Raw genomic sequence first — 115,343 nt, 5'->3', positions numbered from 1 at the left:
CCTGGCGCAGTGAGGTATTCATGATGCAGTCGCGCGCTGTTTCGCGCAACGCCGCATGGGAAATGGTGCCGAGGAACTGCTGTTGCTCCGGCGTCAGGTAAAGCTCGGGGAAGTTCTGGGTCATCAGGGCGGAAGCTGCGTAATCGAGCTTCGCTGCCGCCATATCGTGCGCCACGTCGGCATGGTACAGCGCGCTCCATCCGTCATGCAGGTATTCATGCGCCAGGTAGTCATTGCCGCTGTCCTTGAGCGACTCCATGTAAGGCGACAGGCTTGCGTTCCTGGACAGGAAGCGCGGGCCGGCATGCTGCAGGCGCCCGATGAAATCGCGCGCCTGATCGATCTGTGCGGCGCTGTCATTGGGATGCAAGTCCGCATGCAGCCGGATCAGGCGCTGGAGCACCGTCGCCGCGCACCAGCCCGGCATGGCGTTATAGCTGAGGAAAACAATGCCGCCCGGTTTCAGGTAGCGCTTGAGGAAATCGACGATCTGCCGGCGGTTCCCGGCGTGGACCCAGGAGTAGACGCCATAGAGGCTGACGAAGTCGAACCGGGGCAGATCCTCCACCTTGCCTGCCGCCAGTTCTTCGAAACTGTTTTCCAGGAAGGTCATGTTTTTCAACTCCGCGGCCTCGGCCAGTTCGCGGGCGCCGAGGATATGCGCGGGATTGAAGTCGCTCGCAAAAAACCGGGCATGCGGGTTGGCCGCCGCCAGCACATTGGAAGTCAGGCCGCGCCCGCAGCCCAGCTCCATGTAGGTAAAGGGCCTGTCCAGCGCCACCGGCTCGTAGCCGTTGAGAATGCAGGCAAAGCTCAGATGCGCCGGGCTTTGTTCCTTGAAAAACGAGACCGGATAAGTAATGTCCGATACATAGCCGTCGTTCCGCGTCATGCTGGATTGCTCCCTTATTGGATTTCGTACCGGGCATCCATCGCGTGCCCTGTTGACTATGGGTAACGCCAGCGAGGAAAGCGGTTCCATGCATGAACAGCGGCCGACCCGGGCGGGCGCTTGCCCGGACGGCGGAAATCAGGCGGGAAGGCGATTCAGATGGCAGGCGGAATGATGCCCCGGCGCGATTTCGGCGAGCGCCGGCGCCTGTTCCCGGCAGACCGGCATCGCATGCGGGCAGCGCGGATGGAAGTGGCAGCCCGAGGGCGGCGCCAGCGGCGACGGCAGCTCGCCCTGGATGGCGATGAAGCGCTTCTTCCTGACTTCGAGGGTCGGCACTTCGGCGAGCAGGGCGCGGGTGTAAGGATGATTGGCGTCGGTGAACAGGCGCTCCGAGGCAATCGATTCGACCACGCGCCCGAGATACATCACCACGATGCGCCGGCTGACATGATGCACCACGTTCAGGTCATGGCTGATGAACAGATAGGTCAGGTTGAGCTCGTCGCGCAGGCGCATGAACAGGTTGAGTATCTGCGCCTGGATCGAGACATCGAGTGCGGCCACCGCTTCGTCGCAGACCAGGAATTCCGGCCTGACCGCCAGCGCGCGGGCAATGCCCACGCGCGCGCGCTGGCCGCCGGAGAACTGGTAGGGAAAATGCCGGATCACCGCCGGGTCCAGCCCGACCCGCTCCAGCAGCGATGCCACATACTCGGCTTGCTGCGCGCGCGGCACGATGCCGTGCGCCACCGGCGCCTCGCCGACGATGTCCTGCACGCGCATGCGCGGGTTGAGCGAGGCCTGCGGATCCTGGAAGATCATTTGCATGCCGAGGCCATGCCGCGCCTTGGCCAGCAATGCCGCGGGCGCCGGCGCTGCCGCGCTGCCGATCAGCTCGCCTTTCCAGTGCCGTTCGCCGGCCGACAGGCTGTGCAGGCCGACGGCCATTCTGCCCAGCGTGGATTTGCCGCAGCCGGATTCGCCGACCAGGCCGACCACCTCGCCCGGCTGGATCGACAGACTCACATTGTCGACCGCGAAGACGGTCGATTGCGGAAGAGGCATGCCGGCGGCCCTGCGCAGGCGGGAAAGAAGCCCGGGCGATTTCCGGAAGTGCTTGGAAACCTGGCGCAATTCCAGCAGAGGGGTGGTGGTCATGGGGTCGTCGTCCGAAGGGGGAGCGGTTTCATTGCATTTTTTCGCCGCGCATCAGGCCGGCGCTGTTGCGGCGGCGATGATCGGGTGGAAGCAGCGCAGTTCGCGCCCGTCCTGCTCCACGGTTACCGGCGGCTCCTGCAGGCAGGCTTGCGTGGCACGCGGACAGCGATCGCGGAAAGCGCAGCCGGACGGCCGGTTGAACGGCGATTGCGGACTGCCCGGAATCTGCCGCAGCGGCTGTCCGCGCACGCCGCGCGAGGGAATCGAATCCATCAGCGCACGGGTGTATGGATGCCTGGCCGATTCGATGATCTGGGCCGTGCTGCCCTGTTCCACGATACGCCCCGCATACATGACCGCAACCCGGTCCGCGAGGCCGGCGACGACGGCAAGGTCATGCGTGATCCAGATCAGGCTGGTCCCGGATTCGCGGCACAACGCCTGCATTTCATGCAGGATCTGCGCCTGTATCGTCACATCGAGCGCCGTCGTCGGTTCGTCCGCGATGATGAGGTCGGGCCGGTTGAGCAGCGCAATGGCAATCGCCACGCGCTGGCGCATGCCGCCGGAAAACTGGTGAGGATAGGCATGCAGCCGCTCCTCGGGCGAAGCAATGCCGACGCGTGAAAGCGCATCGCGCGCCCGGACGCGGCCGGCCGGCTTGCCGATGCGTTCATGGGCGAGGATCGCTTCGATCATCTGCGTGTCGATGCGCAGCACCGGATTGAGGGTCATCATCGGGTCCTGGAAGATCATGGCGATGCGGTTGCCGCGCAGCTGCCGCAGCCGTTCCCTGTCGTATTCCCGCAGGTTGTCGCCCTTGAACAGGATGCGGCCACCGACCACTTCTCCGGGCTTGTCGACCAGGCCCATGATGGAGGCGCCGGTGACCGACTTGCCGGAGCCGGATTCGCCGACCAGGCCCAGGATTTCACCTTGTTCGACCCGGAAGCTCACGCCGTCGACCGCTCTGGCCGGTCCGGACCGGCCGAGGAAATGCGTGCGCAGATCCTCGACGGCGAGGGTAGGGCGGCGCAGGTTCGCGGGCAGCGCGTCCTGATCGACTGGAATGGCGGGCATCATTGCACCTGCAGGCGGGGATTGATCACGTCGCGCAAGCGGTCGGCGACCAGGTTGATGGCGACCAGGGTCAGCAGCAGGGCCGCACCGGGAAAGAAGCTGATCCAGTACTTGCCGGTCAGCAGATACTGGAAGCCGTTGGCGATCAGCAGGCCCAGCGACGGCTCCGTGACCGGAAGGCCGACGCCGAGAAAGGACAGCGTGGCTTCCAGCGCGATCGCCGCCGCGATCTGCAGCGTCGCCACCACGATCAGCGGCGGCAGGCAGTTCGGCAGCAGGTGCCCGAACAGGATGCGCGTCGTCGACAGGCCGAGCAGGATGGCGGCATCGATGTATTCCTTCTGCCGCTCGACGATGGCCACGCCCCGGGTGGTGCGGGCGTAATACGCCCACTGCACCGCGATCAGCGCGGTAATGATCTTGCCGGTGCCCTTGCCGAGAATGGCAAGCAGCACCAGCGCGATCAGGATGGCCGGAAAGGACAGCTGCAGGTCGGCGACGCGCATGATCACCGCATCGGCCTTGCCGCCGAAATAGCCGGCGATCAGGCCGAGGGTCATGCCGATGGCCAGCGCGATGAGGGTGGCGCTCACGCCGACGAAGAGGCTGACGCGCAAGCCGTAAAGAATGGCCGACAGCATGTCGCGCCCCTGTTCATCGGTGCCGAGCGGGTAATGGCGCAGGCCGTCGACGCTCGGAGAACCGGGCGCGCGGCGCGCATCCGAGATGTCGAGCTGCGCCAGATCGTAAGGGTCCTGCATCGCGATCCAGGGCGCCAGCGCGGCGGCGCACAGCACGACGAGCAGCAGGATGAGTCCGGACATCGCGAGCCGGCTTTCGAAATAGGCCGACAGGAATCGGCGCAGCGGCGTCCCGGCTTTCGGGATGGGTGTCATTGTCCTGCTCCGGCAAGGCGCACGCGCGGATCGAGCAGGGCATACACGATATCCACGGTCAGGTTGATCAAGGCATACAGCAGCACCGTCATCAGCAGATAGGCGACGATGACCGGGCGGTCGAGCTGATTGATGGAGTCGAGCAGCAGCTTGCCCATGCCAGGCCAGGAAAAGATGGATTCGGTCACCACCGCGAAGGCGATCAGCGAGCCGAACTCCAGGCCGATGACGGTCACGATGGGAATCAGGATGTTTTTCAGGACATGCAAGCCGATCACCCGGCTTTCCCGCAAACCCTTGGCGCGGGCGAAGCGAACGTAGTCCTGCAGCAGCGCCTCCCGCGTCCCCGCGCGGGTCAACCGGATGATGAGCGACAGCTTGAACAGCGCAAGATTGATCGCCGGCATCAGGATGTGCCGCCAGCCTTCCGCGCTGAAAAGGGAAACGGGAAAGCCCATGATGTCCGTCGTCGGTCCGCGTCCGCTCGACGGCAGCCAGCCCAGTTGCACCGAGAACAGCATGATCATCATCAGCCCGACCCAGAACGTGGGCAGGGAAAAGCCGAGGATGGAGCCGGCCATGATGGCCTTGCCGGACAGGGCGTCGGGTCGCAGCCCGGCCCACAGCCCGAGCGGCACGCCCAGCAAGACGGCAATGCCCATGGCGACGAAGGACAGTTCCAGCGTCGCGGGCATGCGTTCCAGGATCAGCGTGATGGCGGAAATGTCGTGGATGAACGACTTGCCCAGGTCGCCGGAAAGCGCGCCCTGGAGAAAGCGCGCATACTGCCTCCACAGCGGCTGGTCGAGGCCGAGCGCGGCGGTGGCGCGCGCAATGTCGGCCTGGTCGGCCTGGGGATTGATCAGGATGTCGACCGGATTGCCGATCGCATACACCCCCAGGAACACCAGGGCCGACATGACCAGCAGGACGCCGGCGGTCTGCGCGATGCGGCGCGAGATGAACAGGAACATGCCTTGCAGTCCTAGTATGCCGCGCCGCGCTTATTCCGGAGCGAACTGATGCGCGAAGGTGAATTCATCCGTGCGGGCTATGTACTTGACACCCTTGCGCACGGCCCAGGTCGCATACTGGTGATGCAAGGGGATTACCGCATAGTCCTTCAACGCGGTGACGGCACCCTCCCTGGCGGCGGCTTCGCGCTTCTGCGCATCGACCGAGGACAGCGCGGCACGCACCGACTGATCCACCTTGGGATTGCTGTACTTGCCCCAGTTCCAGGTGCCCCAGCCGGAATCCGGATCGGCTGTGCCCAGCAGCGAGCGCAGCGTGAAGTCGCCGGCCAGCGAGCCCCAGCCGAGCAGGGCCATGCTGAATTCGCCGGCGCGCGCCTTGCCGAAGTACGAGGACAGCGGCATGGTTTCCACCTTGGCCTGGATGCCGATGCGGCTGAGGAACTGGGCCGTCGTCTGCACGATCTGGTCGTCATTCACATAGCGGTTGTTCGGACCGTGCAGCGTGACGGCGAAACCGTCGGGATAGCCGGCCTCGGCCAGCAGCTTCCTGGCGCCGGCGACATCGTAGGTCTCCACCTTGAGGGCCTCGGCATGGCCGAAGATGCCGGGCGATACCACGTTCGATGCGGGAACGGCCAGGCCTTCCATGGTTTGCTCCACGAGCACCTGGCGGTTGATCGCCTTGGAGATGGCCTGGCGCACGCGCACGTCCTTGAACGGATTCTTGTCCAGCGGCTTGCCGGACTTGTCGAACACGAAGGGCGACTTGTCGCGCGACTGGTCGAGATGCCAGAAGATGGTGCGCCACGACACCTTCTGCTCGATGCGGAATTTCGGATTGGCGCGCACCTTGCCGATGTCCACGGTCGGCACCGATTCGATCGCATCGACTTCGCCGGCCAGCAGGGCGGTCAGTCGCGGCGTGTCGGAAGCGATGATGCGGAAGGTCACCTTGTCCCATGCCGGCTTGCTTCCCCAGTAGGCATCGTTGCGTACCAGTTCGATGCGGTCGCCGCGCTTGTAGCTGCCGAACTTGAAGGGGCCGCTGCCGACGGCGGCCTTGCCGTTGTTGAAGTCTTCGGTGCTCGCCTGCTGGGCAGCCTTTTTCGAGACGATGAAAATGGAACTGACATCCAGGGGCAGGGGGCCGTAGGGCGTCGCGGTTTTCAGGCGGATGGTCTGCGCATCGACGATTTCCTTGCCGACGATCTGCTTGGTGTAGCTGGTGAACGGGCCGGGGCTGTTGGTGAGCGACGCCGGGCGGTCGAGCGAGTAGGCGACGTCTTCCGCCGTCAGGTCCGAGCCGTCATGAAACTTGACGTTGGGACGCAGCTTGAATTCCCAGGTGGTCGGGTTGACCGCCTTCCACGACACCGCCAGGCCGGGAATCAGCTGGCCGTTGGGATCGACATGCACCAGGGCGTCGAACATGTGCTGGGAAAGGGCGATATTGGGCGCGATGTTGACGAAGTGCGGATCGAGCGAAGAGACATCCGCAGCCAGGGCGATCTTCAGGTCGGCGGCCTGCGCCGGGGCGGCGGCGATGAGCATGGCCGAGGCGCTTGCCGCCAGCAGTGCGCCGATCAGTTTTTTGCGATAGGGAGACATGGATGTTTCCTGGTGGGGTTGGATGGTGGAAAACGGTGCCGTTGCGCGGCGCCCCGTGGGCGGCTGCACTCGCTAGGATGCCAGGGGTTCCCTGAACGTCATGCCGGCTCCTCCTTACAAGGTTTGGATGCTGGCAATTCTAACAATAAGGAGAAAAGGAGGAGAAAGAATATGTCCGGCGACGCTCATGCGGAATTCGCATGAGCGTCTGAAGCGGTCTGAAGCGCCAAGGAGGTGCGCCTGCGGACCTGGCAGCCGCTTGCAAGCTGCTCGCAAGGTAAGGAAAGCCCCTCCCCTTTCAAGGGGGAGCGCAGGAGGGGGATCGGTCCTGACGGCATGCGCTGAAGCCGCCCCGGCTTCGAGGCGCAACTCGTGCGTTGCGAACCCGGAGCCCCATGCGGGCGGCGAGACAGGGAGAGCAGGGCACGACACCTGCCGGCGCGGACCAGCCTCTATCGCCCGGCAAGCCGGGAATCGCACCATCACACCATCGGCGGCTGTCCGTTCGATGCGGTCAGCCCGCCGTCGATCGGCAGGTTGACCCCGTTGACGAAGCGCGCATCGTCGCTGGCAAGAAAGGCGATCACGCCCGCGACTTCCTCCGGCTCGGCACCGCGTGCCATCGGAATTCTTTCCTTGAACTTGGCCATGATCTCCGGGTCGGCGTACATGTCTTCCGTCAGGTTGCTGCGCGTGAGGCTGGGGCAGACCGCGTTGATGCGGATGCCGTCCGGACCATGGTCCATCGCCAGCGCGCGGGTGAAATTGGTGACCGCGCCCTTGGCCGCGTTGTAGAAGCTCAGGCCCCAGTCGCCGCCCAGCCCCGATACCGAGGACACGTTGATGATCGAGCCGCGGGTCTTGATCAGTTCCGGAATGGCGACGCGGCAGCCGTAGAACACGCCGTCCAGATCGATGGACATCACTTGCCGCCAATCCTCGACACTGGCCTCGGTGACTTTTCCCTCGGGAGCGACGCCGGCATTGTTGACCAGAACGTCGAGGCGCCCGAAGCGCTGCAGGGTATCCTTCACCAGGCCTTCCACATCATCGAGACGCGACACGTCGGTGACGCGCACCAGATTTTTCCCTGGCGGCAATTGCGCGGCTATCCCGTCGAGCTTTTCCCTCGTCCGTCCCGCGAGCACCACCAGCGCGCCCTCCGCGGCAAAGCGTTTCGCGGTGGCCGCGCCAATGCCCGATCCCGCCCCGGTAACGATCACCACCTTTTCGGTAAATCTGTTCATCTTGTTCTCCGTGTTGTGCTTGTGCGGTTGTTGCCCCTGCGTCGCAAGGCATCCGCCAGATGGATGCAGGCGCGCCTTCCAAGTTCCGCGCACCGATGCCGGCAAGGCAAGCATGTACGCCCATGTATCGAAGGATGCGTCATTGAAAGAAGAGGTAAAGATGAACCTTGGACCGTGCAAAGCTTTCTATACTGCTGAGCAGGAACCTCTTATTTTCAAGAAGGAAAGGTACTCCATGAACAAGTCGCTATTCGTTGCAAGTCTGTTTGCCGTTACCCTCGCCGCCCATGCGCAAAGCCCCGCCAGCGGGTCTGCGGGTGGCTCGCCAAGTGCCTCCGGCACATCCGCGGCCACACCGCCGTCATCAGGTTCGGCGCAGCCTGGCGGTCCGCGCGGCTCCGCCGACAAGCCGCACCATGGTCGTCAGCATGGCCAGATGGATGCGCAGAAAATGATCGAGCATCACATCACCAGCCTCGATACCGACAAGGACGGCAAGGTATCGCGCCAGGAATTCCTGGCGCGCCAGTCGGAAGCCTTTTCAAAGGCCGATGGCAATGCGGACGGGTACGTAACGAAGGAGGAGCTTGCGGCTCAGCATCAGAAAAATCATGCCGAGATGGCTGCCTCGCGCGAAGCAAGGCGTGCTGCACGCGGCGGCCCATCGGCCGAAGGAGCAGGGTCCGGTGCCGGAGGCTCTGCGGCGCCTGGCGCATCGGGCGGGACCAGGTAATACCGATCCCGAATCATGACGCACCATGAGATCGATGAATCTTTCCGGCTGGCGAAGCCGATGCGCGCTGTCGGTAATCCATGGCCGGCTCGGCGCCCCGGCTATGGATGACGAGCGCAGCGCGGGCAGGCGGAAAAAGACGCGATCTATGGGATGGCTTGGATTGATACGAGGCCGAAGTAAGCCGAAACCCCGGTGAAGCCGGGCAGCTTCACTGCTGCAGCAGACGGGTTTTCACCAACTGTTCGAGCGCAGGCGACGTTGCTGTCGCGGTACATCCGACAGCCCCGGCGCCGCCTTGCGCTCCCAGCACGGTGGCCGGTATCGCGCAGGCATTGGCCGCCACCTCGAGCGGCGCCTGCACGGTCAGCGGAATGCGGGTCGCTTCCACATTGAGATTCTTCGCCACCTGTGCTGCCACCGGCTTGATATCCACGATCAGCAGAACATCATTCTGTGCCATGCCGGCATTCGCCGCCGGCTGGGCATGCGCTGCCGCGCCGATACCGCCCAACAGGACGGACAGCGCTAGGAGCAACTTCTTCATGGCATTCTCCATAGGGGGAGTGGTTATCCATTCAATATCGTTGCTTCCCCGCGCCGGCACAGCAGCTTTTACCTCGAGTTACAAGCTTGCGGCATCGCAAGCAGGCGGGCCGCAGGCAGGCGAAGTCGGTCATCGCCGATGTATTTGTGCGCATAGGTCAGGCAATTTTTGCGCATTGCCCTCCGCACCTGCAGATGACAGGCCAACGCTTACCGCGCCCTCTTGCCCGACATCGTGTCGTAGACGGTATCGAAGTCGCGCTGCATTTCGATCAGCTGTTCTTGCTGGGCAGTCCTCACGAGGCGCTTCAGCGCATCCCTGAACAGGTAGGCATCATGTTCGGAGGTGCTTGACGCCAGCGAAGACACCAGCAATTCGATCATTTCATCGGATTGGTTCATGCTCTGGTACCTGTAAATTGTCCTGCGATCCGGAAAGCAATGCGCATGCCAACGGATTATCTGTGCTTGCAAGACTGCAAGCCGCATCGGCGAGCGTCCATACGCTTTCCTTGTTCCGTAATGAGTGGCGGACTTCCGGAAAGCGGTTCCCGACTGAAACCGAATGATCGTTCTGAAAAGAAAGACAAAGCAAGACTAAATTTGGTAAAGTGTCCAGGCCTTTTGCGCATCTGTCATGATCATGGCAAGTGCCGGACTGGCCAGGGTGCTTCGTCACCCCGTACCGATTTCAATAACAGGCGGCACACCAGATGCCGCCCGCTCGCTTACCAAAGGAGACATCTTGCGCAAGCCCATCTTCGCATTGACCGCACTGGCCATCGGTGCCGCCATCGCTATCGCCGGCCCCGTCCATGCACAGCAGAAATACCAGCCTGAATACCGCCTTTCCACCGTGCTCGGCACCGCCTTCCCCTGGGGCAAGGGCGGCGAGCGCTGGGCCGAACTGGTCAAGGAAAAAACGCAGGGCCGCATCAACATCAAGATGTATCCCGGCACTTCGCTGGTGGCAGGCGACCAGACCCGTGAATTCACCGCGATTCGCCAGGGCGTGATCGATCTCGCGGTCGGCTCGTCGATCAACTGGTCGCCGCAGGTCAAGGAACTCAACCTGTTCTCGCTGCCTTTCCTGCAGCCAGACTACCGCTCGGCCGATGCGCTGATGGCTGGCGAAACCGGCAAGATGATTTTCAAGGCCATCGAGAAGAACGGCGTGGTGCCGCTGGCCTGGGGCGAGAACGGTTTTCGCGAGATCAGCAATTCCAAGCGCGAAATCAAGACGCCGGCCGACATGAAGGGCATGAAGTTCCGCGTGGTCGGCTCGCCGCTGTTCAATGACACCTTTACCGCGCTGGGCGCGAATCCGACGCAGATGAGCTGGGCCGACGCCCAGCCGGCGCTGGCCTCGGGCGCGGTCGACGGCCAGGAAAATCCGATCTCGGTCTTCCTCGGCGCCAAGATCAGCTCGGTCGGCCAGAAATACCTGACCCAGTGGGGATACATGAACGACCCGCTGATCTTCGTCGTCAACCGCAAGGTCTGGGAAAGCTGGAGCAAGGAAGACCAGGAAGCGGTGCGCGCCGCCGCCATTCAGGCCGGCAAGGAAGAGATCGCGCTGGCGCGCAAGGGACTGAGCGGCACCGACAATGCGCTGTGGAAGGAAGTCGAAGCCCAGGGCGTGAAGGTGACCCGCCCGAGCGCGGCAGAGCTGGAAGAGTTCAGGAAGCTGACGCGCCCGGTCTACGACAAGTGGTCCAAGACCATCGGCGTCGACCTGGTCAAGAAGGCGGAAGCGGAGATCGCAGCCCGCAAGTAAGCCTCCCTGCACGCAGTGGTGTTTCGCCCTTGCTCCCTCCGGGAGCCGGGCGTTCACTGCATCAAGCCGCTCAATGGAGCGGCTTTTTGTTACAGCCCATCACGACGCAACGACAAGACAACAAGAGCCTTTCATGAGTGACCTGCCAGACAGCGCGCAAACGCGCGGAGAAGCGCCGCCGCGCGTACCGGTAAAAATCGAGGAAGCCTGCGCCGCCCTGGCCATGGCATTGATCTGCTGCATTACCTTCGCCAACGTGCTGGTGCGCTATTTCACCGATGCTTCGTTCGCCTTTACCGAAGAATTTTCCATTTTCCTGATGGTGGTGCTGACCTTGTTCGGCGCCTCGGCCGCCTTCGTGCGCGACCAGCATATCCGCATGACCTTCATCACCGAACGCCTCTCGCCCGGCGTGGCGCGCAAGGTGGAATATTTCGTCATGCTGCTCAGCGCGGTAATGTTCGCCGTCATCGCCTGGTATGGCAGCTTCCTGTTCTGGGACGACTGGCAGTACGACACCACTTCACCCGGCATCGGGATTCCGCAGTGGATCTATACCATCTGGCTGCCGCTGCTGTCGGCGCTGATCTGCCTGCGCGTCATCGGCCGCCTGATCCGCCTGGTCCGCCAGCCGGTCCAATCCGGCAACTCCGTCGACGGAGGCGCAGCATGATCGCCGAAGGCAGCCTCATTCTGTTCCTCGGCTTCGCCCTGCTGCTGGCCATCGGCGCGCCGCTCGCGGTGGCGCTCGGCGTAGCCGGCACCGCCGTCATCCTTATCGAAGGCCTGGGCATCATGTCGGTGCCCACCAATGCTTACAACGGCATTGCCAAGTACCCCCTGCTGGCGCTGCCGGTGTTTGTGCTCGCCGGCATGATGTTCGAGCGCGCCGGCGTTGCGGTGCGCATCGTGCGCTTCGCATCGGCGGTGGTCGGCAAGCGGCGCGGCGCACAAGGCATTGTCGCCATCCTGGTCTGCATGTTCCTCGGCGGCATTTCCGGTTCCGGCCCGGCCGATGCGGCGGCGGTCGCCATGGTGATGATCCCCAGCATGCTCAAGCAAGGCTATCCCAAGGAATTCTCGGCCACGCTGATTGCCGCAGCCGGTTCCACCGCCATCCTGATTCCGCCGTCGGTGGCGCTGATCGTCTACAGCGTGCTGGTGCCGTCGGCCTCGGTGCCGGCACTGTTTGCCGGCGGCGTCATTCCCGGCATCATGGCCGGGCTGGCGCTGATTCTGCCGACGCTGTATTTCTCCTGGAAGAACGGCTGGGGCATGGATGACGGCGAGGAAACACCGAGTTTCTGGGAAAGCTTCAAGGAGGCGATCTGGGGCTTGCTGGCGCCGGTCATCATTCTCGGCGGCCTGCGCACCGGCATCTTCACGCCGACCGAGGCGGCGGTGGTCGCGGCGTTCTATGGTTTCTTCGTCGGCGTCTTCGTCTATCGTACGCTCAGCCTGCGCAAGGTCTATGAGGTGCTGGTGGAATCCGCGGAGATTTCCGCGATCGTGATGCTCATCATTTCACTGGCAGGCGTGTTCGCCCACGCCGGCTCGACGCTCGGCGCCTTCGATGCCTTCGCCAGTCTGCTGCTCGGCTTCACCAGCAATGAAGCGCTGATGCTGACCATGATCACCATCATGCTGCTGGTCGCGGGCATGCTGCTCGATGCGGTCTCGGTCTACCTGGTGTTCCTGCCCATTCTGCTGCCCATCATGGCCATCTACAAATGGGATCCGGTCTGGTTCGGCATCATCATGACGATGAACATGGCGATCGGCCAATTCACGCCGCCGATGGCGGTCAACTTGATGGTGACCACGCGCATCGCCGGCATCACGATGGAATCGACAGTGCGCTGGGCGCTGTGGATGATGGCATCGATGCTGCTGGCGCTGATCCTGGTCACCGCCTTCCCGCAACTGGCACTGTGGCTGCCGCAAAGTCTGGGATACTGAACATGACGCAAGACATTTTTTACATGAGCGCGACCGCGATGGCTTACGCCATTCGAGAAGGGCAACTTTCGGCGCGCGACGTCATGCAGGCCCATCTCGGGCGCATCGAACAGGTCAACCCGAAAGTCAATGCGATCGTCACGCTGCATGCGGAGCAGGCCCTTGCCGCCGCAGCCGCAGCCGACGAAGCGCAGGCGCAGGGCAAGCCGCTCGGTCCGCTGCACGGCTTGCCGGTCGCGCACAAGGATCTGCTGCCCACGCGCGGCATGCGCACCACCTACGGCTCGAAGGTGCATGAGCACAACGTGCCGAAATACAGCGCACTGATCGTCGAACGCCAGCAGCAGGCCGGCGCCATCAGCATCGGCAAGACCAACACGCCGGAGTTCGGCGCCGGCTCGCAAACCTTCAACGCCGTCTTCGGCGCCACCCGCAACCCCTACGACCTGAGCAAGACCTGCGGCGGCTCCAGCGGCGGTTCGGCGGTCGCCCTGGCCACCGGCATGGTGGCGCTGGCCGACGGCACCGACATGGGCGGCTCGCTGCGCTGCCCGGCCAACTTCTGCAACATCGTCGGCCTGCGCCCCTCGGTCGGCCGCGTGCCGCAGGTGCCGGCGCTCGACGGCTGGGACACGCTCTCGGTCAGCGGCCCGATGGCGCGTTCGGTCGAGGATCTCGCGCTGTACCTGTCGGTGATCGCGGGACCGGATGCGCGCGATCCGCTGGCCATTGCCGAAGACGGCGCACGCTTTCGGGCTTCATTGAAGCAAGACATGAAAGGAGCGCGCATTGCCTTCGCGCCGACCATGGGCGGCCTGCCGGTGGACAAGCGCGTGGTGGCGGCGATCGAAGTGCAGAGGAGGGTATTTGAAGACCTGGGCTGCGTGGTCGAAGACGCCTGGCCCGACATGCGCGACGCGCACGACATCTTCATGACCCTGCGCGCCTACGCCTTCGAATCCGGCCTCGGTGCAGTGATGGACCAGCATCCCGGCGTGCTCAAGGACACGGTGGTCTGGAATATCGAAGAAGGCCGCAAGCTCTCCGCCTCGAAACTCGCGCGCGCAAGCAAGCTGCGCACCGCGCTGTTCAAGCGCATGCATGAATTCATGCAGCGTTTCGATTTCCTGGTATTGCCTGTAAACCAGGTGCCGCCGTTTCCCATCGACCAGCCGTACGTGACCGAGATCGACGGCGTGACGATGGAAAGCTATATCGACTGGATGCGCTCCTGCTATCTGATCACCGCGACCGGGCACCCGGCGCTGTCGGTGCCTTGCGCGTTTACCGAGGATGGACTGCCGGTGGGGTTGCAGATCGTTGGACGGCATCAGGGGGAGATGGCGTTGCTGCGGATGGGGTATGCGTTTGAGCAGGCGACGGGGGTGGGGTTGAGAAGGCCGGCAGACATATGAACTCTTGCCTGGGAAAAGACTTGTTGCAGAATCAGGAATTTATTCCCGTTTCCTCATTGATGTCCATTTCCCGGCACCTTCAGCTCTCGCAACGAATGTACATTGGTCCGCTTAGGGTTCGAAAAAGTATCCTCTGTTTCTACGGACAGGTGGTAGATTGCCTCGATCAGTTCTTCTGGATCTACACAATCCCAGTCTTCCGCCTTCACTCCAAGCGCTTCCTCAACCTGGCAGATAGTAGGCTTCATGGTTGTAATCATTCAAGAATCTGTTGATTTTTCCGGAAGGTGTCAAAGGTCACTATGAGTGTCTAACAAAATTTGTTGGTCCAATGATGGATGAGATCACGCCGATGCTATATTAATGCACGCAAGCCCTCGGGCTTGCAGTATTTTATACTTTCCTCTCCATGATTTCGCCGTCTTCGCCTTTAACAAAGTTTCAACTCGCTTCGCTAGAGCGGTTTCGCCTTGACTTGCCAGCGGCAATCCGCTTCGACGTCGACTTGGCCAGTCCGGGCGATCTCGCTATAGAAGACGGCCAACCGCAAACTTCAGTTCGTTTGATGTGAGATTCGCTAAGCCGCATCAAGGGTCGAGCGGCGCGAAGAAATAATGCAGGTAAGGCGTGATATCCATCTAAGCGTAACTATCACGTGCCGCTTGCTACATTGCATCTCTTTCGTACGTTTGTATCATTTTCTTCAGTGCGCCTTGCCATCGCCATCTGATAGACGACGCTAAAGTCAGCAACTTTTATTGGATGGTTAATTGCAAGACAATTGCCGTCGATGATGGGAATTCATCCATGCCAATCCTACGTCATGACATGGGAGTGCATCCTTTTCCGCCCCGCCTATTGGTAAGCCTTTGACGATACGTTTATCGGTTATGAATACGGGCAATACAAATTCAGTAAATATTCTAATTTTCAAGATAGTCCTGTCTGCTTCAGTCCAAAATTTCCTAAATATACGAAAATTCGGTAAAGCGTTTTTAATCAATATCGAACTTCGGAATTTGTAACGTTCTATTTTAATGGCGGGCACAATATGAAACCGACGAGCTTACACGACAGGGTAAATGTAGAAGTAAGGAAAACCATCTGTGCATAAGCTTACACAACTCCTTTTCAAAAGATAAGAGAAATCTATTTATCTTTTTAATTAGATTTTTTGAGGATCGAGCAGGCCATTTATCTGCAAGGCAGACCCAATGTTGCGTCGGCAAAAGATCTTTCATATTTTTCAATGAAATACTTTCACCTTAACAATAAAATTGCACCATGGAGTGGCGGAAATAGAGGCGCTGCCGCCATTAAGATGAACTTTAATGCTGCATTGCGCCATTCTTTACATATAGCAATCGTCGCTTTGGATCATTCCTGTACGAGGATTTGCGAATAAATCTGCCCTAGAGCCTGTTATGCACCCCATAAAGGTTCTGGTTGCTGACGTGACCGGCTAATTCCAGTCCAGGTTGAGAGAGAATTCAACCTAGGAAAGGAACAAAAAGATGCCCCGCAAGAGTTTTACCCCCGACCAAATTATCGCCAAACTGCGTCTTATTGAAGTTGCCATGAGCAGCGGTAAGAGCACCGCCTTGGCTTGCAAGGAAGCTGGCATTGCCGAACAGACCTATTACCGCTGGCGTAAGCAATATGGTGGCTTACAACATGACCAGGCCAAGCGATTCAAGGAGCTCGAGCGCGAGAACGCTCGCTTGAAGAAACTGGTGGCGGAGTTGTCATTGGAGAAGGCCATGCTTAAGGAAGTCGCGTCGGGAAACTGGTAAGCCCCGAGCGACGCCGTCGTGCCGTGTGCATGCTGCAGGAGCAGCTTTGCTGTCTCAGAGCGACGTGCTTGTCATGTAGTGGGACAGCCACGGGCCGTGCAGCGCTATGTGCCAACGGTGCGTGCTGATGAGGATGCGCTCACGCAGGCCATCGTGGCCCTGGCGTCGGAATACGGCCGTTACGGCTACCGGCGCATTACTGCCTTGCTGCAATCGGGCGGCTGGCAGGTCGGACGTGACCGGGTACAGCGCATCTGGCGTCGCGAGGGGCTTAAAGTACCGAAGAAGCAACGACCCAGAGGGCGGTTGTGGTTCAACGATGGTTCTTGCGTACGCTTGCGCCCGCAACACCGCCATCATGTCTGGAGCTATGACTTTGTGCATCACACCACTGAAGACGGCCGTAGCCTGCGGCTGATGACACTCGTCGACGAGTTCTCGCGCCAATGTCTGGCCATTCAGGTCGGACGCCGGCTCAACGGCATGGACGTCATCGAAACGCTGGCTGACGCAATGCTCGAACATGGCATTCCGATGCATATACGGTCGGATAATGGACCAGAAATGACATCGAAAATGGTACGCGACTGGCTCGAAAAAGTAGGGGCAAAGACGCTGTTCATTGAGCCGGGTAGTCCTTGGGAGAATGGCTATTGTGAGTCGTTCAACGGCAAGCTGCGCGATGAGCTGCTCAATGGCGAGCTGTTTTACAGCCTCAAGGAAGCCCAGGTCGTAATTGAACAATGGCGTTGCCACTACAACACGCAGCGCCCGCATTCGTCACTGGGATATCGACCGCCCGCACCCGCTGCTTACCCATCGGAGCCCGTTAGATCTGCTCGACCTGAAAACATGCAGTAGACTTTAACTCTCTCACAAAAACTGGACTGGAATATCGGTCACGTCAAGAGGTTCCTATTCCTAACGCAAAACCGTATAACCCCTATTGCAGATCGTGCCATTAGTACACTGGCATCTCAGTCGTGGAAACGATGAAAACGACCATAACAAGGGATTATATAAAAGTGATTTGACGTAAAGCCTTTGTTCCCTCTTCCCTTGAAGGGCGAGGGAACACTCTTCACCAAGGCAAAACTGTTTCGCCCATCTGCTTAGATTATCAAATAGTCAGCCCCTTTTACGATCTGGATGCGGCCTTTAGCATGATCTACTACAAACCTATCTAAATCTTCTTCCGGCGACTTTACGTGCCGCATTCATGGGATAAGCGGGATACCACGAACGCACATTGATTTGTGGTGCGGAGGTATTCCTTTGGATAAACGATGTTCTTCCCAATGCGGGATTGCGTGCAGTTCTTGCCGTCAGATCATCCTCCTCCGAGATGCATAGAGCGAACGCACCGCTGCTGGCTGCATTATCTTTTCTGGTGCCATTCAGAATGTCGAACCGATGAATCTGCTGGGACTTTACGTCCCAGGCGCATTAAGTGTTTCAATTAGTTGCAACCTTGTCTCGGTTGCAACCGAGGATGTCGCCGCCCCATTTGTAATGATTTCTTGATGTTGCTCGCTGAGCCGCCAGTCCCCATTGATTTCAAGACCGATGAGCAAAATACTGATGCAAGTGTGCACCAGCCCAAACGGCAAGTAGTGTTCGTTGAGCACATGAAGAAGGGCGGTTATCGCGTCCAAAACTATTGGTGTGTGATTCTTTCTATAAAATGTTGAATCACTGTTTTTCAGCTATACATCATGCTCATCGCCACCCACTCCGGAAAGTTTCACGCCGACGACGTCTGGGCCGTCACCGTCCTCGATTTCGTTTTCCCCGGCTGCAACCTGGTCCGCACCCGCAACATGGACATCATTGCCGATGCCGACTTCGCCGTCGATGTCGGCGGCGTATGGGACCCGAAGGCCGGCCGCTTCGACCATCATCAGAAGGGATTTTCCGGCGCGCGCGAATCCGGGGTGGTGTATGCCAGCGCCGGGCTGGTCTGGAAGGAGCATGGGCCTCGCTGCGTGGCGCTGATAGCCCGGACACATGTTGCGCATGCATTGTCGGAGGAGAGTGCGCGCCAGATCGCTTATGCGATCGACGGCGATCTGGTCCAGTACCTCGACATGGCCGATACCGGCGCGGCGAAGAACGCGCCTGGAAGCTATGGCCTGTCGGCGGTGGTATCGGGCTTCAATCTCAACTGGCTGGATGAACAGTCGGCTGCCAGTCCTGCGGCGGCCGAAGAATTGCGGCTGGCACAATTCCGCCGCGCCATGGAGTTCATCAGGGATATCCTGATCAATGCCGTGAAATACCGCGTGAGCGGCTTGCTTGCGCTGGAGCAGGTACGCGGCGCCGAGCAGCTGGAACAGGGACGGCTGCTGTTCATCAGCAACAGCGCGCTGCCCTGGACGACGGTGGTGCGCAATGAGATGCCGAAGGTACTCTTCGTGATCAGCCACAACCTCGCCGAGCAGCGCTATATGCTGCACACCGTGCCGGCGGCGGTCGATACCTTCGAGGCACGCAAGGATCTTCCGGCTTCCTGGGCCGGTCTGCAGGGCGCCGAGCTCGCGGCGGTGACCGGGGTCGCGGATGCCGGCTTTTGCCACAACAATCTTTTCATTGCCGCCGCCCGCAGTTATGAAGGCATCCTGCGCATGGCGCGACTGGCGCTGGACGAGCCAGGCTGACATGGGCCTGCCGCATTGCGTCGGTAATCAAATTCCCCGCCGCGGCATGTCTTGTTAAAGATGCATGGCAATCCTGGCCAAATGCCTTCAGCAGCATGCCTCTTCGCTAAAGGACATGAGAAGCCGGCGACCTCTCGCTCAGCCAGCTTCGACATTTCTCAATATCACTTTCCGACCGAATATTGAATTCGGTTCAAGCTGATAGAATAGCCGGTCGCTCGGGCTTACCCACCCGGACAATTTTTCATGTGATGCATACGGGAAATGCATGCATCCTCATGCTTCCCCGCATCCTATTCCAACGATAACAACTGCCATCATTCAGCCGAACATTCTGGAGAATCAATGAGTTCAATAACGACAGGACACCTGGCCAAGGTACTGACTTCCAATAGCGAACAACTTCTGAGCGGCTGGCTTAACGGCATGCTGTCACGCATGGTGAGGCGCGACAAGGCATCCGAGGGGGAAACGGCGCAACAGGCATCGCGTTTCATTGCCTTGCTGGCCGCGGCGGTTGCCGAAGGCAAGAGCTATGACATCAACGCCCCTGTCTGGGGCGATGTCAAGGCGCTGCTGTCCGACATTTCCCTGGCCCGCGTCCGCCAGGGGTTCTCGCCCATCGAAACCGCGACCTTCGTGTTTTCGCTCAAGGAACCTTTGTTCGCGCTGCTGCGCACCGAACTCGCTGGCCAGCCAGAAGTCCTGGTTGAAGAAACGTCGCAGACCGGAGCGCTGTTCGACCAGCTCGGCCTGTACACCATCGCCGAATACCAGAAAGGCCGCGAGCAGGTCATCATGCGCCAGCAGCAGGAACTGCTGGAACTGTCGACCCCGGTAGTGCAGTTGTGGAAGAACGTGCTGGCGCTGCCCCTGATCGGCACGCTCGACAGCGCGCGTACCCAGGTGGTCATGGAAAGCCTGCTGCAAAAGATCGTGGAAACCGGCGCTTCGATCGCCATCATCGACATCACCGGCGTGCCCACCGTCGATACGCTGGTCGCCCAGCATCTGCTCAAGACAGTGGCGGCGGCCCGCCTGATGGGCGCGGACTGCATCATCAGCGGCATCCGCCCGCAGATCGCGCAGACCATCGTGCACCTCGGCGTCAACCTGGAAGACGTGCTGACCAAGGCAACGCTGGCGGATGCATTCGTCGTGGCGCTCAAGCGCACCGGCGCCATCATCACGCATACCGACAACAAGCAGTGAGGCCCTGATGGATCGAATTCCGATTTTAAGGATGGGCCGGCTGCTGCTGGTGACCATCCAGGTCGACATGCACGACCGCCTGGCGATGACGCTCCAGGACGACCTGACATCCAGGATCGTCAAGGATCGCGCCAACGGCGTGCTGATCGACATTTCCGCGCTCGATATCGTCGACTCCTTCATCGGCAGGATGATCAGCAACACGGCGGCGATGGCGAAGATTCTCGATGCCCGCACGGTTGTGGTCGGCATGCAGCCGGCCGTGGCCATCACCCTGGTCGAACTTGGCCTGACGCTCGATGGCGTGCGGACGGCACTCAATGTCGAACAGGGAATCCAATTGCTTCAGCATTCCGAGGATTGAAGCGCGATCGCTTCCCGGAATCTGGACATGCTCGGAAAGGCAGATGTGTTGAGTACAAATGATGCTGAGGCACTCATCGTTCCGCTGCGTACGGACGAAGATGTGGTGCGCTTGCGCCAGGCGGTGCGCGAGGCGCTGATCGCGGTCGGCTTCAGCCTGGTCGACCAGACCAAGATGGTGACGGCCGCCAGCGAACTGGCGCGCAATACGCTGCGCTACGGCGGCGGCGGCGAATCGCATATTACCAAGGTGACCAACGGCACGCGGCGCGGCCTGTCGCTGACCTTCGTCGACTCCGGCCCCGGAATTGTGGATGTGGAACTGGCGCTGAAGGATGGCTATACCACCGGCGGCGGACTGGGCCTGGGCCTGAGCGGCGCAAAGCGGCTCTCCGACGAATTCGACCTGCAAACTGCCCCTGGTCAGGGAACGACCGTGAAGATCACCAAATGGAAACCCTTCTGAGCACCGGTGGAAGGCAGCAGTCCTTCGCCATCGACGAGGCCAGCCAGATCGCGTCGGTACGCCGCAGCGGATCGGAAATTGCGCGCAAGCAGGGGCTCGACGAAACCCTGACCGGAAAGGTGGCCATCGCCATTACCGAAGCCGCGACCAATATTCTCAAGCATGCCGGCCATGGCGAGATGCTGCTGCGTCCGCTGGCTTGCGGCGATGCCGGCGGTATCGAGATCATTGCCATGGACAAGGGGGCTGGCATCGTCAATCTCGGTCTCAACATGCAGGATGGCGTATCGAGTTCCGGCACCTATGGCGTCGGCCTCGGCGCGATGCGCAGGATGGCCGACGAATTCGATATCTTTACCGCGCCCGGCCTCGGCACGGTGGTCTACATGGCCTTGTGGAACAGGGCGCAGGATGCGCTGGCGAGCACCTGGCAGGCGGGCTCGGTCTGTCTGCCGATCGAAGGCGAAGATGTGTGCGGCGATGCCTGGGCCGTCGCGTCGGACGCGACCACGGCAACAGTCATGGTCGCCGACGGCCTGGGCCATGGCTTTCTGGCGGCGCAGGCGTCGGAAGCGGCGACCGTTTATCTCTCGTCCTATCCCGACGCCATGCCCGAGACCGCGCTCTGGGAAAGCCACGCCGCCTTGCGCTCGACACGCGGCGCGGCGATCGCCGTGGCGAGGATCGATACCCTGGCCGAAGAAATGCGCTTTTGCGGCATCGGCAATATTGCCGCTTCGACTCACCACTACAGCGGCCGCCGCCAGCTCGTGTCGCACAACGGCATTGTCGGCAGCAACATGCGCAAGGTGCAGGAATTCGCTTTCGAGTGGCTGCCGGGCACCAGCCTGATCATGCACTCCGACGGCCTCGGCACCCGCTGGCAGCTTGACCAGTATCCCGGCCTCGCGCTTGCCCATCCCGGACTGGTTGCCGCCGTGCTGTACCGCGACTTTGCACGCGGGCGCGATGATGTTACGGTACTGGTATTGCGCGAACGAACCCTGCATTGATCCTGCCATGCGAATACTGACCACAGCCATTCAAACCGAACTCGATGTCGTGATGTGCCGCCAGCGGGCGCGCCAGGTGGCGGCGCTGTGCGGTTTCGCGGTTCAGGACCAGGTGCGCATCGCCACCGCGGTATCCGAGCTGGCCCGCAACGTGTACAACTATGCGCGGCGCGGACGCGTCGAATTCTCCATCGAGGGCAAGACCTCGCCCCAGGTGCTGGTGGTGCAGATCGAAGACCAGGGGCCGGGCATCCCCAACCTGGATCTGATCCTGTCCGGCCGCTATCAGTCCGACACCGGCATGGGCGTCGGACTGATCGGCGCGCGCCGCCTGATGGACCAGTTCAACATCGTCAGCAAGAAGGGCGAGGGCACCTCGATCACGCTCAAGAAGCTGCTGCCGGCATCCGTGCCTGTCCTCACTCCCGTCTCCGTCGGCGCGATCGGCTCGCAGCTGGCGGCGGCAACGCCCGATATCACGCTCGACGAGGTCCAGCAGCAGAACCGGGAACTGCTGGCCACGCTGGCCGAGCTGCGTGCCCGCCAGGAGGAACTGGTGCGCCTGACGCGCGAGCTGGAAGACACCAACCGCGGCGTCGTGGCGCTGTATGCGGAGCTCGATGAAAAGGCGGACCATCTGCGCCGCGCGGATGAAATGAAATCGCGTTTCCTGTCCAACATGAGCCATGAGTTCCGCACGCCGCTGAGTTCCATCCGCGGACTCTCCAAGCTGCTCCTGGACCGGATCGACGGCGAGCTCACGGAAGAGCAGGAAAAGCAGGTCAACTTCATTCTCAAGGGCGCCGAATCCCTGACCGAGCTGGTCAATGACCTGCTCGACCTGGCGAAGATCGAAGCCGGCAAGGTCGATGTGCGCCCGAAGAAGTTCGACGTGTCGGAACTGTTCAGCGCCCTGCGCGGCATGTTGCGGCCTCTGCTCGTCACCGACACCGTCAAGCTGATATTCGAAGAACCTGCCGACGGCATGATGATGTACACCGACGAAGCGAAGGTGTCGCAGATCTTGCGCAACTTCATCTCCAATGCCATCAAGTTCACCGAAGCCGGCGAGGTCAGGGTGAGCGCGGTGCGCATGGCGGACACGGATGCGATCCGGTTTTCGGTGGCCGATACCGGCCTCGGCATCGCGCCCGAACACCAGCAGATCATCTTCGAGGAATTCGGCCAGATTGAAAACCGGCTGCAGCACCGGGTGAAGGGAACCGGTCTGGGTCTTCCCCTGTGCCGCAAGCTGGCCAGCCTGCTCGGCGGACGGGTCGAACTGGAAAGCGAGCCGGGCAAGGGGTCGGTATTCTCGGCGATCCTCCCGGCTACCTGCCAGCAGGACGAGGCAGCGCCTGCCGTTGCCGCCGAACTGACGGGCGCCCCGGCCGACGAGCGCCTGCCGGTCATCGTGATCGAAGATCATCAGCAGACCAGGATGCTGTACGACAAATACCTGCAAGGCACCGATTTCCGCCCGATCCCGGTGCGCAGCCTGTGGGAGGCGGAAGAGGTGTGGACGGGGCTTTCCCCGGCCGCCATCCTGCTGGACATCAATCTCAACGGTGAGGATACCTGGCGCTGGCTGATGGAAACCAAGAGCAACGACATGCGAAAGAAAATCCCGGTTATCGTGGCGACCGAAATCGACGACCGGTCCAAGGGATTGGCACTCGGCGCCGACGCCTATTTCGTCAAGCCGGTCCTGCGCGAAGAGTTGATCGCCGAACTCATGCGCCTTACCATGCATGCCGCGAAGCCATCCACTGGCAGGATCAGCAGCGGCACGCATTCCTATGAAACCTGATATGACGTCCATGGATCACGACCCGCTCATCCTCAATGTCGACGACACCGACGCGTCCCGCTATGCGAAGACACGCATCCTGTCGCGCGCCGGCTTCAAGGTCATTGAAGCGGCCACCGGCGCCGAGGCGCTGAGCAAGGCCACGAGCGAAAAACCGGCACTGATGCTGCTCGATGTCAAGCTTCCCGATATCAATGGTTTCGAGGTATGCCGGCAGCTCAAGGACCAGACCGATACCAAGACCATTCTCGTGTTGCAGACGTCGGCGTCCTACATCGGCACGTCCGACAAGATCCGCGCGCTGGAAGGCGGCGCCGACAATTACCTGTTCGAACCGATCGAGCCGGAAGAGCTGGTGGCCAACGTGCGCGCGCTGCTGCGCCTGGGGCATGTCGAACGCGAACTGCGCGAAGTCGACCGCCGCAAGGACGAATTCCTCGCCGTGCTGGCGCATGAGCTGCGCAATCCGCTCGGACCGATCCGCAACGCGGTGGAACTGATGCGCGGCCTTGATCCCAACGACCGCGAGGCGCATGAACTGGCGCACCAGACCATCCTGCGCCAGACCGAGCACATGGTGCGCCTGGTGGACGACCTGCTTGATGTGGCGCGCATTTCCCAGGGCAAACTGTCGCTGCAGAAAAGGCCTGTCGAACTGCGCGGCGTCATTGACGCGGCCATCGAGACCGCGCGCCCCATGATCGAAGGCCGCCAGCACACGCTGGCAGCCCAGATGCCGGACGAGGAAATCTGGATCGACGGCGATGGCGTGCGGTTGTCCCAGACCATCTGCAACGTGCTCAACAATGCGGCGAAATTCACCGGTCAGGGCGGCGAGATCGTGCTCCGTGCCGAGAAGAGGGCCGATTCGGTATGCATCCAGGTGCATGACAACGGCATCGGCATTTCGCCCGAGCATCTGGATTCGATCTTCTCCATGTTTGCGCAGGCCGGCCATTCTTCGGACCGCGTCAAGGACGGCCTCGGTATCGGGCTGTCGCTCTCCAAGACCCTGGTGGAGCTCCATCACGGCACCATCGCTGCCTACAGCGAAGGCGTAGGCCAGGGCAGCCGTTTCGAGATCTGCCTGCCGCTGCTGGCGGCGGCGCCGACCGCGCAGACCGCCGTGCCTTCCGAGGCAGCGCGCCAGCAGCAGACCTACCGCATCCTCGTCGTTGACGACAACTACGATGCGGCGGAAATCATTTCCGAGCTGCTCAGGCTCAGCGGCCATGAAGTCATGACCGTGCATACCGGCAAGGATGCGCTGGAGCAGGCCGCCAGCCTCCGCCCGGACATCGCCATCCTCGATCTCGGCCTGCCCGACATGGACGGCACCATGATTGCCGCAAGACTCCGGCAGATGCCGGAGGTGGCGAATGCATCGCTGATCGCGCTGACCGGCTACGGCAAGCCGGCGGATATCGAGCGCACGCGGGCGGCGGGCTTTGACGATCACCTGGTCAAGCCGGTCAAGTTCGACCGCCTGACGGAGACGATAGCGCGGCTGAAGAGCGCCGGCGCCCAGGCGGCGTCCAAATAGCGGTCTGAATCGTGGCCTGAATAGCGGCCCGGCATGCCGGTGGCATGGCAAGGGCAATCCGCGCCGCGGGATTGCCCGAAGTCTTCCGCGTTTCATCCTCACACGGAGATGCCGTGCCTGTTTACTCCCTGTCCGCAGCTGTCCATGCCGAACTGGACATCAAGAAAAGCCGCTTCATCGCCATCGTCGCGCCGGTGCCGGACCGCGATGCGGCAATGCGCCTCGTCTCCGGGCTGCGTGAACAGCACCGCGCCGCCTCCCACGTCTGCTGGGCACTGATGGCCGGCGGGCAGTCCGGCATGTCGGACGACGGCGAGCCGTCGGGAACGGCCGGCAGACCGATGCTGGAAGTCTTGCGCCACCATGAGCTCGATGGCGTGCTGGCCGCCGTCGTGCGCTACTACGGCGGCATCAAGCTGGGCGCCGGCGGACTGGTGCGCGCCTATACCGATGCGGTGACGGCGGCGCTCAAGCAGGCGCAGCGGATCGAGCATGTCGCGATGTCGCTGCTCGCGACGCGGCTGCCTTATGCCGACGAGGCCCGCGTAAGGCGCTGGATCGAGCAGCAGGGATATGCGCTGGTGGATGCGAAGCACGAGGACAATGTCAGCATGACGGTGCAACTGCCCGCGGCCGATGCCGAACGGGCAAGCGGCATGCTGCGCGATCTCACGCAGGGACGGGCATGGGTCGGGAGCGACGTGTGAACGCGTGGCTGAACTCGTCTCTTCGATGGCGGGACGGGCAGTCCGAAAATATCGGCCCCATCCGCCATCTCCATGTTGCGACACCGGCATGGGTGCCCGCATCTTTCACGCCGGCATGTGGTTGCACGGGCAATTGCGGACAGCCGGGTCCCGGTGTACGCAGGGTTTACCCGGCTTGAGAAGATAGCTCTGCAGGAGCTTGCGCTTGCGTCCCGACGCCGGGAATTCAGTGTTGCATGCGAGGCAAAGCTGCATATACTGGAATAAGAGCGAATCGCAGATCGGTGCAGGGATTGCCAGAAGAGTTCGGACCAGAGGGGCCCGGCGACCCGGCCCATTGCTTCGCTTGAATCGGAGCCGCCCCGTGCGGCGTACCGCGCTCCGCACCATGTCCCTTCCGGTTGGAATGCGACACCGCACCGGCCTGCAATCCGCTCCAGGGTTTCATCCTTTGCAAGGAGAAGACCATGCGCCACCGTCTCTACTACCTGCATCCCGATGTCGACAGCGCACGCCGCGCGCTGGACGATATGCTGCTCAGCCGTATTGAAATCCGGCATATCCACTTTCTCGGGACTCACACCCAACTGCCGAGTGACTTGCCCGAAGCCACCGTACTGCACAAGACCGACATCGTCCACGGCGCCGAGTCCGGCATGCTTGCCGGCGCACTGCTCGGCATGGTCGTCGCGGGCATTGTCGTGACCTATTTCGATCCGGCAGCCAAGGCGACGCTGGCGGTGGCAATCACGCTCTGCGGGATACTGTTCGGCGGCTGGGCCGCCAGCATGGTGGCGGCGGCCCTGCCGAACAGCCGGCTCAAGGCCTTCTATCCGGAACTGGCCAAGGGAAAGCTGCTGATGATCGTCGATGTCCCGGCACGCCGCGTCACCGAGATAGAAAAAATGATGGCGGAACGTCATCCCGAAATGCGCTTCGCCGGCGAGGCACCCGGGATACCGGTATTTCCGTGAACAGGCTCTAGCCGGTCGCTGCATCGGGTTGGATGGCTGCCGGCCATCTTGCACCCGGCTGGCGTTTCCACACATGTCACCGAAGTAACCGAAGGAGGGCATCATGAATCTGCATTTGAACATGCATCGCATGCACATGCGCACGCCGCACTGGCCTGCAGCCATCGTATCCGGCATCGTCGCCGGTGCGGTGCTGATGGTGCTGGAATTGCTGTGGTCGACGACAACGATCGGCAATTCGGTATGGCAGATATCGCACAAGATCGCCGCGATCACGATGGGAAGCGGCGTGGCTGACGGCACCGCTTTCAGCGTGCCGGTGATCGGCGTCGCCCTGATGACGCATTATGTGCTGGGCGCCTTGTTCGCCGCAGTGCTCGCCCTGATCATCGAAACAATGCACATCGCGGACAGCCCCGGCGCGGCACTGTTCGCCGGTGCCTTATTCGGCCTGCTGCTCTACGTGTTCAACTTCTACGTAATGTCCGCCATGTTTCCATGGTTCGCGGAATTGCGCAGCTGGGCGGCGGTGATGGGACATCTCCTGTTCGGCATGATTGCCGCGGGAATCTACCTGCGCCTTGAATCGAAACTGCCGCTGGACTGAAGCGTTCCGGTAACACGGTGCATCGACGGCAGCCTGGCGAGAGTTTGGCGGCACTTCAGGCGGATCAGGGCAACGGTGAAAAAACCGGTCGCCATCACGCTTGCGCAAATGACGAAGCTGATGGCGAGCTGCACTTCGGCGATGTCATCCGGGTCGGCCGGGCTGAACATCGTTTCAGCCCAGCTCCAGGAATGCAGCGGCACGCGCGACCACAGCTCCGGATATGTCATCCACAGCAACGCACAGGACATCGAAAGAACGATCCAGAGAGTCGATAGGTAAAGTGCCTTGGTAAATCTCAGCATTGGACAATGACCTTATCAGGAACGGGATGGACTCGGCTGGCCGGCCGCTGCGATGGCATTGCTATTGGCATTGCGGCATGTCGGCGTGGCAGTTTCAAAACAGATTCGCAACGGGCCCAGGCGAGCGCCCGGCCGCAGCTCGATGAATGTCTGCTGGACTCCCGTCGCGAGTGGAGGCGCAATCGCATTGCTCATGCGCCGATTGTAGGCGAGGAACGGACAGGTTTTCTCCGGGAAAGCGGACCAAATTGTTAACGATTGTTACCGCCGGGACGCGGTCTTGGATGCGGTATGTCTCCTGCGTCCGGGATCACACCGTTTCAGCCGGCACATGGCCGCCGTCGGCGAGATAGGGCGCGGAAGACGGCACGGGAGCGGCGTTTCCGTGCTGAGGCCTGATGAATAGCGCCTCAAAATTCGTGTCGGAGGAGATTCCCAGCAGGCTGGCTCCTCCGCCAGCGATGTCGCCCGATTTCCATTGGCGAGCGACTTCCTTCCCGAGTCCCTCCAGATGTTCCAGGAATTCCTTCGCCGTGTTGTTCTTGCTGGCGACACCAAGTTGCGCCATCGATTCGTGAGGCGGAATGTAGTGGATCAGGATGTCCTTCTTGCCATGAAGTCTTCCGTTTTTCTGCCTGGCGGGCGCGCTTGGCGGCACCTGCTGAAGAAGCTCGTTGATCGTATGGATTTGCCTGAGCTCCGAAATGAGGGAGGCGTTGAAGGTCACTTCGTTCATCCGGTCGACAATGCCCCAGGCGGTATTCGGCGGCATTTCCGCATGCTTCATCACAATCGGATTGACCCCGACGACGATCAGGTCACCCGTCACCGAACAATGATTTCTAATCAGCGCCGCCAGTGACGGATCTGAAACATACCCGCCATCCCAGTAATATTCGCCGCCGATCTGTATCGCGCGGTCGACCGTGGGCAGGCATGCGGAGGCGAGCAGGTGTTCGGTGCGAATCTCGTTCCGGGTGAAGATGGCCGGCTGACCGGTCCGCACATTCGTTGCGCAGACATAGAGCGCCGGACCGATCGTGCTTTTGTTGAGCACATCCAGATTGATCGATTCCAATATCGCTTCGACGACAGGATTTTCCTTTATGCCGGTAAATGACTGGTACGGCGAGGTGAGAAGCGACATCGCGCTAAGGATCACCGGCACCGGCAGGCCGTCGATATTCCATGATGGATGAAACGGGTTGGCCACGAAGCGGTAGGGGTTCTGGTAACGCTCGCCGAGCTGCGCCACGATCGACCAGAAGCGTCGCAGCATATCCCTTGCAAGCTGTCGCCGCCCGCGGTCATCGAGCGGCTGCCCGACAGGACTGCGTTCCATGCTTAATGCGCCGGCGACAACCGCAGCAACCATCGCGCCGCCGCTGGTGCCGCCAAGCGCGACAATGTCAATGTCATCGCTGGCGAGCAATTCATCCATCACGCCCCAGACATAGGCGGTATGCGCGCCCCCGCCCTGCAGGGCCACCATGACTTTCTTCCTGCTGCGAGATCCAGTGCCTGGGCTCATCATTCCTCTCCTTCCAACGCAATGCGGGGATGGCCAATTGCCATATTCAAAGCGGCATTCGCGGGCGCAATAAAGCTGCGATGGCCGTCACGCCGCGGACGGCGAATGAAAATTCATCACGCGACGCCATCCCCATGCACTCCAATGAAGAACAGTGTGGCTGAGCTTGGAGGGCCGCATTTGCGCGAGCTCAATTGCAGCCATGTCCAAAAGTGGCTCGCAGGTTTACGCTTGGCGTTGGAGTCCGCATGTGACTGCCTCGGGCGGGGCCGCTGTCCCCAATACCCGGATGGAGATCAATTTCCCGGGTTGACCAGCCCGATTGCCGGGCTGGTTGATGCCGATACTATTCACCGAAATAAATATCGTCGGCGCCGCGCGGCTGTGGGGTCCGCTGATACTGGTGCAACTCCTCAATCACTTCTTCGCGTGTGCGTGCCTGATAACGCGAACCGGCCGGGCCGCGGGCACCGATGTCCATGCCTGATGTCTGCGGAGTCGAGAACTCCGCGTTGCCACTGCGCGGCAGCAAGCCCTGTGCTTTCGCATCCAGGTACTCCTGTTGCACTGCTGCCCGGGATTTGGTGGATTGGAAGTTTGCAAATGCGTCGCCCCCATCCAGCAGTCCTACGTCTGCAAAACATGCTCCACTCGCTGCGAATGCGACGGCAGCGGCAAGTCCGACCGTTCCATATGAGGCTTTCATGCTTGCCTCCTGCAAGATTGATGGCCGCAATCCGGATGGCAGGCAACATGCATGCGCTGTCAAGTTGTCCGGAAGGCGGCCGCGTTGATCAGCGTGAAGCGCTGACCGCAAGATCGCCCGTTGCTGGCGAATCAACGTCGCGTGTTACGTCAAGCAGGGAAACCATCCTTGTCTGCCAAGGCACAGACCAGGACTCGGGACTTGGCCTGCCATTGTTGTCGCAGCCCTATTCTGCGCGGATACAGCATGGTCAGGTCCGATTTCGAAAGCTGAGGAAACCGTGGGCGCAATTACCCTGAGAAGCAACGGGTAGATCATACCGATCCCAAGTCGGACCCCACCAAATGAGATCGATGGCTTTTTTCGACTGGCGAGGCCGAGATTGCAGATCAGGAATCCATAGCGGAGCTATGGATGACAAACGCAACACGGCAAGGCGAAAAAAGACACGATCTCATGGCATGGTTCGGCCTGGGATTGGTATCAATATAAGCAGGGTGCTCTGGCAATTCAACATGAGATTGGACGGATCGTTGATCGGCGCTGAAAGCGCGAACGAGCCGGTCCCGTTGCACGCCGGGTCAGCATCCCATCAAGGTCATCGTCCCGGTCTGCCCGCCGCACCTCTGTCGTTCACCGTGGGCTCGGGCAGGCCTGCCGCCGCCGCGTTGCCTGAACCGAGTCCAGCATTCTCCTGGGGCGGATCGAAACGAAACAGGTTGAACGTGCTTTGCACCAGGCCTCGCTGTGACAATGGCGTTTTCCGATGCCACCGCGCCAGATAGTCATAGAAGCTGGCGTCAGCCTCGCGGTTGCCCTGATTGAGATATTCAATCGCGCGCCAGTCCGGCATTTGTTCGAGCAGCGGCAAGAAAAACATGGCGACCAGTTCATTCTTCTCACGCTGATAAGGCTTGGTGGCCAAACCCGGGCCATTTTTCTCGAACCAGTCTTCGAACGTGACATTGACCGGCAGCTTGCGGTGCTTCTCGGACAAGGCGCGATGCATGAACCGCTGCAACTCCGGCGTGTACTGATGCCATTCGGGGCGGGGCGCCAGCACATTCCATGCCGACGCATAGCGCTTGAGCATGTACAAGGATGCCGTCTCGCAGAGCATTTCTTCAAACCATTGATTCCTTGCCGTGCGGGTTGGCGCGCGCAAATCGTAACCGGCCAGGATATGAAGAAGCTCGTGGCTGAATTCGTACACATACTCCGCCCAGTGATCATCCTTCGCCGCCAGCAATACCTGGTACTCGTTGCTTGGTCCCTTCTGGTACATGACGAGAGGACCGTCGCGCGACGGAGAGACGACGACGGGAAAAGGGCGCCTTCCGGGAAAGTGCTTCAGCATTTCATTGCCGACGGAATTCAGCAGCGCCTCGATCTCGGCCGGATTGGCATTGCCCCAATCCCCTGGCGCCACCCGGATCAGCAGGCGCTCCTTGTCTTCCCGCGCCAGCTCCTTTTGCTGCTGACCGCCGCGTTTCAGCTCCGCTGCCCCGGCACCCTGGAGGCTGGCAAAGGTCAGGAGAATGGAAGTCAATAGGGTCGCTCTTCTCATGGCGGATCTCGCACAGTCATATTGTCCTTATCCCTGCAGTTGAGAGGTTTCCGCGGGTTGAAGGTTCCAAGTGCCAAGAGGGCGGGCGGGGCGGCTTGAAGGTTCATGCGGGGGCCATGTAAGGACCATGAAGTGGCAAGACTTTCGGTTTAACGTCCAATGAAAGTGTCGATCAATACCATTATTCATTCAGGGCTGCTGTTTCCTTCCGACGATTCAAGGCTGCAAGTGAACCGGCATGACAAGCGTCACGTTCGCCGGGCGGCCGTCAACCATGCAGGGATGGTATCTCGTCTCCCAGGCGGCATTAATGGCGGCTTCGTCGAGGTTGGGATGGCCGCTGCTTTCAAGAACCCCGACGTTTTGCGTATGGCCTTTTTCATTCACATGAATACGCAGCACCGTCGTGCCGACCGGGAGGCCCTTCATGATCTTGTAGTTCACCAAAAGCCGCATCGGCTTGACGGGCCTGGCCTGTTCCACGGTGACGACGGTAGCGGGCCAGTCGTATCCTTTGGACGAGGAGGCACACGATGCCAGCGTTAATGCGGAGACGCAGATCAGGGTCTTAAGCGAAGCAGTCTTTAACATGTTTAACAATGTGAAAGGTACTTAATGTTTATTTAAAAAAGGGCGCGCATGATGTTCAGGGATACTGCGATTCCCCGCAGCGCGTTCTGGTTTGGATCGCCTGGCAAAATGCCGCTTGCCGCATTGCGCCTCACTGCCGAGCGCTGTACTGTCTTCATCGGTGCGCCTTGCCATCGGCAGTGTAACCGGCGCTCTTGGTTCTTTCCTTACTTTCAGAGGCTCATGACTGCAGGTGCATTCAAGCCAGGAAGGAAGTCAGAAAGGTCAGGGTTCATCCCACTTGCAGCGTATGTCCCGTGTCGGCAGCGGAACGATGCGCTCCTGCCTGATATCGAAGGTCCATGCCTGCTTGACCCCGGTTTGCCAGTCGATACGATCACGCTTGCCCCATTGAAGAAGCGCGATGAAGTCCATGCCGTAACGGCCTTGGACGCTGCACAATCCTTCGAATGAAGAATAAAGAACAAGCTTGTTTGGCTGGCGGCGGTTTCTTTGAAGATCAAGTTTCGGCAGAGGGAGAACATCGACAGTACGCCATAGGTCATATCCCCGGGATTCGCCTACTTTCTTCGACAGCAGTATCACTACATGATTATTGCAGTGAACGTAGTCCTTTGCCCAATCACTGCGATCAACGCCGTCAAGCTGCAGTGTCCCTCCGCCCTGATAAGTGCACTGGCTGATACCCGGTGCAATGAGCTCGCCCATGAGCTGGGGCGTATATTCAATTCCGTAGAGTTTTTGTGCTTCTGCCTTAACCGGATCGGGCAGGGCGGACGCATACGCCGGTACAACAGGCATCAACAACATCGCCATAATGCGGCTGCCCAATCTCATTGCACAACTTCCCGGACGTTGATTCCCTTTACCTTGAGACCCAATCCGACAAGCACCTGCTTTTTCTGCTGATGGCTTTCATAATATGTCCAGCCGATCGGCGCAATGCCATATAGCTTTGCAGGATTCATTCTGCCGTCAAGTCCGGTGCCAGAATGCCTTGTCGTTCGTATCTCGAAATGCAGATGCTGGTCTTCCCCGCGCATGCTTGCTGCATTTCCCGTATTGCCAGTCAGTCCAAGCAAATCTCCGCGTTTAACCAGACCTTGTCGAACAGCCATGACGCTGAGGTGGCAATACATGGCATAGAGGACTTGACCGCCATGCGCAAATCGAAGCACGACATTATTGCCATATGCGCCGTTGTAGTAGGCATCTACTACTTCTCCCTCCGCAATCGCATAACAAGGCGTACCCGGTGGCGCATAAAGATCCCATCCCTGATGAGCTTTGCTGCCGCCGTTTCGGACCATGCCGAATGCATTGTTGGTGATGTTTCGACGAATGTGATTGCGTTCAAGCGGCCATGCGAGAAATGCCATCAATGTCCTTTTTCATTAAATGCAAAAGTGGCAACAATGATGGTTTTTTAACAATGCGTCAATATTAAATTTTAGATGGTTGGGTAGTTGTGGCGGTTTGCACCCGTCCACTCAGGTCGCGGCACAATATGAATGAGGTACTCTTCAGTTATGCCTGTTGGTTTCCGTTCTGGTTTTTGCTGCCTCTGCGGCAGCGCAGACAACGGTATGTGAAGTATCCCAAGCCAATGACAACTGCAACAATGATGAAGCTGACGAAAAATTCCAGGTCTGCCAGTTCTTCTCCATTTTTTGATCGATAGAGTTTATCAATCTGCATCCAGACAGAAAGGGGCAGATGTGGCGTTGGTTCGGGACTGCTGATCCACCAATGTGTTAGAAGGGTGGACAACATGAGCCAGCAGACCAGTAGCAAGAAGGCCCTGATGACTTTCATTAACGGACTACCACTTTGCCATGGGCTTTTAATTTAGAGCCTGCGATAGGAACCGGCTTTGCGCAAATGGCCCGTTATGGCCGTTTCCAGGCCTTTTGAGGGAGCATGGCGGGCACCTGGCAACGCAGCGCCTTTTGGCTCAAGGCTGCAACCCGATCGTCCTTCGCTTACCCATGCCCCCGCCCGCGCCGCGGCTTGGGCTGGTAATGCGCCTGCAGATAGGCGGTCAGCCAGGCATGAATGTCCGGCGGCATGGCGACGCCGTCGGCGCAGTCGCCGGAATCGAGCATGCGGGTGCCTTCGCCGTAGCTGACCGAGACGCTGACCGGCACCGCGCGTTCTTCCTTCATCTGCCACATGACGAAGATGCGCGGCTGCGGCGCGGCCCAGTTTTCGAAGTAGCCGTCGTCTTCATCGCGGTGCAGCTCCAGCTGCAGGCCGGGATGGAGGAAGGATTCCTGATCATCGGACCATTGCAGCGCCTGTACGCCGTTCAGGTCGGGAGGGCAGGACACCACGCCCGCAACCGACCAGCTGATTGAGGAAGCCCATCGGTGTTCCACGATGCGCCGCTGCATGATGACCGCGACCGGCATGCTCGCCATCAGCATGATGGCCTTCCCTGCTTGTCAATGCAGCGGGTCGCGGCAGTGTGGCCGCCGGGCAGGAACATCGTCATTTCCCTTTCTTCTCCGGATCCTTGACGTCGGCACTCGGCGGCGCGGTGCCGGCCTTCTCGCTGCGTATCGCCGGCGTGGCCGCGGTATTGCCGCCGGCGCCGCCCGGCGCCTGACCGGTGGTCGATACCTGCGGATGCGTTTCCCAGCCATTGGCATTGGCGCGTTCGCGCCAGCGGGAAGCGACGTTCTCCATCGATGCCGCCAGTTCCTTTTTCTCCTTTTCCGCCTGCGCTGCCGCCTGTTCCTTTTTCGCGGCGGCAGCCTGCTGCTGCTCGGGCGTGAGCGCGGGCAGCTTGGCGAAAGCCGGTGCCGCAAGCAGAAGCGACAGGACGGCGGCAGAGAGATGGTTATTTACCAATGGCATGACGATGCTCCTTGCTGATCATTTGGCGCTTCCCTGGCCCGATACGGACGGCGGCGCGCCGCCGAGAGCGGGCGCATTCTGGGTGGCGGCCGAGCCGCTGGTGGTGCCGCCCATTTCAGCGCCGCTCGTCGTGCCGCCGGAGCCTTCCGGTATGCCCGGCGTCCCGGCGACGCCGGTGCCCCCCGGCGCCTGGCCGCGCACGCCTTCCTGGCCGGCATTGGAATCGGCCTTGGCCGCGCCCACGTTGCCCATGGCCGCGCCGCCGGTGTTGCCGCCCGCGCCCTGCGGTATGCCGGGCGTGCCGCTGGGCGTCTTTGCCGTGGTGCCGCCGGCAGCCTGCGCCATGATTTCGCCGCTGGTGCCGCCGCCGGCCGACAGCTGGCCGGGAAACTTGGTCTGCGTTATGCCGTTGTCGGCCGTGGCCGGACCGTCCCTGCCGCAGCCGGCGAGCGCGGCGGCCATGGCCAGCAGAGCGATTGCGGAGGTGCGTGTTCTCATATCGTGTCCGCCCGGATCTCAGATGCGTGGATGGGTGGGAGCGCCCGGCGGCAGCGGATCGTGCGATGGCGCGCCGGCGTGGCGGTCCCGCAGCTCGTTGTACCAGAGCTCGTGATGCGAATGCGCCCATTCCTCGTCCACCGTGCCGTAGCGCATCGCGTGATAGGCGCCCGGCGTGCCCCAGGTGCCGATGTAGATATGGCCCATCGCGGCGGCGATGTAGAGCGTCGCGCCGATGATGTGCAGGTAGTCGGCCATCTGCAGCAGATAGCGGGTCAGGCCGATGTTGGCGCCGATGTTCTTGAAGTAGGGGAAGTTCAGCATCAGGCCGGTGATCGACATCAGCAGGCCGAGCAGGGTCACGCCGCCCCAGAACCACACCTTCTCGCCGGCATTGAAGAAACCGGCGGGAATGTGTTCATGCTTGATGAGGCCGCCGCCCCGCTTGATCCATTGCCAGTCCCAGCGGCGGAAGACATTGCGGCTCAGGAAGGTGAAGAACATCAGTACCGAGCAGACGATGAACAGCGGCCCGACGAAGTTGTGCAGGTACTTGGAAAGCAGCGCGATCCAGTAGAACACGCTGTGGCCCATCCAGGGCAGCAGGATCTTCTTGCCGAACATGACGATCAGGCCCGAGACGGCGAGGATGATGAAGGTGATCGCGGTGGCCCAGTGCACGATGCGGTCCCAGCTGGTGAAGCGCTGGATCTGTCCGCCGCCGCCCCCGTCCCCGCGGGATTGCGACGCCGGTCCGACGGCGCGATAGAAGCCGAAGATCAGCAGCGGCACGACCAGCAGGATGGTGCCCGCGATGGAGGCGATCGGGCCGTTGCGCAGGTTGCGCCAGGTATTGCCGCCGCGCTGGAGGATCACGTCCTGCTCGGGCATGAAGCCCGGCGGGACGATGAAGTGGCGGTCGAAATGGTTGCGGCCCGACTTGGCGGAACCGAAGCCGGGTTCCGGCACATCCTTTTCCGATTGCAGGATGGTCTGTTCTTCGGCGTAGGCGGGCGTGGCGCTTTCATGCGGCACGGCGGCTTGGGCAAACGAGCTGAAGACCAGCGCCAGCAGGATCAGCAGCGTCGAGAGCATCGGCATGGGCTGCAGTGCGTGCAGCAGGTGCAGCAGAGGAAGCGGGTAAGACCTGTGCAGCCGCAGGCGCTGCCGGGAATGGAGGGAAGGCATCATCGGGCTCCGTCGGGCTGAATGTCAGGGCTGGGTCCGCTCATATTCGTTCTGCAGATGGTTGCGGTTGGTGATCGCCGCATTCCATGACAGCCGGTCGTTGTGGTAGTAGACGCGCTGGGGCGGATCGTCGGGCTTGCCGTTGTACTGGCCGTCGCGCCACGGCGGATGCTGTTCCACTTCAAGACAGCCGGCGAGCAGCAGCGGCAGGACGGCGCCCAGCCACCTCGCATGGCGCCGCAGTCGGGTCGATGAATTCTTCATGTCGGCAGCCTCCTCGGGTTGTTCTGGAAGTTATCCGGCACCTGGTTGGTGCGCGGGCCTTCGGGACCGCCGGTGTCATGATCGCGGTTGACGCCATTGACGCCATTGCTGCCATTCCCGTTGCCGTTGCCGTTCACGGCGGCGCCGGTATCGCGCCGCTTTTCATAAGCGATGTCCCAACCCCAGAGTTCCGGGCCGTAGCCGCGCGTATCGACGCGCTGCTTGTAGATGCTGGCGATGATGTTGGCGTCGCCGCCGAGCAGCGCCTTGGTGCCGCACTGTTCCGCGCATTGCGGCAGCTTGCCTTCGCTGATGCGGTTGCGGCCGTATTTCTTGAACTCCGCTTCCGAATTGTCGGGCTCGGGACCGCCGGCGCAGAAGGTGCACTTGTCCATCTTGCCGCGGTGGTTGAAGGCGCCGGTGTCGGGAAACTGCGGCGCGCCGAACGGACAGGCAAGGTAGCAGTAGCCGCAGCCGATGCACTTGTCCTTGTCATGCAGCACGATGCCGTCGACGGTGTGATAGAAGCAGTCGGTCGGGCACACCGCCATGCAGGGCGCGTCGGTGCAGTGCATGCACGCCACCGACATGTACTGTTCGCCCGGCTGGCCGTCGTTGATGGTGACCACGCGCCGCCGGTTCACGCCCCACGGCGTTTCATGCTCGTTCTTGCAGGCCGTGACGCAGCCGTTGCAGTCGATGCAACGTTCGGTGTCACAGATGAATTTCATTCTCGCTGCCATTGCCGCTCCTTGTCCGCCTTGCCCCGGCCCGCTATACCCGCACGACCCTGCACAGCGATACCTTGGTTTCCTGCATCATCGTCACCGCGTCATAGCCGTAGGTCCAGCCGGTATTGGCCGCTTCGCCCAGCACGATGGGCGCGGCGCCATCCGGATAGTTCTTGCGCAAGTCCTCGCCCATCCACCAGCCGCCGAAGTGATACGGCATCCAGACCGTGCCCTGCGGCACGCGCGGCGTGACCATCGCATGCACCTTCAGCCGCGCGCCGCTCGGCGTTTCGACCCAGACGAATTCCTTGGTCTGCACGCCGATCTGCATCGCATCCTGCGGGCTGATCTCGACGAACATGGCCTGCTGCAGTTCGGCCAGCCAGGGGTTCGAGCGCGTCTCGTCGCCGCCGCCCTCGTATTCGACCAGGCGGCCGGACGTCATGATGAGCGGATAGTCCTGCGAAAAATCCTTGGCCTGCACCGACTTGTAGAGCGTCGGCAGGCGCCAGAACGCGGCCTTGTCGTCGTAGGTCGGATACTGCTTGACCAGGTCGCGGCGCGGGCTCATCAGCGGCTCGCGGTGCACCGGCACCGGGTCGGGGAAATTCCAGACATGGCAGCGGGCGCGCGCATTGCCGTAGGGCGCGCAGCCATGCTTGATGGCCACGCGGATGATGCCGCCGGAGAGGTCGGTCTTCCAGTTCTTGCCTTCCGCCGCGGCCTGTTCCTCCGGCGTAAGCTCCGCCCACCAGCCGAGGCGCTTGAGGAAGATATGGTCGAACTCCGGATAGCCGGTATCGATCTCGCTGTCCATGTTGGTGGAGCCGTCGGCCGCCAGCAGGCTCTCGCCCTTGTATTCCACGCCCCAGTTGGCGCGGAAGGGCAGGCCGCCTTCGGAGATCGGCTTGGACAGGTCGTACAGGATGGGCGTGCCCGGATGCTTCATTTCCGGCGTGCCCCAGCACGGCCACGGCAGGCCGTAGTAATCGCCCTTGCAGGGGCCGTGCTCGGCGCGCAGCGTGGTCGGGTTGAAGGTGTGCTTGTTGTGCATGTGCAGCTTGAGCCGCTCCGGCGAGCAGCCGGTGTAGCCGATGGTCCAGCAGGAGCGGTTGATCTCGCGCAGGATGTCCTCGATCACCGGCTCGTTGTTGACCACCTTGATGTTCCTGCACAGTTCGTCGGCGAAGCCGAATTTCTTCGCGAACAGGTACATGATTTCATGGTCGGTCTTGCATTCGAACAGCGGCTGGATCACCCGCTCGCGCCACTGGATGCTGCGGTTGGACGCGGTGCAGGAACCCTGGGTCTCGAACTGGGTGGTCGCCGGCAACAGGTAGACGCCATCCTTGCGGCCGTGCATCGCGGCGGTCATGGTGGGATAGGGATCGATCACCACCAGCATGTCGAGCTTCTGCATCGCCGCCTTCATGTCGGGCAGGCGGGTCTGGCTGTTGGGCGCATGGCCCCAGTAGACCACCGCGCGGAAATTGCTTGGCTGGTCGACGTAATCATTCTTTTCCAGCACGCCGTCGAACCAGCGGCTGACCGTGGTGCCGGGCTTTTCCATCAGCTCCTTGGAGCCGTAGCGCGACAGCAGCCATTCGTAATCCACGCCCCATACCTTGGCGAAATGCTTCCATGCGCCCTCTGCCAGGCCATAGTAGCCCGGCAGGGAATCGGGATTGGGGCCGACGTCGGTCGCGCCCTGCACGTTGTCATGGCCGCGGTAGATGTTGGCGCCGCCGCCGGCGGTGCCGATATTGCCCAGCGCCAGCTGCAGGATGGAAAGCGAGCGCACGTTCGCCGTGCCGACATGGTGCTGGGTGATGCCCATGCACCAGACCACCGAGGACGGCCTGTTCTTGGCCAGCATTTCCGCCGCCTGTCGCACCGCCGCTTCCGGCACGCCGGTGACGTCGGACACCTTCTGCGGCGTCCACTTCGCCACTTCGCGCCGCACCTCTTCCATGCCGTAGGTGCGGGCCGCGATGAATTCCTTGTCTTCCCAGCCGTTTTCGAAGATGTGCCACAGCAGGCCCCAGACGAAGGCGATGTCGGTGCCGGGGCGGATGCGCACATAGTGGTGCGCGAAGCGGGCGGTGCGGGTGAAGCGCGGATCGACCACGATCATCTTCGCGCCCAGCTCCTTCGCATGCAGGAAGTGCAGCATCGAGATCGGATGCGCTTCCGACGGATTGGAGCCGATGAACAGCACCGCCTTGCTATTGTGCAGGTCGTTGAAGGAATTGGTCATCGCGCCGTAGCCGTAGGTCTGGGCGACGCCGGCAACGGTGGTGGAATGGCAGATGCGGGCCTGGTGGTCGGTATTGTTGCTGCCCCACATCGAAACGAACTTGCGCATCAGATAGGCTTGCTCGTTGTTGTGCTTGGACGAGCCGATCCAGAAGATGGAATCGGGCCCGGCCTGCTGGCGCAGCTGCAGCAACTTGTCGCCGACCTCGTTGAGCGCCTGGTCCCAGCTGATGCGCTGGTACTTGCCGTTGACCAGCTTCATCGGATAGCGCAGCCGGTGCTCGCCGTGGCCGTGCTCGCGCACCGAGGCGCCCTTGGCGCAATGCGCGCCCATGTTCAGCGGCGAATCGAAGGCGGTTTCCTGGCGCACCCAGACGCCGTTGTGCACGATGGCATCCACCGAGCAGCCGACCGAACAGTGGCTGCACACGGTGTGCTTGAGCTCGGTGTTGGCCGGCCCTACCGTATTGACCGGTTCGGCGGCGGCCGCCGGCTCGATCACGTTGAAGGGCAGGTGGCGCGCCATCAGCCCGGCGCCGGCGGTGACGCCGGCGCGGATCAGGAAGCCGCGGCGATTGATGGTGGCGGTCGCGATGCGGTTCAGGCCCTTGCGCAGCGAGCCGCCTTGCGCATGGTTCGCATTGTTGGTACTGCTTGACTTCTTTACCAGCGTCATGGAACGCTCCGTGGGGTGCTAGGCGAATAGATAAAGGTCTTCACCGACTGTGCCGCTGCGCGTCGGGGACGAGGGCAACCGCAAAACCTCAAGTGGTCTTGACGAGCCCCCTCACCCCCGGCCCGCTCCTGCTTGCGGGAGCGGGGAGATATGTTTTCCGCTGCTGAAGACATTAAGTTCGCACATCAAAAGTACGCCGCCGACCGGTAATATTTCCGGATATGCTCGGTCTCGTGATAGCCGACGCTGCCCGCCGTCTTGTCCGGCGACACCGCCGGCACCAGGACTTCCGGCGCGCTCTGCGCCCGCGCGATCACTGCGGCGACCGCAACCACCGGCGCGCACGCCGCGGCGGTGAGAAAGATGCGACGCTTCGCGTCATGGCTGGCCGTCTTCATGTTGTCTTTCCTTGTTGACTGCATTACTGCAACTCGATCGGTGCATCGGCAACGCTGCCGACAGCTTCATGGGATTCATCGTCTTCCATCTCGAACGCCTGGAATTCCAGCTCGAAGAACGCCGAGGCGAATGCGGCGACATGCCGGTAGAAATTCGCGCATGCCGGCCTGGCGATGTCGTCCAGGCAGCGCGCCTGCCAGGGCGCGATATGCCGGATAAAAAAATTCTTCTGCGTTTCCATCGGACGGCGCAGCGTCTGCGGCGAACCGGGCGCGCCGGCGATCAGGATGCGCATGACTTCGCACAGCGCGCCGAGGTGGTCTTCCGGCTCGCCGACGCCGCGTACCCGCGCCAGGCCGAGCGCGCGCAGTTCGTCGCGCAGCGCGGCCAGCGGCTTCTCGTGCATGAAGCCGGCCAGGTAGTGCGAGGCATAGGGATTGACCAGCGGCGTGCCGACGCTGATGAACAGCGCATCGAATTCTTCCCTCACCGCATCGGCATCGACAAGCCCGGCGGCAAGCACCAGCTTTTCCCATGCCCGGTCAAGCGGCTGCTCTTCCTGCTGCGTGTGCAGGGAGTCGGCGCCGGCCAGGGCATTGAGCAGTGTGGCGTCGGGCGAGCGCAGCAGCAGGCTGGCGCACAAGGCGTAAAGATCCGCCCGGGCCTGGTCTTCTTGCGTCAGGGGAAGGAGCATGCTTGCCGCGCCGGCGGCCGTTTCCGAAAGGGGCATTCTGGGTATGCAAATGTATTGACGGTATAGTCATTGAAACGGCGCATGCCCAGACGTTCCATATTCCGCACGGTTTTCGGCAAGACGGCGACGCAGGTTTTGTTCTACATCAAAGCGGCCGTGCCGGCTGCCTTGTCCTCTGCGCCCTCTTCTCCCGCTGCGCCCTCCTATCTCGGACGCACCAGGTCGACGATGGTGTCCGGCTTCTTCGCCGTCATCATGTCCGCCACGCGGCAGTCGCCGCACATCTTGATGCGGTCCATGTTGCCCTCGAAGGCGGCATGGCCGGCGAGGCGGCCGAGCAGGTTCTCGATCGCCTTGAGCGTGCCGATCGGCTTGCTGCAGCGTATGCAATGGAAGGGTTCGGCCTCGTTGAGCACCACCGTTGCCTTCGCCGTTTCCGGCGGCACCAGCCGGGGGACGAGTTCGATCGCCTGCTCCGGGCAGCTCTTCGCGCACACGCCGCATTGCACGCAATTCTTTTCGATGAAACGCAATTGCGGGCGATCCGCCGTGGTCAGCAGCGCCGAGGAAGGACAGCTTCCGGTGCAGGCCATGCACAGCGTGCAGGCTTGCTTGTTGATGGACAGGGTGCCGAAAGGCGCGCCGGCCGGCAGCGCGATGTTGCCCGTGCCTGATGGCGCATGCGCGTACAGGTGGTCGAAAATGAAATCCAGGGAATTGCGCTTTTCCGCGAAGAGATGGAAGCCGGCGGCCTGCGCCGGCACTTCCCCGGCGCCCAGGCCTTGCAGCGCCGCATCGAGTGCCTGCGGGGTTTCCGCCTCGATCAGCGTGACATGTGGGCCGCGGTAGCCCAGCCCCGACAGGATGGCCTCGGCGATCCCGACCTGCCGGCGCAGCGCCGCAACATAGTCCGGCGCTTCCCGTCCCGTCACGAGCACCGCGATCTGGCTGGCGCCGTAACAGATGGCGGCCAGCCACAGATCGATGCCGGCCGATGCCACGTGATGCAGTTCGAAGGGCATTACCCGGGCCGGCAGTCCCCTGGCCGACTTGCCTGCCTTCGCGAGCCGGCCGAGCTGCGTGATCAGCGCGCCGCCGTGTTCCTGCCCGTAGAACAGCAGGCAGGCCTCTTCGCCGCCGGCCCTGGCATAGGTGTCGAGCAGGGTCTTGATGCGCTTGCCGTTATACGGCACGTCGGCGTTCGCATAGGCCAGCGCGCCGGAAGGGCAGACCGTGGCACAGGCGCCGCAGCCGGCGCACAGATGCGGCTCGACGCGGACGCGGTCGCCGTCGGCGCGGATGGCCTGCGCCGAGCAGATGTCGATGCAGGCATTGCAGCCGGTGATCTTGTTGCGGCCGTGCGCGCAGAGGCGTTCGCGGTACTGGAAGTACTTCGGTTTTTCATATTCGCCCGTCATCTGCGCAAGGCGGCCGGCCGCGCTCGTCTGGGCCCTGAGGTCGCTTCCCGGCGCGAAATAGCCTTGCGGCGGCTGGTGCATCGCCAGCAGCGGGGCGTCGGACAGGTCGAAGATGAGGTCATAGTCATCGTTCCTCACATCCGCATTGCGGGTGAAGCTGATCGCCTCGACGGCGCCGCATGCCTGCACGCAATCGCCGTGGCGCCGGCACTTGTCTTCATCGATCTGGTAGAGAAGGTCGATCGCCCCCTCCGGGCAGGCCGCCACGCATTCATTGCAGCGCACGCACAGGTCCAGGTCGATCGGATTGCTCTGCCGCCATTTGACCTGGAAGGCGCCGAGCCATCCCTCCACCCGGACATCGCTGCCGCTGAACACCGGATAGGTGCGCTCGGCCGGCAATGCGGGCCGCGGGCCGGATTCTCCGATGGCGCCGGAACCGGTGATCAGCACCGCCACGCCGAGCGCTTCCTGCAGCTGCTCGGCCCAGTAGAGCGCGTCGTCGGCGCTGCCGATGATCAGTACCCGGCCCTGCGATGCATAGCTGACGGTCGGCAAGGCCTGCTGCATGGGCCGCGCCGCGTCGGCCAGCAGCGCCGCCATTTTCGGCAGGGCCGCATACGATTGCGCGCTCCAGCCGCCGGTCTCGCGGATATTCACGAAGCGCAATGGCGCCACCGACCGGCCTTCCTCGGCGAGTTCGCGGAACAGCGCGCTCTCCTGGGTGCAGGCGACAACGACATCGTCGACGCCCTTGACGGATTCGAGATAGGCGCCGGCATCGCGGCCGCACAGCTGGCTGGCGATCGGCAGCGGCGCGCCGCCGAGCGCTTCGCCGATGCGCTGGCCGGACACGGCATTGAGCGGCATCGTGCGGTTGCAGTTGCAGACATGGAACTTGGTGGTCATGAGAGAGGAAATTCTTTGGAAGGGGTGGGTGTGTCCTGCCGAGCCGGCTGTGTCGATTGCGATGATTGCGTTGATTGCACCGAAGGCGTCGAAGGCTGCGCGGCGTCTTCAGAAGTCGGAAGCTGCCGCACTTGCGCCTCGGCTACGGCTTCGGCATCGGAAGTACCGTTCTCTGCCCCCGCCTCCGCGCGCTCCTGCTCTTCGTCCGCTGCCTCGTCATCAGCGCCGCCTTCTTCGGCGTTGCCGGATGCGTTGTCATCCGCCTGCTCGTCCAGGCCCGGTGCATCATCGTCGTCTTCGTCCGTCTTGTAGAGCGGCTTCGGCTCAAGCGTGCTCTTGGCATGCTGCAATGCTTCAAGCATGCCGGGGGGCAAGGGCGAAGGCTTGGTGTAATCGTCGATATAGATGTCCAGTCCATCCATCACATTGAAGTGGGGATCGGAAAACAGCTTCTTCATCGCGGCCCGGCGCACGGTCTTGTCGACGCCGCTGGCGAGGAACAGCGAATAGTCGGAATCCGGCGCAAGCGAGGCGACATCCTTCATTGAAGGAAGGCGAGTGCGGCCGTTCGCCGAGCCATTACCATTACCATTACCGATGGCTGCGTGCGCGCCTGCCGATTCCGCAGAGTCCGGCGCGCGCGCATCAGGCACTGCCGCCCGGCCCGCGCTTTCCAGGCTATCCGGGGCAGCCGAGCCTTGCGGGCCTTGCCCGGTTTCCGCCTTGCGGCGCGACCAGCGCCGGAAAAAACTTTCAGACATGAATGGTTGTCGGTTGCATGGGCTTGTCTTGAGCGTAACCAATCAGGCATCGAATCGTTTGAGGGATGACAAGCCTATGCCCATGATCAGTGATATCCCTCTCCAGGCTTGATCTTTCCGCGGAACAGCCAGAACACCAGCACCGTATAGACCAGGATCATCGGCAGCAGGATCGATGCGCCGATCAGGTAGAACAGCTGCGACGCCGGATGCGATGCGCCTTCCCAGATGGTCATGGAAGGCGGCACCAGGTAAGGCGCATTGGAAATCACCAGCCCGAGATAGGCGAGCAGGAACAGGCCGACCGCCGAAGCGAACGGCATGATCGGCCGGTTTTTGCGTATGCCGTACCAGCACAGCCAGGCGGTGAGCGCGGTGGCCAGCGGAATCTGGCTGAGGAAGAAAATGTTCGGCGTGCTGAACCAGCGTTCGGCGATGCGCCCGATCTGCAGCGGCGTCCAGATGCTGACCACGCCGATGAAGGCCAGCAGGCCCAGCAGCAGCGGCGCGCCGAGACGGCGGGCGCGCGCTTCCACGTCGCCGACCGCCTTCATCATCAGCCAGGCGGCGCCGAGCAGCGCATAGCCGACCACGACCGCGAAACCGCACATCAGGCTGAACGGCGTCAGCCAGTCGAGCGAACCGCCGGCGAACTGCTGGTCCTTCACCGTGATTTCCTGCAGCAGGCCGCCGAGGATGACGCCCTGCGCGAACGAGGCGACAATGGAACCGCCGGCAAAGGAAATGTCCCAGATGCGATGATGCGGCTTGGCCACCCAGCGGAATTCGAAGGCGACGCCGCGGAAGATCAGCGCCAGCAGCAGGACGATGACCGGCATGTACAGCGCCGGCAGGATGACCGCGAAGGCTTTCGGAAAACCGGCCCACAAGCTCACGCCGCCAAGCACCAGCCAGGTTTCGTTGCCGTCCCAGAAAGGCGCGACGGAATTCATGATCTGGTCGCGCTCCTCTTCCTTCTTGTAGAGCGGAAAGAGAATGCCGATGCCGAGGTCGAAGCCATCCAGCACAACATACATGGCCACGGCAAAACCGGTCAGCAGGGCCAGGATGATCGGCAGGGTATCCGACACTTCGCTCATGTCGCGGCCTCCTTGGTGGTTTCCTGGGCGGCCGACAGCGGGCGGTTGGGCAGGGCCTCGGGATCGGCCGGCACATGCTGCGGCCCCTTGCCTATCATCTTGCTGATGTACCAGATGCCGATGGAAAACACCACGCAGTACACCAGCACGAACAAGGCGAGGGAGATCGCCACCGAAGCGGCGGTCACCGGCGACACCGCGTCGGCGGTACGCAGCACGCCATAGGCGATCCACGGCTGGCGCCCGATCTCGGTCACCATCCATCCGGCCAGCAGCGCGACGAAACCGAGCGGCCAGGCATGGCTGAGCGGACGCAGGAACCATCGTGCTCCGTACAGCCGCTTGCGCCACCACAGGAATACGCCGATGAAGCCGATTGCGATGAACAGGAAGCCCAGCCCCACCATCACGCGGAACATGAAAAATACCGGCTTCACCGGCGGCCGGTCCTCCGGCTTGAACTGCAGCAAGCCGGGAAACAGGCCGTTCCATTCATGGGTGATGATCAGGCTGCCCAGCTTGGGAATGCCGATCTCGTAGAGGTTGCGTTCATTCTTTTCATCCGGCCAGGCGAACAGGATCAGGTCGGCCGGCTTGGAGCCGTCCCAGTGCGCCTCGATGGCGGCGATTTTCGCCGGCTGGTGCTTCTGCGTGTTCAGGCCGTGCAGGTCGCCCACCAGCGCCTGCAGCGGCGCGAGAATGGCCAGCATGCCCAGGCCCATGTGCACCATGGTCTTCGCCTCCTCGGTGAAGCGGCCGCGAAGCAGATAGCGCGCGCCGGTCGCCAGCACCACCAGCGAGGTGGTGATGTAGGTGGCGATCATCATGTGCGTGAAGCGGTAGGGGAAGCTGGGATTGAAGATGATCTCCGACCAGTCGACCGGATAGGTGATGCCGTCCTGCATCGCGAAGCCGGCGGGCGTATGCATCCAGCTGTTGGCCGACAGAATCCAGAAGCCCGAGAGCGCGGTGCCGAAGGCGACGATGATGGAGGCCAGCGTATGCAGCCACGGCGGAAAGCGGTTCCAGCCGAACAGCATGATGCCGAGAAAGCTGGCTTCGAGGAAGAAGGCGGTCAGCACTTCATAGCTGAACAGCGGGCCCAGCGTGTTGCCGATGATCTGCGCGAACTTGCTCCAGTTGGTGCCGATCTGGTATTCCATCACGATGCCCGACACCACGCCCATCGCGAACGATACCGCGAAGATCTTGGTCCAGAAGCGCGCCAGGGTATGCAGGTGCTGCTTGCCGCTCATCAGCCAGCGCACTTCGAGCGTGGCGATGAAGGCCGACAGGCCGATGGTGAAGGCGGGAAAGATGATGTGAAAGGAAACCGTGAAGGCGAACTGAATGCGCGCAAGCAGTGTGGCGTCGATTCCGGCAATGGTTTCCATCCAGCGCTCCGTAGAGAATAGGCGTGCGGCCTGGGTGCGTCTTTGTGTGCGTCCGTATGTACGATGCAAGACATAGGCATCGACGCAGAGCATGGCTGGCCGATCCGCCTGCGCCGGATTCAGGTAACGCTATCGGGCGGAGCAATCCATTCATGTGTTTCATATGGCTGGATTGGCAACTGAAAGTTCCGGCGCGGGTCAATGCATCACAGGGCCATCGAACAGGAGAACCGGCATGACACGTCCCGAACCACATCAACCGCCATGCAAGCCATTGTGCTGGCCGCTGCGCGCATGCGCATGTGCCGCACTCGCGCTTTCATGCGTCGCACCGGCAACTGCGCAGACGCCGCAGGACAAGGGCACCGCGAGCGCCGAGACCGCGCCTTCCATCGGCGGTACGCTGTCGAGCGGCGGGCGCAACAATGCCCTCGGCGATCCGAAAGCCAACCGGGCGGGTGTCCCGGGCAATGCACAGGCCGGGCAAAAGATCGAGGTCGGCAACGCCGATCGCAAGCTGATGCGGCAGCTGGCGCAGGCCCATCTGGCGGAGATCAAGACGGCCGCGCTGGCCACCGCGATATCCGACGACAAGGCCTTGCGCGGCTATGCGGAAAAGATGCTGGAGGAACACGGCAAGGCGCTGGATGAACTGCGCCTGCTGGCGCGCCGCGCCGATGTCATCCTGCCGGGCGGCGTCGAAACCGAGCAGGCGACCTTGCTGCGCAAGCTGGCGCTGAGCACTGGCAAGGAATTCAACCAGATGTACCATGCCGAAGCCGGCCTTGCCCTGCATCAGCAATCGCAGACCCTGTTCAAGGAAGCCGCGTCGCGCGCGCAGGCTCCCGAACTGAAAACCTATGCCGGCAACCTGCTGCCCATCGTGAACAAGCATCTGCAGCTGGCGCAGCAGATGGCCGACGATCCGGGCTCCGCCGCCGCAGCGGTGCAGTCTTCCGTGACCGCAGGGCAATCGACCAGCGTGCAGGCACCGGCCAGCTCGGCCAGCCAGCAGGCGGACAACAACAGCGGCAACAAGGGCAATGCGGACATATCCAGCACCGCGGGCGGGCAGAAGAAATAAGGCGTGCCGGAAAGCGGCTGCTGCCTGTTGCTTATTGCTTATTGTTCATTGCCGGTGGCCCGGCGACGGCATGCTGGAGACGGCGTGTGCCGGGCCGGCACGTCTTGGCGCGATGTTGGCCGCATCGCCGTAAGCCTCGCCGAGCCCGGCCCGCTCGGCCACATGCACGACGCGCGTGGGCCGGGCGAAGACAATGCCGCGCCGGCGCAGCTCGCGCAGGATGCCGAGATTGATGGCTTGCTGCACGTCCATGTATTTGTTGAAATCGTCGGTCAGCATGAAATACACCACCTCGAACTGCAGCGCGCTTTCGCCATAGGCAATGAAATGCGCGCGGTCGAAGCGCACGATATCGCTCGACGCCAGCACGATTTCGCGGACGAGGCCCGGCAGGCGCTCGACATCCTCCACCGAAGTCTCGTAAGCGACGCCGAACTGGAAGGCGACGCGCCTTTCCTCCATGCGCTTGTAATTGCGGATGCGTTCCTTGAGCAGTTCGGAGTTGGAGATGATGATCTGCTCGCCGCCGAGGCTGCGCAGCCGCGTCGTCTTCAGCCCCACATACTCGACCGTGCCCATGAAATTGCCGACCACGATGAAGTCGCCGATCACAAAAGGCTTGTCGAGCGCAATCGAGACCGACGAGAACAGGTCGCCGAGAATGTTCTGCACCGCCAGCGCCACGGCAACGCCGCCGATGCCAAGGCTGGCCACCAGTGTCGTGATGTTGAAGCCGAGATTGTCGAGCACCATCAGCAGCGCCACCACCCACAGCAGGATGCGCAGGATCAGCCCCACCACCAGCAGATGGGTCACGCCGGATGGATTGCTTGCCCGGTGATGCTGGAAGTCGCGCTCGAGCCAGACCGACAGCGCGCGGTTGCCCCACAGCGCCGCCTGCAGCACGAAGATGATCACGAAGCCGTACTGCAGCCATTTCTCGCTCCTCTCAGGCAAGGCCAGCTGCGTCAGCCCCGCCAGGACGGCCAGCGCGATCAGCGAGGAGATGCGGGTCGAGCGCACCAGTTCGCGCAGGTAAACAAGAAAGCCGAAGTCATGCAGTGTGCGCAGGCGGTCGAGCTGCCGTGCGGCCAGCGCCTTGACCAGCAGCAGCGCCGTCAGTGTCAGGATGAAGATGCCGCTGGCAAGCAGCCAGTGGGTGGCTGCCGAGAAACGGTCGAACATCGAAAGCACCATCATGTGCCGGATTCCTTATGGTGATTGCATGAGCTTGCTTGCGCGGCATGGAAAAGGCGCGCGTTTCGTAGCCTCCGCGAAAGGGTATGCAGGCTCGTGCCGTACTGCCGGGGAACGCGGTCCGATCCCGGGAAAAGAAGTTGCACCTGTGAAAACAGGCCGCCGTGGTAGACAGCGGGGCATGCACGGAAGATGCTTTTGTTGATCTGAAGCAGACTCCGGGCAAACCGGTGCGGGTCTGCATGCCCGGGATCATCAGCGGATCGGGGTTGTGGATGGAACGAGCGATGCCGGCTTGGAAGAGCGGCAGGCATGAAGCGGCGGAAGTGGTTATATTGTTCACCTTGCCTGCGTCGGCCGTCGCGCAGTCGCGATGGTTAACCAGGCCGACGAAAGGAGCGCATGCGCGGCATTGCGCCCACTGTTCCACTGTTCCACTGTCCCGCAGCCGCACCGCTTGATATGCCACGATTAACCGATCAACCACTTGAACAAGGAATGCAATGACCGACCTGTCCGCCTTTCCCATTACCCGAAAATGGCCAGCCCAGCATCCCGAGCGGCTGCAGCTGTATTCATTGCCGACGCCCAACGGCGTCAAGGTATCGATCATGCTGGAAGAAACGGGCTTGCCGTATGAGGTGCATCTGGTGCGCTTCGAAAGCAATGACCAGACCTCGCCGGAATTTCTTTCCCTCAATCCCAACAACAAGATTCCGGCCATCCTTGATCCCGATGGCCCCGGCGGCAAGCCGCTGCCGCTGTTCGAGTCGGGCGCCATCCTGCTCTATCTCGCCGACAAGACCGGCCAGTTCATTCCCCAGGATGCCGCGGGGCGCTACGAAACCATCCAGTGGCTGATGTTCCAGATGGGCGGCATCGGCCCGATGTTCGGGCAGCTTGGCTTCTTCCACAAGTTCGCCGGACGCGACTATGAAGACAAGCGTCCGCGCGACCGTTATGTCGCCGAATCGAAACGCCTGCTCGGCGTGCTCGAAACCCGGCTTGCCGGTCGCCAATGGCTGATGGGCGACGCCTACACCATCGCCGATATCGCCACCTTTCCATGGGTGCGCAACCTGATCGGTTTCTACGATGCCGGCGATTTGGTCGGCATCAATGATTTTCCGAATGTCAAGCGCGTGCTGGCTGCATTCGTGGCGCGTCCGGCGGTGGCAAGAGGGCTGGAGATTCCCAAGCGCAGCTAAGCGGCACGGCGCCGGCGGAGAAGGAAGGGGCTACGTTTGATGCCGGTTAAAGCGGGGAAAACTTCCGGCACTTCCCGAAGTCTGATATGGCTCTCATCGCCGTCCTCATTCTCCTTCCCCGTCCCCGTCAGGCCTCCCATGTACCGAAATGCAAACAGGCAGTACAGCAGCAAGTTTCCCGTGAATCTGCCTGAATTCGCGGAGGCCCTGACAGAGCAATCCGCCGTCGGCGAGTACCATGGCGGTGCGGAAGTGCGCATTGCCACTACCCGGGAAGAACTGGAGGCGGTGGCGCGTTTCCGCTACCAGGTCCATGTCGAGCGCGGACAACGTTCGCCGCCCGGCGCCGATCATCTGCAGCGCATGCTGTGGCCGACCGAACCCGGCTCGCCATGGAGTTTCTATGCCGTCGATGCGCCCGGGCAGGTGGCTGGCTGCGCCAGCCTGTGGCTCGATCTTCCAAGCCGCGAGAGCGCCGAAAGGCTGGGACTCGGCAAGGTGATCGACCGCCTGTCGATGCCGGTCGCCTATCTCGATGGGCTGACGCTGGCCGCCGACGCCCAATGGTCGCGTCGTGTTGCGCGCATGCTGTGCCGCATGTACTGCTTCACCCGCGATCATGGACGCCTGATCGGCATCACGCATTGCAATCCCATCCTGGCGGCGTACTACGAACGCATGGGCCTGTATCGCTGCGGTCGTCCTTTCGTCCGGGACGAGTCCGGCCTGCAGATTCCCATGGTGCTGTTCCTGGAAGATGTCGGCCATTTCGAAAAGATCGGCTCGCTGCTGCTTCTCTACGCCAGGCGTTACGAGAACGATGCCTTGCGGGTGGCGCGGCTGAAGGACGACTTCGATATCCGCACCCCCTTCTTTGAACGGACGCGCAAGCCGGTACAGCCGGGTTCGGGATCGGAGCCCGGCAACGAGTAACAGTAACTGCATTGAAGAAGTGGCAGCACCCGGGAAGCGGATACGCTTAAGCCCGAAGCGGACCGGAATGCGTGTACAGCCGTCTCGGCCTGCCTTATATCAATCCGATGTCGTCCTATGTCGAACGGGATCGTCACTGTACGTACGCGTGCGCTTCTCGACGCGACTGTGAACCGCTCGCGCCATTACCCCAGCAAGTCATGCTCGTTGAGGATCGCAAACACGATATCGGGATTTTTTTCCAGGCACCTGCGTACGGCGGCGGGTATCGACTGGCGGATCTTGCGGCACAGGCCGCGCTGCTCGGAAAGCTGGATGCTGAGTCCGCGCACCGTGCGCACCTCGCGCGCGCCGGGCGCAATCTGCAGCACGATGCCCAGCTGCTCCGCCATGCGCTTCTCGATATGCCGCAGATCGGCATAGCTGGAAATGTTTTCGATGCGCGCCACCAGCCGCTTTTCCTCTTCCCTGGTGAGGCGCAGCACGCGCAGGTCGGCATTGGGATCGCTCAGCAGAATCTCCCGCTCGCAGCTGCATGCGCCCGGAGGGCATTCAGTGCGGATCGGGAAGGGCAGCGCGGGAAGCGTCGATGACATGGATGTACATTAAAACCTAAGGTGGTCGACACGTGGAATGATGCTCCTCACCCGCAGGCGGGTGAAGAGGTGGGGCGAGGGGAGTTGCCAAGACCGCGGAAGGTCTTTCCGTTCTCCTCATTCCCAGGCCTCACCAGCAATGAGCGACAGGTTTTGCCGGCTTGGTCTCCAGGAAGAAATCTTACCCCGCCCGCGCCAAAAGTCCATCCCCTGCCTCATTCCTGTTGATTGTTCATAATATCCATCCCGCCACATCCCTATCAAGGATTTGCCAACATCATGAAACCGCGTCTTCCCGTCGATCTTGCCAAATGCTACCGCCTGCTCAATCATGGCCCCACCGTGCTGGTCAGCAGTGAACACGATGGCCGGCGTAACGTGATGGCGGCGGCATGGTCGATGCCGCTCGATTTTTCTCCGCCCAAGGTGGCCGTCGTCATCGACCGCAATACCCTGACGCGGCAGCTGGTCGAAGGTTCGGGCGAATTCGTGCTCAACGTTCCTTCGCGGGAGATGGCCGGGCTTACGCTTGCGGTGGGCTCGGTATCCGGCCGCGAATCGGAGAAATTCGATGCGCAGGGGATTGCCGTTTTCGCCGGAGAAAAAGTGAAGGCGCCGCTGCTGGAAGGATGCCTGGGCTGGCTGGAATGCCGCGTGATTTCCGAGCCGCACATACAGCACACCTACGACCTCTTTCTCGCCGAGGTGGTTGCCGCCTGGGCGGACGAGCGCGCTTTCAGGAACGGCCACTGGGTATTTGAGGAAGACGCCCCGCGCAGCATTCACTACATAGCAGGCGGCAATTTCTTCGAGACGGGCGAAGCATTCGAAGCGGGCAAGTAAGCCGGCCCTGCCTTCCTCTTTTGATCAATTTGCAGGCCGCGCGTCCGCAGCCTTGCGGGAGGCGACAAGCGCCTGCTGCGTCTGCGTGATGTGTTCCTCCAGCAGACGCACCGCGGCGTCCACGTCGCCGATGCGCGCCGCATGCAGGATTTCATAATGATCCTCCTGCGGCTTGTCGCGGCCCAGCATGTCGGAAATATGGATACGGATGTAACGCTGCGTGCCGAGTGCGAGATCCTCGATCATCTTCAGCAGACGCGGCCGGTTGGCGGGGCGGTACAGCGCGAGATGGAACTTGAGATTCAGGTAGGCCCAGGAACTGGGGCTGTTGGCCTCGTCGTAAGTCGCAAGGATGGCTTCCGCTTCGGCGATGTGCGAATGGCGCAGGTTGGGGATGGCGAGTTTCAATGCGCGTGTTTCCAGGCCGATGCGGATGTCGAGCATCTCGATGACATCATCGATGGTATGCATCAGCACGACCGCGCCCTTTTGCGGATCCTGCCGCACCAGGCCTTCGCCTTCCAGGCGTTTCAACGCTTCATTGACCGGCAGGCCGCCGACGCCGAACTCATGTGCAAGCTTTTCCTGATCCAGCGGCATGCCGCCGCCGAGGTCGCCGTCGAAGATCCGCTTGCGCAGCGTCGCAACAATCTGGTCTGAAGTCACTTGAGCCATCGGGTGTCGGCCTCGCCTGGTGCCATGGCAGCAGCGCCGGGATGGCGGACTGCCATGAAGTCATGAGCAAGGCATTATACTTTCGCGACCTGGATTCGGATACGGCGACAAGCTGCAGGCATCGACCTTCATACCGGATTGCATGCATTATTGGCGACGGAAAACACATGACTACACTGCGCGGCAACTATGACGTCCTGATCGCGGGCGGAGGTATTATCGGAACGGCAATAGCCTGTGCCCTCATGCAACAGGGGCGGGGCATGGCGATTGCCGTCATCGAACCCGATCCGACCTATGAGTTCGCGTCCACGCCGCGCGCGTCCGGCGGTGCCCGGCGTCTGTTTTCCTGCCCGGAAAACGTTGCGATGTCGCATTACAGCATCGACTTCATCAAGCGTTTCCCCGAACTGATGAGCGTCGATGGCGCGCCGGCGCCTGTCGATTGGAAAGAGCAGGGTTACCTGTTCATCGTGCAAGGAGCATCCGCGCTGCGCGTGCTCGAAGACAACGCCGAAGTGCAGCGCTCGTTCGGCGCCGACATCCGCCTGCTCGACCGCGAAGGCGTGCGCAAGCTGTTTCCTTCCATGCGCGTCGACGACATCGACGGCGCCGCCTATTCTCCCGGCGACGGCTGGTGCGATCCGAACAGCTTTCTGCAAGGCATGCGGCGCAAGGCCCGTTCCCTCGGGGTTGAATATGTGCAGGCGAAAGTGGTCGATTTCATCAATTCCGGCGGCCGCATCACGGATGCGGTGCTCAATACCGGCGATAAAGTGAAGGCCGACTCCTTCGTCAATGCCGCCGGCGCCTGGTCGGCGCAGGTCAGCGCCATGGCGGGCATGGCATTGCCGGTCAGCCCGCTGCGCCGCTTTGAGCACTACTTCACCGGGCAGAACAGGATAGAACCGCTGCCGTATGTGAAGGACCTGCAGCGGCTGGCGTTCCGCCCCGAAGGCAACGGCTACTCCGGCGGCCTGGTCAATTCGCATGAGCCTCGCGGCTTCAACTTCGACGTCGACCACGATTATTTCGAGCGCGCGGTGTGGCCGGCGCTGGCCCATCGCTTCCCGGGCGCCTTCGAAGGCACCAAATGCCATCGCACCTGGTCCGGCCTGTATGAGCAGTGCGAACTCGACGGCAATCCGATCATCGGCCCCTGGACCGGGCATCATGACAACTTCTATGTCGCCTCCGGCTTTTCCGGTCACGGCATGATGCATGCGCCGGCGGTCGGCCGCGCGATCGCGGAACTGATCCTGCATCGCAGATTTGAAACGATAGACCTGAGCAGGCTGGGCTACGGCCGGGTGCTGAGCAACGAGCCTTATGCGGAGAGAGGCATTCTCTGAGCCGCAGAACCCCCGATCAATGGCAAGCTTCAGTAACCCAGTAACCCAGTAACCCAGTAACCCTGTAGCAGGGCCAGCCACCATCCACGCAAGCACGCAGTCGCGAACACAACAACATGTCCGAACCATTCAGCACTGAAGACATCAACGCCGTCTACAAGGCCATCGCGCAGCGCCGCAATGTCCGCCATTTCATTCCGGGCCCGGTCGACGAGGCGCTCCTGGCGCGCCTGCTGACGGCTGCCCATCATGCGCCCAGCGTCGGCATGATGCAGCCGTGGCGATTCATCCGCATCCGCAGCGGCGAACTGCGCGAAGCAATTCATCGCATGGTCGACGACGAGCGGCAGCGCACCGCCGAAGCGCTCGGCGAACGCGGCAATGAATTCATGCGGCTCAAGGTGGAAGGCATCCGCGAGTGCGGAGAAGTGCTGGTGGTTGCGCTGATGGACCGGCGCGAGCCGCATATCTTCGGCCGCAGGACGCTGCCGGAAATGGACCTGGCCTCGGTGGCCTGCGCGATCCAGAACATCTGGCTGGCGTCGCGCGCGGAAGGCATCGGCATGGGCTGGGTCTCGCTGTTCGACCCGGACCGCCTGGCTCAACTGCTCGCCATTCCGCCGGGCGGCAAGCCGGTGGCCATCCTCTGTCTCGGGCATGTCGAACACTTCTACCCGAAACCCATGCTGGAGCTTGAGGGATGGGCGCAGCCGCGCCGGCTTGATGAACTGGTCTTCGAGGATCGCTGGCCGGCGCAGCATGACGAATAAGACGATGGATGTCTCGCCTGGCAAGACCGACGCGGCAGATCAGGCGTCCATGGCGAGCCGATGGACGACGAGCGCAACGTGGGAAGCGGCATCCTGATCGATGCTATCGGCCCAGTCCCAGTTCCAAGAACAGCCATTCACGGAAAGCCGCCACTCTTGGCAGGCTGGCGCACTCGAGCCGGTACACCACGTAGTAAGCCAATGGCGAAGCGAAGCTGATTTCCGGGAAGAGCCGCACCAGCCTGCCTGAAGCCAGATCATCATGGGCCATGACGCTGCGCGCCAGCGCAATGGACCGGCACATCGCGACGGCCGCCGGCATCGACAGCACGGGCCAGCAGCATGTTCAGGCTCCCCAGCCGCCGCGCCGTCCGGCCCATGGCAAGGCCGTTTCACCGGCATCGCCGGCAGGGGTCGCAGCAGTTTCCCGGTTACCTCGCAGGGGCCGTCCACGCGGCGGGCGCCGGCGTGCTCGCATGGTTGCCATCCGCCCAGGGCGGCAGGCCGCTGGACTGATGCGGTCAACATGAAGTCCGGTTGCTCGGCGTCGGTCCGCTTGGAATAAATTGACCTGGATCAATCAAATTTCCGTTCGCTGCTTCTACCATCGCTGCCTGGTGATTCGTTGGTGATGAGGCCTGACCCGTCTCCCATGCGGGGCGGGCGCACCGCCTCGCATCATCGGCAATCGCCGGATCACCATATCACTCCTGCATTGAGCCGGTTCCTGTTGCGGCATGGCCGATGCAGACATCCGCCGCCGTTTGCCGCCATTTGCCACAGCAAGGAAACACGTATGTGTCTTACTCCGTCTCCCGAGTCTTCCTCGGATCCGCTCGCATTGGGCATCGCTTTCATGGATGACTCCCACCAGGCGCTGCATGAAAAGCTTGACCGTCTTTCATCGGTGGCCGACGAGGAATTCGCCGCGGCGTTCGACGCCCTGATCAGGGAAGTGCATGCGCATTTCATGGAGGAAGAACAGGCGATGGAAGAGATCGCCTTTCCGGGAATCGCATGCCACCGCGATCAGCATGTCCAGGCGCTGAACGCGCTGGGGCATGCCTGCATGCGTGTAAAAGAGGGTGCGGTCGCGGAGGGACGGGAAATCGCCGGCCTGTTTTCCCACTGGCTCGATTCCCACATCACCACCATGGACAGGATGCTTGCATCGGTCCTGCAGCTTGCCGAAGCGCAGGGAACGGATTGCATCACCGCCTGATGCCCGAGGAAGAAGAGACCGCTCGAAGATACCGCCATGCCACTTCACCACGCAAGCCGGATCGACCGCGCCGGCACGCATACCATCATCGAAGACCTGCAGGCGATAGGCACCGGCACCTTGCTGGCCGCCATCGGCGTGACGGTGCTGAGCAAGGCCGGCCTGGTGACCGGCGGTATCGTCGGCGTCGCGCTTTTTCTTCAACAGCTGACCGGCATCAGCTTCGGTGTGTTTTTCGCGGCAATCAATCTTCCCTTCTACGTTCTTGCAGTAAGAAAGAAGGGCTGGGGATTTACGGTCAAGACACTCGGCTCGGTACTCCTGCTGTCCGCTTTGTGCGAAGCCATTCCCTTCCTGCTGCGTCTCGAGAAAATCGATGTCATGTTTGCGGCGATATCGGGCGGCCTGCTCGCCGGCGTAGGCTTGCTGATCCTGTTCCGCCACAATGCAAGCCTCGGCGGCTTCAATATTCTTTGCCTGTATCTCCAGGAAGCCTTCGGACTGCGTGCCGGCCTGACACAGCTGGCGCTGGATTGCCTGGTGCTGCTGCTGTTCGCGATGACGACCAGTTTCTACACCGCACTCATCTCGCTGATCGCCACCGTCATTCTCAACCTGACGCTTGCCAGCAACCACCGTGCCGGCCGCTACACCGGCAGGAGTGCGGAACAGTGCTGAACAGTGCTGAACAGCGGGCCGCATTGCGCGATCAGCGGCCCGGGCGGCTTCCGTTCCAAGGCTGAGGGCTGAAGGCCGGAAAGCACCGGCGGCCACGCCTATTTCTTCGCTGCTTTCTCCAGCACTCCGCATGCGATCCTGTCGCCCGCATCGCCCGTCGCCAGTGTCGCGGCGTCCGGCGCGGCGGCATACCGGGTGGGTATGTTCGCGTAGTTGTCCGGGTTGGCATGGATGATGATCGCGCTGCCATCGCCGTCGAACAGATCGGCGACGCTGAAGCGGTCGGTATTGACCGTTGCCTTCGCGCTGCCGTCGGCCTTCACCTGCAGTACGGGCAGGTCGCCGCTGTGGTTTCCATGCGCATGCTTGTCCTTGTCGAAATGGCCGCCGGCCGATGTGAAGGGCGGAGTGCATTCGCCGACGGCATGCACATGGAATCCATGGAAGCCCGGCGGAAGGTCATTGACGCGAACCTGGACGGACACGCCGCCGTTTTCCTGCTGAGACAGCGTGAGCTTGCCGACCTGATTGCCGGACCTGTCAAAAATCCTTGCTTCGGCGCCGGTATCGGAGGCGCCGGCGGGAGTGCAGATTACTGCCAGCGCCACCAGTGTCACCAGTGCCGGCATCCATTGTCTTCCCGTTCGCGCATGCCGGTCCTCTGCATCACTTCCTGCATTCAACTTGCCGGCGGCAGCAAGATCCTTGGCGACAGTCGTATCCATTTGCTTTCTCCTGATTGGTTGGATGATCGTATTTGCAGGAGCATTGCAAATACGCCGCAAGAACATCATGACAACATCCTTGCTTGGCAGTGAGGTCTGCAAGGGCCGTGCCACCGGATGGATAAGCTGTGGATCCGGCTTGAAAATAGGTTGGGCCCAATCCCCTCACCCCGGCCCTCTCCTAGAGCGGATTGCAGGTGGGTGTATGGAAGAATCGGTTTGCCCCGGGATGCAGGGCAAGGCGCAAGGAGCGCCGTGTGGCGGGCCACACCAGCGACGGACAACGCGGCCATGCGCCCAGGGCAAGCCGAGGCGACCGACCATTCACCTGCGATCCGCTCTAGAGGTAGAGGGTGAGATCAGCGGCCCGAAAAAGGAACCATGTTTCGGGCCGAATCAACGGAATGGTGCCGCTGCTTCAGTGGCTTACGGTCGTTTACGGTCGCTTATGGTCGAGGAACGCCCAAAGCATGAACGCCGGTCGAGGAGTCCATGCAAGCGGATGTTGGACGCCGCCCAACGGGTCTGGCGAGAGGCGTTCGATGACAGGCAACGATGGACCCGGTCATGCCTGCCGCCGCCCGACTTCATGCGGTGATGCGGCCGACAATCCGCCGCACCCATGGAGCCACGATCGCCACTGTCGGAAAGGCGACCGGCCATGTCGTGAGGCAGCTTTTCCACCATTGCGCCGCCAGGCCGGGATGGAGCCCCTGCGAGGTCGTGAGCACAAAGCCGGATACGATGCAGACCATGATGGCCGAGAGCAAGGCGCTGAAAAGGATGGGTGCGAAACGCGCGGGAATACGCATGTGATTCTCCTGTGAACGAGGTAAAAAAACTGGTTGATGGATGTGATCCGGCCTGCGCTCAGGCCGAGTGAAGCAGGCGGGCGATCCAGCCTCCCGCATAAAGGCCGAGGCCGAAAACCGCATGGGTGACCAGGCTCTGCAAACGGGCAGCGCCGGGGCGCGGCGTCCGCGAGGCGGCAATGCCGGCGCCCATGCCGGGCTGCATCAGCAGGAAAGGCGCGGCCACCGTGGCGATGCCGACGATGAGTGCCGGACCGATGCTTGGCTGCCGGACCCATGCGAGCCCCCAGATGCCGAGCAGCGCGCATGCGAACGCAATTCCAATCAGATAGTGGGCTATCCACCCGATCAGCCGCTCGCCGGGAACCGACGGCGCCGCCGCGATGGATGCATGGCGAAACCGTCCTTGCGGCATATGCCCGATCCAGCGTCCCACGAGGCCATAGTTCGGCGGCGCAAGGCCGAGCAGCCTTTGTCGGATGATCGCCCACACGTCCATGACGGCCGTTGCGCCTGCGCCGATGATCACGGCGGATGTCAGATAATCCATGTTTCCCTCCAATGTGCGATTTGCATTTATTCGGCAGTGGAGGTAGCGTACAACTTCAAGTCAACTTGAAGTCAAGGGGGTGATATGGATATTACCGAGGTGGCACGGCGGTCCGGCGTTCCGGCCTCGACGCTGCGCTTCTATGAGGAAAAGGGTTTGCTCGTCTCGGTCGGCAGGCGCGGCCTGCGCCGCCTGTTTGGTGCCGATGTGCTGGATCGACTGGCCTTGATCGCGCTCGGACGTTCCGCCGGATTTTCGCTCGACGAGATCGGGCACATGTTCGCACCCGATGGCAATCCGCGGATCGACCGGCAGTTGTTGACCAGCAAGGCGGATGAACTTGAGAGGACGATCCGCAAGTTGAGCGCCATGCGCGATGGATTGCGGCATGCGGCAGCCTGCTCCGCGCCGAGTCACATGGAATGCCCGACATTTCGCAGGCTACTGGGGATCGCCGCGTCCGGAGCCATCGGCGGACAGGGCCGGAAGACGTCGCCGGCTAAGCGCCTGACAAAAAAGACCGCCATCGGTGCGGCAGACGGGGCCAACAAGGCGGGTGCGGGAAAACGCTCTAGCGCTGCAAGTTAAGACAATTTGCTTGCGAGACGATGGCCGTGACTCTTTCCTTGTCCCGGCATGATGTCCCTGCATTTGCCGTCAACACCGCTCCAGCCCGCATCTCCATCCTCACAGTTTCTTGCAGAGACTGTGAGGATGGAGATGGGTATCATCCCTCATGCCGGAAGCTGCCCGGCGGCGTCAACGACGCGGTCTTCTGTATCGCGGCCCGCACCCGTTCGGCCAGGTCGGCCTGCCGGTAGGGCTTGGCGAGAATGTTGAGCCCGGGCGACTCGGCATTGTGGCGCGGCAGGTCTTCCATGTAACCGGTTGCCAGCAGAACCGGCAGATCGGGCTGGCGTTCGCGCATGCGCTTCATCAGCTGCAGGCCATTCATGCCGCCGGGCATGATGATGTCGGTGAACAGCAGATCGATGCTGCCGTAGCGCTCCAGCATCTCCAGTGCTTCTTCCCCGCTTTGCGCCGCAAGCACCCGGTAGCCCAGGGAGCGCAGGAAGGCTTCGGCAAGCTCGCGCACATCCTGGCTGTCGTCCACCACCATGATCGTCTGCCGGCCGATGATGGCGGAGGGGCTCCAGTTGGGCCCGTTCGCCAAGGGCTTGCTGCGGGTCGCCGCCAGTTCGAATGCCGTGCGGTCGGCGACAGGAAAAATCATCCGGATGGTCGTGCCTTCACCGGGCGTGCTTTCAATTTCCAGCCTTCCGTGCGACTGCTGCACGAAGCCATGCACCATCGCCAGTCCGAGTCCGGTGCCGGGGCCCTTGGTGGTGAAGAACGGTTCCGTGGCGCGCTGAACCACTTCCGCCGTCATGCCCTCTCCCTCGTCAATCACGCAGATGACGACATAGACGCCGGGGTCGAGGCTATGCCTTGCGACCTTTTCCTTGTCATGCATGACGGAGGTGGCGACGGTAACCCTGCCGCCGCCGGGCATCGCATCGCGGGAATTGATCAGCACATTCAGCAGCGCCATTTCCATGTGCGTCGCATCCAGCGTGCAGGACGGAAGGCCGGGCTTGAGATCGAGATGCAGGTCGACTTTTTCTCCCAGTGTCCTGACCAGCATGTCGCTGAACTCGACCACCAGCGAGTTGAGGTTGACGCGCTTCGGTTCGAGGCGCTGTCTCCTGGCGAAGGTAAGAAGCTGCTGGGTCAGCTTGCTGGCCTTGCCGGCGGCCATTTGCGCGCGTTCCACCGCTTCATGCGCGGCACCGCCGGGCTCAAGGACGTCGACCGCGATTTCGAGATTGCCGCTGATGACCTGCAGCAGGTTGTTGAAGTCGTGCGCCAGGCCGGCGGTAAGCTGCCCGATCGCCTCCATCTTCTGCGCCTGCAGATAGGACTGCTCGGAAATGCGGCGGCGCGTGATGTCGAGTTGCGACGCGAAGTAGTACAGCAGCTTGCCGTTGGCATCGAAGATCGGGCCGACGAAGAGTGCATTCCAGAACGGCGTGCCGTCGGCCTTGTAGTTCAGGATGTCGACCGCCACCGCGCGCTGTTCCTGCAACGCGTTGCGGATTTCGGCGACCGTGTCGCGGTTGGTCTCCGGGCCTTGCAGGAAGCGGCAATTGCGGCCCAGCACCTGCTCTTCCGTGTATCCGGTCAGGTCCAGGAAGGCACGGTTGATGAAGACGACGGGATTGTCTTCCTGATTGGGATCGGTCACCAGCATCGGCATGCGGGTCATCTCGACCGCGGCAAAAAAGATGTTGCCTCGTTCTTCCAGACCGGGCCGCGCGACATAGGCGGCCTGCCAGTGTTTCATGCCGGGATTGCCGAGCGGATTGTAGTCGCTGCCTTCCAGCTGTCCTGCCGCCGGCACGCCTGCCGCTTCCGCGCTTTCATTCGTGTCGAGCGTCTTGCTCGCGCGTTCGCCCGGGGTACTGCCTGTTGCCATCGTGCTTGCCCTTGTTCAGTGTCGATGCGGCAAAGGCGATGAATACCGATCTGTAATCGGCAGAGCACGCCTGGTAGCGTAACGACGCAAAATGAAGTCGGCAATTATAGCTTTATGGCATGTCTCCCTGCATGAGCGCATCCCGCCTTACGCTTCGGGAGCATTGCCGGTCAGCCCGGCCGGATGAATGGCAGCAGAAGTGTGCATGCATGAATCGGCAGCCGGTTTCTGTTCAAATGGCTTTGCCTCAATCCCGCGTCATGCCATGCCACCGCCTCTGCGCAGCCGCGGCGCGGACATCCGCTCCGCTGCGCATTCTTCAATGTCTCATGGCAGTCGGCGGAATGGTCTCCAGCGTATTTCGCCAGCGCTCCATCTGCCGGTGCTCTTCCACCAGGGTTGGAGCGGTAGTGTCTGTCGCCTTGAGCAGGCTGGCATCGATCGCCTGCAATTGCCTCAGCAGGCGGGCATGTTCCTCGCGAAAGATTTCCAGAAGCTCGTCTTTCGAAAGGTCGGGCGCAACCAGATGCTGGCACCGGTATTGCAAGCGCAACAAGACTTCGTTGACTCTGGCAATTTCCTCGCATAGGGTTTTCTTCAAGACCAGCAAATCCCGGCCCCGGTACATCGTTCCATTGGCGTTCATAACAGCCTCCACCATCAAATGATGGTCATGTGGCATGGAAGTTCTGCAGAAAAATTGGATCAGCGATAAAAAAGGGGCTTGAAATTTCCACCCCTGTCCTAATCTCCTTCTTGTCTCCTCCAACTCCTGTTGGATTCGCCCGCTGCCCATAACAGGCTGCGGGCTTTTTTATGTCTTGTCGTCACTGCCTTATCGCTTGATCGCCGACTCCAGTTCTTCAATGCATTTCTGCAAGGTGAAGGCGCGTACCGATTCCCGTTCGTTCTCGCCGCCAATGTCCTCGACATGGATCGATGATTTCCATCTTTCAAGAAGCTCGGTAAGCAGATGCAGGGGAATGGAACGTTCGAGGTGCATGGTGAATCCTGTGGGTAGCTTAGTCATGGCGATTGAGTGAGAATGCACAAGCGTAACGGAAGCCTTACAGATTAGGGCTAATGGCGTCTTGCCGATTTATCCAAAAACAAAAAAGCGGCGCGGCCTTGCTTCGGATCAGCAGGGGATGCCGAGAACGGATGGCCGGCCGGGCCGCGAACGGCCGGGCCACGGGATGGCCGGGCGTTACTCCGGCTGCTATGTCCGCATCACTGTGTCGGGCGATGCTTCCGACCATGCGCTGGCGAGTGATGCGCACCTTCACACCCGCCGCGCATGCATGCGCATGGCGTGCCGGCATCCGTGGCGCAATCATTGTGTATCGTTTCCGGTGATTTGGGCATACCCGCTTCCGAGAAACTGCACGAAACAATAGCCGTGGCCGAATGGGTCCGCCATCGGCGCCAGCTTGCCCCATGAGTGAGTTGTGATGGGCGCTTCAAGCAGCGCACCTGCCTGAACCGCAGTCTGTACGGCGCCTTCGATCTCTTCCACCACGAAATCCAGATGAAGCGGTGTCCAGTGGCGTGCATAGCAGCGCGATTGCGATGTCGCCGCGGAGGCTTGCGTACCGGCTTCCTTCCTGAGCAGATAGATGAGTGCCGGGCCGCCGAGCATTTCCACTGCATCAGCGCCGAGGCGGCGTCCGGCACGCAAGCCGAAGGCGGCGCCATAGAAGGCAATGGCCTTTTCCAGGTCATCGACGTCGATGTTCACAAGGTAATCCATCAGCAATCACTCCGGAGGCAGACGCAAGCAGCGATCTTGTCGCTCGCCGATGTGCCGGCCATCAACCATGAGCATAAATAGACATTAGTGTCCGCAGCTTGTTCTGTCGACTGTAGCGGGCAGCAGCGGCGATGCGCCGACAAGGAGGGAATTTTGATCGTCGTAGAAATTTGGAGGCCCGCGTCAAAGGCGGGCATGCCCCGCATGGCAAGCTCGCACCGAATCACGTATGCTTTGCCACCTCAACAAAGGAGGGGCTGCATGTCGGTTACGGAGTCGGTCAGGAACTGGGCGCGTCGCATCAAGCGCGATGCGCTCATGCTGTGGTTCGCCCGCCGTCACCCGGATACGCCCTTTCTTGCCAAGGCGCTGTGCGTCTTTACGGTGGCCTATGCCCTGAGCCCGATTGACCTGATCCCTGACTTCGTGCCGGTGCTGGGCTATATCGATGATGTGCTGCTGCTGCCTTCGCTGATCTGGCTGGCGGTGCGGCTCATTCCGCCGCATGTCGTTCAGGAATGCCGGACGCAGGCCGAAGCCTGGATGGAAAGGGAAAAGTCCAGACCGACCAGCCTCGCCGGCGCTGTCGGCATCGTCATGCTCTGGCTGGGAGCGCTTGGGGCGCTGGCTTGGTTCTGGTATCGGTAGCAGTTGGCTGTTGCACGGCTGAAAAAATGTAAGGCATGTAAGTGTCTGTTTCAGTCTTGAGGAAGGCTAAGTCGCCATGCGTATCAGAGGCTAACCTGAAAGCGTAGTAACTCTCCTAGGAAAAGCCCCGTTCTTGGCCCGCGTCCCGACTGGCACGCGGGCCTTCTTTTTTGAATGCGCTTGCCGCACTCCGCGCAGTCCGCTTCAGATGCCGGCTTGTCCCGGAGCAACCATCGGTTCATGTGGCCGGGCAGGGGAGCGGCAAGGCGGTCATGAGTGAATGAGGGATGAGCTCGGGACGCAGCCAGAGTGATTTCGGGCATGAGGCGTCGCCGGCATTTCCGGTAATGTGCCGGGCGCCGGGTGACCCCGGATCAATGCAGGACGGCGGGAATGGTGTGGTAGAGGTCCACGTTGTCTTCCAGCCATTCCATCAGCGGCTCGGCCGCCTCCTCAATCACATCCTGATCCCAGTATTGAGGCGCGACCAGCGCATCCACATCGATTCCGTCCAGCGAATTCTTGACAATCATGGCGCCGATCTGCAGTTGCCGTTCTCTCATGATGATGCCCCATACCCTGATGACCCCGGCGGCCGCCTGCAGGCCGATGCCATAGGCTTCGCGCAGCGCACCGTCCTGGCTTTTGTCGGTCAGCCAGGGAACGCGTGCGCCGAGCCGCTCATCCTGAAGCAGGAATTCCGCCAGCTTTCGCGCTTCCGTGGGAGACAGCAGCACCACGGTGAAGCGGTCGGTTTCGAAACGTGGGCGTTCATTGATCAACTGATTCATCGTGTGCTCCCTGCCGGCATCAAATCCGGTGTCCGTGGTGTTCTCTTCAACGATGCGCTTTCCTGCATCGCGGTGACGTGGTGTCTCGGCATTGGCAAAATCGCGTAGTGGTGACGAAGGTGGTGCAGGTAATGGATGTGTGGCAACCCGTGTTCCATAGTTCCATCGGCAACGCAAGAATCGCGGGACATCGCGTTTCATTGCCTGTCTGCATCAATCTCAAGCACGGGGCAGTAGGGGTTTTCCTAACTTGGCACTTGACCGCCTACAAGTGTTTTCATCCGTTATCTGATTTTCCGATTGCAAGTTATTGCTCATAATCCGTACAGATTCGAACACTGCAGTTCGGCATGCAACGCACACTTCAAGTAAAGGCTTACCTATGTTGATCGCTGAAAACCCGACTATCTCCGCTGCTTCTTCCGTCACGGCACAATCCGGCGCTGCAGGCAGCAGCTGGCAGCGTCAGGCCAAATTGTGGTCCAGCCTGCAGGATGTCTGCGCACTGCTCGGCATTCACGAAAGGGCCGGCAGCGACGAACTGCAGTTCCAGCACATGCAGTTCAAGGCCGGCCAGCGCCTGCATACCATCGGCCAGCCGTTCGACATGCTGTTCGTCGTCAACTCCGGCTTCCTGAAGTCGGTGATGATCGATGAAAGCGGCAACGAGCAGGTGCTCGCGTTTCCGATGAAAGGGGATCTGATCGGCATCGACGGCATCCACGGCAAGCACTACAACACCGAAACGGTCGCACTCACCACGTGTGAAGTCATTCTGATTCCGTTCAAGGTGCTTTCCAGCCTTGGCCGCGCCAATCCGGAAGTCGAGGCGGCATTCTTCGGCGTCATGAGCCGCGAACTCATTCGCGAGCAGGGCATGATTTCCGCCATCGGCGCCCTCAGTGCCGAAGCGCGCGTGGCCCGCTTTCTGGCGTCGATGTCCGATCGCTTCTCGGCGATGGGATATTCCGGCACGCAGTTCAACCTGCGCATGACGCGCCAGGAAATCGGCAGCTACCTCGGACTGACCCTCGAAACCGTGAGCCGCACGCTTTCGGCATTCCATGCGGCCGGCCTGATCACTGTCGAACAGCGCAGCATCGAGATTCGTGACATGAAATCCTTGCGCACTCTTCGCCGCCTGCCGCCTTCGCGCAACAAGCAGGCTGTTCCGAAAGCCGTAGACGGCGTCGTGCTCGAAGCCGCCGCCTGATCCGGCCGACTGCAAGCGTTCTGTTTCCAGTTTGCATGATTTTCTTCCCGGGGGCGTGAACCGCCTCCGGTGCCAGCCATATGGGACAGGAACAGGTCCCTGCCTGCCGATATGCGTGAACCCTCGACATCCTGTCCGCTGCCCCTGCAAGGTGCCGCAAGTGTCTCCATGCGCCTGCCGTCCGACATGGACGAGGCTCCTGGCGCCTCGGCTGTTTCAAGCTGAAGAACAGCACCTGGCTGCCCGACGTGTTTCAACGGCATGGGCGCGTGAACAGAATTTCAGACAAGCATGACGACCGCGTTTTCCGAAGCCCTTCACCTCATCAGAGACACCGCAGAACGGATTGCCGAGCAGGAGATTGCTCCGCTGGCCGAGCGGGTCGACCTGGAGTGCCTGTGGCCAGGGCATGCGCTGGATGCGCTTGCCAAAGCCGGTTTGCTTGGCCTGCAGGTGCCGAAGGCGCTTGGCGGCCACGGCCAGGGCCTGCTTGCGCTCAGCGCGGTGGCGGAAGTGATCGGCCGCGCCTGCCCCTCCTCCGCCCTGTGCTTCGGCATGCATTGCGTCGGCACCGCTGTCATCGCCGCCAAGGCCACCAAATACCAGCAGGAGCATTACCTGCGCCCCATCGCCCAGGGGCGGCACGTCACGACGCTGGCCTTGTCGGAAAGCGGAAACGGCGCGCATTTCTACCTGCCGCAGACGGCGCTGGCGGTAGACGGCGAGCATTTCAGAGTCAACGGAACCAAGCGTTTCGTGACCAACGGCGGCCATGCGGATTCCTATGTTGTTTCCACCACCATACCCGGCGATGCCGCCGAGTCTGGCGACTTCAGCTGCCTCATCGTTGACCGCGATACCGAAGACATGACTTGGCTGGAAGCATGGAGCGGGTTTGGCATGCGCGGCAATTCGGCCAGGGGCGTGCAGTTCGACGGGGCCAGGGTGCCCCGGCACAACCTGCTGGGCGAGCAGGGCGACCAGGTATGGTATGTGTTTGAAGTTGTCGCCCCTTATTTTCTGATGGCCATGGCCGGCACCTATCTGGGCATTGCCCAGGCGGCCCTCGACGCGGCGGGAGAACACCTGCGCTCGCGCCGGTATGCGCATTCCGGCGAGTCGCTGCGCGATGTCGAGATCCTGCAGGCGCGCTACGCGAGCATGTGGATGGCGGTGGAAAAGACGAGGGCGCTCATTTACGACGCGGGGCGGCGCGGCGACCTGGGCGATCCGGATGCCCTGCCCTTCATTCTCGCCTGCAAGGCGGAAGCCGGCGATACCGCTGTCTATCTGGCCAACGAGGCGATGACGATCTGCGGAGGCGCCGCGTATCGCGAAAACAGCCATGTGGCCCGCCTGTTGCGCGACGCGCGCGCCAGCCATGTGATGTCTCCCACGACGGACATGCTCAAGGTATGGACCGGCAGGGCATTGCTGGGCCTTCCGCTGCTGTGAATGTCATGAGGCCCTGACTTGAATTCGCGCGTGCTGATCATCGAGGCCGACGAGCCGGTCGCCAGCGGCGAGGAGGAAGCCCGGCTGCTGGAAAAACAGGTGCGCTCGCTCGGCGTTGCCGCATCGCGGGTCGCGGTGTCCGGCCTTGCGGGCTTCATGAAGAAGGCGGCGGCCGCCGGCGAGGAGCCGCTGGTGGTGTTTTTCGGTCCGACGATTCCCAATCCGCTGGCCGTTGCGCGGCAATTGCGCACCTACTGGAACAAGGGCCACCTGATTTTTTCGCCCCAGGCGGCTCGCATCGAGGCGCTGCGCCGCGAACTCAGCCGGGCACCGATGATCGGCAGCCACTGGTCGCTCGCGACACTGGACGCCGAGACGTTTTCCCGCCAGCTGGCGGAAGCATTGCGGACCGCGCAAACGCGCATGCGCCTGCGCACCACGCTCGACCGCGCCAATGTCCAGATCAGCGCGCCGAAGGCCGTGGACAGCGCCGACTACCGGCGCATGGTGCTGTCCGACCATTATCTGGCTAACCTGCTCATGCAGGCGCAGGACGTGATCGTCTCGCTCGATACCGCGCAGCGGGTGGTCTACTGGAGCGCGGGAGCGGTGCGCAAGTTCGGCATGCCGGCCGAAGCCGCGATCGGCCGTCTGGTAAGCGATACGCCCTTATGGTCGCAGGCGGTGCGGGATTATCTCGCGCGGGTCGCGACCTCGCCCCAGGCCATGACGGCGGAACTCTCCTTTGCGCAAGGCGATGCTTCGTTTGCCATGGAAGTCATCTTTTCGGCGGTCAGGGATGACAAAGGCGGGTTCATCGGCGTCTCCATGATGATGCGCGACGTCACCGAGAGAAAGCGCCAGCTTGAACTCGAAAGGCAGGCGCGGGCGCAGGCGGAACAGCTTGGCCGGATGAAGGATGATTTCCTCGCCACGCTGTCGCATGAACTGCGCACGCCGCTCAATTCCATTCTCGGCTGGGCCCAATTGCTGCAGTCGACCAGGGTCCCGGAGGAACGGCTGCGCGGCGGACTGGCCACCATCGAGCGCAACGCATTGCATCAGGCCAAGCTGATCGAAGACTTGCTGGATATCTCCAGCGTCATCTCCGGCAAGCTTGTGCTGGATCTGAAACCCGTCCGGCTCGGGGCCCTGGTGGAAAACACCGTCACCGCGCTGCGGCCGCAGGCGGAGCGGAAACGGCTGACGCTGACGCATGCCATCGAAGCCGACAGCGATATCGTCAATGGCGATCCCGACCGGCTGCAGCAAGTCATCTCGAACCTGCTGTCGAACGCCATCAAGTTCACGCCGGAAGCGGGTTCGATCGCCGTCTCGCTGAAAGACGCCGGACCCTGCCTGCAACTGGTGGTGGCCGACACCGGCGAGGGTCTCGACCAGGCATTCCTGCCGCATATCTTCGACCGCTTCCGGCAGGCGGACTCCTCCATTACCCGCCGCAAGGGCGGATTGGGGCTTGGGCTTGCCATCGTCAAGCAGCTGGTGGAAATGCACAAGGGATCGGTGTCCGCCACCAGTCCGGGGCCGGGACTCGGCGCGGCATTTGCGGTGACGCTGCCGCTCTGGGGCGCCGGAGAGACCGCCATCCAGGAGCCGGACTTGTCCGCCGTCGGCCAGGCGCCTTCGCTCAACGGCGTGCGCGTGCTGGTGGTCGACGACGAAGCCGATGCCAGGAACATGCTCGCCATCCTTCTCGAGGAAAACGGGGCGCGGGCCTTGACGGCCGGTTCCGGCGCCGAAGCCCTGGAACTCATTGCCGGATTCGATCCCGACCTGCTCATCAGCGATATCGGCATGCCCGGCATCGACGGCTACGAAATGCTGCAGACCATCCGTCGCCAGTTCCCGAAATACCAGGATCTCCCGGCCATCGCGCTGACCGCGTTTGCCGGCCATGCGAACCAGCTGAAAGCCCGGGCCGCCGGCTACCAGCACCATATCGGCAAGCCGTTCCAGGCATCGGAACTGCTCGCCGCCGCCGCCAATGTCGTGCCGGCAGGGACAGGGCGGCGCGCCTGATGAAAGAAGCGTTTGCTAGGAATGGAACCATCCGGCATCATGGCGCCACATAGTCCATTCCATCTCGAGATGACAAAGCACCATGACTTTCCGCATTCCGCCCCGCTCAGGTTTGCCCCCGCCCCGCGTCGGTGAATCCGACTCCGTCGCTCCGTCATCTAGCCGCCAAGTCTCCAACGCGCCTGACCTTGGCGATGGCACATGGACCCTGCGCAAGCTGCCCCCGGTTGCCAATGCGGGACAGCCGACAGCGCCCAATCCCCATACCTTCGCATGGTCGGCGTTGCATGCGCCGGTGAAAGCAATAGGGAAGGATGGGTTGAATGAACACAAGGTGGCAAGATTGCTCGCCGAAATCAGGATGGCAGTCAAGATCCAGGCTACCGAGTCCTATGCCCAGCAGGGCGATTCCCACCCTCCGAGGCCGGACGGCGCCCGTACGCTGACCTACACCTTCATGCCCGCAGAAAATGGAGTGACGAAACGGGTTATCCTGGACATCAATGCAAAGAACAGATTGGCGAAATGCCAGCTCGATCTGATTTCCGGCAATCCGGACAAGCCAGCTGTCCAGTCGCAGACGGCCCAGTTCGGCTTTCCGGTAGCGGACCTTTCCGCACTTCGGGCGCGTGGACCGCTTCCACCGCAGATCCATGCGCTCTTGAGCGGGCGGCCGAAGGATACCGGTCCCGCCGTGCGTTCCGGCGCTCCTGCCGATACGCCGCGGGCGCCAGGCGCAGGAACGGGCGGTCCCCTGAACCTGCGTACCCATGCCGATCTGCGAAATGCTGCACGGGGAATGCGGACCGGTCCGGGCAAGGAATCTTCCAGCGCCACGCCTCCTGCCCAGCCCAATGCCAATCCGGAAGCGCTCACTCCGCCGCCAGGCCCCCAGGATACGACAGGAATTGCGCCGGACGCCGATGGCGCCGGCAAAAAACCCGGCGCAAAGCCGAAGAGATCCTAGAGCAGTTTCACCCTGACCGGTATGGTCGAGGCTGGGACAGATTGCCGCTGGCGCTGCGTTGTGACTCCTTGCCATGTCGCGTTGTCACGCCTCGTTCCAGCGGCAATCTGTCTCGGCCCCGACCTTGACCAGGCCGGTCAAGCCGAAAACGCTCTAGTGGTGTGAGTTGGAAATTTGTTGACGGCAAATGTGGCGAAATCATGTCGAGACAAGGAAAAAAGCACAGCAAGGCCGGGGCCTTGCTGTGCTTTTTTGACGCAGTATCGGCATGATTCTCGTCCACCATTTGATCAACAAATTTTTAACTCGCACCACTAGGCTGTGTCTGATAAGCTGCTGCGCGATCCGGATTGGCGCCTGCGCTCCCCGGCGCCAATCCGAACCGCTCGCAACGCTATCAAACACAGCCTAGCCGCGCACCGGACGGCGAAGCTGGCCGTCGGGAATTTCAGCCGACCTCAGCCGAACCGGGCCGGAGTCTTGTCCAGGAAGGTATTGATGGCTTCGGTCAGGCGCTCCATCGGCACCGGCTTGACGAGATGCAGATCAAAGCCGGCATGGAGTGCCTGCTTGCTGGCATCGTCCGAGCCATACCCGGTTACGGCAATCAGCTTGATATGCGAGGTGCGGCTATCCGCGCGCAGCCGGCGCGCGACTTCATAGCCGTCGATGCCCGGCAGGCCGATATCGATGAGGGCGACGGAGGGCGTTTCGGCGAACGCGGTCTGAATGCCTGAAATGCCGTCGGGCGCGGTAAAGACCTGATGTCCGAGCGATGCCAGCAGGATCGCGGTGATCTCGCGGCTGTCGTCATTGTCGTCGATGAGGACGATGCGGCCAGCGTTCAGCGGGGCGGCTTCAACCGCCGCCGGGCTGGAGTTGAGGGCGGCCGGGGCGACGATGCCCGGCAGGCGAACCACGAAGACGCTGCCCTTGTCCTTGTTGTTGCTGTCCGCCGTGACGGTGCCGCCATGCAGCGTGACCAGCTGGCGCACCAGCGCCAGGCCGATGCCGAGGCCGCCTTGCGGCCGGTCCAGCGGCTGTTCGCCCTGGACGAAGATATTGAAAATTTGCGACAGCAGTTCGGCCGACATGCCGATGCCCGAGTCGCGTACCGAAAGAATCACGTCGCCGGCATCCTGCTTCACCTCGACCGCGATATGGCCGCCCGCCGGCGTGTACTTCAATGCATTGTCCAGCAGGTTGGTGACGATCTGTTCCATCCTGGACGGGTCGGCGTCAATCATGCCCGTCTCGACCTGCACATTCAGCACATGCTGGTGGGTGCGCCCGGATGACGCCAGGGTTTCCACGCAGGTTTGCACCAGCTGCGACAGATCGACCGGCCGCCGCGACAGGATGATCTTTCCCGCCATGACCCGGCCCAGATCGAGCAGGTCCTCGACGATGCGCGTGAGCTGGCCGGTCTGGCGCTGGATGATCTTGAGCGCATTGGCCGTCTGCTGCGCGCTGACGCCGTCGAAGCCGAGCAGGGTGGCGGCGGTGCTGACGGCGGCCAGCGGGTTGCGAAGCTCATGGCCGAGCATGGCCAGGAACTCTTCCGCGGATTTCGTCTTTTCCTCTGCGATCTTGCGTTTGCCGATTTCCGCTTCCAGGCGGCTGTTGATGGCCGTGAGTTCCTGGGCGCGCTGGTCCAGGACATCCGCCTGGTGCTTGAGCGTCAGCTTTTGCCGGGCCAGCGCGACGAAGACCGACAGCTTCGCCTTGAGCACCTGGGGAATGATGGGAGTGAACAGGTAATCCGCTGCCCCCTGCTCATAACCCTTGAGCCGGTTCATTTCATCGGCCAGATAGGCCGTTACGAAAATGATCGGCGTCGACGCCGACGCCTTGCGGGAATGGATGGCATCCGCGGCTTCGAATCCGTTCATTCCGGGCATGTTGACATCCAGCAGGATGACGGCGAAGTCGTTTTTCAGGACATGGCGCAGCGCCTCCTCGCCGGAGCGCGCGGACACCACTTCAAAGGACAATTCTTCCGTCCACTGGGAAAGCAAGCCGACCAGTCCGATCAGGCTACCTGGGTCGTCATTGACGACGAGGATTTTTGGGAGGCTTGCGTTGGACACGGGCGGTTTCGCTAAGTGAGCTGATAAATCCCAGGCGGTAGCATGTCAGGGCCATGCCAGGGCGAAGGCAGGTTCGTCGAACTTGAATAACGCTTTTATACGGTGACGCTGTTTGAAGCAGATGCTGCGCATGTTGCACAAGAGAATTGCGCGTTAGTTGTATGCCGGAAAGGCTTCGCATTCTAATGCATGTGCGCTCTTTCGTCACTCATGGTAATCATTCAAGCTGTCTCCTGTACATCCTGTACAAACACCTGTTGTAGTACTTGCGGTGATGAATGACAGCACCCAGAATAGCGCAACCCAATTCTAATCGGCAAATTCAATCATGAACACCATTACCGATCTGCAACAGACCCTGGACTCCCGTCAATTGCTGGCGGCCTTGATGGCATTGAAGAAGGGCGACTTCTCCGTCCGCATGCCGTCCGACCTGACGGGCCTCGACGGGAAGATTGCCGATACGCTCAATGAGATCATGGAAAGCAGCGATGCCATGGCCAACAGCATCGTCAACGTCAGCCGCGTGGTGGGACGGGACGGACGCCTGTCGCAGCGCTGTCCCGCCTCGCCGACCGGCGGTCGCTGGGCGACCATTGTCAATTCGGTCAACACGCTGATTGACGATCTGGTCAGGCCTACCACGGAAATGGCGCGGGTCATCGGTGCCGTGGCGAAGGGCGACCTGTCGCAGACGATGATGCTCGATGTCGACGGGCGGCCGCTGAAGGGACAGTTCCTGCGGTCGGCAACGACGGCGAACACCATGGTGGCGCAGCTGTCATCGTTTGCTTCCGAGGTGACGCGGGTGGCGCGTGAAGTGGGTACGGAGGGCAAGCTGGGCGGCCAGGCCAACGTGCCGGGCGTGGCCGGCACCTGGAAGGACCTGACCGACTCGGTAAACTCGATGGCGGGTAACCTGACGTCGCAGGTGCGTAACATTGCCGACGTGACCACGGCGGTGGCCAACGGCGACTTGTCGAGGAAGATCACGGTGGACGTGCGCGGCGAGATCCTGCAGCTGAAAGACACGATCAACACCATGGTGGACCAGCTGCGCTCCTTCGCTTCCGAAGTGACGCGGGTGGCGCGGGAAGTGGGTACCGAGGGCAAGCTCGGCGGCCAGGCTTACGTGCCGGGCGTGGGCGGCACCTGGAAGGATCTGACTGACAACGTGAACTTCATGGCGTCCAACCTGACCGGCCAGGTGCGTAACATTGCGGAAGTGACCACGGCGGTGGCGAACGGCGACCTGTCCAAGAAGATCACGGTGGACGTCAAGGGCGAGATTCTCGAATTGAAAGATACCATCAACGTAATGGTGGACCAGTTGTCATCATTCGCTTCCGAAGTGACGCGTGTGGCGCGAGAGGTGGGTACGGAGGGCAAGCTCGGCGGCCAGGCGGAAGTGTCCGGTGTCGCGGGTACCTGGAAGGATTTGACCGACTCGGTCAACTCCATGGCGGGTAACCTCACCGGCCAGGTGCGTAACATTGCGGAAGTGACCACGGCGGTGGCGAACGGCGACCTGTCCAAGAAGATTACCGCCGATGCGAAGGGCGAGATTCTGCAGTTGAAGAACACCATCAACGTGATGGTGGACCAGCTGTCCTCGTTTGCATCCGAAGTGACGCGGGTGGCGCGAGAGGTAGGCACCGAAGGCAAGCTCGGCGGCCAGGCCCTGGTGAAAGGCGTGGGCGGCACCTGGAAGGACTTGACCGACAACGTGAACTTCATGGCATCGAACCTGACCGACCAGGTGCGAAACATTGCGGAAGTGACCACGGCGGTAGCGAACGGCAACCTGTCGAAAAAGATCACGGTCGACGTCAAGGGCGAGATTCTCGAATTGAAAGACACCATCAACGTGATGGTGGACCAGCTGTCATCGTTTGCTTCCGAGGTGACCCGGGTGGCGCGAGAGGTGGGTACCGAAGGCAAGCTCGGCGGCCAGGCGGAAGTGTCCGGTGTCGCGGGTACCTGGAAGGACTTGACCGACTCGGTGAACTGGATGGCGTCCAACCTGACGGGCCAGGTGCGTAACATTGCGGAAGTGACGACGGCGGTGGCGAACGGCGACCTGTCCAAGAAGATTACCGCCGATGCGAAGGGCGAGATTCTGCAGTTGAAGAACACCATCAACGTGATGGTGGACCAGTTGTCATCATTTGCGTCGGAAGTGACGCGTGTTGCACGTGAAGTGGGTACCGAAGGCAAGCTGGGCGGCCAGGCGGAAGTGTCGGGCGTGGCGGGTACCTGGAAGGACTTGACCGACTCGGTCAACTCGATGGCGTCGAACCTGACCGGCCAGGTTCGAAACATTGCGGAAGTGACGACGGCGGTGGCGAACGGCGACTTGTCGAAGAAGATTACCGCCGATGCGAAGGGCGAGATTCTGCAGCTCAAGGACACCATCAACGTGATGGTGGACCAGTTGTCATCGTTTGCTTCCGAGGTGACGCGTGTTGCGCGAGAGGTGGGTACCGAAGGCAAGCTCGGCGGCCAGGCGGAAGTGAAGGGCGTCGGCGGCACCTGGAAGGACTTGACCGACTCGGTGAACTCGATGGCGGGTAACCTGACATCGCAGGTGCGTAACATCGCCGACGTGACCACCGCGGTGGCCAACGGTGACTTGTCCAAGAAAATTACCGTGGACGTTCGCGGCGAAATTCTGCAGCTGAAAGACACGATCAATACCATGGTGGACCAGCTGCGTTCCTTCGCTTCCGAAGTGACGCGGGTGGCGCGGGAAGTGGGTACGCAGGGCGAACTCGGCGGCCAGGCGAACGTGCCGGGCGTGGCGGGTACCTGGAAGGACTTGACCGACTCGGTGAACTCCATGGCGGGTAACCTGACCGGCCAGGTGCGTAACATTGCGGAAGTGACGACGGCGGTGGCGAACGGCGACCTGTCGAAGAAGATTACCGCCGATGCGAAGGGCGAGATTCTGCAGTTGAAGAACACCATCAACGTGATGGTGGATCAGCTCTCATCATTTGCGTCGGAGGTGACGCGGGTGGCGCGTGAAGTCGGCACCGAAGGCAAGCTGGGCGGCCAGGCGCAGGTGAAGGGCGTGGCCGGCACCTGGAAGGACTTGACCGACAACGTGAACTTCATGGCGTCGAACCTCACTGGCCAGGTGCGAAACATCGCGGAAGTGACGACGGCGGTGGCGAACGGCGACCTGTCGAAGAAAATCACCGCGGACGTGAAGGGCGAGATTCTCGAATTGAAAGACACCATCAACGTGATGGTGGACCAGCTGTCATCATTCGCATCCGAAGTGACGCGGGTGGCGCGGGAAGTGGGTACCGAGGGCAAGCTGGGCGGCCAGGCCAACGTGCCGGGCGTCGCAGGCACCTGGAAGGACTTGACCGACTCGGTGAACTCGATGGCGGGTAACCTGACGTCGCAGGTGCGTAACATCGCCGACGTGACCACGGCGGTGGCCAACGGCGACTTGTCCAAGAAAATCACGGTGGACGTGCGCGGCGAAATCCTGCAGCTGAAAGACACGATCAACACCATGGTGGACCAGCTGCGCTCTTTCGCATCGGAAGTGACGCGGGTGGCGCGCGAGGTGGGTACCGAAGGCCGTCTCGGCGGCCAGGCGAACGTGCCGGGCGCGTCCGGCACCTGGAAGGACTTGACCGACAACGTCAACTTCATGGCGTCGAACCTGACGGGCCAGGTGCGTAACATCGCGGAAGTGACGACGGCGGTGGCGCGCGGCGACCTGTCCAAGAAGATCACCGTGGACGTCAAGGGCGAGATTCTCGAACTGAAGAACACCATCAACACCATGGTCGACCAGTTGTCGTCGTTTGCGTCCGAGGTGACCCGCGTGGCGCGTGAAGTCGGTACCGAAGGCAAGCTCGGCGGACAGGCACAGGTGCAGGGCGTCGGCGGCACGTGGAAGGACTTGACGGAGAACGTCAACTTCATGGCGGCCAACCTGACGGAGCAGGTGCGCGGCATCGCCGGCGTGGTGACCGCGGTGGCGAACGGCGACCTGAAGAAGAAGCTGACCGTGGCGGCGCAGGGCGAGATCGCATCGCTGGCCAATACCATCAACGAGATGACCGACACGCTCGCGGTGTTCGCCGACCAGGTGACGACGGTGGCGCGCGAGGTCGGCGTGGAAGGCAAGCTGGGCGGACAGGCTTCGGTGCCGGGTGCTTCCGGTACCTGGAAAGCGCTGACGGAAAACGTGAACCAGCTGGCGGCCAACCTGAGTACGCAGGTGCGCTCGATTGCCGAGGTGGCGACCGCGGTGACGGCGGGCGACTTGTCGCGTTCGATCCAGGTCGAAGCCAGCGGCGAGGTGTCCGACCTGAAGGACAACATCAACGAGATGATCCGCAACCTGAAGGAAACCACGCAGAAGAATGCGGAGCAGGACTGGCTGAAGACCAACCTGGCGCGCTTCACCCGCCTGCTGCAAGGCCAGCGCGACCTGGAAGAGGTCGGCAAGCTGATCCTGTCCGAGCTCGCGCCGCTGGTGGTGGCCCATCATGGCGTGTTCTACATGATGGATTCGCAGAACATGACTTCGCGCCTCAACATGATTGCCAGCTACGGCTATCGTTCCAACAAGAAGCTGCCGCAATCCTTCGGGCCGGGCGAAGGCCTGGTCGGACAGTGCGCGGTCGAGAAGACCCGTGTCTGGCTGACCAACGTGCCGCGCGACTACATCCAGGTCTCCTCCGGACTGGGCGCGGCGCCGCCGACCAATATCGTGGTGCTGCCGATACTGTTCGAGCAGGAAGTCAAGGCGGTGATTGAAATCGCGTCGCTCGACCGCTTCACGCCGACCCATATCGACTTCCTCGACCAGCTGATGGAATCGATCGGCGTGGTGTTGAACACCATCGAAACCAACAGCCGTACCGAGAGCCTGCTGACCCAGTCGCAGCGCCTCGCGCAGGAATTGCAGCAGACCAACCAGGAGCTGGCGGAAAAGGCGCGCCTGCTATCCGAACGGAACAGCGAGGTGGAAAGGAAAAACCAGGAGGTGGAACAGGCGAAGTTCGCGCTGGAAGAAAAGGCGACCCAGCTTGCGCTGTCCTCCAAATACAAGTCCGAATTCCTGGCCAACATGTCGCACGAGCTGCGCACGCCCTTGAACAGCTTGCTGCTGCTTGCGCAGCAGCTGGGAGACAACCCGAGCGGCAACCTGTCGCCGAACCAGGTCGAATACGCGAAAACCATCTACGGTTCCGGCAGCGACCTGCTGACGCTGATCAACGACATTCTCGACCTGTCGAAGATCGAGTCGGGTACCGTGACGCTGGAAGTCAGCGAATACCGCTTCTCGGTGCTGACCAGCTACCTCGACCGCACCTTCCGCCACATGGCCGAAGCGAAGAACATCAGCTTCGAAATCGGCCTCGGCGAGTCGCTGCCGGAAGCGATGGTGATCGACACCACCCGCCTGCAGCAGATCCTGAAGAACCTGCTGTCGAATGCGTTCAAGTTTACGCCGCACGGCAAGGTCGAATTGCAGATCAGCCTTGCCGCTACCGGCTGGAACACCGATCATCCGAACCTGCGCAATGCCGATGCGGTGCTGGCCTTCTCCGTGACGGATACCGGGGTCGGTATTGCCTCTGACAAGCTGCAGCTGATTTTCGAAGCCTTCCAGCAAGCCGACGGCAGTACCGCGCGCCGCTACGGCGGCACCGGCCTCGGCCTGTCGATCAGCCGCGAACTCGCCCGCCTGCTCGGCGGCGAGATCCGGGTGACGAGCACCGTGGGCGTCGGCAGCACGTTTACGCTCTACCTGCCGTACAACAGGAGCGGCTTTGTCAATTACAGCGCGGTGACGCAAACCGTGATGCCGGCAATCGCTCCGCCTTCACTGCCATCGCCCGCGATGACGGGCGCCGCCGACGGGCATGGAATGTCGTTGACGGAGTCAGCCGCGCCCGTGGCCAGGACCGCTGTCACGGTCATCGTCGACCAGGAAACCGGCACCGACGACCGCAATCTGATTGCGTCCGGCGATCCGGCAATCCTGATCGTCGAGGACGACCAGTCGTTCTCGAAGATTCTGCTGAACGCGGCGCGGGAAAAGAATTTCAAGGGCATCGTGACCGCCAACGGCGACTCCGCGCTGACGCTGGCGCGCGACTACCTGCCGACCGCCATTTTCCTCGACATCGATCTGCCGGGCATCGACGGATTCACCGTGCTGGACCGCCTCAAGCGCGATCCGAGCACGCGCCATATCCCGGTGCACATCCTGTCAAGCACCTATGAAAGGGAGCGCGGATTGCGTCAGGGCGCCATTTCCTATCTGACCAAGCCCATCACCGCCGAACGGCTGGAAGAAGAGTTCGTGCGCATCCAGCACTACCTCAATCGCGGCAAGCGCAGCCTGCTTGTCGTCGAGGACAACCAGATGCAGCGCGACCAGATCCTGTCCCTGGTCGGCGACACGGACGTGGCCATCACCGCGGTGGATAGCGGCCAGCAGGCGCTGGATGCGCTCAAGGCGAACCACTTCGACTGCATGATCCTGGATCTGACCCTGCCCGATATCGACGGCTTCGAACTGCTCGACCGCCTGAGCAAGGATGCCCGCCTGCGCGACCTGCCGGTGGTGGTTTACACCGCGAAGGAACTTAACCGCCAGGAGATCACCAAGCTGTCGTCGGTGGCCAAGACCATCGTCATCAAGGACGTGCGCTCGCCGGAGCGCCTGGTCCACGAGACGGCGCTGTTCCTGCACCGTTCGCCGTCGAGCCTGCCGGAAGCGCAGCGCCGCATGCTGGAAGAAGTCGATATGGCCGGCAGCGGTCTGGCGGGGCGCAAGGTGCTGGTCGTCGATGACGACTTGCGCAACATCTTTGCGTTGACCACCGTGCTCGAGCGGCACGACATGGTGGTGTCCTTTGCGGAGAACGGCAGGGACGGCATCGAACTGCTGGAGAAGGATCCTTCCATCGAGATCGTGCTGATGGACATCATGATGCCGGAAATGGACGGCTACGACACCATGCGCGCCATCCGCCAGAACGAGCGCTTCAAGTCGCTGCCGATCATTACCCTGACGGCGAAGGCGATGAAGGGCGACCGCGACAAGTGCCTGGCCGCGGGTGCGTCGGACTATATTACGAAGCCGGTGGATGTGCCGCAGCTGCTGTCGCTGATGCGGGTATGGCTGTTCCGATGAGCGGCATGACGGAAGAAGAACAGCGCCGCGAAACGCTGGAAATCGACTTGCTTCTGGAAGGCCTGTTCCAGCTGTATGAAGCCGATTTCCGCAGCTACGAGCGCCGTTCGCTGCGGAGCAGGATCTTCGCCTTCATGGCGGACCGCGGCATCAAGACCGTATCGTCGCTGCTGTCGCTGGTCCTGCATGACGGGGCTGCCGCCGATGCGTTGTGCCGCGCGCTGGTGGTGCATGAGTGCGCATTGTTCGACGATGCCGCCGAATTCAGCGCCTTGCGCGGCATGATCGGTTCTTCGCTCGGCAGTTTCCCCGCGCCGAAGGTATGGCTGGCGGAGTGCCTGTGCGCGGAAGACGTCTTCGCCTTCGCCATCCTGCTGATGGAAGCGGAGCTGCATGAACGCACGCTGATATTCGCCACCTGTTCGAACGACCTGCTGCTGCAGGAAATCAGGCAGGGCGCATTCCCGCTGGAACGGCTGGCCCATTACGAAGAGAGTTACCGCCGCGCCGGCGGCATGCGCTCATTGCGGCATTACCTCGGCGAACGCGACGGGCAGGCCGTGTTTTCCGAAGCGCTGCGCTCGCGCATCATCTGGGCGCAGTACCACCTGGGAACCGATAGCTCTTTCAATGAATTCCAGCTGATCTCTTGCCGCAAGAGCTTCCGCGACTTCAATCCGATGATGCGCAGGCGCATCCTGAATCTGTTCAACGACAGCCTGTCCCGCTTCGGCATACTCAATGTGCCGGTGGAGAACGATGCGGAAGCCTATCCGCTGCTGGCGAAATACCGGGCGGCGGAATGCCGGGGACTGTATCGGAGAATGGTTTGACGGGTTTGGTAGCTGGCCGCTGGACTATGTCCGGCGACGCCTCCATGCAATAAAAAGCGGAGCCATTGGCTCCGCTTTTTATTGCATGGATTGGATGCGCTGAACTGCATCCGCCAAGGCGGTACCGGACTCGATAAAAAATTAACCCCTCTCCCGCAGCCGGGAGAGGGGCAGGGGGTGAGGGGCGGCGCCAAGATCACGGAAGGCCCAGCTATTCCTGTTCGCCTCCGATCCTCGCTCCGGATTCACATCCGTACCGCCTTGCCGATCCTTAATCCGCGTAGACGCCCGCCTTCTTGATGATCGGGCTCCACTTGTCGATCTCCGACTTGAGGAAAGTGCGCAGTGCTTCCGGCGTAGCGCGGTTGTCCGCGACAGGCTCGGTGCCCAGGTCGGCGAAGCGCTGCTTGACGGTCGCATCCTTCAATGCGGTTTGCAGCGCGCCGGCGAGCTTGTCGACCACCGGTTTCGGCGTATTCTTCGGCGCATACAGGCCATGCCACACCGCAACCTGGAAGTTCGGCAGGCCGGCCTCCGTCGTGGTCGGGATATCCGGCAGGGAAGGCACGCGGGTCTTCGTCGTCGCGGCGTAAGCCTTGATCTTGCCGCCCTTGATGTGGCTGGTGGTGTTGGTGGTCTGGTCGCACATGATGTCGACCTGGCCGCCGAGCAGGTCATTCATCGCCGGACCGGTGCCCTTGTACGGCACGGTGGTCAGTTCGGTCTCGATGGCCGACATGAACAGCATGCCGCACAGGTGCGATGCCGAGCCGACGCCGGCGTTGGCATAGGTGACCTTGGCCTTGTTGGCCTTCACATACGAAACCAGCTCCTTGAAGTCCTTCGCCGGGAAGTCCTTGCGTGCGACGAAGGTCATCGGCACGTCGGTCACCAGGCCGATCGGCTCGAAGCTGTCGATGGCGTTGTAGCTCAGCTTGCGGTACAGCGAGGGAGCGGTGGACTGGCCGATGTGATGCAGGAAGATGGTGTAGCCGTCGGGATCGGCCTTGGCCACGCGGGCCGCGCCGATGGTGCCGCCGGCGCCGCCGACATTTTCCACGATGACGGTCTGGTTGAGCGTCTTGCCCATGGACTGGGCGATCAGGCGCGCGACCGTATCGGTGGGACCGCCCGCCGCGAAGGGGACGATCATCGTGATGTTCTTGGAAGGATAGTTTGCCTGGGCCTGAACGGCAGCGCTGGCGACCAGGGCGAGACCGGCTGCAACATAGCGAATCTTCATGTGACTTGCTCCTCGTTAATGTTTTATAGACACATAGACAGGCAGCGGCATCCTTGGCAGGCAAACGGGAGGATGGGTTTCGCCATCATTCCAGCCTACTGCTGTTTAGTGCACGAATACTATCAAGCGCGCATGGAAGCGCAACTGTGGAAAACCGTAATTGCATGGTAGGCACCAGGTCGTCCCGAAGGGTTCGCACCTAAACGCGCGCTGGCGGCACTGCATGGCTAGCGAGGCGGCCAGCCTTGGCATCGCCACGCGCCACCGTCAACACGCGTTTTGATGCGAACGCCTCTACCGAACGAAGTGGGAACACGCCCTAAGCGAGCCCTTCGCATCACAAACTTGAGAAGCATCAAGCTTTACTTAGAGTCGGTTAAAACTCGTGAACCAATCGTCAACTCCAACTTAGCTGGAGGGATGCGTGCGTGCGCCGCCGGGCATCGTCATGTCGCGATGCCCGGCGGCGCACGCACCAGTCAATAACATAAACAACGCCAGCACGCACCTTGCAGCTGCAGTGCCGCTTCATCCATCACCTCCACAAGGATGCGCTGGTACCTGAATGGAGCGAAGCATTCCCATGTTGAGAAATTTGAAGGCGATACCGTTGGCCAGCTTGGCACTCCTGCTCGCGGCCTGTGGCGGTGGCGATGCCGATATCGGCGCGAGCAGCACGCAGCTGCGGCCGACCCTGTATCTCGAGGATGGCCGGGTGGTCAACAGCTGCAGCGTCGAGCCGCGCTGCACCGGACAGAACCTGGTGATTCCCGGCAGCTATACTACCCATACCATCACCCGCACGCCGACCGGCGCGACCATCACCTCCGCGCAGGGAGCCACCATCAATGCGCTGGCGCACAATACCCGCCTGCTGTTCGTGGATGGCAACGTCGCGCTCGATCTCGACGGCAACGCGGGCCAGGTCTATCGCCTTTACCAGGCGGCGTTCAACCGCAAGCCCGACCTGACCGGACTTGGATACTGGATCGCCATGATGGATTCGGAGCAGGTGCCGACCGTCAGCGATCTTTCCAGCTACTTCTACCAGTCTCCCGAATTCAAGTCCATCTACGGCAATTCACCAAGCCATGTCGACCTGGTGACCCGCTATTACCGCAATGCATTGCAGCGCGAACCCGATGCCTCCGGCCTGGCCTACTGGGTCGACCTGCTCGACCGCGGCGTGCTGACGCCGGCGCAAGTGCTGGCCGCCTTCAGCGAAAGCGCCGAGAACCGCGGACGCGTGCTGCCCGATATCCGCAACGGCATTCTGTATACGCCCTACGGCACGGCGCCGCAGCCGCAGCCGAATCAGCCTGCCCCGCAGCCGCCCTTTACCGCGGGCGTGACCATGGCGCCCGAGAACGGCGCGACGGTGAGCGGCACGGTGCGGCTGGAAATCCGCGGCAACGGCATCGCCAATGCCGAACTGCTGCCCCCCAACGGCTATGCGCCGCGTCTCGGCGTCTTCAGCATTTCGCCCGACCGCACGCTGGCCTGGCTCGACTTCGATACCACGACATTGCAGAACGGTCCGGCGGATGTCAGGATCAGTGCCTTCAGCGTTGCCGCCGGGCAGCCTGATGCGGTCGAGGTGATTGCGATGCCGGCGCGCCGCTGGCAGGTCAGCAATGCCGGTACGGCGCCGGCTGTTTTCAACGCCAATGTCTCCGCGGCACCCGCCGATGGCGCCGCCGTCGCCGGTGTGACCCGTCTTGAAGTGCGGGGCAGCGGCATCGGCAATGTCGAATTGCTGCCGGCCACCGGCTATACGCCGCGCCTTGGCGTGTTCAACGTCACGGCCGACCGTACCTATGCGTGGCTGGACTTCGATACGCGGGCACTGCCGAACGGTCCGGTCGATGTGCGCATCAGCGCGTTCAATGTGGCGGCGGGACAGCCCGGCGCGGTGGAAATCGTTCCGATGCCGGCGCGGCGCTGGAACATCGGCAACGGCTCGACCACGCCGGCGCCGGTGCCCTTCACCGCCAACCTGACCGTGGCGCCTCCTGCCGGCGCGGTGCTCACCGGCGTCACCCGGCTGGAAGTGACGGGCAGCGGTATCGTCAATGTCGAATTGCTGCCGCCGTCAGGCTATGCGCCGAGGCTGGGCACGTTCAATGTCTCGTCGGACGGCACGCGCGCCTGGCTGGACTTCGATACCCGCCTCCTGCCCAACGGTGCGCTCGACGCTCGCATCAGCGCCTTCAACGTGGGCGCGGGGCAGCCGGGAGCCACGGAGATCATCGCCATGCCGGCACGCAGATGGCAGCTGCAACATTGAGCCGGCGGTCCTCTCCCAGAGGGAGAGGACCGCGGTGAGGGAATCCGGCCCAACCCATTTTCGGGCCGGACCCATAATGCGCTGATACGGTGATACGTTAATGCGGCCCGGAACGCCGGGCCGCATGGCAAGCCATCCGCTCCCGCCTCCCGGGTTCAAGCACCCGCGCCTGCCAGCCCTTATCCCCTCGATGCAACCGCCTGCCGCCGCACCAGCGCCAGCAGCGGAAAGCCCGCGCCGACGAGGGCGATCCACATCCATCCGCCATGGCCGTACAGGCTGCTGGCCATGCTCGATCCCGCCGCGCCGCCGACAAAGATGCTGGTCATGTAGAGCGCATTGAGCCTGCCGCGGCTGGCCGCATCCAGCGCGTAGATGTCGCGCTGCCCCAGCACCATGTTCATCTGCACGCAGAAGTCGAGCAGGATGCCGGTGAGCGCCAGTCCGACGAATCCCCATGCATTGCCGAACATTGCCGGAACATAACTGAACGCGGCTCCCGCCAGCGCCCAGCGCGTGGCGGCATGCGCATGGCCGGCGTCGGCCAGCCGGCCGCCGATCGGCGCGGCGATGGCGCCGACCGCGCCGGCCAGGCAGAACAGCGCGATCTGGCCCTGCGTGAAGCCATAGGTCCGGGTCAGCTCCAGCGGCGCCGCGGTCCAGAACAGGCTGAACGAGGCAAACATGCAAGCCTGGTACAGCGCCCGCTGCCGCAGCACGCCGAAGCGCAGCATGAGCGCGCCGAGCGAGCGCAGCAGTGCGCCGTAGCCGGCCTGATGCTGCGGCTGGCGCACAGGCATTTTCACCGCGAACACGGCGAGGATGCCCGCCATCATCGCCGCGGCAAGGGCAAATACCGCGCGCCAGCCGAAATGCCCGGCAATGAAACTCGAGAGGGGGCGCGCCAGCAGGATGCCGAGCAGCAGCCCGCTCATGATGCCGCCCACCACCCGCCCGCGCGAAGCCGCCGGCGCCAGGTGCGCCGCCAGCGGCACGATGATCTGCACCGCCACCGAGCTGAAGCCGATCAGCAGCGACAGCAGCAGGAAGGCATTCGACGACGTCGCCAGCGCGGCGCCCGCCAGGCTCAGTATGCAGACCGCCACGGTGGCCATCATCAGACGGCGGTTTTCGAGAATGTCGCCCAGCGGCACCAGGAAGAACAGGCCGAGTGCATAGCCGATCTGCGTCAGCGACACGATGAGGCTGGCCAGGAAGGGCGACATGCCGATGTCGGGAGCGATCAGGCTGATGACGGGTTGGGCGTAGTAGAGGTTGGCGACGATGGCGCCGCAGCAGAAGGCGAACAGCGGGATCATGCCTTTGGGCATGGCGGTGGCTGGGGATTCCGCAACGGCGGCGCGTTGGGGGGAAGGCATGGGTGCTCGGTGCTCCTGCGTTAGTAATGATGCCGCAGGCACGTTTGGCGTGCGCGCCTGCAGAATATAGATCGGGTTCGCCTTGACCGGCCTGGTCCCAGCGGCGATCCGCCTCCGCATCGGGAGGCGAATCAGGGCGAAAGCGCTGCAAAGGGCGGCCATGCTATCACTTTTCCTTTTTCGGGCAGAGGCGCGGGCTTGGCTGAAGGCTCTTCGGTGATGCAATGCTTTCGGGACTCCGTGGTGGCTCGCCGGTTGCGGCCCGGCAGCCGCTTACTTTCTTTGCTTCCCCAAAGAAAGCAAGCAAAGAAAGTAAGCAAAGAAAGGCGACCGCAGGCATGCAGCCCCTTCGGGGTTCCCGATGAAACGCAGGCTGCAGCGGGAAGTGAAACAAACTCGCCCTGCGGGCTCAGACAAGTTTCACTTCTTGTCCGCTGAAGCCTGCGTTTCATCGGCTGCCTGCAAGCGGGTAACTGCCACAGCCTCTATAGATCCGGCCCGAAAATAGCTTGGACCGGCTACCCTCACCCCGGCCCTCTCCCAGAAGTAGAGGGCAAGATCAGCGACCCGAAAAATGAACCGTTTTTCGGGCCGGATTAATAGCGGTGGTTTGTTGAAGTAGAAAAAACAGAAGCCATGAAGAGGAAAGCACAGCTTATTTCTGTTCTCAGATGCACGCTTGCCTATGCAAACATGTTAATTCTGCGGGGTCTGTTCATTCATTTCATACCTTATCTGCTCAGTTCAACAAACCACCGATAGAGCGGATTGCAGGTAAATGGTCGGTCGCCTCGGCTTGCCCTGGGCGCATTGCGGCGTTGGTCGTCGCTGGTGTGGCCCGGCCACACGGCGCTTCTCCCGTAACGGCCGAGGTCGCAATGATATGTCTGTGACCGCGTATGCCATCTTCAAGTCGCGGCAGAGCTTCCCCGGCAGCTCAATCCAGTTCCTGTCGAATGCGTGACGAGCGGCGAATCGGAGACGCACATGGAACAAGCGTTAATTATTTGCCACATACGCGATGCGCCCAAGGAAAAAATCCATTCGGCAAAGTCCATAAACAATCGCAGGATAGAAAGGAAGGCCAACAAGATGTCGCCCCATATGAATACCAAGCTTTTTACTGGAGGGGCGTCGACCGAGCCAGCGACTTCGGTCACCGCTGAACCAGGCAACAATTCTTTTGCGACGCCGGCTCCATCCCCGACATTTGATGGCTCGTCATCCTCACCGCCACCCAATCGGTCACCTAAAGACAGAGGCGCCGAAGTACAGATTCGCTCACTACTGAAATCTCCTTTACCCAATTCAACTGGAAGAGCCGCTCATAAACGGCAGACATCCACAGAAATTGACCACCTCTTTGCAGAAGCGGAAACATCTCAACCCAAGAGGCCAAGACCAGTGCCGGGTGCCCAAGTGGCTCCTCACTCTTCGAACCAAATCGCGGATACTGCCCGCTCCCCAGGGGAAATATCTGGCGAGCCATCGGATGGTATCGCCGCATATTCCAATCCCAGTTCGGCAAGTCTGCCAATGGAAATTGTTGCTGATGTGAGAAAACGATCTGCTGACGAGTTCTTGACAGACATTGAAACATTCCGAAAAGACATTTATGCATTCCAAGCTGATTTGCCGGGTCCAGGCACGCCAGAACACGACATCATGAGAAATCGGCTGGGGGATACCCATGCCGTGCTTGATCTAATGATGGAAACCTGTTCGCCAACGCTCGAAAGCGAGGTTTCTCTCACCTGTTTTAAGGGAACCAAACCGATTGGCCTTGCCACGGTCACCACAGAGGGCGATGATCCTCCTTATCTTCATATTAATCAGATGGTCACTCACCCGGAGTATTTCGGAGTTGGCGCCAACCTATTGACACGTATCGTGCATATGTCCCAGGCGTTAAGACAGTCTGGAAACATAACGTTAATGCCAAAGAACGACACCGTGGCCGCAATCTATGAAAAGCAATTCGGCTTTCAACATATGGACGGTGATTATGTCGACTATATGATCCTTCGTCCGGAAAACATGCCTGACAAGTGGCAGAAGGATAGCTCGGGGCAGTGGCAGTTCGGTTAATCGCTTGTAAGCGTATGGCAAAGGACGTTATTAACTGTTCGCTTAGGACTCATTAGCCAATCCGCGATGGTGCTTTGTGCTGCGCTTCCGGGTCCTTCGCAATACGGGCATGCTGGGCATACTCTTTGCCTTTGTCTGAAGCACTGTATGGACGCAGCCGGCCAACGGCGTTGGCAGAGAAATCATGGCGTCTGCTATCTCCTGACTTGCCCTCGTTGAGCGTCACCTGTTGTGCTCTGCGGAGGCTTGCCGGTAGCGGCCCGACAGCCGCTCATCTTGTTTGCGTCCCCAAAGAAAGCGGCTAAAGAAAGAGGTCGCAGACAGGCAGTCTCTTCGAGCTTCACGATGAAGCGCAGGCTTCGTAGGTGCGAAACAAACTTTAGGCAAGCCCACTTCTTGTCAGCTGGCGTTTCGCCGGCTGCGTGCAAGCGGCTAACTGCCACAGCCTCCATGTACAAGATTGGCCTAGTACCGATTTCAAGTCATGAAGCGCAAATATGACCGTTGAAATTTTTCGGCTGGCGAGGCCGAGGTTGCAGATCGAAAGCCATGGCGGGGCCATGCACAATGGATAGCGAGCGCAACGCGGGCCGATAGGGAAAGACGCGGTCAGATGGAATAGATTGGAACCGGCATTACGCCTCGTTCATCCGCTGCCGGTATTCCCCCGGTCCGGTGCCTGTCCATTTCTTGAATGCACGATGAAACGCGCTCGGTTCGGCGAAGCCGAGTTCGAGCGCGATATCCATCACGCTCTTTCTGGTGTGGCACAGGTAGTCGATGGCCATGTCGCGCCGCAGCTGGTCCTTGATGGCCTGGAAGGACTGGCCTTCATCTTCGAGACGGCGGCGCAGCGTGGACGGGGTCATGTGCAGGCTTTGGGCGAAGCTGTCGAAGTCGGGCCATTCGGTGCGGGCGGCGGCGCGCAGGCGGCGGCGGATCTGGGCGGCGAGGCCGGTGGTGTTCTTGTATTTGAGCACGATGTTGGCCGGCGCCACGCGCAGGAAATCCTTCACCGTCTGTTCATTCTGGATCACCGGCAGCTTCAGGTAGCTGCGGTCGAAGCAGAGCGCGGTGGCTTCCTGGCTGAAGCGCAGCTGCTGCGAATACATGAACGGATATTCGGCGCTGCGCGACGGCTCGGGATAGGCGAATGCGGCCGACAGCACGGGAATGCGCCGGCCCACCAGCCAGCAGGCCACGCCGTGCTGCATCATCAGCAGGGTTTCATGGCCGAATACCCGCGGCGCACGCGCGCCCGGCTTTTCCCGGATGGCGAGGTAGCCGTGGCGGGCATCGGTCTCCAGGCCGCAGTGGAAATCGTCGAGGATGATGTTGAAGAAGCGGGCCATCCGCTCCAGCGCGTGCTCCAGCGTCGGGCTGTGGATCAGCATCTGGCACATCATCGCGAAGCTGCCCACCTTCATGCGCCGGGAATCCTGGGCGAACAGCTCGTCGTCCAGCACCCGCGCCACGCCCAGCCAGAGCGCGCTGAAATTCTGCGCGGTGACCCTGCCTTGCGGCGTGTGCAGCAGGGCAGGCGAGATACCGGCGGCGCGCAGCAGTTCCTCGGCGTCGAGCCCCCGTTCGAGAACGGGCTCAAGGGCCGACTGGACGAAATAAATGGAGATGCTGCCTTTTTCCATGCGCCTGAATTGAGCGGAAAACCGATCCATGACGGCAAAACAATGCCGAACGGACAGATTTTATCCCGGATGTCCGCTCGTGCCGGGGAGGCAGGTCAAAAAGTGGCAAATACTTTCAAACGCTTTGATGTTTTTTGACATGGTCCATCCCATTCCGGCTTTTTATACTGCAGGACAAACCGGCCGCGCATGAAGCGGTATACAACAATAAGCGCGCCGGGCCCGCTTTCATCATCTCGGAGACAAGGTGAACACCATGACCGCCAACCCGGCTACCCAGGCATTTTTCGAGGCGCGCGATTTCCTGCAGCGCCATCGCGAAGACTACGAAACGGCCTACCGCGACTACCGCGCGCCGCAGCTGACCACTTTCAACTGGGCGCTCGACGTCTTCGACGTGCAGGCGAAGGACAACCAGACGCCGGCGCTGTGGGTGGTGGATGAAAACGGCAGCGAACAAAAGATTTCTTTCGCGGAAATGGCCGAGCGCTCCAACCGGGTCGCCAATCATTTGCGCAGCCTCGGGGTGAAGCGCGGCGAACGCCTGCTGCTGATGCTGCCCAACCGCGTCGAGCTGTGGGAAATCATGCTGGCCGGCATCAAGCTCGGCGCGGTCATGGTGCCGACCACCATGCTGGTGTCCACCGAAGACCTCGCCGACCGGCTGCAGCGCGGCCAGGTCCGGCATGTGATTGCGCAGGCTTCCGAGACGGCCAAGTTCGCGCCGCTGCCCGGCGATTACACCCGCATCAGCGTCGGCGGCCAGGCGGACGGATGGCATGCCTTTGAAGACAGCGCCGGCGCCAGTGCTGATTTCGCGCCGGACGGCCCGACCATGGCAACCGATCCGCTGCTGCTGTACTTCACTTCCGGCACCACTTCCAAGCCCAAGCTGGTGCTGCACAGCCACCAGAGCTATCCGGTCGGCCACCTGTCGACCATGTACTGGATCGGCCTGAAGAAGAACGACGTGCACTGGAACATCAGCTCGCCCGGCTGGGCCAAGCATGCCTGGAGCTGCTTCTTCGCGCCCTGGAATGCCGGCGCCACCGTGTTCGTCTACAACTATGCGCGCTTCAATGCGAAGAACTGCCTCGACGTGATCGCCCGCTGCGGCGTGACATCGCTGTGCGCGCCGCCCACCGTCTGGCGCATGATGATCCAGGAGGACCTGGGCAAGTTCAAGGTGCCGCTGCGCGAGCTGGTCGGCGCCGGCGAGCCGCTCAATCCGGAAGTGATCGAGCAGGTCGAGCGCGCCTGGGGCATCCGCATCCGCGACGGCTTCGGCCAGTCGGAAACCACCGCCCAGATCGGCAACACGCCGGGCCAGCTGCTCAAACCGGGCTCGATGGGCCGTCCGCTGCCCGGCTACCGGATCACGCTGCTCGACCACAATGACGCCCCGGCCGATGAAGGCGAGATTTCCATCCTGCTGGAACAGCGTCCGCTCGGCCTGATGCTGGGCTATGAAGGCGACGACAGGAAAACCGCCGAGGTCATGCGCGACGGCCACTACCATACCGGCGACACCGCCGTGCGCGACGCCGACGGCTATTACTTCTATGTCGGCCGCAATGACGACGTGTTCAAGTCTTCCGACTACCGCATCAGCCCCTTCGAGCTGGAAAGCGTGCTCATCGAGCACGAGGCGGTGCTGGAAGCGGCGATCGTGCCGAGCCCGGATGCGCTGCGGCTGTCGGTGCCGAAGGCTTTCATCACGCTGCGCGAGGGCCACACGCCCAGCCGCGAGCTGGCGTTGTCGATCTTTCAATTTGCGAAGGAGAAACTCGCGCCCTACAAGCGCATCCGCAGGCTGGAGTTCGCGGAGCTGCCCAAGACTATTTCCGGAAAGATCCGCCGCGTCGAGCTGCGCAAGCAGGAACAGGCCGAACAGGCCCGGGCGGGATCGGAACGGCGGCCGAACGAATATTGGGAAGAAGACCTGTCGGCGTGAATGAAGCCATGACCATGCCGCATTCCGAAAACCGGAAACGCTGCGCCATTGCAAATCCTTGCAGTGAATTTGGCGTTTTCCGGCATGGAAAGCGGCGCGGCGGCTTTCTATACTCAAGAGTATTTGCAAAAAAGTATCAGCGTTTCCGTCCTCTCCCCGTCAGGGAAAGGCTTAGGGCGGGGACAGGTTTCCTCGGCGTGCCAAGCATTGCCTTTTTCCGCGACCGGAACCCGTCCCCGCCCGACCTCCCCTGAACGGGAGGCAGAGAAAACCCATCCGTCCGAATCATTGAAGGATCCGCAATGACCGACCTCTCCATCGCCCAAAAGCTGACCGAATACAAGCCGGCCAACAAGGTACGCTTCGTCACCGCCGCCTCGCTGTTCGACGGCCACGATGCCTCGATCAACATCATGCGCCGCATCCTGATGGCCAACGGCGCGGAAGTGATCCATCTCGGCCACAACCGCTCGGTCGATGAAATCGTCACCGCCGCGCTGCAGGAAGATGCGCAGGGCATCGCCATTTCCAGCTACCAGGGCGGCCACGTCGAATACTTCAAGTACATGATCGACCTGCTCAGGGAACGCGGCGGCGCCCACATCAAGGTGTTCGGCGGCGGCGGCGGCGTGATCGTGCCGTCCGAGATCGCCGACCTGCACGCCTATGGCGTGGCGCGCATCTTCTCGCCGGAAGACGGCCAGCGCCTCGGCCTGGTCGGCATGATCCTGTCCATGATCCAGGCCTGCGACGTCGACCTGTCGAGCTATGCGCCGGCCTCGCTGGAAGCGCTCACGCAAGGCAGCATCGCCGAACGCCAGCGTCCGCTGGCGCAGCTGATCACCGCGCTGGAAAACGAAAAGGCGGAGCCGGGCCTGAAGGCCGAACTGCACAAGGCCGCCGATGTCATCAAGACGCCGGTGTTCGGCATCACCGGCACCGGCGGCGCCGGCAAGTCCTCGCTGACCGATGAACTGATCCGGCGCATCCGCCTCGACCAGGACGATGCCTTGAACATCGCCGTGATCTCGATCGATCCGTCGCGCCGCAAATCCGGCGGCGCGCTGCTCGGCGACCGCATCCGCATGAATGCGATCAATCCCTGGAACGGCCAGTCGCGCGTGTTCATGCGGTCGCTCGCCACCCGCGAAGCCGGCTCGGAAATCTCGCAGGCATTGCCCGACGTGATCGCCGCCTGCAAGGTGGCCGGTTTCGACCTGGTCATCGTTGAAACCTCCGGCATCGGCCAGGGCGACGCCGCCATCGTGCCGCACGTGGACCTGTCGATGTATGTGATGACGCCCGAGTTCGGCGCCGCCTCGCAGCTGGAAAAGATCGACATGCTGGATTTCGCCGATTTCGTCGCCATCAACAAGTTCGACCGCAAGGGCGCGCAGGATGCGCTGCGCGACGTGGCCAAGCAATACCAGCGCAACCGCGAACTGTGGAGCAGGAAGCCGGACGAGATGCCGGTGTACGGCACGCAGGCGTCGCGCTTCAATGACGATGGCGTGACCGCGCTCTACCAGGGCCTGCTGCCCGCGCTGGCCGGACTGGGCCTGAAAACGCAACCCGGCAAGCTGGCGCCGGTGTCGGTGCGCTTCTCGTCCGGCAAGAACGCGATCGTGCCGCCGGCGCGCACCCGCTATCTCGCCGAGATCGCCGATACCGTGCGCGGCTACCACAGGCATGTCGGCGCCCAGGTGGAACTGATGCGCGAGCGCCAGCACCTGCAGGAAGCGGCGCGCCTGATGCAGGCCGCGGGCAAGGCCGCCGACGTGAGCGAGCTGGTGGACGAGCGCGAAGCCCGCATGTCCGCCGAAGCGAAGAAGCTCATCGCCATGTGGCCCGACATGCAGGCCGCCTATGCCGGCGACGATTACGTGGTGAAGATCCGCGACAAGGAAATCCGTACCCGCCTGGTGCAGACCACGCTGTCCGGCACCAAGATCCGCAAGGTGGCGCTGCCGAAGTTCAAGGACCACGGCGAGATCCTGCGCTGGCTGATGCTGGAAAACGTGCCCGGTTCCTTCCCGTACACCGCCGGCGTGTTCGCCTTCAAGCGCGAAGGCGAAGACCCGACCCGCATGTTCGCCGGCGAGGGCGACGCCTTCCGCACCAACCGCCGCTTCAAGCTGGTGTCCGAAGGCATGGATGCCAAGCGCCTGTCGACGGCCTTTGATTCCGTCACGCTATACGGCGCCGATCCGGCGCCGCGTCCCGACATCTACGGCAAGATCGGCAACTCCGGCGTATCGATCGCCACGCTCGACGACATGAAGGTGCTGTACGACGGCTTCGACCTGTGCGCCCCTTCGACCTCGGTGTCGATGACCATCAACGGCCCGGCGCCGAGCATCCTGGCGATGTTCATGAACACCGCGATCGACCAGCAGCTCGACAAGTTCCGCGCCGACAACAGGCGCGAACCGACCGACGACGAGGCCGCCAAGATCCGCGCATGGGTGCTGCAGAACGTGCGCGGCACGGTGCAGGCCGACATCCTCAAGGAAGACCAGGGCCAGAACACCTGCATCTTCTCGACCGAGTTCTCGCTGAAGGTGATGGGCGACATCCAGGAATACTTCGTGCACCACCAGGTGCGCAATTTCTATTCGGTGTCGATCTCCGGCTACCACATCGCCGAAGCCGGCGCCAACCCGATCTCGCAGCTGGCCTTCACGCTGTCGAACGGCTTCACCTTCGTCGAAGCCTATCTCGCGCGCGGCATGCACATCGACGACTTCGCACCCAACCTGTCGTTCTTCTTCAGCAACGGCATGGACCCGGAATACACGGTGCTCGGCCGCGTCGCCCGCCGCATCTGGGCGGTGGCCATGCGCGAGAAGTACGGCGCCAACGAGCGCTCGCAAAAGCTCAAGTACCACATCCAGACCTCGGGCCGCTCGCTGCATGCGCAGGAAATCGACTTCAACGACATCCGCACCACGCTGCAGGCGCTGATCGCGATCTACGACAACTGCAACTCGCTGCATACCAACGCCTACGATGAGGCGATCACCACGCCGACCGACGAATCGGTGCGCCGCGCGCTGGCGATCCAGCTGATCATCAACCGCGAATGGGGCCTGGCGAAGAACGAGAACCCGAACCAGGGTTCCTTCATCATCGAGGAACTCACCGACCTGGTCGAGGAAGCGGTGCTGCAGGAGTTCGAGCGCATCGCCGAACGCGGCGGCGTGCTCGGCGCGATGGAAACCGGCTACCAGCGCGGCAAGATCCAGGAAGAGTCGATGTACTACGAGCAGCTCAAGCACGACGGCACGCTGCCCATCATCGGCGTCAACACCTTCCGCAATCCGAAGGGCGACACCATTCCGCAAAGCCTGGAACTGGCGCGCTCCACCGACGAGGAAAAGCAGTCGCAGCTCAAGCGCCTGGCCGAATTCCACGAGCGCAACGCGGCGCGGGCGCCGGCCATGCTGCAAAAGCTGCAGCAGGCGGTGATCGAGGACCGCAACGTGTTCGAGACGCTGATGGAAGCGGTACGCGTCTGCTCGCTCGGCCAGATCAGCAGCGCGCTGTTCGAAGTCGGCGGCCAGTACCGCCGCAGCATGTAAAACGCGCATCCGGCCGCTCTCCTGCTTCAGCGGGAGCGGCCGCATAATCACTCCACCTTCCGTTTCATGACATGAGCCAATACCGCCCCCCGCTATCCGACATCGCCTTCCTGCTCAAGCAGGTGTTTCCGCTTGATTCGCATGCCCGGCGCTGCGGCTTCGACTTCGATGCCGACACCGCGCTCGCCATTGCCGAGGAAGCCGGCAAGTTCGCCGCCGACGTGATCGATCCGCTCAACCGCGCCAGCGACGTGCAGGGCGCGCGCTGGAACAATTCCGAAGTCACCACCACGCCGGGCTTCAAGGAAGCCTACAAGGCCTTCTGCGAAGGCGGCTGGAACGGCCTGCGCTTTCCGGAGCAGTACGGCGGCCAGGGACTGTGCGCGGTGATGGCGACGCTGGTCGATGAAATGTGGCACGCGGCCAGCTTCAGCTTCGCGTTGTGCCCGATGCTCACCAACGGCGCGGTGGAAGCCTTGCTGACCGCCGGCAGCCAGCAATTGCGCGATACCTATCTCTCCAGGCTGGTGACCGGCGAATGGACAGGCACCATGAACCTGACCGAACCGGCCGCCGGCTCCGACCTCGCCGCCGTGCAGGCCAAGGCCGTGCCGCAGCAGGACGGCACTTACCGCGTCAGCGGGCAGAAGATATTCATTACGTTCGGCGAGCACGACTTCACCGACAACATCATCCATCTCGTGCTGGCGCGCACGCCGGATGCGCCCAAGGGCGTCAAGGGCATTTCCCTGTTCGTGGTGCCGAAGTTCCTGGTCAATGCCGACGGCAGCATCGGGCAGCGCAATGACGTGCGCTGCGCCTCGCTGGAACACAAGCTCGGCATCCATGGCAGCCCCACCGCCGTGATGCTCTACGGCGAGAAGGAAGGCGCCGTCGGCTACCTGGTCGGCGAGGAAAACCGCGGCCTGGAATATATGTTCATCATGATGAACGAGGCGCGCTTCTCGGTCGGCCTGCAGGGCCTGTCGATCTCGGAGCGGGCCTACCAGCATGCGCTGGGCTATGCGCTGGAACGGGTGCAGGGCCGCGCCGTCGGCGACGATGGAAGCCTGGGCAACACCATCCTGCGCCATCCCGACGTGCGCCGCATGATGCTCGGCATGAAGAGCCGCAATGAAGCCATGCGCGCGCTCGCGGTCTATGTCGCGATGCAGAAGGATGTCGCCCACGCCGCGACGCTGGACGCCGAGGCGCGCAAGAATGCGCAGACCCGGATGGAACTGCTGATCCCCGTGCTCAAGGGCTGGTTCACCGAAACCGCGCAGGACGTGACTTACGATGCGGTGCAGGTGTTCGGCGGCATGGGCTTCATCGAGGAGACAGGGGCCGCCCAGTACTACCGCGATGCGCGCATCACCACCATCTATGAGGGCACCACCGCGATCCAGGCCAACGACCTGGTCGGACGCAAGACCGTGCGCGATCGCGGCACCGCCGCTTATGCATTGCTTGACGAGATCGATGCCGACGCCAGGGCGCTGCGCCAGCTGGAGCATGCCGCGGCGCGTGCTCTGGGCGAGCGCCTGAATGAAGCCTGCGACGCGCTGCGCGGCACCGTGCGCTGGCTGCTGGAAAAGCAGGAGGGCGCGGCGCGCGAGGTGTACGCGGGTTCGGTACCCTACCTGCTGTTGTGGGGCAATGTCTGCGGCGGCTGGATGCATGCGCTGCGCCTGTCCGCCGCCCTGCGCGAGGGCGCCGACGCGGGCGCGCCGACCGTGGTGTCGGCCCGCTTCTATGCGGAGCAGCTGCTGGTGGAGGCACCGGCGTCGGCGGCGGCGATACAGCGCGGCGGCGCCAGCGTGCTCGACTATCCGGACAGCGCATGGTAGGCATTGAACAATGCGCGCCGAACAATGAGCGTCCAACACTGCGCGATGAACAGCGAACGTGAAGTGAAGGGCCACGCAATGAAACGCGAACAGATCCGCAAGCTCAAGCGCGCCGCCGCCGCCGACCGCAATGCGGAAGCGATGCAGGTACTGCTGCAGCGCTCGATACGTTTCGGCCACAAGCGGCTGGCCCTGCTGCGCTGCCTGCAGGCCGAACGCATGGGACTCGCCGTCCTGCCCGAGACGCTGCGCTACTGCCGCGAGATCGCCGACCGCATGCCGGCCGATGAAGTCGCCCGGCTCATCCGCCAGGCGGCGCAGGCGGTTGAATGAACCTGCGCGGCGCGGATTGCGCCGCTCAAGTCTGATCAATGCCGTCTTGGTACCATTGCAGGTGCCACCGGATTACCCCCGGGATAACTCCAGAAAAACGAAAGGATTCGCCATGCAGGAAGAACTGGTATTGAGCCGCAAGGAAGGCCGCGTCGGCATTCTGCAGCTGAACCGCCCGGCGCAGCTCAACGCGCTCAACGACGCGCTGATGGATGCGCTCGGCGCGGCCCTGCTCGCCATGGAAAAGGATGACGGCATCGGCTGCATCATCCTCACCGGCAGCGCCAAGGCCTTTGCCGCGGGCGCCGATATCTCCGCGATGCAGCCGATGACGCTGTCCGATGTCACCCGCAACAACTTCATCGGCCGCAACTGGGAGACCATCCTGCAGGTACGCAAGCCGGTGATCGCGGCGGTGGCCGGTTATGCGCTTGGCGGCGGTTGCGAACTGGCAATGATGTGCGATTTCATCATTGCCGCCGACAATGCCAAGTTCGGACAGCCGGAAATCAAGATCGGCATCATCCCCGGCGCCGGCGGCACGCAGCGCCTGCCGCGCGCGGTGTCCAAGTCCAAGGCCATGGACATGGTGCTGACCGGCCGCATGATGGATGCGCAGGAAGCCGAGCGCGCCGGGCTGGTATCGCGCATCGTGCCGGTGGACAAGCTGGAACAGGAAGCGCTCGACGCCGCCACCATCATTGCCGGCATGTCGCTGCCGAGCGTGATTGCCGCCAAGGAAGCGGTCAACCGCGCCTATGAAGCCACGCTGTCCGAAGGCGTGCGCTTCGAACGCCGCAGTTTCCATGCGCTGTTTGCGACGCAAGACCAGAAGGAAGGCATGAAAGCCTTCCTCGAGAAACGCAAGCCGGATTTCCGCCATGAGTGAAGCCGACCGCTCCGCCATCGTGAACGAGACGCTGGAGATCATCGCCGGCCGCCGCTCGGTGCGCGCCTTCCTGCCCAAGCCGGTGGACACCGGCATTCTCGAGTCGATCCTGGAGACCGCCAGCCGCGCGCCGTCCGGCACCAATACCCAGCCGTGGAAAGTGTATGTGGTGACAGGCGACACGCAGCGCCGCGTGATCGAGCGCCTGGTGCAGGCCTTCGATGATCCTGACAAGGCGGCGAAATACCAGGAAGAGTATCCGTATTACCCGCGGGAATGGATAGCGCCCTATATCGACCGCAGGCGCAAGGTGGGCTGGGACCTGTACACGCTGCTCGGCATCGGCCGCGCGGACAAGGCGCGCATGCATGCGCAGCACCGCCGCAATGTCGAATTCTTCGGCGCGCCGGTCAGTTTGTTCTTCACCATCGACCGCATCATGCAGCAGGGCAGCTGGCTGGATTACGGCATGTTCCTGCAGAACGTGATGCTGGCGGCGCGCGCGCACGGGCTGGAAACCTGCCCGCAGGCGGCGATGAACGAGTTCCATGCCGTCCTGCGCGAGCTGCTGGACTGGCCGGACAATGAAATGATGGTCTGCAGCATGTCGCTGGGTTATGAGGACACCGGCGACATCAGCGGCAAGCTGGTGACGGAACGCGAACCGGTGCGGGGCTTCGCCCGCTTCTTTTCCTGATCCGCAACTTGCCGCGCGGCAGGCGCATTCATGGCGGCACGCCGGTGTCGCCATGTCGGGAAAGCGAGAAAGCTCTTCAGCGTCAGGAACCTGACATAACTCCATCGGTCAGTGAAGAATAGGTACTGACGATGGAGTTTTTATGACAGTCGAAGAAATTCTGGAATTCATCAGAAGTACCGAGACAGCGGAAGTGGATGCAACGACTGTTGCTGAAATTTATGCCCACGCACTGTCCGCCATCGAAGGAAATATTTCAGAGACGGATATGCGCCGGCTGCTGCTGCTTGGTGCGGCGATGTATCGCAATGGCGAGAAAGGCAGGGGCGTGGATCTGCAGATGCCTTACTCCTCGCTCGACGAACAGGTGTCCGACTTCTACACCGACCTCAGTCCCAAGGGCGGTCTGCACTGAAGCGGGCGTCCTGCGACTCTTCACTTGGCCCGCATATCCTGCGTCGGGAGCGGCATCGCGCTCCCGACGCAGAATGCAAGTTCCAATCTCGATCGCGACCCGATCACGACCCGTAGTGCCGCTTCCGCCGCAAGTTTCCGATGCCTGCGTCCCTGTCATCCGCATGTCCGCGCGACAAGGGCGCTGCCGTGTATCCAGCCTGCATTTCTTCCCGCGTGCGGACCAGTGAAACGGTTCGCCTGCCGGCACTGAAAGGGAAGGGAACCGTTCAGCAGCATTCCGCGCGCACTGCGGCCCGCACGCGCGAGACGCGGGAGCGTACCGTGCCGATCGGAATATTCAATTCCCGCGCCGCTTCCTCATAAGTCGTTTCTCCGTCCAGTACCGCCTCGAAGGTGGCGCGCATTCCGGGATCGAGGCGGCCGAGAATGTCGTTGACCCGGGTCGCAATCTGGCGCGACTCGATCACGATCATCGGATCGATGCAATGCTGATCGATGATCTGCTCCAGTTCCGCCTCGTCGATGGAATCGCACAATGAAGAACACGTGCGGCGCACATGATTGCGCGCCAGATTGAGCGCGATGCCGAACAGCCAGGTCGATGCCTTGGACAAACCCGAGAAGCGCTCGGCGCATCGCAGCGCTTCAAGGAAGGTGGTCTGAACGACGTCTTCGGCATCTTCCGGATTACGCACATAGCGCAGCACAAAGCGCTGAAGCTGACGTTGGTATTGCAGGAAGAGTGTATTGACGTCTATGGCAGGCTGAAGGGCTGTTTCGGTACCCATGGCGACGGCGTGTGTCATCGTGATCTCCCAGTTGATCTGCGTTTGTCGTCGGCTACGGCGATTGCGCTTTGTCGCTTTGCGTTCCGGTGTCCTTGTTTTTATGCGCTGCCGTTACCGTGACTGCACGATACCCAGCGATCGCCGACGCTTGGAGATTTGGTGAGCAATGGTGAGGGATTGAATTTTTTTGAGCATTGAATGACATCAGCGCCGCTAAGATAGCGCGCTGTAGGCGACAGGTGACGTCGGCAAGCACGCCCGCTGGCCCGATGCGCCATGGGTGTTCACTCAAGCATGAGAGTCGCCTCTTGCCATGGCCCGCTGAACGCCACGGGCTTCATCCCGGTCCGGGGCGTCTCTCTCAAAACCATGCAACGGCCTTCCCGATTGGCTTCTCGCTAGGCTGTGTTTGATAAGCTGCCGCGCGATCCGGACTGGCGCCTGCGGTGCTCGGCGTACAGCCGTACGCGTGCGCTCCTCGGCGCCAATCTGAACCGCTCGCAACGCTGATCAAACACAGCCTAGGATGCACGATAGCTTCCTGGTGCGTCGTAGCTGCTCCTCACCGATGTCCGGTTACTGCGCGGCTCCTGGTAGGTCACCCAAGATGCACGCGCATTTCCTGTATCAGCGTTGCCGCTTGCCGAAGACGTACGTCGGCTGTCCGGCGCATGTGTTGCCGTGCCCGCCGTTGCTGCCTTGTCGACCACTGCCGAATCGTTGTGTATCACCAGATCCTTCCAGATATCCTGCGCCGCCGTCCGGGTGAGGAAGCGCAGGGGCTTCCCTACCATCGAGGAAATTTCCTGTCCCATGCCTTTCCATACCTGGGCATGCGCATGCCCGTACTGGCTGGGCCCGGTACGGAATAGCGGCGTCAGCGTCGGTTTTTCGACGTCCGCTTTTTTCACGCCGATGCGGCCGCCGAGCTTGAGCGTTTTGCTGGCCGATACATAGGTGGTCCCGGCGGTCGGCGCCGCCCAGCGTCCGCCGAGATCCGGTATGACCGGGTCCATGTTGCCGCTGGCTTCCCGCAGGCGGTTGTTCTTCATGCGGTCGAGCACGGTGGAGCCGATCACCGCGCCCGGTATCTGTCCGAGCGCCCAGCCGGCGGGCATCAGTACCGAGTCCAGGAGGCCGGGAAGCGCAAGGGCGGGCAGATAATGGGCGCCCGCGGCGGAGATAGGCGTGGACATGATGTTTCCCGTCACCGACCCCACGACGCCGGCGATCTTGGTCCCTTCGATCGTCATGTTCCGGCTGCGCAGCGTATTGGCTATCCCCTGGGTCATGAAGGCTTGCACTTCACTGTCCTCCATGCCCATCGCGGCGGCGCGCATTTTCATCTGCTTGAAGATGCGCGACTTCTGCGTGGCATTCACGTCCCCGTCCCCGTCCTTTGTCAGGCGGGTCGCCACCTTGTCAACGGCTTCCCTTTCCCAGAATTCGGCATCGCTGGTCATCATGAAGAGATGCTGGTTGTTGTTGACCAGGGTGGTCATCATCGACGCCAGGATCTTTTCGCCGGCCAAGGGCTCCGGGTTGCCTGCCAAGGCGGAGTGTTCCATCGATCTGGCAAACTTCGCCGGGTCCCGAGTGTGTTCGGCCATTTGCTTTATGAGGTCGAGGGTCTTCCAGTCATCTTTCCGTACCTCCGGTTCTTTAAGCCTTTTTAGTAATGATCTGTCCATGATGGGCGTTGCATTCGCTTCCTTGACGAATGCATCGACGAACGCCTTCCCCTGAGGCGTTCTGACAAACTCAAGGGCCTTGAATTGCTGAAGGTAGTCGCCATGCATAACCGCATTGAGCGCTCTCACGCCGCTCAGATCGAACTGCATCAGGTTGTCCTTCAACTGCGGACCATGCCTGGCGGCGAGCTGCAGCACCATCGGCAACACCTTGGACATGCGCTCGGCTTCATCCTGCAGGCGCATCTGCTTTCCGGTGCCGGGTACAAGTCCCTGTACCATCCTTTGCGCGCCGCTTGGCTTGTCGGGGATCAGCGTGTTGATCTTTTCCAGTTCAGCCGGATCGACCCCGGCTCGCTTGAGCTGGCGCACCATGTCGCGGATGAAGCGATGCACCGCCGTCCTGTCGGCGCTGTACAGGATGGGCTTGGCCGCGCTGCGCAGCGCCTGCACATCCATCTCGTTGAGCGGCATGCCGGGCGAATTCCGAACGCCGGCCTGGAATTTCCTGATGCTGTCAGCCAATACGTCGAACTGTTTTTCCGTGAAGTTGCGAATCTGGATCCCGGTTTTCAAATCGGTATCGGACAAGCTCTTTCCGAGTCGCCTCTGCTTCAGCTCCTCGACATGCAAGGGTCGGTTCGATACCTTTGCGCCGTTGTTGGCCACCCGGTGCATTTCATACGATGAAGGCGCCAGAATCTCATGGGTTTTGCGCTCGATGGACCGCAGTTCACGGTCCGTTCCGCTGAGCAGCAGACCTGCACGTCCGAGAAGCTTGTCCTTTCCCTGCTTCTTGCCGACATCGCTTTTTTTCTGTTCCAGTTCTTTTTTGCGGTTTGCCAGCGCGTCCCGATCCTGGTGCTTTTCCTTGCTTGAATTTAAATTGTTAAGCTCGGCATGCAGTTCCGTCAGCCTCGCCTTGATTTCCGGGCTATTCCCCGCTTCGGCCATCGCTTTCTCCAGGGTGCCAAGAAAATTCTGCCTGACCTGAGGGTCGCAGCGCAGGTAATCCCCCATGATCTTGGAGGCCGCCTTGCTTTCATTGAAGCTGCGCATCGAGGCGCTGCGGGCGCCGGAAAAGCTGGGGAGGACACGCATATCCAGCGCCGCCGGAAGCGGCGACTTCATGTACGGAACCTGGACGTTTCCAATCGTGGTCCTGGTTTTCGCAACTGGCGTGGCGACGGTGTCCAGGTAGGTATTGAGTCGTGCCTCAAGGAGCTTTTGCTGATGCGCATAGCGTTCCTTGAATTCAGACAGATCCTTATTGCCCGAGCCGATCTTCGCCGAGACTTCCGTCACGTTGTTGTGACGGTCCTTCCATGCCTTCCCCATGAAGGAATAATTGTCATGGTCCGGAGGAACCGCAGGACTAAAGACTTTGGGAATATGGATGCCCATGGCAGATCCTTTTACTTTGTGGCAGCTTGGACGACATCGGACAGGCGCGCCGTCATTCGGCGCGGTGTTGAACGTTTTGCAATGGTATGTGGCGCAAAACCCGAAAGGGTTCCATCGGCAAGCGCGCGGCGCGCATGCCTGGAGTGCTCGCAACGCTGATCAAACACAGCCTAGCGCAGCGTGTACTCGCTCAGCTCCATGCGCATGCTTCCGCCGCTGAAGAAAGCGGTGGAGACGTCTTCGGTGCGCTCCAGCTTCACCAGGCCGATGCCCCTGCAGTACCACTCGCTGGTGACGAGCGGCACCTTGCGGAAGCCGGCCACCGGATCGGTGTACAGCGTCAGGTGAGCCAATCCGGCGATACGCGCGCAGTGCGCGAAGGTGCCGGCCGGGACGGTCACCGTTTCCTCCACCGCCTCGACCGTATAGGTCATCAGCACCTTCTGGGAATACTTCAGTTCGCGCGGATACTCGCTCTTGCGGAGGATGAAATAAGCGGTGGTGGACGAGCGCCATGATGCGCCGGCCTTCAGAGGCAAGGGCAGCACGGTGCGCGGCGGCTCGTCCGGCGTTGCCTGTTCCTCAAGGTCGCTGCGCTGGGCAATGCGCTCGATTGCGCCCGGCGCGGAGCGCAGCGCATACTCGACGCCGATGTTGCCCGCCGTTTCGCTGCGCCGGATGGCAACAGGTTTTCCACCCTCCATATGCTCCGATATCACGCTGATCACATGCATGTCGCGTTGACTGCGGCCGTCGATCTCGCTGCTGACCGCATAGGTCCAGCTGCTGCCGACGGTCAGGGGGAAGTAGGAATCGCCGCCGCCACGCTGCTGGCCGCAGCCGCACAGGATGGCCGCCATCGCCAGCATCGCCTTCGCCTTCGTCTTTAACATCGACATCGGCATCGGCATCGGCATCGACAATGAAATTGATGGGCGTATGCCTATTTCTCCGGAAGCGAAGGCGAGGGCGCATCGCTGATCCTTATCTTCACATTCGGATCGGCGGCGCTGCGCAGCCAGGAGCCGGCCTTGCCGCCGGCCGGAGCTTCGGTCGATCCGATCTGGCTGATGCCCTGGCGGCTTTTCCTGACCGCGTCGTTCAGCAAGGCATGCAGGTCCTTGCGGTAGGCCAGCCGGTAGGCGCGAGGTTGCGGCGCGGGCCGGTTGTCCTGGATGGCATTGACCCACAGGTAAAGGGCGCCCGCGATGCCGCGTTCCTTGTCCGGCTCCTGGGTGACCAGCGCCAGCACCACGAACTTTTCCGGCAGGCTTTCATCCGCCGGCCAGCCGAGCATGCGCTGGAAGCCCGACTGGGCGAACAGATAGGACAGGCTTACCACGCCTATCATGCCGACCTTGACCCAGCGCGGCCAGCGCGTGGCGAGGCAGAGCACCAGCAGCAGGAAGGCGACGGCGGCATAGCACAGCGCGAGTATGAGGGGACTGTCGTTCATAGGTTTTCCACGATCTTTCTGGGAAGGGTATTGATGTCGGTGACCGCGCCGTTCGCATCCAGCGTGAAGCGCACCGCCGTGCGCTCGGCGCCCTTGGCTGGCAGCTGCACGGTGCCGTAGAACACCACGTCGGCCTTCGGGTTGACCTTGATTACCGAGACCGTTGCTTCCACCGGCTCGCGGTTGCGGCTTTCGTAATACTGGACATTGACCGTGTATTCTCCGGGCGCGAAGCCGCGTATCGTCACCACTTCCTGGTTCAGCGGATTGACGATTTCCTTGCCGTTGACCAGCAGGACCTCGCCCACGCTGCCGCGGTCGTCGCGGTCCAGATGCATCAGGCCTGCCTCGCGCTGGCGGAACCAGACCTGGTTGCCGGCGGGGTCCCGCACCCAGGTATCGAGATCATTGGGATTGAGGTCGGGCCAGGAAACGGTGATGATGAATTCCGCCTTGCTCGGAATGTCGCCCGTTTTCCTTGCCGCCGGATTCATCGCCAGCAGGGCGACGATGAAACAGAACACGAAGGCGATGAGGATGTTGAACAGCATGTCGTAGAAGGGATCGACCTCCGGTTCGCGCCGCTTGCGCCCGAGCGCCATTACCGCGCCGGGCCTGCAGGGACGGGCCCGGCTTGTTCGCCGCCGGCGCAGGCCAGCGTATCGGCCAGCAGCCGGTCGGCATAACGATCGATCCGCATCAGCTGCAGGCCGAGCAGGATGTTGCCCACCAGGCCGACGGCGGTGGTCAGCAGCGCGATGCCAAGCCCGCCGGTGAGGCTGCGCAGCAGGGTCTGGGATTGCGCCGGATCGAAGTTGTCGATGCGCGCGATCTGCAGTGCCAGGATGCTGAAGCCGATCACCTTGCCGAGCAGGCCGAGCTTGATCTGTATGCCGTTGATCCACCATGCCGATTCGCTCGGTCCGTGCAGGCGTTCCGCGAGTATGTCGGCCTGGAGCCGGAGGGGAGTCTTCAATGGCTCCGTCTTCGCTGCTGCAGCGGGCAGCAGCGAAGACAGAAAGCCGCCGACCGCGCTGCCGGGATCGATACGGCGGCTGCCGCTGCGCCATGCGGCCAGCACTTCGGCTTCGGCGCACAGCCGGTAGGAACGGAAGCCGCACCACAGCGTGGAGCTGCCAAAGACGGCAATGATGATCAGCGTGATGCCGGTCGGGTCGGCGCCCGCCAGCGCGGTCCAGACCTGATGCTGCCACAGCAGGCAGGCGCCGAACAGCAGCAGCCCCGCGAATGACAGCCAGTGATGGAACAGGCTGTATGCCGATTCCCTTGTGTCTCCTGCCTCCCGAACATCCGGATTGCGAACGGAACGTTCTACCTTGGGCTTCGACAGGTGCCGCAAGACGGCGCGCGGAAAGCTCACGTTGTCTCCTTGTGATTTTGTGTTCTTGTTGTGGGTCGCCGTGACCGCGTTGCGCATGCGGGTGTGCGAGCAGTGGCCGGCATCCCGGCACACTTCGCAATTTCCATGCCGATGGATTGCCCCGGGGCTCGCCGTTGCCGGCAATGCGGAACAGGACAGTGCCGATCACCTGTATCAACCGCATGTATCAACCGTCTGTGTCAGTTCCCTGTTGCAGTACGCAACAGGACTGTTCCAAATTGGATCAGGCCGCGGGGCCGCAACGCGAACCTTCGCATCCGGCGGAAATGGCACGCTACTTGCCTTGACGATGCAACCGGATTTTTAAAAAACCTTGAGGAGGCATCATGAACACATCCCGTTCCCATTCCCGTACCCGATCCGCATTCGCGGCGCTCGCCACCCTGGCAGTGGCGGTACTCCTGCATGCGCCGGCAGTCCATGCCCACGGCGATGTCACGCCGCAGGCAGTGGATACCAAGTCCCTGCCGCAGCTCGGCGAGCAGTGGCGCGAAGAGAATCCCTACCGCGGCAACAAGGAGGCGATTCGCATCGGCAGCTCCGCCTACAACCAGAACTGCGCCCGCTGCCACGGCATCGAAGCGGTCTCGGGCGGCATCGCGCCCGACCTGCGCAAGATGGACCGCGACTGCATGAACATCAAGATCGAAACCAAGAAGCAGGCCTGCTTCAAGGAGATCGAACAGTACTACATGACCTCGGTGCGGCGCGGCAAGGTGCGCAACGGCGCGGTGTACATGCCGCCTTTCGAAGGCACGCTGAGCCAGGAAGCAATGTGGACGGTCAAGGCTTACCTGGATACGCGCAGGGAGAGCAAGTAATCCCCATGCCAGGCCATGACATTGGCAGTGGGAGCGAAGACTTTCATCGGCCGGCCAGCCCTGCGCGGACTGCATCGCGAAGCGATGGACCCCGGGCACTCGGTCGGCGAGAGAAGCGGCCCCGTGCAATGCCATGCGCCTGGCGCAGCGGCGGATGCCGCTCCGGACAACATCAGACGCATTACCCATAACAAAGGAGACCACAATGAAAACATTCACCTGGCGCAGGCTCGCGCTGCTCGGCGTTCTCTTCTGCGGGCTCAACGCCACCATGCATGCTGCGCAGGCCGATCTCGACAAGGTGAAGCAGGCCGGGGTGCTCAAGGTCGCCGTCTACAAGGGCATGGCGCCGTTTTCCGACAAGGACGGCGGCATCGATGTCGAGATTGCCAACGCGCTGGCGGAAAAGCTTGGCGTGCGCGTCAGCCTGCTGCCCTTCGAAGCCGGCGAGAATCTCAATGACGACCTGCGCAACATGGTGTGGAAAGGGCATTACCTCGGCTACGGTCCGGCCGATGTGATGATGCATGTGCCGGTCGACAGCCGGCTGATGGCACAGAACAAGAATGTAGAGATCTTCGCGCCCTACTACCGCGAGCGGGTGCGCCTGGTGCGCGACGTGCGCAGGATTCCCGCCTGCGAAACGGTCGACTGCCTCGTCGGCAAGAAGGTCGGCGTGGAAAAAATCTCGATCGCGGCCATGGTGCTGCTGGGCGAGCAGGACGGCAAGGTGCGCGACAGCGTCAGGGTGTATGACACCGCCGCCGCCGCCATGGAAGCGCTGAAGGCCGGCGAGCTCGATGCCGTGCTGGCGAACCAGTCGGAAATCGAAACGGCGGTGCGGGGCGACGCCGGCTTTCCCCTCGTCGAGCTGAATTTCCCGCGCCTGCCGCGCCAGGGCTGGGTGGTCGGCATGGCCGTCAAGCACGGCAATGCCGAGCTGGCGCGCGCACTGCAGGCGGCGGCAAACGAGTTGAACGCATCCGGTGAACTGGCGAAGATATTCGCGAAGTACGGCGTCACGCCGACCAGGCCATGAGCGCATGAGCATGCGGCACGGCTTGACCCGCTGCCGGAGGCGGTGCCCGCGCCTGGCCATGCTGCCGCTGCTGTGCCTTGTTCTCTGGCTTGCCTTCGCGCCGCCTTCCGCGGCGGGCGTCATGACGCGCGCACTGCTGGAAAAGCAGTTTCCGCCGCCGCTGATGGTGGGTGAAAAGGACAAGGACATTCCGGTATGGCCGGTGTTTTCGCGGAATGCCGCCGCCACCGTCCTGGCGGGCTACCTGTTCGAGTCCATCGATTTCGCAGCCGTGCCCGGCTTTTCCGGAGTGCCGGTCAATCTGCTGGTGGCGCTGGATGCGAAGGGGAAGTTTCTCGATGTGCTGGTGATATCGCATCATGAGCCGGTCTTCCTAGAGGGCCTGGGCGAAGCGCCGCTCAAGCGTTTCGTCAGCCAGTATCAAGGGCTGTCGCTGACGCAGAACTTCGCGGTCGATCCGGTGCAGCGCGGCAGCGGCCCGCGCATCGATGACGCCGGCAATGTGCAGCTAGACGGCGTTGCCAAGGCCACTGCATCGGTCCGCATCATCAACCAGAGCGTGCTGTCGGCCGCGCTCAAGGTGGCGCGCAAGAAGCTCGGCTTCGCCGGCGGACGCGATCCCGAACGGACGGCGAGCCTGCGCACCGACGTGAATGACCTGCTGACCATCCCGGAACTGCGCGCGCGGGGACTGCTCAGGTCGATGCGGCTCGGCAATGCCGAGGTGGAGAAGGCCTTCACCGGCACGCCGGGCGAAGGCCTCGACCAGGAAGCGCTGGCCCGGCCGGATGACATATTCATCGACATGCGGGCGGCGCTGGTATCGGTTCCCTCGATCCGCAACAGCCTGCTCGACGAGGCCTCGGCAAGGAAACTGGAGGGCCGCCTTGAAGAAGGCGATCATGCGGTGCTGGTGCGCTGGAGCGGACGCTACGGTCCGGTATCCGACAGCTTCATGCCGGGCACCGTGCCGGACCGGCTCGTGCTGTCGCAGGGCGGGCTGCCGATCGAGATGCGCGATCTCAACCTGGACCTGCGGCTGCGGCAGGAGCATGAACAAGAGCAAGAACAGGAACAGGAACAGGAACGAAAAACGCCCCCGGCGCAGATGAAGGTATTCCGCATCATCAGCCAGGCCGGGCTCGATCCCTCCCAGCCCCTGGACCTGAGCCTGCGCGTGACCCGCCTCAAGGGGATGATCTATCCCGAACGGATCGGACAGGACTTCCGACTCTCCTACCGGCTGCCGGAACGCTATTACCTTGTGCCGTCGGCCAAGGACAGGAACTGGCTGCCGATATGGAAGGATCACCGGACGGATCTGGCAGTCATCACGGCCGGCATGCTGCTGTTGTTCGCCGCGCTGACTGCGCAGAAGCGGCTCACCATCAATGCCGAGCGCTTCACCCGTTTCCGGATCGCCTTTCTCGGCTTTACCTTGTTCTTCATCGGCTGGCATGCGCAAGGCCAGCTGTCGATCGTCAATATCACCAGCGTCATCCAGGCCCTCAAGGACGGCCGCAGCCTGGATTTCCTGCTCTACAACCCGGTTACCGTCGTGGTTTGGTGCGGCACCCTGATCTCACTGCTGATATGGGGTCGAGGCACCTTCTGCGGATGGCTTTGTCCCTTCGGCGCTCTGCAGGAACTCACCGGCAAGCTGGGACAGTGGCTGCGCCTGCCCCAGATGAGGCTCAGGCCGGCGGCCGACGCCAGGCTCAAACTGCTCAAGTATGTGGTGCTGGCGGTGATCCTGATCAGCATTGTGGTTGCGCCCGCGTTCACCGACAGCCTGATGGAGCTTGAGCCGTTCAAGACGGCGATCACGCTCAACTTCGTGCGTTCCTGGCCCTTCGTGCTGTATGCGGCCGGGCTGCTCGCGGCCAGCGCATTCTGCTACAAGTTCTTTTGCCGCTATCTGTGTCCTTTCGGCGCCGGGCTGGCGCTGATGGGACGGGTGAGGATGTTCGCCTGGCTGCCGCGCCGCGATGCCTGCGGCAAACCCTGCCAGACCTGCCGGCACCGTTGCGACTATGAAGCCATCCGTCCGAACGGAACGATTCGTTACGATGAATGCTTCCAGTGCATGGATTGCGTGGTCATCTATCGCAGCGACGACAAGTGCGCGCCGCTGATGCTGGAAAAAAAGCGGCGCCCGGTGATACCGATTGCGCCGGTGTCGTCTTGTTGATTCGGCCGCTGATCTCACCCTCTACCTTTGGGAGAGGGCCGGGGCGGGGGGCGGCCCAAGCTATCTTCGGGACGGATCTATAGGGAGGAATCCATGCAACGCAGGAAATTCATGGCGGCGGCAACCGGGCTGCTGGGGCTGTCGGTCTTCCGCTGGCCGCATGCGCCGGTCCCCGGACGACTGGAACAGGGAGCGGCGGCGGCGGACGGCCGCCGCTTGTATCGCGGCGCCGATCTTGCCTTCGGCACCACGGTCGCGATACAGCTCCTGCATCATGACGAAAGCGCCGCGCGGACGGCCCTCGGGGAGGCCTTCGCGCATGCCCATGCCATCGACCGCCTGATGAGCGTTTACCGCGAGGACAGCCAGGTGCAGATACTCAATCGCGGCGGCCGGCTCGATGCGCCGCATCCGCATCTGCTTGCCGTCGTGGAGGAGGCATTGCGGCTGTCGGCGCTGACCGGGGGCGCCTTTGATATCACGGTGCAGCCCTTGTGGAATGTGTCGCATGCGTCGCAGGCGCCGGGCGAGCGTGCCGCATCGCAGGCGCTGGTCGGCTGGCGTGATGTGCTGGCCGGCGGGCGGGCGGTGAGTTTGCGGCGGCCGGGCATGGCGATCACGCTCAATGGCATTGCGCAGGGCTATGCGACGGATGTCGCGATGACGGTGCTGCGGGAGCATGGGGTGACGGATGCGCTGGTGGACATCGGTGAGTTCTCCGCCGGCGGCCGCCGTTCCGCCGAGCGGTCCTGGCAGGTGGGGATCGCCGATCCGCGCGACACGACGCGAAACCTGCATGCGGTGCGGCTGGATGGCCGGGCGCTGGCGACGTCCGGCGATTACGCGACTGCGTTCAACCGGGACTTCTCCCGGCATCACATTGTTGATCCTGCCACCGGAGAGTCGCCGACGGAGCTGGCGTCGGCCAGTGTTGCCGCGCCGACGGCGATGCTGGCGGACGGCTTGTCCACCGCATTGATGGTGATGGGGAGCGAGCGGGGGATGGAACTGGTGGCGCGCCTGGAAGGGGTGGATGCGTTGTTCGTGGGGAAGGATGGCGGGGCGAGATGGTCGGCCGGCTTTCCGCTGGTGTGATTTCTCCGTCCGGCCCTGACCATTCAGCCCTCATGCGCAGGCAGTCTTTCCAGGGAGCGCGAGCATGAGCGCATCAAGGCGCGCGGCTTCTGCGGCGCAAAGCAGTGCCTGTACGCACACGTTACGCACACGTTGATCTTGATGGCCTTCATCTGCCTATTCCATGAGCAGCCGTACCGGGCGCAGATGCTGCGTATGACGGGTCTGGGTATGATCGAATACCGCGACCCAAAGGTAGGTCGGGCGCTCTTTCGTCAACGCGACGTCGTACTTCGATCCGGTATCGAGCTTGCGTGACACCTCCAGGTGCCACCATCCGTCCTTCCAGCGCCCGACTGCCTCAACATCTCCGCGATCGCCGGCAAGCGGTGCATTGACCAGTACCGATGGCATGACGGTTCCAATCGGATAAGTATCCAGTTTCCTTGAATAGGGAATGGTCTGGTCCATCGGCATCATGAAGACGACGTCGTCACTCACCTGCGGGTCGAGATCCACCCCTTGAAACTGCTCGATCACAGCCGGCGATTTGGGCAGCCGCAACGGGGTAATGAATCCAGGCGCATTATCCTTTTCCCAGTTCAGCTTGGAGCCGCCCCTGCCGGACGCGGGGTCCTGGGCATAACCGCCTGTATATCGCTTTGCACCTGGTTTGGGTTCGAGAGGAGGGCCGAAATAGCTGTCGTCGATCTGATTCATGAGCGGATTCCCGGTCCGCACCGACTGCCAGTGCCAGACATCGACGATGGAGCCGTCCGTGGTGTAATGCAGGCCTCTGCCTCCCTTGGCTTCCGGCCTTCCTGCGAGGGGCTGCTTCCCGAGGTGCGCTGTCCCCGCCCCGGCCAGGGCGGAAGACTGCGCAAGCATGACGCCGAGCTTGTCTTCGTAGTAATCGTCTTCGTCCTCGATGTGGTATTTGTTCTGTTTGACAATCCATCCTTCCAGAGTCTTCACAAGCGGGAGGTGTTTCTGGCTGCGCGTTGCATCCGGCCATTCGAAGAGCACATAAATTCTTTCATTGTCATGCAGCATGCGCAGCCGCAACGGGATCTCGCCGCCTTTGACGTTGGCGCCGCGCGATGTCGGGATTTGCGCCTCGTCGGCCGTCTTCCATACTTCGTCCGTCCAGTCGCCGTCGATTAGCGGCGGGTGGGAAACAAAGGCAATCCTGAGGCTTTGCATGGATGCCTTGTCGAGACCGTATATCAAGGCGCCGATGAGTGCGCTGGCAATCACCGCACCGGATAGCGCGGCACCATGGCCGGAGCGCGGAAGAAAAATCCCGAGAAGCCGCCGGAATCCGCCTTGCGCAAGCTGTGCGAAGACATGCAGGATCACAAGGCCGATGATCAGCCAGGCGATGCCACGGTGAACCAGGGACACGAGGCTGTGCGGCAGCAAGCCCGGCGCCCAGTACAGCAGGCTTCCAGTGACGGCCGCCGCCATGATCAGCACAAAGGCCGTCCAGTAAACCAATTTGTCGATGACGGGCAGGCGGGTGCGGCGCATCGGGGACAAGAGGCCGCGCCGGCGGCTGGCGTCGGCGGCGGCGCGGGACCGCAGGCGTTCGAGTGCAATGAAGGTGACACAGCCCGCCATGAGTAAAGCCAGGGCAAGAGCGGCCCAAACATGCCATACCGACACCGTCCCCTGGGGCAGGATGGGACGGATTGCTTGCGCCCACGACGATCCTGCCGCATCCGCCGCTACCTGCAAGCCGGTCGCGAAGCTGACAACCAGCGTGATCACCAGTGCACATTGCAGGACCACTGCAGGTGCGCCCGCTTTCGATAACTGCTCTTTCTGCATTACTTTGTCCTTGAAGTGGCTGTCTCCGGTAGCTCGTTCCCATCGACGTTGGTAATTGCTTTATCTGCTCAACTTGCGGCATTTCAGCGGAACCGGGAATTCCATTGGCTCTTTTGGTGAATAAATTTGAGCAAGAGCAGCGAACGGATGCCATGTGATAACTACTCATGCGGTGCTTTCCAGGCAGCTGGAAAATCGCCGCGTCGCCATCCCGCTCTCCAAGAATCCGAACGCATGTTCGCTGTTGTTCGCTGTTCCGCATTGATCAAAAATTGGACGCCCGTTGTGCGACGCTGATTCAAATTTCAACAACACGCATCGCGGTTCGTGCTTCGCGGCGGCATGCGCAATACCTTGCTCACCGCACTCCCGTCCGTCCATGCCGTGTCGCGACTGCAATGGCGTCTCATCTCCATCACCCCGGGATTCGCGCAATAAAACAATCACTTATGGCCAGCACCGCAAAGCGCGACCGGCAGCTGCCTCCCGCATCTTTCCTCTTTTCGCCCTGAGCGCAACCATTCATTCGAGATCGCCCCGCACGCTCGGCACGGCTCTTGCCCTGATGCGCAAGACCAGACCGGAACACTGGTCACTATTCAGCATTGACGAAGCAGACAGAGAGAGAAAAAAAGCATGTCCGACATCCAGACCCTGAAGCAGGAAACCCGCGTGTTCACGCCCCCGCCGTCGTTCACGCGCCATGCCAGCATCGCCGGCATGGATGCCTACAAGGCCATGTGCGCCGCGGCCGAGCGCGACTATGAATTGTTCTGGGCCCAGCTCGCCCATGACAACATCGCCTGGCACAGGCGCTTCACCCAAACACTCGACGAATCCTGCGCGCCTTTCTACAAGTGGTTCGCCGATGGCCAGCTCAACGTCTCCTGGAACTGCCTCGACCGCAACCTGGAAAACGGCAATGCCGGCAAGACGGCCATCGTTTTCGAAGCCGACGGCGGTGAGGTGGCTTCAGTGACCTACCGGGAACTGCATGAGCGTGTCTGCAAGCTGGCCAATGGCTTGAGGAAGCTCGGCATCAGGCGCGGCGACCGCGTCGTGATCTACATGCCGATGTCGATCGAGGGCGTCACCGCGATGCAGGCCTGCGCCCGCATCGGCGCAACCCACTCGGTGGTCTTCGGCGGCTTCTCCGCCAAGTCCCTGCAGGAACGCATCATCGATGCCGGCGCGGTCGCCGTCATCACCGCCGACGAGCAGGTACGCGGTGGCAAGCAGCTTCCCCTGAAGAGCATTGTCGACGAGGCGCTTGCTTCGGGCGAGTGCGGCTCGGTAAGAAACGTCGTGATCTACCAGCGCACCGGCGCCAACATCAACATCGTGCAGGGCCGCGACCTCTGGATGAAGGATGTCGTCGCCAACCAGGCCAGCACCTGCGAGCCGGAATGGGTCGATGCCGAGCATCCGCTGTTCATCCTCTATACCTCCGGCTCCACCGGCAAGCCCAAGGGCGTCCAGCATGCCTCCGGCGGCTACCTGCTGTGGGCCATGCTCACCATGAAATGGACCTTCGACATCAAGCCGTCGGACGTCTTCTGGTGCACCGCCGACATCGGCTGGGTCACCGGCCATACCTACATCGCCTACGGCCCGCTGGCCGTCGGCGCCACCCAGATCGTGTTCGAAGGCGTGCCGACCTATCCCAACGCCGGCCGCTTCTGGGACATGATCGCCCGTCACAAGGCCACCATCTTCTACACCGCGCCAACGGCCATCCGCTCGCTGATCAAGGCCGCCGACGCCGATGCCGCGGTCCATCCGAAGCAATACGACCTGTCATCCCTGCGCCTCTTGGGTTCGGTCGGCGAGCCGATCAATCCGGAAGCCTGGATGTGGTACTACCGCAATATCGGCAACGAGAAGTGCCCGGTGGTCGACACCTTCTGGCAGACCG

Annotated in this window: 97 protein-coding genes and 3 pseudogenes (1 of these 100 running past the window's edge); 46 read left to right on the top strand and 54 right to left on the bottom strand. The window is 62.0% G+C overall.

What is annotated here, in order from left to right; genetic code table 11:
* From FH061_RS12535 to FH061_RS12505, 7 genes are all read right to left on the bottom strand, one after another.
* On the bottom strand, positions 1 to 892 hold the 5' portion of the coding sequence (locus FH061_RS12535; protein ID WP_151636167.1) for a class I SAM-dependent methyltransferase. The gene continues 656 nt to the left of window position 1, outside the view; only the first 892 of its 1,548 coding nucleotides appear in the window; its start codon is at positions 890 to 892; its stop codon lies beyond the left edge, outside the window.
* A 138-nt stretch (positions 893 to 1,030) separates the two neighbouring features.
* Positions 1,031 to 2,053, bottom strand: a complete 1,023-nt coding sequence (locus FH061_RS12530; RefSeq protein WP_151636166.1) for an ABC transporter ATP-binding protein — start codon at positions 2,051 to 2,053, stop codon at positions 1,031 to 1,033.
* Between the two features lie 51 nt (positions 2,054 to 2,104).
* Positions 2,105 to 3,136 carry an ABC transporter ATP-binding protein gene (locus FH061_RS12525; protein WP_404822455.1) on the bottom strand — a complete coding sequence of 344 codons (1,032 nt, stop codon included), beginning with the start codon at positions 3,134 to 3,136 and terminating at the stop codon, positions 2,105 to 2,107.
* Positions 3,133 to 4,029, bottom strand: a complete 897-nt coding sequence (locus tag FH061_RS12520) for an ABC transporter permease (RefSeq protein ID WP_151636165.1) — start codon at positions 4,027 to 4,029, stop codon at positions 3,133 to 3,135. Before FH061_RS12520 ends, FH061_RS12525 begins: the two co-directional genes overlap by 4 nt.
* Complete coding sequence (locus FH061_RS12515) at positions 4,026 to 5,003, bottom strand: ABC transporter permease (protein WP_151636164.1); 978 nt, start codon at positions 5,001 to 5,003, stop codon at positions 4,026 to 4,028. Before FH061_RS12515 ends, FH061_RS12520 begins: the two co-directional genes overlap by 4 nt.
* 30 nt (positions 5,004 to 5,033) lie before the next feature.
* Positions 5,034 to 6,614, bottom strand: coding sequence for an ABC transporter substrate-binding protein (locus FH061_RS12510; RefSeq protein ID WP_151636163.1), 1,581 nt, complete (start codon positions 6,612 to 6,614; stop codon positions 5,034 to 5,036).
* A 482-nt stretch (positions 6,615 to 7,096) separates the two neighbouring features.
* Positions 7,097 to 7,861 (bottom strand): SDR family NAD(P)-dependent oxidoreductase, encoded by a 765-nt coding sequence (locus FH061_RS12505; RefSeq protein ID WP_151636162.1) that lies wholly within the window; start codon positions 7,859 to 7,861, stop codon positions 7,097 to 7,099.
* A gap of 235 nt (positions 7,862 to 8,096) precedes the next feature.
* On the opposite strand from FH061_RS12505, the gene FH061_RS30435 reads away from it, so the two are divergent.
* Positions 8,097 to 8,594 (top strand): EF-hand domain-containing protein, encoded by a 498-nt coding sequence (locus FH061_RS30435; protein ID WP_192805038.1) that lies wholly within the window; start codon positions 8,097 to 8,099, stop codon positions 8,592 to 8,594.
* 211 nt (positions 8,595 to 8,805) lie between these two features.
* On the opposite strand, the gene FH061_RS12495 is transcribed toward FH061_RS30435, so the two are convergent.
* Both FH061_RS12495 and FH061_RS12490 read right to left on the bottom strand, forming a co-directional pair.
* Entirely contained in the window at positions 8,806 to 9,141 is a 336-nt protein-coding gene (locus tag FH061_RS12495; RefSeq protein ID WP_151636160.1) for a hypothetical protein, read from the bottom strand.
* A 209-nt stretch (positions 9,142 to 9,350) separates the two neighbouring features.
* The gene (locus tag FH061_RS12490) at positions 9,351 to 9,542 is read right to left on the bottom strand and encodes a hypothetical protein (protein ID WP_151636159.1); all 192 of its coding nucleotides are present in this window, start codon (positions 9,540 to 9,542) and stop codon (positions 9,351 to 9,353) included.
* A gap of 343 nt (positions 9,543 to 9,885) precedes the next feature.
* On the opposite strand from FH061_RS12490, the gene FH061_RS12485 reads away from it, so the two are divergent.
* The 4 genes from FH061_RS12485 (at position 9,886) to FH061_RS12470 (ending at position 14,291) form a co-directional block, all read left to right on the top strand.
* Positions 9,886 to 10,917 carry a DctP family TRAP transporter solute-binding subunit gene (locus tag FH061_RS12485; RefSeq protein ID WP_151636158.1) on the top strand — a complete coding sequence of 344 codons (1,032 nt, stop codon included), beginning with the start codon at positions 9,886 to 9,888 and terminating at the stop codon, positions 10,915 to 10,917.
* 133 nt (positions 10,918 to 11,050) lie between these two features.
* On the top strand, positions 11,051 to 11,590 hold the full coding sequence (locus FH061_RS12480) for a TRAP transporter small permease (protein ID WP_151636157.1): 540 nt from the start codon (positions 11,051 to 11,053) through the stop codon (positions 11,588 to 11,590).
* Positions 11,587 to 12,876 (top strand): TRAP transporter large permease, encoded by a 1,290-nt coding sequence (locus FH061_RS12475; RefSeq protein WP_151636156.1) that lies wholly within the window; start codon positions 11,587 to 11,589, stop codon positions 12,874 to 12,876. The genes FH061_RS12480 and FH061_RS12475 overlap by 4 nt, the downstream gene beginning before the upstream one ends.
* Before the next feature lie 2 nt (positions 12,877 to 12,878).
* Entirely contained in the window at positions 12,879 to 14,291 is a 1,413-nt protein-coding gene (locus tag FH061_RS12470) for an amidase (protein ID WP_151636155.1), read from the top strand.
* Positions 14,292 to 14,344: 53 nt separating this feature from the next.
* On the opposite strand, the gene FH061_RS12465 is transcribed toward FH061_RS12470, so the two are convergent.
* A complete protein-coding gene (locus FH061_RS12465) occupies positions 14,345 to 14,539 on the bottom strand; it encodes a hypothetical protein (protein WP_151636154.1) in 195 nt (64 codons plus the stop codon).
* Positions 14,540 to 15,805: 1,266 nt separating this feature from the next.
* Between FH061_RS12465 and FH061_RS12460 the strand changes: the two are divergent.
* The 11 genes and pseudogenes from FH061_RS12460 (at position 15,806) to FH061_RS12410 (ending at position 27,436) form a co-directional block, all read left to right on the top strand.
* Positions 15,806 to 16,945: pseudogene (locus FH061_RS12460) on the top strand (IS3 family transposase).
* A gap of 854 nt (positions 16,946 to 17,799) precedes the next feature.
* Entirely contained in the window at positions 17,800 to 18,741 is a 942-nt protein-coding gene (locus FH061_RS12455; RefSeq protein ID WP_151636153.1) for an MYG1 family protein, read from the top strand.
* A gap of 345 nt (positions 18,742 to 19,086) precedes the next feature.
* Complete coding sequence (locus tag FH061_RS12450) at positions 19,087 to 19,953, top strand: STAS domain-containing protein (RefSeq protein ID WP_151636152.1); 867 nt, start codon at positions 19,087 to 19,089, stop codon at positions 19,951 to 19,953.
* A gap of 7 nt (positions 19,954 to 19,960) precedes the next feature.
* Complete coding sequence (locus FH061_RS12445; protein WP_151636151.1) at positions 19,961 to 20,317, top strand: STAS domain-containing protein; 357 nt, start codon at positions 19,961 to 19,963, stop codon at positions 20,315 to 20,317.
* Between the two features lie 27 nt (positions 20,318 to 20,344).
* Entirely contained in the window at positions 20,345 to 20,782 is a 438-nt protein-coding gene (locus tag FH061_RS12440) for an anti-sigma regulatory factor (protein ID WP_151636150.1), read from the top strand.
* Complete coding sequence (locus FH061_RS12435; protein ID WP_151636149.1) at positions 20,767 to 21,795, top strand: ATP-binding SpoIIE family protein phosphatase; 1,029 nt, start codon at positions 20,767 to 20,769, stop codon at positions 21,793 to 21,795. The genes FH061_RS12440 and FH061_RS12435 overlap by 16 nt, the downstream gene beginning before the upstream one ends.
* Positions 21,796 to 21,802: 7 nt before the next feature.
* Positions 21,803 to 23,605, top strand: coding sequence for an ATP-binding protein (locus FH061_RS12430; protein WP_151636148.1), 1,803 nt, complete (start codon positions 21,803 to 21,805; stop codon positions 23,603 to 23,605).
* Between the two features lies 1 nt (position 23,606).
* Positions 23,607 to 25,148 carry an ATP-binding response regulator gene (locus tag FH061_RS12425; protein ID WP_151636147.1) on the top strand — a complete coding sequence of 514 codons (1,542 nt, stop codon included), beginning with the start codon at positions 23,607 to 23,609 and terminating at the stop codon, positions 25,146 to 25,148.
* Positions 25,149 to 25,261: 113 nt separating this feature from the next.
* The gene (locus tag FH061_RS12420) at positions 25,262 to 25,855 is read left to right on the top strand and encodes an IMPACT family protein (protein WP_225984634.1); all 594 of its coding nucleotides are present in this window, start codon (positions 25,262 to 25,264) and stop codon (positions 25,853 to 25,855) included.
* A 467-nt stretch (positions 25,856 to 26,322) separates the two neighbouring features.
* The gene (locus tag FH061_RS12415; protein ID WP_151636145.1) at positions 26,323 to 26,829 is read left to right on the top strand and encodes a DUF1269 domain-containing protein; all 507 of its coding nucleotides are present in this window, start codon (positions 26,323 to 26,325) and stop codon (positions 26,827 to 26,829) included.
* A gap of 103 nt (positions 26,830 to 26,932) precedes the next feature.
* A complete protein-coding gene (locus FH061_RS12410) occupies positions 26,933 to 27,436 on the top strand; it encodes a hypothetical protein (RefSeq protein ID WP_151636144.1) in 504 nt (167 codons plus the stop codon).
* Here FH061_RS12410 and FH061_RS12405 read toward each other — a convergent pair.
* The 21 genes from FH061_RS12405 to FH061_RS12305 form a co-directional block, all read right to left on the bottom strand.
* On the bottom strand, positions 27,400 to 27,741 hold the full coding sequence (locus FH061_RS12405) for a hypothetical protein (protein ID WP_151636143.1): 342 nt from the start codon (positions 27,739 to 27,741) through the stop codon (positions 27,400 to 27,402). The genes FH061_RS12410 and FH061_RS12405 overlap by 37 nt on opposite strands.
* 310 nt (positions 27,742 to 28,051) lie before the next feature.
* Positions 28,052 to 29,275, bottom strand: coding sequence for a patatin-like phospholipase family protein (locus FH061_RS12400; RefSeq protein WP_151636142.1), 1,224 nt, complete (start codon positions 29,273 to 29,275; stop codon positions 28,052 to 28,054).
* Positions 29,276 to 29,618: 343 nt separating this feature from the next.
* On the bottom strand, positions 29,619 to 29,978 hold the full coding sequence (locus FH061_RS12395) for a DUF4148 domain-containing protein (RefSeq protein ID WP_151636141.1): 360 nt from the start codon (positions 29,976 to 29,978) through the stop codon (positions 29,619 to 29,621).
* Positions 29,979 to 30,576: 598 nt separating this feature from the next.
* Positions 30,577 to 31,545, bottom strand: coding sequence for a hypothetical protein (locus FH061_RS12390; RefSeq protein ID WP_151636140.1), 969 nt, complete (start codon positions 31,543 to 31,545; stop codon positions 30,577 to 30,579).
* A 216-nt stretch (positions 31,546 to 31,761) separates the two neighbouring features.
* Entirely contained in the window at positions 31,762 to 32,136 is a 375-nt protein-coding gene (locus FH061_RS12385; RefSeq protein ID WP_151636139.1) for an energy transducer TonB, read from the bottom strand.
* A 264-nt stretch (positions 32,137 to 32,400) separates the two neighbouring features.
* The gene (locus FH061_RS12380; protein ID WP_151636138.1) at positions 32,401 to 32,973 is read right to left on the bottom strand and encodes a hypothetical protein; all 573 of its coding nucleotides are present in this window, start codon (positions 32,971 to 32,973) and stop codon (positions 32,401 to 32,403) included.
* The gene (locus FH061_RS12375; protein ID WP_151636137.1) at positions 32,970 to 33,515 is read right to left on the bottom strand and encodes a M23 family metallopeptidase; all 546 of its coding nucleotides are present in this window, start codon (positions 33,513 to 33,515) and stop codon (positions 32,970 to 32,972) included. The genes FH061_RS12380 and FH061_RS12375 overlap by 4 nt, the downstream gene beginning before the upstream one ends.
* Positions 33,516 to 33,663: 148 nt before the next feature.
* Complete coding sequence (locus FH061_RS12370) at positions 33,664 to 33,951, bottom strand: hypothetical protein (RefSeq protein ID WP_151636136.1); 288 nt, start codon at positions 33,949 to 33,951, stop codon at positions 33,664 to 33,666.
* A gap of 167 nt (positions 33,952 to 34,118) precedes the next feature.
* Positions 34,119 to 34,562, bottom strand: a complete 444-nt coding sequence (locus tag FH061_RS12365; protein ID WP_151636135.1) for a DUF3305 domain-containing protein — start codon at positions 34,560 to 34,562, stop codon at positions 34,119 to 34,121.
* 64 nt (positions 34,563 to 34,626) lie between these two features.
* On the bottom strand, positions 34,627 to 34,995 hold the full coding sequence (locus tag FH061_RS12360) for a hypothetical protein (protein ID WP_151636134.1): 369 nt from the start codon (positions 34,993 to 34,995) through the stop codon (positions 34,627 to 34,629).
* An 18-nt stretch (positions 34,996 to 35,013) separates the two neighbouring features.
* Positions 35,014 to 35,493: a hypothetical protein gene (locus tag FH061_RS12355; RefSeq protein ID WP_151636133.1), complete on the bottom strand. Its 480-nt coding sequence runs from the start codon at positions 35,491 to 35,493 to the stop codon at positions 35,014 to 35,016.
* Positions 35,494 to 35,511: 18 nt separating this feature from the next.
* A complete protein-coding gene (locus FH061_RS12350) occupies positions 35,512 to 36,684 on the bottom strand; it encodes a formate dehydrogenase subunit gamma (RefSeq protein WP_225984633.1) in 1,173 nt (390 codons plus the stop codon).
* 21 nt (positions 36,685 to 36,705) lie between these two features.
* On the bottom strand, positions 36,706 to 36,945 hold the full coding sequence (locus FH061_RS12345; RefSeq protein WP_151636132.1) for a hypothetical protein: 240 nt from the start codon (positions 36,943 to 36,945) through the stop codon (positions 36,706 to 36,708).
* A complete protein-coding gene (gene fdh3B / locus FH061_RS12340; RefSeq protein ID WP_151636131.1) occupies positions 36,942 to 37,676 on the bottom strand; it encodes a formate dehydrogenase FDH3 subunit beta in 735 nt (244 codons plus the stop codon). The genes FH061_RS12345 and fdh3B overlap by 4 nt, the downstream gene beginning before the upstream one ends.
* Positions 37,677 to 37,719: 43 nt before the next feature.
* A complete protein-coding gene (locus FH061_RS12335) occupies positions 37,720 to 40,608 on the bottom strand; it encodes a formate dehydrogenase subunit alpha (protein ID WP_151636130.1) in 2,889 nt (962 codons plus the stop codon).
* Between the two features lie 185 nt (positions 40,609 to 40,793).
* On the bottom strand, positions 40,794 to 41,006 hold the full coding sequence (locus tag FH061_RS12330) for a formate dehydrogenase (protein ID WP_151636129.1): 213 nt from the start codon (positions 41,004 to 41,006) through the stop codon (positions 40,794 to 40,796).
* 23 nt (positions 41,007 to 41,029) lie between these two features.
* Positions 41,030 to 41,737, bottom strand: coding sequence for a TorD/DmsD family molecular chaperone (locus tag FH061_RS12325; protein WP_225984631.1), 708 nt, complete (start codon positions 41,735 to 41,737; stop codon positions 41,030 to 41,032).
* A 167-nt stretch (positions 41,738 to 41,904) separates the two neighbouring features.
* Positions 41,905 to 44,028, bottom strand: a complete 2,124-nt coding sequence (locus FH061_RS12320) for a 4Fe-4S dicluster domain-containing protein (protein WP_151636128.1) — start codon at positions 44,026 to 44,028, stop codon at positions 41,905 to 41,907.
* Entirely contained in the window at positions 44,025 to 44,789 is a 765-nt protein-coding gene (locus tag FH061_RS12315) for a DUF3306 domain-containing protein (protein WP_151636127.1), read from the bottom strand. The genes FH061_RS12320 and FH061_RS12315 overlap by 4 nt, the downstream gene beginning before the upstream one ends.
* An 86-nt stretch (positions 44,790 to 44,875) precedes the next feature.
* Positions 44,876 to 45,889 (bottom strand): cytochrome d ubiquinol oxidase subunit II, encoded by a 1,014-nt coding sequence (gene cydB, locus FH061_RS12310; protein ID WP_151636126.1) that lies wholly within the window; start codon positions 45,887 to 45,889, stop codon positions 44,876 to 44,878.
* Entirely contained in the window at positions 45,886 to 47,283 is a 1,398-nt protein-coding gene (locus tag FH061_RS12305) for a cytochrome ubiquinol oxidase subunit I (protein WP_151636125.1), read from the bottom strand. Before FH061_RS12305 ends, cydB begins: the two co-directional genes overlap by 4 nt.
* Before the next feature lie 235 nt (positions 47,284 to 47,518).
* Here FH061_RS12305 and FH061_RS12300 point away from each other — a divergent pair, with 235 nt between their 5' ends.
* Positions 47,519 to 48,367: a DUF4142 domain-containing protein gene (locus FH061_RS12300; RefSeq protein WP_192805037.1), complete on the top strand. Its 849-nt coding sequence runs from the start codon at positions 47,519 to 47,521 to the stop codon at positions 48,365 to 48,367.
* 45 nt (positions 48,368 to 48,412) lie between these two features.
* Here FH061_RS12300 and FH061_RS12295 read toward each other — a convergent pair whose 3' ends face one another.
* Complete coding sequence (locus FH061_RS12295) at positions 48,413 to 49,567, bottom strand: mechanosensitive ion channel family protein (protein WP_151636123.1); 1,155 nt, start codon at positions 49,565 to 49,567, stop codon at positions 48,413 to 48,415.
* A 500-nt stretch (positions 49,568 to 50,067) separates the two neighbouring features.
* On the opposite strand from FH061_RS12295, the gene FH061_RS12290 reads away from it, so the two are divergent.
* The gene (locus FH061_RS12290; RefSeq protein ID WP_151636122.1) at positions 50,068 to 50,772 is read left to right on the top strand and encodes a glutathione S-transferase N-terminal domain-containing protein; all 705 of its coding nucleotides are present in this window, start codon (positions 50,068 to 50,070) and stop codon (positions 50,770 to 50,772) included.
* 180 nt (positions 50,773 to 50,952) lie between these two features.
* A complete protein-coding gene (locus FH061_RS12285; RefSeq protein WP_151636121.1) occupies positions 50,953 to 51,705 on the top strand; it encodes a hypothetical protein in 753 nt (250 codons plus the stop codon).
* 185 nt (positions 51,706 to 51,890) lie between these two features.
* Here the strand turns inward: FH061_RS12285 and FH061_RS12280 are convergent, their stop codons facing one another.
* On the bottom strand, positions 51,891 to 52,301 hold the full coding sequence (locus FH061_RS12280; protein WP_151636120.1) for a hypothetical protein: 411 nt from the start codon (positions 52,299 to 52,301) through the stop codon (positions 51,891 to 51,893).
* A 279-nt stretch (positions 52,302 to 52,580) separates the two neighbouring features.
* Between FH061_RS12280 and FH061_RS12275 the strand changes: the two genes are divergently transcribed.
* A complete protein-coding gene (locus FH061_RS12275; protein ID WP_151636119.1) occupies positions 52,581 to 53,144 on the top strand; it encodes a flavin reductase family protein in 564 nt (187 codons plus the stop codon).
* Between the two features lie 24 nt (positions 53,145 to 53,168).
* On the opposite strand, the gene FH061_RS12270 is transcribed toward FH061_RS12275, so the two are convergent.
* Positions 53,169 to 53,819 (bottom strand): GntR family transcriptional regulator, encoded by a 651-nt coding sequence (locus tag FH061_RS12270; protein WP_151636118.1) that lies wholly within the window; start codon positions 53,817 to 53,819, stop codon positions 53,169 to 53,171.
* Between the two features lie 167 nt (positions 53,820 to 53,986).
* Between FH061_RS12270 and FH061_RS12265 the strand changes: the two genes are divergently transcribed.
* Both FH061_RS12265 and bluB read left to right on the top strand, forming a co-directional pair.
* Positions 53,987 to 55,171 carry an NAD(P)/FAD-dependent oxidoreductase gene (locus tag FH061_RS12265; RefSeq protein WP_151636117.1) on the top strand — a complete coding sequence of 395 codons (1,185 nt, stop codon included), beginning with the start codon at positions 53,987 to 53,989 and terminating at the stop codon, positions 55,169 to 55,171.
* 116 nt (positions 55,172 to 55,287) lie between these two features.
* Positions 55,288 to 55,941 (top strand): 5,6-dimethylbenzimidazole synthase, encoded by a 654-nt coding sequence (gene bluB / locus FH061_RS12260; RefSeq protein ID WP_151636116.1) that lies wholly within the window; start codon positions 55,288 to 55,290, stop codon positions 55,939 to 55,941.
* Positions 55,942 to 56,044: 103 nt separating this feature from the next.
* Here bluB and FH061_RS12255 read toward each other — a convergent pair.
* Positions 56,045 to 56,233, bottom strand: a pseudogene (locus FH061_RS12255) (LysR family transcriptional regulator); the annotation flags it as partial.
* 504 nt (positions 56,234 to 56,737) lie between these two features.
* On the opposite strand from FH061_RS12255, the gene FH061_RS12250 reads away from it, so the two are divergent.
* Together FH061_RS12250 and FH061_RS12245 are read left to right on the top strand one after the other, a co-directional pair.
* Positions 56,738 to 57,163: a bacteriohemerythrin gene (locus FH061_RS12250; protein ID WP_192805036.1), complete on the top strand. Its 426-nt coding sequence runs from the start codon at positions 56,738 to 56,740 to the stop codon at positions 57,161 to 57,163.
* Between the two features lie 36 nt (positions 57,164 to 57,199).
* Positions 57,200 to 57,841: a YitT family protein gene (locus FH061_RS12245; RefSeq protein WP_151636114.1), complete on the top strand. Its 642-nt coding sequence runs from the start codon at positions 57,200 to 57,202 to the stop codon at positions 57,839 to 57,841.
* A 98-nt stretch (positions 57,842 to 57,939) separates the two neighbouring features.
* Here the strand turns inward: FH061_RS12245 and FH061_RS12240 are convergent, their stop codons facing one another.
* The 3 genes from FH061_RS12240 to FH061_RS12230 all read right to left on the bottom strand — a co-directional run bounded on the left by FH061_RS12240 (position 57,940) and on the right by FH061_RS12230 (position 59,928).
* Positions 57,940 to 58,566 (bottom strand): superoxide dismutase family protein, encoded by a 627-nt coding sequence (locus FH061_RS12240; protein ID WP_151636113.1) that lies wholly within the window; start codon positions 58,564 to 58,566, stop codon positions 57,940 to 57,942.
* Between the two features lie 587 nt (positions 58,567 to 59,153).
* Positions 59,154 to 59,378: a DUF2798 domain-containing protein gene (locus tag FH061_RS12235; RefSeq protein WP_225984630.1), complete on the bottom strand. Its 225-nt coding sequence runs from the start codon at positions 59,376 to 59,378 to the stop codon at positions 59,154 to 59,156.
* A 58-nt stretch (positions 59,379 to 59,436) separates the two neighbouring features.
* The gene (locus tag FH061_RS12230) at positions 59,437 to 59,928 is read right to left on the bottom strand and encodes a DUF2938 domain-containing protein (RefSeq protein WP_151636112.1); all 492 of its coding nucleotides are present in this window, start codon (positions 59,926 to 59,928) and stop codon (positions 59,437 to 59,439) included.
* Positions 59,929 to 60,012: 84 nt separating this feature from the next.
* On the opposite strand from FH061_RS12230, the pseudogene FH061_RS12225 reads away from it, so the two are divergent.
* Positions 60,013 to 60,417 (top strand): annotated as a pseudogene (locus FH061_RS12225) (helix-turn-helix domain-containing protein); the annotation flags it as partial.
* Positions 60,418 to 60,655: 238 nt separating this feature from the next.
* Here the strand turns inward: FH061_RS12225 and FH061_RS12220 are convergent.
* The 4 genes from FH061_RS12220 to FH061_RS12210 form a co-directional block, all read right to left on the bottom strand.
* Entirely contained in the window at positions 60,656 to 62,404 is a 1,749-nt protein-coding gene (locus FH061_RS12220; RefSeq protein ID WP_151636110.1) for a histidine kinase famiy protein, read from the bottom strand.
* Between the two features lie 319 nt (positions 62,405 to 62,723).
* Positions 62,724 to 63,050: a hypothetical protein gene (locus tag FH061_RS12215; RefSeq protein WP_151636109.1), complete on the bottom strand. Its 327-nt coding sequence runs from the start codon at positions 63,048 to 63,050 to the stop codon at positions 62,724 to 62,726.
* A 189-nt stretch (positions 63,051 to 63,239) separates the two neighbouring features.
* Positions 63,240 to 63,407, bottom strand: coding sequence for a hypothetical protein (locus FH061_RS30430; protein WP_192805035.1), 168 nt, complete (start codon positions 63,405 to 63,407; stop codon positions 63,240 to 63,242).
* Between the two features lie 330 nt (positions 63,408 to 63,737).
* Positions 63,738 to 64,154, bottom strand: coding sequence for a VOC family protein (locus FH061_RS12210; protein WP_151636108.1), 417 nt, complete (start codon positions 64,152 to 64,154; stop codon positions 63,738 to 63,740).
* A gap of 261 nt (positions 64,155 to 64,415) precedes the next feature.
* On the opposite strand from FH061_RS12210, the gene FH061_RS12205 reads away from it, so the two are divergent.
* On the top strand, positions 64,416 to 64,802 hold the full coding sequence (locus FH061_RS12205; RefSeq protein ID WP_151636107.1) for a YkvA family protein: 387 nt from the start codon (positions 64,416 to 64,418) through the stop codon (positions 64,800 to 64,802).
* A 374-nt stretch (positions 64,803 to 65,176) separates the two neighbouring features.
* Here FH061_RS12205 and FH061_RS12200 read toward each other — a convergent pair whose 3' ends face one another.
* Positions 65,177 to 65,593, bottom strand: a complete 417-nt coding sequence (locus FH061_RS12200) for a GNAT family N-acetyltransferase (RefSeq protein WP_151636106.1) — start codon at positions 65,591 to 65,593, stop codon at positions 65,177 to 65,179.
* A 382-nt stretch (positions 65,594 to 65,975) separates the two neighbouring features.
* Here FH061_RS12200 and FH061_RS12195 point away from each other — a divergent pair, with 382 nt between their 5' ends.
* From FH061_RS12195 to FH061_RS12180, 4 genes are all read left to right on the top strand, one after another.
* A complete protein-coding gene (locus tag FH061_RS12195; RefSeq protein ID WP_151636105.1) occupies positions 65,976 to 66,806 on the top strand; it encodes a Crp/Fnr family transcriptional regulator in 831 nt (276 codons plus the stop codon).
* A gap of 291 nt (positions 66,807 to 67,097) precedes the next feature.
* Positions 67,098 to 68,261 carry an acyl-CoA dehydrogenase family protein gene (locus tag FH061_RS12190; protein WP_151636104.1) on the top strand — a complete coding sequence of 388 codons (1,164 nt, stop codon included), beginning with the start codon at positions 67,098 to 67,100 and terminating at the stop codon, positions 68,259 to 68,261.
* An 18-nt stretch (positions 68,262 to 68,279) separates the two neighbouring features.
* Positions 68,280 to 70,301, top strand: coding sequence for an ATP-binding response regulator (locus tag FH061_RS12185; protein WP_151636103.1), 2,022 nt, complete (start codon positions 68,280 to 68,282; stop codon positions 70,299 to 70,301).
* An 82-nt stretch (positions 70,302 to 70,383) separates the two neighbouring features.
* Positions 70,384 to 71,268 (top strand): hypothetical protein, encoded by an 885-nt coding sequence (locus FH061_RS12180; RefSeq protein ID WP_151636102.1) that lies wholly within the window; start codon positions 70,384 to 70,386, stop codon positions 71,266 to 71,268.
* A gap of 458 nt (positions 71,269 to 71,726) precedes the next feature.
* On the opposite strand, the gene FH061_RS12175 is transcribed toward FH061_RS12180, so the two are convergent.
* Positions 71,727 to 73,358 carry a response regulator gene (locus FH061_RS12175; RefSeq protein ID WP_151636101.1) on the bottom strand — a complete coding sequence of 544 codons (1,632 nt, stop codon included), beginning with the start codon at positions 73,356 to 73,358 and terminating at the stop codon, positions 71,727 to 71,729.
* 328 nt (positions 73,359 to 73,686) lie between these two features.
* Between FH061_RS12175 and FH061_RS12170 the strand changes: the two genes are divergently transcribed.
* Both FH061_RS12170 and FH061_RS12165 read left to right on the top strand, forming a co-directional pair.
* Complete coding sequence (locus FH061_RS12170; RefSeq protein WP_151636100.1) at positions 73,687 to 80,535, top strand: HAMP domain-containing protein; 6,849 nt, start codon at positions 73,687 to 73,689, stop codon at positions 80,533 to 80,535.
* Complete coding sequence (locus FH061_RS12165; protein ID WP_151636099.1) at positions 80,520 to 81,368, top strand: CheR family methyltransferase; 849 nt, start codon at positions 80,520 to 80,522, stop codon at positions 81,366 to 81,368. The genes FH061_RS12170 and FH061_RS12165 overlap by 16 nt, the downstream gene beginning before the upstream one ends.
* A gap of 271 nt (positions 81,369 to 81,639) precedes the next feature.
* Here FH061_RS12165 and FH061_RS12160 read toward each other — a convergent pair whose 3' ends face one another.
* Positions 81,640 to 82,611: a tripartite tricarboxylate transporter substrate binding protein BugD gene (locus FH061_RS12160; RefSeq protein ID WP_151636098.1), complete on the bottom strand. Its 972-nt coding sequence runs from the start codon at positions 82,609 to 82,611 to the stop codon at positions 81,640 to 81,642.
* Positions 82,612 to 83,194: 583 nt separating this feature from the next.
* Between FH061_RS12160 and FH061_RS12155 the strand changes: the two genes are divergently transcribed.
* Positions 83,195 to 84,898, top strand: coding sequence for a DUF4214 domain-containing protein (locus FH061_RS12155; protein WP_192805034.1), 1,704 nt, complete (start codon positions 83,195 to 83,197; stop codon positions 84,896 to 84,898).
* 179 nt (positions 84,899 to 85,077) lie between these two features.
* Here the strand turns inward: FH061_RS12155 and FH061_RS12150 are convergent, their stop codons facing one another.
* Positions 85,078 to 86,277: an MFS transporter gene (locus FH061_RS12150; RefSeq protein ID WP_404822448.1), complete on the bottom strand. Its 1,200-nt coding sequence runs from the start codon at positions 86,275 to 86,277 to the stop codon at positions 85,078 to 85,080.
* Positions 86,278 to 87,264: 987 nt separating this feature from the next.
* Here FH061_RS12150 and FH061_RS12145 point away from each other — a divergent pair.
* The gene (locus tag FH061_RS12145; protein WP_151636096.1) at positions 87,265 to 88,365 is read left to right on the top strand and encodes a GNAT family N-acetyltransferase; all 1,101 of its coding nucleotides are present in this window, start codon (positions 87,265 to 87,267) and stop codon (positions 88,363 to 88,365) included.
* 635 nt (positions 88,366 to 89,000) lie between these two features.
* On the opposite strand, the gene FH061_RS12140 is transcribed toward FH061_RS12145, so the two are convergent.
* Entirely contained in the window at positions 89,001 to 90,011 is a 1,011-nt protein-coding gene (locus FH061_RS12140) for an AraC family transcriptional regulator (protein WP_151636095.1), read from the bottom strand.
* 256 nt (positions 90,012 to 90,267) lie between these two features.
* On the opposite strand from FH061_RS12140, the gene FH061_RS12135 reads away from it, so the two are divergent.
* The 7 genes from FH061_RS12135 (at position 90,268) to FH061_RS12105 (ending at position 99,730) form a co-directional block, all read left to right on the top strand.
* Complete coding sequence (locus tag FH061_RS12135; protein ID WP_151636270.1) at positions 90,268 to 91,965, top strand: AMP-binding protein; 1,698 nt, start codon at positions 90,268 to 90,270, stop codon at positions 91,963 to 91,965.
* A 302-nt stretch (positions 91,966 to 92,267) separates the two neighbouring features.
* On the top strand, positions 92,268 to 95,546 hold the full coding sequence (gene icmF, locus FH061_RS12130) for a fused isobutyryl-CoA mutase/GTPase IcmF (RefSeq protein WP_151636094.1): 3,279 nt from the start codon (positions 92,268 to 92,270) through the stop codon (positions 95,544 to 95,546).
* Positions 95,547 to 95,617: 71 nt separating this feature from the next.
* Complete coding sequence (locus FH061_RS12125) at positions 95,618 to 97,396, top strand: acyl-CoA dehydrogenase (protein ID WP_151636093.1); 1,779 nt, start codon at positions 95,618 to 95,620, stop codon at positions 97,394 to 97,396.
* A 24-nt stretch (positions 97,397 to 97,420) separates the two neighbouring features.
* Positions 97,421 to 97,729 carry a hypothetical protein gene (locus FH061_RS12120; protein ID WP_151636092.1) on the top strand — a complete coding sequence of 103 codons (309 nt, stop codon included), beginning with the start codon at positions 97,421 to 97,423 and terminating at the stop codon, positions 97,727 to 97,729.
* 112 nt (positions 97,730 to 97,841) lie between these two features.
* Positions 97,842 to 98,618: an enoyl-CoA hydratase gene (locus FH061_RS12115; protein ID WP_151636091.1), complete on the top strand. Its 777-nt coding sequence runs from the start codon at positions 97,842 to 97,844 to the stop codon at positions 98,616 to 98,618.
* Positions 98,611 to 99,315 carry a nitroreductase gene (locus FH061_RS12110; RefSeq protein WP_151636090.1) on the top strand — a complete coding sequence of 235 codons (705 nt, stop codon included), beginning with the start codon at positions 98,611 to 98,613 and terminating at the stop codon, positions 99,313 to 99,315. Before FH061_RS12115 ends, FH061_RS12110 begins: the two co-directional genes overlap by 8 nt.
* A gap of 142 nt (positions 99,316 to 99,457) precedes the next feature.
* Entirely contained in the window at positions 99,458 to 99,730 is a 273-nt protein-coding gene (locus FH061_RS12105; protein WP_151636089.1) for a hypothetical protein, read from the top strand.
* A 268-nt stretch (positions 99,731 to 99,998) separates the two neighbouring features.
* Here the strand turns inward: FH061_RS12105 and FH061_RS12100 are convergent, their stop codons facing one another.
* From FH061_RS12100 to FH061_RS12075, 6 genes are all read right to left on the bottom strand, one after another.
* Complete coding sequence (locus FH061_RS12100; protein ID WP_151636088.1) at positions 99,999 to 100,538, bottom strand: RNA polymerase sigma factor; 540 nt, start codon at positions 100,536 to 100,538, stop codon at positions 99,999 to 100,001.
* Between the two features lie 503 nt (positions 100,539 to 101,041).
* Positions 101,042 to 103,615 carry a hypothetical protein gene (locus FH061_RS12095; RefSeq protein WP_151636087.1) on the bottom strand — a complete coding sequence of 858 codons (2,574 nt, stop codon included), beginning with the start codon at positions 103,613 to 103,615 and terminating at the stop codon, positions 101,042 to 101,044.
* A 170-nt stretch (positions 103,616 to 103,785) separates the two neighbouring features.
* On the bottom strand, positions 103,786 to 104,514 hold the full coding sequence (locus FH061_RS12090; protein ID WP_151636086.1) for a hypothetical protein: 729 nt from the start codon (positions 104,512 to 104,514) through the stop codon (positions 103,786 to 103,788).
* A gap of 44 nt (positions 104,515 to 104,558) precedes the next feature.
* Entirely contained in the window at positions 104,559 to 105,071 is a 513-nt protein-coding gene (locus tag FH061_RS12085; RefSeq protein ID WP_151636085.1) for a hypothetical protein, read from the bottom strand.
* Positions 105,068 to 105,673: a hypothetical protein gene (locus FH061_RS12080; RefSeq protein WP_151636084.1), complete on the bottom strand. Its 606-nt coding sequence runs from the start codon at positions 105,671 to 105,673 to the stop codon at positions 105,068 to 105,070. Before FH061_RS12080 ends, FH061_RS12085 begins: the two co-directional genes overlap by 4 nt.
* Positions 105,673 to 106,452 carry a MotA/TolQ/ExbB proton channel family protein gene (locus FH061_RS12075; RefSeq protein WP_225984629.1) on the bottom strand — a complete coding sequence of 260 codons (780 nt, stop codon included), beginning with the start codon at positions 106,450 to 106,452 and terminating at the stop codon, positions 105,673 to 105,675. The genes FH061_RS12080 and FH061_RS12075 overlap by 1 nt, the downstream gene beginning before the upstream one ends.
* Positions 106,453 to 106,799: 347 nt before the next feature.
* On the opposite strand from FH061_RS12075, the gene pedF reads away from it, so the two are divergent.
* The 4 genes from pedF to FH061_RS12055 all read left to right on the top strand — a co-directional run bounded on the left by pedF (position 106,800) and on the right by FH061_RS12055 (position 111,619).
* A complete protein-coding gene (gene pedF, locus FH061_RS12070) occupies positions 106,800 to 107,294 on the top strand; it encodes a cytochrome c-550 PedF (RefSeq protein WP_151636083.1) in 495 nt (164 codons plus the stop codon).
* A 205-nt stretch (positions 107,295 to 107,499) separates the two neighbouring features.
* Complete coding sequence (locus FH061_RS12065) at positions 107,500 to 108,333, top strand: substrate-binding periplasmic protein (protein WP_151636082.1); 834 nt, start codon at positions 107,500 to 107,502, stop codon at positions 108,331 to 108,333.
* Positions 108,334 to 108,337: 4 nt separating this feature from the next.
* The gene (locus FH061_RS12060) at positions 108,338 to 110,524 is read left to right on the top strand and encodes a 4Fe-4S binding protein (protein ID WP_225984628.1); all 2,187 of its coding nucleotides are present in this window, start codon (positions 108,338 to 108,340) and stop codon (positions 110,522 to 110,524) included.
* A gap of 93 nt (positions 110,525 to 110,617) precedes the next feature.
* Positions 110,618 to 111,619: an FAD:protein FMN transferase gene (locus FH061_RS12055; RefSeq protein ID WP_225984627.1), complete on the top strand. Its 1,002-nt coding sequence runs from the start codon at positions 110,618 to 110,620 to the stop codon at positions 111,617 to 111,619.
* A 156-nt stretch (positions 111,620 to 111,775) separates the two neighbouring features.
* Here the strand turns inward: FH061_RS12055 and FH061_RS12050 are convergent, their stop codons facing one another.
* Positions 111,776 to 113,428 (bottom strand): ethylbenzene dehydrogenase-related protein, encoded by a 1,653-nt coding sequence (locus tag FH061_RS12050; RefSeq protein WP_151636081.1) that lies wholly within the window; start codon positions 113,426 to 113,428, stop codon positions 111,776 to 111,778.
* 636 nt (positions 113,429 to 114,064) lie between these two features.
* Here FH061_RS12050 and FH061_RS12045 point away from each other — a divergent pair.
* The coding region (locus FH061_RS12045) for an AMP-binding protein (protein ID WP_151636080.1) at positions 114,065 to 115,343 on the top strand (1,279 nt) is incomplete at its 3' end.

Origin of the sequence: Noviherbaspirillum aerium (genome assembly GCF_008929045.1) — a bacterium.
In the GTDB taxonomy this organism is placed as follows: Bacteria; Pseudomonadota; Gammaproteobacteria; order Burkholderiales; family Burkholderiaceae_D; genus Noviherbaspirillum; species Noviherbaspirillum aerium.
Note: the sequence above shows the minus strand (reverse complement) of the source record. Positions and strands in the feature narration are given on the sequence as shown.

Bases quoted from the DNA above. Each gene is read 5' to 3' on its own strand.
- FH061_RS12400 (WP_151636142.1), bottom strand. From the start codon at position 29,275: ATGATGAGCCCAGGCACTGGATCTCGCAGCAGGAAGAAAGTCATGGTG.
- FH061_RS12410 (WP_151636144.1), top strand. From the start codon at position 26,933: ATGAATCTGCATTTGAACATGCATCGCATGCACATGCGCACGCCGCAC.
- FH061_RS12055 (WP_225984627.1), top strand. From the start codon at position 110,618: ATGCAACGCAGGAAATTCATGGCGGCGGCAACCGGGCTGCTGGGGCTG.
- FH061_RS12375 (WP_151636137.1), bottom strand. From the start codon at position 33,515: ATGGCATTTCTCGCATGGCCGCTTGAACGCAATCACATTCGTCGAAAC.
- FH061_RS12145 (WP_151636096.1), top strand. From the start codon at position 87,265: ATGGAACAAGCGTTAATTATTTGCCACATACGCGATGCGCCCAAGGAA.
- fdh3B (WP_151636131.1), bottom strand. From the start codon at position 37,676: ATGAAATTCATCTGTGACACCGAACGTTGCATCGACTGCAACGGCTGC.
- FH061_RS12135 (WP_151636270.1), top strand. From the start codon at position 90,268: ATGACCGCCAACCCGGCTACCCAGGCATTTTTCGAGGCGCGCGATTTC.
- FH061_RS12425 (WP_151636147.1), top strand. From the start codon at position 23,607: ATGACGTCCATGGATCACGACCCGCTCATCCTCAATGTCGACGACACC.
- FH061_RS12275 (WP_151636119.1), top strand. From the start codon at position 52,581: ATGAAACCGCGTCTTCCCGTCGATCTTGCCAAATGCTACCGCCTGCTC.
- FH061_RS12370 (WP_151636136.1), bottom strand. From the start codon at position 33,951: ATGAAAGTCATCAGGGCCTTCTTGCTACTGGTCTGCTGGCTCATGTTG.
- FH061_RS12530 (WP_151636166.1), bottom strand. From the start codon at position 2,053: ATGACCACCACCCCTCTGCTGGAATTGCGCCAGGTTTCCAAGCACTTC.
- FH061_RS12295 (WP_151636123.1), bottom strand. From the start codon at position 49,567: ATGATGGTGCTTTCGATGTTCGACCGTTTCTCGGCAGCCACCCACTGG.
- FH061_RS12105 (WP_151636089.1), top strand. From the start codon at position 99,458: ATGACAGTCGAAGAAATTCTGGAATTCATCAGAAGTACCGAGACAGCG.
- FH061_RS12345 (WP_151636132.1), bottom strand. From the start codon at position 36,945: ATGAAGAATTCATCGACCCGACTGCGGCGCCATGCGAGGTGGCTGGGC.
- FH061_RS12405 (WP_151636143.1), bottom strand. From the start codon at position 27,741: ATGCTGAGATTTACCAAGGCACTTTACCTATCGACTCTCTGGATCGTT.
- FH061_RS12510 (WP_151636163.1), bottom strand. From the start codon at position 6,614: ATGTCTCCCTATCGCAAAAAACTGATCGGCGCACTGCTGGCGGCAAGC.
- FH061_RS12525 (WP_404822455.1), bottom strand. From the start codon at position 3,136: ATGATGCCCGCCATTCCAGTCGATCAGGACGCGCTGCCCGCGAACCTG.
- FH061_RS12195 (WP_151636105.1), top strand. From the start codon at position 65,976: ATGTTGATCGCTGAAAACCCGACTATCTCCGCTGCTTCTTCCGTCACG.
- FH061_RS12110 (WP_151636090.1), top strand. From the start codon at position 98,611: ATGAGTGAAGCCGACCGCTCCGCCATCGTGAACGAGACGCTGGAGATC.
- FH061_RS12155 (WP_192805034.1), top strand. From the start codon at position 83,195: ATGTTGAGAAATTTGAAGGCGATACCGTTGGCCAGCTTGGCACTCCTG.
- pedF (WP_151636083.1), top strand. From the start codon at position 106,800: ATGAACACATCCCGTTCCCATTCCCGTACCCGATCCGCATTCGCGGCG.
- FH061_RS30430 (WP_192805035.1), bottom strand. From the start codon at position 63,407: ATGCACCTCGAACGTTCCATTCCCCTGCATCTGCTTACCGAGCTTCTT.
- FH061_RS12190 (WP_151636104.1), top strand. From the start codon at position 67,098: ATGACGACCGCGTTTTCCGAAGCCCTTCACCTCATCAGAGACACCGCA.
- FH061_RS12430 (WP_151636148.1), top strand. From the start codon at position 21,803: ATGCGAATACTGACCACAGCCATTCAAACCGAACTCGATGTCGTGATG.
- FH061_RS12330 (WP_151636129.1), bottom strand. From the start codon at position 41,006: ATGAAGACGGCCAGCCATGACGCGAAGCGTCGCATCTTTCTCACCGCC.
- FH061_RS12090 (WP_151636086.1), bottom strand. From the start codon at position 104,514: ATGTCGATGTTAAAGACGAAGGCGAAGGCGATGCTGGCGATGGCGGCC.
- FH061_RS12515 (WP_151636164.1), bottom strand. From the start codon at position 5,003: ATGTTCCTGTTCATCTCGCGCCGCATCGCGCAGACCGCCGGCGTCCTG.
- FH061_RS12385 (WP_151636139.1), bottom strand. From the start codon at position 32,136: ATGTTAAAGACTGCTTCGCTTAAGACCCTGATCTGCGTCTCCGCATTA.
- FH061_RS12160 (WP_151636098.1), bottom strand. From the start codon at position 82,611: ATGAAGATTCGCTATGTTGCAGCCGGTCTCGCCCTGGTCGCCAGCGCT.
- FH061_RS12170 (WP_151636100.1), top strand. From the start codon at position 73,687: ATGAACACCATTACCGATCTGCAACAGACCCTGGACTCCCGTCAATTG.
- FH061_RS12240 (WP_151636113.1), bottom strand. From the start codon at position 58,566: ATGGATACGACTGTCGCCAAGGATCTTGCTGCCGCCGGCAAGTTGAAT.
- FH061_RS12080 (WP_151636084.1), bottom strand. From the start codon at position 105,673: ATGGCGCTCGGGCGCAAGCGGCGCGAACCGGAGGTCGATCCCTTCTAC.
- FH061_RS12390 (WP_151636140.1), bottom strand. From the start codon at position 31,545: ATGAGAAGAGCGACCCTATTGACTTCCATTCTCCTGACCTTTGCCAGC.
- FH061_RS12305 (WP_151636125.1), bottom strand. From the start codon at position 47,283: ATGGAAACCATTGCCGGAATCGACGCCACACTGCTTGCGCGCATTCAG.
- icmF (WP_151636094.1), top strand. From the start codon at position 92,268: ATGACCGACCTCTCCATCGCCCAAAAGCTGACCGAATACAAGCCGGCC.
- FH061_RS12365 (WP_151636135.1), bottom strand. From the start codon at position 34,562: ATGCTGATGGCGAGCATGCCGGTCGCGGTCATCATGCAGCGGCGCATC.
- FH061_RS12355 (WP_151636133.1), bottom strand. From the start codon at position 35,493: ATGAGAACACGCACCTCCGCAATCGCTCTGCTGGCCATGGCCGCCGCG.
- FH061_RS12465 (WP_151636154.1), bottom strand. From the start codon at position 14,539: ATGAAGCCTACTATCTGCCAGGTTGAGGAAGCGCTTGGAGTGAAGGCG.
- FH061_RS12395 (WP_151636141.1), bottom strand. From the start codon at position 29,978: ATGAAAGCCTCATATGGAACGGTCGGACTTGCCGCTGCCGTCGCATTC.
- FH061_RS12300 (WP_192805037.1), top strand. From the start codon at position 47,519: ATGACACGTCCCGAACCACATCAACCGCCATGCAAGCCATTGTGCTGG.
- FH061_RS12520 (WP_151636165.1), bottom strand. From the start codon at position 4,029: ATGACACCCATCCCGAAAGCCGGGACGCCGCTGCGCCGATTCCTGTCG.
- FH061_RS12325 (WP_225984631.1), bottom strand. From the start codon at position 41,737: ATGCCCCTTTCGGAAACGGCCGCCGGCGCGGCAAGCATGCTCCTTCCC.
- FH061_RS12450 (WP_151636152.1), top strand. From the start codon at position 19,087: ATGAGTTCAATAACGACAGGACACCTGGCCAAGGTACTGACTTCCAAT.
- FH061_RS12220 (WP_151636110.1), bottom strand. From the start codon at position 62,404: ATGGCAACAGGCAGTACCCCGGGCGAACGCGCGAGCAAGACGCTCGAC.
- FH061_RS12125 (WP_151636093.1), top strand. From the start codon at position 95,618: ATGAGCCAATACCGCCCCCCGCTATCCGACATCGCCTTCCTGCTCAAG.
- FH061_RS12180 (WP_151636102.1), top strand. From the start codon at position 70,384: ATGACTTTCCGCATTCCGCCCCGCTCAGGTTTGCCCCCGCCCCGCGTC.
- FH061_RS12350 (WP_225984633.1), bottom strand. From the start codon at position 36,684: ATGATGCCTTCCCTCCATTCCCGGCAGCGCCTGCGGCTGCACAGGTCT.
- FH061_RS12140 (WP_151636095.1), bottom strand. From the start codon at position 90,011: ATGGAAAAAGGCAGCATCTCCATTTATTTCGTCCAGTCGGCCCTTGAG.
- FH061_RS12495 (WP_151636160.1), bottom strand. From the start codon at position 9,141: ATGAAGAAGTTGCTCCTAGCGCTGTCCGTCCTGTTGGGCGGTATCGGC.
- FH061_RS12215 (WP_151636109.1), bottom strand. From the start codon at position 63,050: ATGAACGCCAATGGAACGATGTACCGGGGCCGGGATTTGCTGGTCTTG.
- FH061_RS12440 (WP_151636150.1), top strand. From the start codon at position 20,345: ATGCTCGGAAAGGCAGATGTGTTGAGTACAAATGATGCTGAGGCACTC.
- FH061_RS12085 (WP_151636085.1), bottom strand. From the start codon at position 105,071: ATGAACGACAGTCCCCTCATACTCGCGCTGTGCTATGCCGCCGTCGCC.
- FH061_RS12065 (WP_151636082.1), top strand. From the start codon at position 107,500: ATGAAAACATTCACCTGGCGCAGGCTCGCGCTGCTCGGCGTTCTCTTC.
- FH061_RS12445 (WP_151636151.1), top strand. From the start codon at position 19,961: ATGGATCGAATTCCGATTTTAAGGATGGGCCGGCTGCTGCTGGTGACC.
- FH061_RS12230 (WP_151636112.1), bottom strand. From the start codon at position 59,928: ATGGATTATCTGACATCCGCCGTGATCATCGGCGCAGGCGCAACGGCC.
- FH061_RS12095 (WP_151636087.1), bottom strand. From the start codon at position 103,615: ATGGGCATCCATATTCCCAAAGTCTTTAGTCCTGCGGTTCCTCCGGAC.
- cydB (WP_151636126.1), bottom strand. From the start codon at position 45,889: ATGAGCGAAGTGTCGGATACCCTGCCGATCATCCTGGCCCTGCTGACC.
- FH061_RS30435 (WP_192805038.1), top strand. From the start codon at position 8,097: ATGAACAAGTCGCTATTCGTTGCAAGTCTGTTTGCCGTTACCCTCGCC.
- FH061_RS12505 (WP_151636162.1), bottom strand. From the start codon at position 7,861: ATGAACAGATTTACCGAAAAGGTGGTGATCGTTACCGGGGCGGGATCG.
- FH061_RS12265 (WP_151636117.1), top strand. From the start codon at position 53,987: ATGACTACACTGCGCGGCAACTATGACGTCCTGATCGCGGGCGGAGGT.
- FH061_RS12120 (WP_151636092.1), top strand. From the start codon at position 97,421: ATGAGCGTCCAACACTGCGCGATGAACAGCGAACGTGAAGTGAAGGGC.
- FH061_RS12320 (WP_151636128.1), bottom strand. From the start codon at position 44,028: ATGACCACCAAGTTCCATGTCTGCAACTGCAACCGCACGATGCCGCTC.
- FH061_RS12150 (WP_404822448.1), bottom strand. From the start codon at position 86,277: ATGCCTTCCCCCCAACGCGCCGCCGTTGCGGAATCCCCAGCCACCGCC.
- FH061_RS12100 (WP_151636088.1), bottom strand. From the start codon at position 100,538: ATGACACACGCCGTCGCCATGGGTACCGAAACAGCCCTTCAGCCTGCC.
- FH061_RS12280 (WP_151636120.1), bottom strand. From the start codon at position 52,301: ATGTCATCGACGCTTCCCGCGCTGCCCTTCCCGATCCGCACTGAATGC.
- FH061_RS12335 (WP_151636130.1), bottom strand. From the start codon at position 40,608: ATGACGCTGGTAAAGAAGTCAAGCAGTACCAACAATGCGAACCATGCG.
- FH061_RS12360 (WP_151636134.1), bottom strand. From the start codon at position 34,995: ATGCCATTGGTAAATAACCATCTCTCTGCCGCCGTCCTGTCGCTTCTG.
- FH061_RS12415 (WP_151636145.1), top strand. From the start codon at position 26,323: ATGCGCCACCGTCTCTACTACCTGCATCCCGATGTCGACAGCGCACGC.
- FH061_RS12210 (WP_151636108.1), bottom strand. From the start codon at position 64,154: ATGGATTACCTTGTGAACATCGACGTCGATGACCTGGAAAAGGCCATT.
- FH061_RS12490 (WP_151636159.1), bottom strand. From the start codon at position 9,542: ATGAACCAATCCGATGAAATGATCGAATTGCTGGTGTCTTCGCTGGCG.
- FH061_RS12455 (WP_151636153.1), top strand. From the start codon at position 17,800: ATGCTCATCGCCACCCACTCCGGAAAGTTTCACGCCGACGACGTCTGG.
- FH061_RS12480 (WP_151636157.1), top strand. From the start codon at position 11,051: ATGAGTGACCTGCCAGACAGCGCGCAAACGCGCGGAGAAGCGCCGCCG.
- FH061_RS12435 (WP_151636149.1), top strand. From the start codon at position 20,767: ATGGAAACCCTTCTGAGCACCGGTGGAAGGCAGCAGTCCTTCGCCATC.
- FH061_RS12475 (WP_151636156.1), top strand. From the start codon at position 11,587: ATGATCGCCGAAGGCAGCCTCATTCTGTTCCTCGGCTTCGCCCTGCTG.
- FH061_RS12380 (WP_151636138.1), bottom strand. From the start codon at position 32,973: ATGAGATTGGGCAGCCGCATTATGGCGATGTTGTTGATGCCTGTTGTA.
- FH061_RS12050 (WP_151636081.1), bottom strand. From the start codon at position 113,428: ATGCAGAAAGAGCAGTTATCGAAAGCGGGCGCACCTGCAGTGGTCCTG.
- bluB (WP_151636116.1), top strand. From the start codon at position 55,288: ATGTCCGAACCATTCAGCACTGAAGACATCAACGCCGTCTACAAGGCC.
- FH061_RS12270 (WP_151636118.1), bottom strand. From the start codon at position 53,819: ATGGCTCAAGTGACTTCAGACCAGATTGTTGCGACGCTGCGCAAGCGG.
- FH061_RS12200 (WP_151636106.1), bottom strand. From the start codon at position 65,593: ATGAATCAGTTGATCAATGAACGCCCACGTTTCGAAACCGACCGCTTC.
- FH061_RS12205 (WP_151636107.1), top strand. From the start codon at position 64,416: ATGTCGGTTACGGAGTCGGTCAGGAACTGGGCGCGTCGCATCAAGCGC.
- FH061_RS12245 (WP_151636114.1), top strand. From the start codon at position 57,200: ATGCCACTTCACCACGCAAGCCGGATCGACCGCGCCGGCACGCATACC.
- FH061_RS12115 (WP_151636091.1), top strand. From the start codon at position 97,842: ATGCAGGAAGAACTGGTATTGAGCCGCAAGGAAGGCCGCGTCGGCATT.
- FH061_RS12470 (WP_151636155.1), top strand. From the start codon at position 12,879: ATGACGCAAGACATTTTTTACATGAGCGCGACCGCGATGGCTTACGCC.
- FH061_RS12250 (WP_192805036.1), top strand. From the start codon at position 56,738: ATGTGTCTTACTCCGTCTCCCGAGTCTTCCTCGGATCCGCTCGCATTG.
- FH061_RS12235 (WP_225984630.1), bottom strand. From the start codon at position 59,378: ATGCGTATTCCCGCGCGTTTCGCACCCATCCTTTTCAGCGCCTTGCTC.
- FH061_RS12165 (WP_151636099.1), top strand. From the start codon at position 80,520: ATGGCTGTTCCGATGAGCGGCATGACGGAAGAAGAACAGCGCCGCGAA.
- FH061_RS12290 (WP_151636122.1), top strand. From the start codon at position 50,068: ATGACCGACCTGTCCGCCTTTCCCATTACCCGAAAATGGCCAGCCCAG.
- FH061_RS12315 (WP_151636127.1), bottom strand. From the start codon at position 44,789: ATGTCTGAAAGTTTTTTCCGGCGCTGGTCGCGCCGCAAGGCGGAAACC.
- FH061_RS12060 (WP_225984628.1), top strand. From the start codon at position 108,338: ATGAGCATGCGGCACGGCTTGACCCGCTGCCGGAGGCGGTGCCCGCGC.